Here is a 115,343-nt window from a genome sequence, read left to right as displayed (position 1 = left end):
AAAGTGCGGCTCGATGGAGTCTAAGAATTTACGCAACATCCCTTAACCCTCCTTCTCAATACGGGTCAGGTTGTCCCGCAAAATGGGGCCATATTCATACTTGCCAGGGCACACGAAGGTACACAGGGCGAGATCCTCTTCGTCCAGCTCGAGGGCACCCAGCTGCTGGGCAACCTGCGTGTCACCCACGATCAACGCGCGCAGGAGCTGAGTCGGCAGGATGTTTAACGGCATCACGCGCTCGTAGGCACCGACCGGGACCATGGCACGCTCGGAGCCATTGGTGCTGGTGGTGAAGCTGAACAGCTTGCTCTTGAGCAGGCGGGACAGGTAGATCGGCATCGCCGAGAAACGATTTGTACCCGGGGTGAAGTAATGCAGCATCGGGCGCTCACGGCCTTCCTGCAGCACAGTCACCTGGTTGTGGTAACGACCGAGGTACGCCAGCGGACCGCTGGCAGTGCGACCGCCAAATACGGAGCCGGAAACCACTCGATTGTCGTCACCGGTGATTTCGCCAGCAGTCAGCGCTGTCAGGTCGGCACCGAGACGGGTGCGGAGCAGACGCGGCTTGGTCACCTGCGGGCCACCCAGGGCAACCACACGGTCAGTGAACAGCTTGCCGGTTTCAAACAGCTTGCCGACAGCAATCACGTCCTGGTAACCGATGGTCCAAACCTGACGGCCCGCTTTAACCGGGTGCAGGAAATGGATATGGGTACCGGAGAGACCAGCCGGGTGCGGGCCGGCAAACGCTTCGCGCTGCACGGTAGCAACACCCGGGACCGGGATGTCCGCGTCGGGCGCGGTGCACACGAAGGTCTTTTCGGCGAGCTTGGAGAGGATTTCAACGCCCTGGGCGAACGCATCGCGCTGCTCGGCGATGACCACAACCGGGTCAGCGGCCAGCGGATTGGTGTCCATGGCATTGATGAAGAGAGCAGACGGCTGGGCGTCGAGCGCCGGAACCTTGCTGAACGGACGGGTACGCAGAGCAGTCCACAGACCAGACTCCACCAGGTTCACACGAACCTGCTCATCGGTCAGATCTGCGAGCTTGTCAGCGCTGTAGCTGGCAAACTGCTCCGCTTCATCGCCTTCCACCTCGATAACCACCGACTGCAGTACCCGGCGGGCACCACGGTTGATGGCTACCACACGGCCAGCGGCCGGAGCGGTGTAGCGAACCCCTTCTGTTTTTTTATCGCTGAACAGCAGCTGTCCGAGTTTGACGCTATCCCCTTCCGCAACCGCCATGGTGGGCTTCATCCCGTTGTAATCGGGACCAATCACCGCAACAGTCTTGGCAGCAGGGCCATCATAGATGACCTGCTCGGGCGCGCCGGATATGGGTAAATCCAATCCCCGACGGATCTTTCTCATACGCCTATGCCTAAGTTCTAAGTTGATAGATTTAGTAGGTTAAAAAGTTTCTAGGTTTAAAAACGCTAAAAATAGAGGAACCCATGGCGGGGGCTTAGGCCGTGGCGAGCCGGTTCAGCCTGAAAGTACGCCTACACGTCGTAGACACTACAGGATGGCACCACGGAGGTAGAAGATATCGCTCAGCGGCCGGGGGGCAGATACCCGCAATTGCCTCGGCAATCTGCAGTCTCTACGTAAAAATATCCCGGCACACGGCAGCCCCGCAAAATCGCGCGCATTATAAAGATGGGAGATGGGGTTTACCAGAGCAGATAGAGCCAAATCGGCCCAAGATGAGGAAATTTTTGCTGAAAAAACAACGACTTTAGTTGGAGGCGCCACCCCGGCAATGATCTGCGCAAGGGGGAGGCGACTTGGCGCCGGATTGATCTGCCTGACCAATCGGTGGCGCCACGGAACCAGCGAGGGAGAGGACTGCACCCCTCCCCCACTCGAGCGCTCGAATCAGTCCTTCTTCGGGAACAGCTCGTAACGCACGCCAGCCATGTCTTCGAGGCAGCGAACTACCTGACAGCTATAGCCGAACTCGTTGTCGTACCAGCAGTAAAGGACCGCATTGTCGCCATCAACGATGGTGGCTATGGAGTCAAATACGCAGGCGCGGCGGGAGCCAACGAAGTCGCTGGAGACCACTTCCGGTGAATTGGTAAAGTCGATCTGCTGGCGCAGCGGCGAGTGCAGCGCCACATCGCGCATGTACTCGTTCAACTCTTCCTTGTTGGTCTCCTGACCCAGGCGCAGGTTCAGGATGGCCATGGATACGTTCGGGGTCGGAACACGGATCGCGTTACCGGTGAGCTTACCCTTCAGCTCCGGCAGAGCCTTGGAAACAGCCTTGGCAGCACCGGTCTCGGTCAACACCATGTTCAGGGCGGCAGAGCGACCGCGACGCTCACCCTTGTGGTAGTTATCGATCAGGTTCTGGTCATTGGTATAGGCGTGTACGGTCTCCACGTGGCCGTGCTGCACACCGTACTTGTCCATCATCGCTTTCAGTACCGGCACAATGGCGTTGGTGGTACAGGACGCGGCAGACAGGATCTTGTCTTCCGGCGTGATGTCACCGTTATTGATACCGTAAACAATGTTCTTCAGGTCGCCCTTGCCCGGCGCGGTCAGCAGCACCTTGGCGGCACCTTTGCTCTCCAGGTGCTGAGACAGACCCTCTTCATCGCGCCAAACGCCGGTGCTGTCGACGATCAGGGCGTTGTTGATGCCGTGCTGGGTGTAATCCACTTCCTGCGGGGAGTTGGCGTAGATCACCTTCACTTCGTTACCGTTGCAGATAAGGGTGCTGGTCTCTTCGTCCACACGAATGGTGCCGTTGAAGGCGCCGTGGACAGAGTCGCGGCGCAGCAGCGAGGCGCGCTTGACCAGATCATTGTCCGCTTTGCCCTTGCGCAGCACGATGGCGCGCAGGCGCAGCACGTCACCACTACCAGCTTTTTCGATCAGCAGGCGGGCTACCAGGCGTCCGATACGACCGAAACCGTAGATCACTACATCCTGGGGCTGGGGCAGCGGAGTGCCCGCGCCGCCGGCGTCAGACAGCTCTTCGCGAACGAACTCCTCGATGGAGAGGCCGCGCTCGTCGCGCATGTATTTGTTGGTCAAGGTGCCCAGGTCGATGTGCACCGGACCCAGGTCCAGCTTGCAGATAGCCTCGAGAACTGGATAGGTTTCAAACTCGGACAGCTCGTTCTCTTCCACCTGGCGCACAAAGCGGTGGGCTTTCATGATGCTGAGAACGGAGCGGTTAACCAGGTTTTGGCCGTACATATAAATGCCGACATTGCTTTCCCGGTTGAGCTTGCCAATCATCGGAATCATGGATTCCGCCAGCGCTTCACGCGCCTTCCAGTCCTTGAAAAAGTCAGCGGGCTTCGGTCGCTTCTGAGTCACAGTCAGACACCTCTGCAAAGGGTAAATTAGGGTCGTGCCTTATCGGTCCAGATGTTAAGAATGGCTCAAAAAAACAGCCTCTGGCCGGAAGGCGGGCGAATTATGTGTATTCCCCTGAGGCCGCGCAACCGCGTAAAAAATGGCCTGAAAACTGTAGTTAAACTACATTTCTCCAATACAAACATCGTCCGAAAAACGACACTGGCCAACACGACCTGATCGTCAGATTCAGCCCCGCACAGACCCCAAACCTGCACCGGTCACGTTTCGCCGTTACAATAGCTGCCCCCCGGGCCGCCAGCGGTCAGAAAGCACGGAATTATAAGGAAACATGAGTCATTCCCCCCCCTTGTCCCCACCCGCTTTTCGCACACCCACGGACCGCCAGTTCTGGGGCCAGCTGCACGGCGCCAGCGCCGCGCTGGCAATCCTGAACGCAGCCAAAAGCACCAGCGCACCAACGCTGCTCATCGCGCGCAACAGCCAGGAAGCGCACCAGCTTGAGCTGCAGCTGAAATTTTTTAACAAACCCATCCGAGATGGCGAGCAAGACGATGGCGTAGGCAGGCAGGCGGGCGAACTGGAAATTTTCCAGTTTCCGGACTGGGAAATCCTGCCCTATGACACCTTCTCACCACACCAGGACATCATCTCGGACCGACTGGCCACCCTCTACCGGTTGCCGCAGATGGACCGCGGTATTGTCATTGCACCGGTAAGCACCCTGCTGCACCGGCTGGCCCCAAAGGACTATGTCGCCGGCAATGCGCTGATCCTCAGCGAAGGCCAGAAGTTCGATCTGGACAACCAGCGGCGGCTACTGGAGCAGGCGGGTTACCACTGTGTCGACACCGTCTACGAACATGGCGAATTCGCAGTACGCGGGTCGCTGATGGATATTTTCCCCATGGGCAGCAACCTGCCCTACCGTATCGACCTGTTCGATGACGAGATTGAATCACTACGCACGTTCGACCCAGAAGACCAGCGCACCGTAGACAAGGTCGAACAGGTACACCTGCTGCCCGCACGGGAATTCCCGATGCACAAGCCCGGGCTGGCAAAATTCCTTGAACGCTGGCACGAGCAGTTCGACGTGGACCCGGGCCCGGTTTCCATCTACCAGGACATCAGCGCAGGCATTGCCCCCGCGGGTATCGAATATTACCTGCCGCTGTTTTTCGAAAAGTGCGCGAGCCTGTTTGATTACCTGCCCGCTGGCAGCCAGGTATTTGTACAGGGCAACCTGCAACAGCCGGTGGAGTCCTTCTGGCGCGAGACCGACAACCGCTACCAGAGCCGCCGCGGCGACCTCACCCGCCCTATTCTGGAGCCGCGCCACGTACTGCTGGATATCGATGAATTCTTCGGCGCACTGAAATCTCTGCCCCGCGCCTTCTTCTCCGCGGAAACACTTCCCGAAGCGGCAGGCAACTATAACTTTGCCTGCGCCGCGCCCCCCAGCCTGCCGGTCGACGGCAAGTCCGAGCAACCGCTGAAAGCACTCGAAGCCTACCTGATGGAATATGAAGGCCGGGTGCTCTTCTGCGCGGAGAGCGGTGGACGCCGCGAGGCCCTTTTAGAGCTGCTCGGTGGCATTCGCCTTTCACCCAAGACTTTCGACAGCTGGCAGACCTTCGTTGCCAGCAAAGAGCAATACGGCATCACCGTAGCCCCGATTGATACCGGGCTGCTGTTACAGGAGCCGCGGCTGAACCTGATCGCGGAACCACAGCTGTTCGGTGACCGGGTGCTGCAACAGCGGCGTCGCAGGAAGGCCAAGGAAGATGCCGACAACGCCGTCAAAAACCTGGCAGAGCTGCGTATCGGTGCGCCGGTGGTGCATATCGATCACGGTGTCGGCCGCTATAAAGGCCTGCAGAGCCTGGATATCGACGGGCAGCAGGCCGAGTTCCTAACCCTCGAATACGGTGACGGCGCAAAGCTATATGTCCCCGTTGCCAGCCTGCATCTGATCAGCCGCTACTCCGGTGCCGACGAAGAGCTCGCACCACTGCACAAGCTGGGCAGCGAAACCTGGCAGAAAGCCAAGCGCAAAGCCGCGGAAAAAGTCCGCGATGCCGCCGCTGAGCTATTGGACATCTACGCCCGCCGCGAAGCACGCGTCGGCCACGCCTTCGGCGACCCAGGTATAGCTTACCGCGAATTCACCGCCGGTTTTCCCTTTGAGGAAACCCCGGATCAGCAGCTCGCCATCGAGTCCGTGGTGGGCGACATGCTCTCGGATAAACCCATGGATCGCCTGGTATGTGGCGACGTGGGCTTCGGTAAAACAGAAGTGGCCATGCGCGCTGCCTTTGTCGCCGCTCACGGCGGCAAGCAGGTAGCCATGCTGGTACCGACTATCCTGCTCGCCCAGCAGCACTTCCAGTCCCTGCAAGACCGCTTCGCCGACTGGCCAATTAGCATCGAGGTGATTTCCCGCTTCCGCAGTAATAAAGAAGTGGAGGCTATTAAGGAACGGGTGACGGAAGGCAAGGTCGACATTCTTGTCGGCACGCACAAGTTGCTGCAAAGCGATCTCAAATTCAAAAATCTCGGCCTGCTGATCATCGATGAGGAACATCGCTTTGGCGTGCGCCAGAAAGAGAAGCTCAAGAGCCTCCGCTCGGAAGTGGACATTCTCAACCTCACGGCCACGCCGATCCCCCGCACCCTGAACATGGCCATGGCCGGCATTCGCGATCTCTCCGTCATCGCCACGCCGCCGGCACGACGACTGTCGGTGAAGACCTTTGTGCGCGAGCGGGACGACGCCCTGATCAAGGAAGCAATCCTGCGGGAAATCCTGCGTGGCGGTCAGGTGTACTTCCTGCACAACGAGGTGAAAAGCATCGAGCGCATCGCGCGGGAAATCCAGGAACTGGTTCCAGAGGCGCGCATCGGCATTGGCCACGGCCAGATGCGCGAGCGCGAACTGGAACAGGTGATGAGCGACTTCTACCACAAGCGCTTCAACGTTCTGGTATGTACCACCATCATCGAAACCGGTATCGACATACCCACTGCAAACACCATTCTGATCGAGCGCGCTGACAAGTTTGGCCTAGCCCAGTTACACCAGCTGCGTGGTCGCGTAGGCCGCTCCCACCACCAGGCCTACGCTTACCTGCTCACGCCAAACAAGCGTGCCATGACCGCCGATGCGGTAAAGCGTCTCGAGGCTATCAGCGAAGCCCAGGATCTGGGCGCGGGCTTTACCCTGGCGACCCACGACCTGGAAATCCGCGGCGCCGGCGAGCTGCTGGGCGAAGAACAAAGCGGCCAGATTCAGAGCGTGGGCTTCAACCTCTATATGGAGATGTTGGACCACGCCGTCAAAGCCATCCGCGAGGGGCGCACCCCGAACATCGATGAGCCTCTGGATTCACCGGCAGTGGATGTAAACCTGCGGGTGCCTGCACTGATCCCCGAAGACTACCTGCCGGACGTGCACAGCCGCCTGATCATGTACAAGCGCATTGCCAATGCGGAAGACAAAACCGCTCTCAAGGAGCTGCAAGTAGAGATGATTGACCGCTTCGGGCTGTTGCCCGAGCCGGTAAAGCACCTGTTCCGCATCACCGAAATCAAGCTCAATGCAAACCAGATGGGCATTCGCAAGCTGGAGGCCTCAGCCACCGGTGGGCGCATCGAGTTCGCCGATAATGCCAAAGTGGACCCGTTAACCCTGGTAAAACTGGTGCAGACACGCCCGACCACCTACCGGCTTCAGGGCGCCAACCAGCTGAATTTCACCCTCGATGAAAGTGGCCCGGAACATCGATTACAGCAGGTAAGCGAGGTTTTGCAGCAACTGTCCCAATGACGTCCGGATGTGCTCACGGGTCGCGGAACAGTCCACACATCCGGCGCTGAATCAGTGCTAAGATGGGCCGAACGCCACACAGTTGGGCCAGATATTCACATAGGCATAGAGAATAAGCGGTATCAGAATGACCCCGATCAACAAGCAGGTCACTGCTCGCCTGAAACAGCTCATCGGTGCAGCCCTGCTCGCGCTCTGCGCGGCTGGCGCCGAGGCAGCCAGTTACGCAGGCACCCAGTTTGAAATTGAAATGGTCGTATTCAGCCGTGAGAGCGGCATGAGCCAGTCCCGTGAAACATGGCCGGCCGCCCCCCGCCTGGCCTACGACAGCCACTGGGTAGACTTTGACACCCCGTCCAAGTCCGACCCGATGACCCCTGCCCTGCAGCCGGCGCCAAACCAGCTCGACAACAAGGTGGCCGCGCTGAAGCGCTCATCCGGGTACCAGGTGTTGTTCCACAAAACCTGGCGGCAGGTGCTGCAGACCGAACGTAATGCCCCGGCAATACTGGTTACCGGCGGCGCTATGGATGGGAACCACCACCAGCTCGAAGGCAGCGTTACCCTGAGCGTATCCCGCTACCTGCACCTGAGCACCGACCTGTGGCTGAGCGAGTGGCTGCCCGAGACACTCGGCACACCAGCTTTCAACAACACCGGCCTCAATAACTCTGACCTCAATAACAGGGAAGCTACCGTTCCCCAGGGTATTGCGGTGCCTACCCGCCCCCGGGCTGCTGTTACATCCAACGATTCATCCCTGACCGGTGATGAACCCATGGGCCTCGGTGCGCCCGCAGCACAAGGGTCCAACTCCGGTTACAGTGCGACCAGCGGTTACAGCACAGCAGCTGATTCCGCGGTATTCCACGGTGAAGGAGCACTCGGAGAGGCAGCAACAAAAGAACCGGCCCAGAAAATTGCCGCGCGCGTAGCCGTACTCAATGAAGAACGCCGTCTCCGCAGTGGCGAATTGCACTATATTGACCACCCCAAGCTGGGCGTACTGATCGAGGTGCGTACTGTTGAAGCGACTGAAGCGAGCGACGAACAGGAAGAAGCTGTAGAATTCGCTCCCTGAACGGCATTGAACGCGATGTAACAACGGCCCTCACGGGCCGTTTTTCGTTTGCGATCGAAAAGAACAATAAGCAAACTTTCTATTTCCTCCCTGCTTTTTTGGCGGGAGCTCATAACAACAGGCAATTCCAACCATGATTACCAACGACGCCATCATTCTCGGCATGCTCGCCGCCATACTTGGTTTCGTGTTTTATACCGCTAGCAGCGAAACGCGATTCTGGAAGCGTTTTTACCGCTTCGTGCCCGCACTGCTTCTCTGCTACTTTTTACCGTCGCTGCTCACCACCTTCCACATCATCGACGCACACAATTCCAACCTGTACTTTGTGGCGTCGCGCTACCTGCTGCCCGCCAGCCTGGTGTTGCTGACACTGAGCATCGACCTGAAAGGTATCGTCAACCTGGGGCCGAAAGCGCTGATTATGTTTCTGACGGGTACCGCGGGCATTGTCATCGGTGGGCCACTAGCACTTCTGATCATGTCCGCCATTGACCCGGGCATGCTGAATGGAAATGGCCCGGATGCGATCTGGCGGGGCATGACCACCGTGGCCGGCAGCTGGATTGGCGGGGGCGCCAACCAGGCGGCAATGAAAGAGATATTTAATGTCGGCGGCAATGTGTTTTCCGCGATGGTTGCGGTCGATGTCATCGTCGCCAACCTTTGGATGGCCGTACTGCTAATTATGGCCGGCAATGCCAAGCAACTGGATGCCCGCCGGGGTGCTGACACCTCGGCCATCGATACACTGCGCGAGCGCGTAGAGACCATGCAACGGAAGCATTCGCGCATCCCTGCACTGCAGGACCTGATGCTGATTGCGGCCGTCGGCTTTGGCGTTACCGCCATCGCCCATGCCTGCGCAGACTTTCTCGCCCCCTGGTTCCAGAGCAATGCGCCGCAGTTGGCGAGATTCAGCTTAACCAGCCAGTTCTTCTGGTTGATTGTCATTGCTACCACCCTGGGTATTGCGATGGCATTTACCCCGGCGAAAAAACTGGAGGGCGCAGGTGCAGCCAAAGTGGGCTCGGTATTTATCTATTTTCTGGTTGCCACGATCGGCACCCACATGGATATCACCGCCCTGAAAAACAGCCCGGAGCTGTTCGTGCTGGGTCTGATCTGGATGGCGATACACGCGGGACTGATGCTTCTGGTTGCGAAACTGATCAAGGCACCGACCTTCTTTATGGCGGTGGGCAGTCAGGCCAACGTCGGTGGCGCAGCTTCGGCCCCAGTTGTCGCCGCAGCTTTCCACCCCTCATTGGCACCGGTGGGCGTTCTGCTCGCGGTAATGGGCTATGCACTCGGCACCTACGCGGCGTGGTTCTGCGGGCAGCTGTTGAGAGTTGTGGGCGCCGGCTGACGGCGCCCCTGCATTTCACCTGATTGGCAAAAATAACAAAAGAACAAAAAAAAGCCCGGGACGCTGCGGATACCCTCCACAGCCCCCGGGCTTTTTTATACCGGTTTTTAAGGCCGGCAATTACATTCACGCGATGTATAAAACTGCAGCAAAAAAGACCCTGCTCGGCTGGCCATCTCGGCCACCGTACAGTCTTATTGCACAGCCGCCGCTCAGTTCGAGCAGACGTACTGTGTGCAGAATTGAGCGTGCGCTATATGCGATTTACTCGCAGGGCACTACATCTTCCGCGAGCAGGCCTTTGTCGCCCTGCTGCATTTCAAATTCTACAGCCTGCCCTTCATTGAGGGTTTTGTAGCCTTCGCCGCGAATGCTGCGGTAATGAACGAAGATATCCTCGGAACCTTCTGCACAGGTGATAAATCCATAACCCCGAGCATTGTTAAACCACTTCACGGTACCCGTAACGCGATCACTCATTAAGCCAACCTCATTTATTGTTATTGCGCTCGCCTCGGTTGCGGGCAATGCGCCTACCCCAATTGCCGCGGCCTACGCCCTCTAATGGGGTGGTCCACAGTCTCGAAGCGCCTGTTCGGTCATCCGTACAGGTCGTTACTGATTCTTAGATAAAACTGCGCCACTGTCTAGGTTTCTGCGTGAAATTAATGTTACTTCCCACAAACAATGCGCAACAAATCACCAATTTTGCAATAAAAGCGTCACGGATTTTGACAATTCATGCGGATAGGCAATACATCCTTTAACTGTCATTCCGCGATCTCATCCTTCAACTACCTAAAGACTTTTCCCGTTCACCGGCAATTGCCAGCTCGGGCAGGTCGGCAATATGGAGTGTCGAGGTCGGGAAGGCACAGGATGCACCGTGCTGTTCGATAATCTTAAGAATCTTCAGCAGCACGTCTTGCTTGATTTCGTGGTAGCGCACCCACTCGGTGGTTCTGGTAAAGGTATAGATAAAGAAATCCAGCGACGACGGCGCAAAGGAATTGAAGTTCACGATCAACGTCTGGTTGGTATCAATCTCTGGATGTTGCTCCAGCATAGCCTTTACACCTTTTACGATAGGCGCCATCAAATGCGCATCGTCATAGCGAATACCGACGGTTTCGTATATCCGCCGGTTTAACATACGCGAGGGATTCTCTACAGAGATCTGGGTAAATATCCCGTTAGGAATGTAGAGTGGGCGCTTGTCAAAGGTGCGGATACGAGTCAGGCGCCAGCCGATATCCTCGACGGTACCCTCGATCTCTTTATCGGGAGAACGCACCCAATCCCCTACTTTGAAGGGGCGGTCCAGATAGATCATCAGGCCACCAAAGAAGTTGGCGAGCAGGTCTTTTGCCGCGAAACCGATCGCCAGGCCACCAATACCACCGAATGCCAGTACACCGCTGATGCTATAGCCAAAGTGCTGCATGATCACCATGGCGGCAGTGACAATGATCGAGGCCCTGATCAACTTGCCAATGGCGCGCACGGTGGTGGCATCCATCGGCTTACCCATAAACCGGGGATCGGCAAGATTCGTTTCCACGGCTTTGGCGAAGCGCAGTGCAAACCAGGTGATGAGTACGATAAAGCCGATCTCTCGTACGTTGTTGGCGTAACTAAAGATTTCCGCTTCCGTCGCCCTGCCCGCACGGCCTGCCGCAAGTGAAAGGCCCACCAACCAAACCAATATAGAGCCAGGTGGATTGATCGCCCCGCAGAGCGCATCATCCCAGGGATTGACGGTCCGCTCTGCCCTCGCCTGCAACCGCGCCACGAACAGCGCAAGTATCCAGGCCGCGAACGCGGTGATCAGTACAATGAGAAAAACTTCCGCAATCCAGAAACGGTCTTCCCCCACCAGGGAGCGCAGAAACGCCTTAGCCTGCTCCACAAGTAACTCCATATGATGTGTTCGGTTTATAGGGTGCCTGCCGAATGGCTGTTATCCGGCAGAATAGAAATTCGGTCGTGTATTGTGCTTATTTACATCCAGGATGCCAGCCACTCACGCGTGGCCTGCCAGCGGGAATTGGATTCAAGCGCGTCCCAGCTCTTTATTACCGGCCGCCCCCGCATGCGCTCCAGCCGCTTGCCGGATTGCGGGTCTGGCTCATAACCTTCGAGCGCCTCAAGCACCTCCAGTGCACCTTCGCGCTTGTTACACACTACCCCCATATCACAACCCGCCGCCATAGCCGCCCGTATACGCTCGGCATAACCGCCTGCAGCACCGGCCCCCTCCATGGTGAGGTCATCACTAAAGATCACACCGTCAAATCCCAAGCGCTTGCGCAGGATTTCCTGCAACCAGAACCGGGAGAAGCCCACCGGGTTTTCATCAACTTTGGCGAAACGGATGTGCGCTGGCATAACCGCTTCCAGCTCGCCGGCAGCGATACATTCTGCAAACGGTACGGCGTCCGACGCGAGCACCTCATCCAGCGTGCGATGGTCTACCGGTAGCTCTTCGTGGCTATCTTCTCGAACCTGGCCGTGACCGGGAAAATGCTTGCCAGTGGTCGCCATTCCAGCCTCGTGCATTCCCGCCATAAACGGTCTCGCCTTGGCCGACAGCTGTAGCGGATCGCAGGCTAAGCTTCGATCGCCCACGATGCGACAAAAATCATCATCTGCATCCAGTACAGGCGCAAAGCTAAAATCCACACCCACCGCCAGCAGCTCGGCAGCCAACAGCCAGCCCACGTCTTTCAGCTGCTGCGCGTCGGCCTGAGCGGCGAGCGCCTGCATAGATGGAATACGTGTGAAAGTATCACGGAAGCGCTGTACACGGCCGCCTTCCTGATCCACGGCCAGGAGTATTTCCGGGCGCACCGCGCGGATGTCCTGGATCAACGATTCGAGCTGGGAACGATCGCGAAAGTTTCGCGCAAAAAAAATAAGACCACCGACCTGAGGGTGGCGCAGAAGCTCGCGGTCTTCCGCTGTGAGCTCGGTGCCCTCGACATCAACCATTACCGGACCAATCTTCACAGCCATGTAATACCGCTCCTGCTATCCGCCATTCACTTGTATCAGATTTTGGTTCATCGACGCCTGTCGAAACGAGCCTCGGCGCCCCACCTGCCCTGGAACATCCCGACAGGACAGCGAGTGCGCCCACGCGAAGGCTAAGACTCTTTCGGCACGGGTGCCGTCAGCATTGCTGCGGCGGCTGGTGCCAGGCGAGCCAAGGTTTCCTCCAGGCTGCTCTCGGCACCAAAATCTTCCCTCAGGATAGCTTCGATCGCATCAAAGCTCGATAGGGAAAATATTGTTGCTCCCAACATAAAGTAAAGGCGCCAGTAAAATGTCACCGGGTCTACCTGCGGCAACGCATTGGCGAGCTGGCCGGCAAAGCGCCGATAGCTCGCGCCGTAGCGGGAAACGATAAAGCGACGCAGGTGCCCTTGGGACTGGGTGTAGGCCAACCCCAGCAGGCCCATAAAACGCTTGGGATCCCGCCCCTCTTTCGCTAGTCCCGCAAGCGCAACTCGGTAGAGACTCTGTAACAGGTCATCTACCTGTAACTGCTCTTCCGGAGACTGCTCAAGCTGTGCCTGACGGCGGGTCAGCTCCTTGTCCAGATTCGCCGTAAATGGCGTAAGGAACCGCTCAAATACCGCCTGAATCAGCTCTTTTTTCGATCCGAAATGGTAGTTCACCGCCGCCAGGTTGACCCCCGCGGTGCTGGTGATCGTTCTCAGTGAGGTCTCTGTAAAACCCCTTTCGGCAAAAAGCACCTCGGCGGCATCCAGTATACGGTTGACGGTATCCAACTGGCTCATACCCTGCTCACACTAATTCAAACCAACAATTAAAACGCTTGTTTAAGTGCTGAGACTAGCACAGTGCCCCGCTCCCGGCACCCAATGCAACGCCCGTCCCGCCAATGATGCAAATAGTACCCGACTCCCCTCGCACAACAGATTCCGCTCACAGATACGTATGGCCAGGTGAAACCCGGCGACGATTGCGACCTACCGGTTACCAAGAATCCCCGGCCCACACTAGATTGAGAACATAGGGCTCTCTGTTTTCCAATGAGAAAACCATTAGAACGAGCCTGCAGTCGACAAACACAGGAGGGCTGCATCATGGCAAGAATTGCTCCTGAGATTGGCAGTTGGTTTGAGAATTTTGGCAGCGGCGAACTGTTCGAAGTCGTTGCTGTGGATCACCCTTCCCGCACCATTGAGATTCAGTATCTCGACGGTTCGCTGGACGAAATTGATTTTCAAAGCTGGCCGCGGCTACCGGTCATTGGCGCTGCAGAACCGGAAGATGCGAACGCCGGGTACGGTACTTTTGCTGAAGAAATGCAGGACGAAGAGGACGCGGGCTTCAGGAGCCCGATACTGTCTCCCGCGCAAAGCGCCATCGACAGACTGGAGGGCGAATCCTTCAAGGGTACCGACGAAGGCTACTGATCAGCCTGCGCACTCCCGGATATATTCGATTATGATTTGCGCGGCCTCTTCGACGGTATCCACCAGAGTAAACAACTGCAGATCCGCCGCATCGATACACCCTCGCTCGAGCACCGTATCCTTCATCCAGTCAACCAGCCCGGACCAATAGCGTTTTCCCACCAGTACGATGGGGAAACGCCGCACTTTCTGGGTCTGCACCAACGTCAAGGCTTCAAACAGTTCGTCCATAGTGCCGTAGCCGCCGGGCATCGCGATAAATCCCACCGCGTGCTTGACGAACATAAATTTGCGGACAAAAAAGTAACGAAAGTTAAGATTGATATCCTGGTAGGGATTGGGAACCTGCTCGAAAGGCAGCTCGATACTTAACCCGATAGAAGCTCCAGAATGGGTAAAAGCGCCGCGGTTGCAGGCCTCCATAATACCGGGGCCGCCACCGGTAATGACAGGCACACCCTCCCGCGCGAGCAGCTCGCCGAGAAGCATACCCTCCTGGTACTCTGCCGCATCTTCCGGAAACCTGGCGCTCCCGAAAACGGTCACCGCGCCCTTGAGGGTAATTAGCCGCTCTATTCCATCAACAAGCTCTGATTGAATGCGCAGCACACGCCACGCTTCCGGCATTTTTGCATCCAGCATATGCCTTCTCCATATCGCAGTGTCTTTCTTATTCAGGCTTATTCTGACCTGCGGATCATATCGCCGACATAAAAATCCACAGGTCACTCCAAGTCTAGCAGTTATCAATATTCGCCTGATGATTGCGCGCCCGCCAAATCTGTATATAATCCCAGCAACTGTATAAAAATACAGACATCGGGAAACGCGGGATCAATACTCTGATTCTGAACAACAGGAAGCAGCCCATGACTAACCTCACCGCCCGCCAGGCTCAGGTACTGGAGTTGATCAAGACCTATCTGGACGATACCGGTTATCCGCCCACCCGTGCGGAGATCGCCCAGGAACTTGGCTTCCGCTCCCCCAATGCTGCCGAAGAACACCTGAAGGCGCTGGCGCGTAAAGGCGCTATCGAGATGGTCGCCGGTGCTTCGCGCGGTATCCGCATTCCCGATCACCAGACTGGCCTGCCGATTGTTGGGCGGGTGGCCGCAGGTAATCCGGTGCTGGCCGAAGAAAATATTGAGGAATACTGCGAGATCCCCGCAGAGTTTTTCCACCCACCGGCGGATTACCTGTTGCGAGTCCACGGCATGAGTATGAAAGATGCCGGTATTCTCGATGGCGATCTGCTGGCAGTGCAGCGCACCGACAATATCCGCAACGGACAGATTGTGGTGGCGCGGATCGAAGATGAAGTGACAGTGAAACGTTTCAAGCGTCGCGGCAATCAGGCAACGGTTCAACTCCTGCCTGAGAATGAAGACTTCAACGTTATCGAGGTAGACATGCGCGACAGAAACTTCGCTATTGAAGGTCTGGCCGTCGGTGTGATTCGGCAAAATCCGATCTGATTTACTCGCTGGCGAGTTTATCCAGACATAAAAAAACAGGGCCTTGGCCCTGTTTTTTTATGTCTGGGATTTGACGCTCGAAAGCGGTCAACCCTCGATATCAGTGGATCGTGTGCTCGGTCAGATCCACATCTTCCTCTTCAAAGGGTTCCGGTTCCAGAGCGTTGATTTCCTGCACGGCTTCAATACCAGCCTCTAACATAGCGCGCGCGATCGCCACCTTGTGTTCGCGGAGAAAATCGAGGCTTTCGGCGGAAAAGTGGATACGCACCAACGGATCATCCTTGTGACCAGCGCGTCGAAGCGCCACATCACCATTGGACAACTCGATGATTTCGTAGGTCTCAGAAGGCATTCATTTCTCCACTTACTTCCCGGAAAACGCATTCAAGGCACCAAAAGCCGCCCAAGCGTGATTGGGGCCAGTGTAACACAGGGAGAAACGATTAATCAGCGGCCATCGAAGGTTCGCGGGAATGGACTTACCACTCCTGTGCGTGGGCCCGCTGCCGTTGTACCAGCTCATTCAGAGCACGGAGCCAGCCTGTCAGTGCCTGGCGGCTGAGGGGCTCGGGTTGTCTGCAGTCAAGCTGCTGCACAGGAATCAGGCTTTGCACCTCGGCGGATGCGACTTCAGAGGCCTGAGCTCCGGCACCGGCCGGTAACCACAGCGCCTGCCAGGCTGCTGCCATTCCCTGAAACCAGCTGTCCGGGTTCTCCGCAAGGCTGACTAGCTCGTTAACCTCGGCGCTGAATTTCCCCCGCGCAGAAACTAATGCGGCTAACGCCGCGGCAGTCTCTGGCTCACCACCGGGACGAAATCCCAGCTGGAGCTGATGCCCCTGCTCCGCCAGAAATGCCTTGTAGGCGCGCCACAGCTGCAGCAAGGCCGCTTCCTGCAACGAAGTCTCCTGTAGCGCCTGCGGAGTCCCCGCCTCCCCGGATGACTCCGGGGAGTGCAGGATCAGCTGTGCTTTGCGAAGGGCCGACGCCACAGCACCGGTATAGGGGTTGCTCATGGGGCGACCTACTTCGCGGGCGCTTTTTTAGCCGGGGCTTTTTTAGCAGCCGCCTTCTTTTTCGCAGGCGCTTTCTTTTTGGCTGCGGCCTTTTTCTTCGCCGCAGGCGCTTTCTTCGCTGCGGGCACTTCTGCCTGCCACTTGCCATCCCGGTAGAAGGCTTTCCAGCCGGTAGCCTTGCCGTCTTCCTCGGACTGCACGTACTGCTCCTGGGTCTTGCGACTGAAGCGCACTACAGTATCCCGCCCCTCGTTGTCTTCCGCGGGAGCGGAGAACAGGAAGCTGTATTTGGGATCAATCTCGTCCTTGTGCGGCAGCAGTTCCTTGATCAGAGGTGCGCGTGTCTCCCGGTTTTTCGGAAACTGACTCGCCGCCAGAAACAGTCCAGAGGCACCGTCGCGAAGAATGTAGGTATCGTCCACCTTCTCACAGGCCAGTTCCGGCATGGGAACCGGATCCATTTTGGGCGGTGCCGGCTGGCCGCTTTTCAGCAGCTTACGGGTGTTCTTGCAGGTCTCGCTGGTACAACCAAAGTACTTGCCGAAGCGGCCGGACTTCAATTGCATGTCCGCGCCACACTTGTCGCACTCGATCACCGGGCCGTCGTAACCCTTGATCTTGAAGGTGCCTTTCTCCACCTCGAATCCGGGGCAGTCGGGGTTGTTACCGCAAATGTGCAGCTTGCGCTGCTCATCAACAAGGTAACTGTCCATTGCCGTGCCGCACTTGCCACAGCGACGCTTTTCGCGCAGCTGGCGGGTTTCTGCATCTTCGTCTTTGTCTGCGTCTACCGCCTCTTCACCAGACACCAGGTTCATGGTGTTGGTGCAGCGCTCCTTGGGCGGCAAAGCGTAGCCGGAACAGCCAAGGAACACGCCGGTAGAACCGGTTCGGATCTGCATGTGGCGGCCGCATTGGCTGCACTCGATATCCGTATCCGTGGGTGTGTTGCGGCGCATGCCGCCTTCTTTGTCCTGTGCCACTTCAAGGCGCTTGCTGAAGTCGGAATAAAACTCGTCCAGCAGGTCTTTCCAGCCTTTTTTGCCTTCCGCCACCGTATCCAGGGACTCTTCCAGGCTGGCGGTAAAACCGTAATCCATCAGGTCGGTAAAGCTTTCGCTCAGGCGGTCCGTAACGATGTCACCCATTTTTTCCGCGTAAAAACGGCGGTTTTCCAGGCGAACATAACCACGATCCTGAATCGTGGAAATGATCGACGCGTAGGTGGAAGGACGGCCGATACCGCGCTTTTCGAGCTCTTTTACCAGTGCGGCTTCACTGAAGCGCGCCGGCGGCTTGGTGAAGTGCTGCTTCGGATCCAGCTTTTTCAGGTTCAGCTTTTCGCCGACCTTGATATCCGGCAGAACCAGATCTTCGTCTTTCTTGCTTTGTGATGGGGCGACCTTGAGGAAACCGTCAAAACGGATAACACGGCCGCGGGTACGGAGCTCGAAGTCACCCGCGGTAACCACCACCGAGGTGGAAGTGAATTGCGCCGGCGTCATCTGACAGGCTACAAACTGCTGCCAGATAAGCGTGTACAACCGCTCGGCATCCCGCTCCATACCAGAGAGCATGTTCGGTTTTACCCGAACGTCAGAGGGACGGATTGCCTCGTGCGCTTCCTGGGCACCCTCTTTGCTGCTGTAGCGATTGGGGTTTTCCGGCAGGTACTTGTCGCCGTAATTCTCACCAATGAATTCGCGCACAGAGGACACCGCCTCGGCACTCAGGTTGGTGGAATCGGTACGCATGTAAGTGATGTAACCCGCTTCATACAAGCGCTGAGCCATCATCATGGTTTTCTTCACGCTGAAGCTGAGGCGGTTGCTGGCCGCCTGCTGCAGGGTGGAGGTAATATAAGGCGCACTGGGCTTGGAGCTGGTGGGCTTGTCGTCCCGGGCACTGACAGTAAAGTCGCTCGCCTGCAGCGCTTTTAGCGCCGCCATGGCCTGCTCTTCATTGGTAGGCTTGAAGGCCTCACCCGCTTGCTTCTTCACCTCAAGACGCAGGGCGTCCGACTTGGCCGTTTGCGTGTCGGCAAACAACGTCCAGTATTCCTCGGGGATAAACGCGCGAATTTCACGCTCGCGTTCCACCACAAGCTTCACCGCCACGGACTGTACGCGACCGGCGGACAAACCGCGGGCCACCTTCTCCCACAGCAGCGGCGACACCATGTAACCCACAATACGGTCAAGGAAACGACGCGCTTGCTGTGCATTCACGCGGTCGATATCCAGCGGGCCCGGATCTTCAAAGGCTTCCTGGATCGCGGACTTGGTGATCTCGTTAAACACGACGCGGCGGTAGCGCTGATCGTCACCACCAATGGCTTCCCGCAGGTGCCAGGCAATGGCTTCCCCTTCGCGGTCCAAGTCCGTTGCGAGATAGACGTGGTCGGCATTGGCGGCCAGTTTGCGCAGCTCGTCGACCACCTTTTCCTTACCAGGAAGGATCTCGTAATGTGCTTCCCAGTTGTGATCCGGGTCAATTCCCATGCGCTTGATCAGCTGCTCGCGGCTTTTCTTGCGCTTGTAGATCTCTTTCTGTTCTGGAGAAAGCTTGCGGGTTTCCGCCGCGCGGCGGGCGCGCTCCTTGGCATCCACCGGCTGTTTGTTGGAACCGCCGGTAGGAAGATCCCGGATATGACCAATACTGGACTTCACCACAAAGTCCTTTCCGAGATACTTGTTGATTGTTTTCGCCTTCGCCGGTGACTCGACGATGACCAGTGATTTACCCATAAGCTTTTGATTTTTAATAAGAAATTTACTGCTTTCGCACCCTCGGCAGCAGCCGATTTCAACGGTGCGCTGCGCGAATATATATGCTCCGCCCCCAGTGTGGTCAAGCAAGCATCACAAATTGGTGACCAGATTGTGCACTCTGTAACCGTTTGGGACCGACTAACTGACTATTGGTTCAGCCCTCTGGCAGTACCATATTTGTCCGACCAGCAGCTCGTGACAAACCACAAAGTGCGGCCGCTAAAAAAGTAGACCACTTCGACGCTGTGAGCGGTCAGTGACGCTGATCGCCCTGATCAGTTCCCGCATCAGCCCGCTCTTCCTGCCGCGAAGGCTGGCGAATTGCTTCCTCTATTACCGGCCGCATCGTAGACAGTGCTTCCTGCAGGCGAGCCAGCCCGGGATCGCCGCTTCGCTCGCGCCACTGCACCCCGAGACCGCTGTCATTGGCGTATACCGCCGTCGCATCCGCAGGGAGCATCCCCACGAGTTCTTTTAATGGCGCCATCGCGGCTTCCACCGCCGGTCGATCATTGCGCCAATCCCACACACCGTCAAAATTCACGTCATGCGCCATGCGTTGCAGCTCAAGCGCCCAACCAGTCTGCAAGCGACGGGGGTTTCTCCACTGGGAGAAATAGACGGCAGCATTACCGGTACCCTGCGATGCGGGTAGCGGCTGAATCTGAACCTTGAGACCAGAGGTCGCAGCCCGCTGACGTAGTTCGGCGAGCTTTCGATCCCGGCTGCTGGGCTTTAGCCAGAAAACCGGGCCGATAACCAGTGCAACAGCAAAAACGATGATGACGATGGGTAGCCAGCTGGCCATGTTCAGGTTCTTCCCTGTCGATTAATGACGATTAGTGATTGTGCGGCACCACTAAATAGCAGACTTTGTGCTCCACACGGATAACAGATCAGTGTGCGAGCCACAAATTGGGCGCGCATTGTTCTCCGCAAGCGGGTGGTTGTGTCAAGTCTGTTTTTTTAAAGTAGACTCACAAGTGTGCTGTAACGAACGATAGTGCCGGTTTGATGGTTTTTTCCGGTCTGAGACTTAAATCTACCCACACAGCGGGGGCTAAATGTCGGGCTATAACAATATTCTGGTTGGACTGGACCTTTCTGAGGAGTCGTCACAGGTACTGGATCGCGCCGCCCAGATCGCAGCGGACGGTAACGCAACAATGAGCCTCGCGCACATTATCGAACCCCTTACCTTCGCCTATGGCGGTGACGTCCCGATGGACCTCTCCGAGGTGCAGGAGCAACTGCAAAACCAGGCCAAGGAACAACTAGGCAAAGCGGCCGCCAGCCTCAACATTCCCGCCGACCGGCAACATGTCGTGCTGGGCCAGCCTGCCACGGAAATTCATCGTATTGCGGAAGAATCCGGTTGCGACCTGATCGTGATCGGAAGCCACGGCCGCCACGGCCTCGCCCTGCTTCTGGGCTCCACCGCGAATGGTGTACTGCATGGCGCAGGGTGCGATGTCCTTGCCGTGCGGGTGCATTCGTCCGCGGAATAAACTCAGGCGATACAAGCCAGAGAAGTGGCCGGATGAAAAACGGGGGCCCGCGGCCCCCGTTTCTCGGTATCACATGCTGTCCAGTTCGGCCCACCTCTCGAACGCTTCCTCCAGCGCTGCCTGCAGGTCCGCCAGAGCTTGTAGCCTGGCCTGTACGGTCTCGCTGTCCTGCTGGTAAAAGTTCGGCGCCGCCACCTCTTCTTCAAATGCCGCTATCTCGTTTTCCAGTGACTCGATTTTTGCCGGCAGTGCATCCAGTTCTCGCTGCAACTTATAACTGAGCTTTTTCGCCTTTTGTGGCGGCTGTGCCTCAGGCTTTTCTTTGGGCTCTGCAGCGGCGTTCTCACCGTCTTCTATGGTATCGACCGCTTTGCGGGCTTTGAGCTGCTCCTCGGCGCTGATAAAGCGCCCGCCCTGACGCACAAAGTCCTGGTAGCCGCCCACGTACTCCCTGACAACACCATTGCCTTCAAATGCAAGACAGCTCTCCACCACATTGTCGAGGAAGGCGCGGTCATGGCTTACCAGCAGTACCGTGCCGGAGAAGTCCATCAACAACTGCTCGAGCAATTCGAGGGTCTCAACGTCGAGGTCGTTGGTCGGTTCGTCCAGCACCAGGATATTGGCGGGCTGACTGAACAGCTTCGCCAACAGCGCACGATTGCGCTCACCACCACTCAATGCACCGACTTTGGTGCGCGCCTTGACGCCGGTAAACAGGAAGTCGCTGAGGTAGCCCATTACGTGCTTGGTGCTGCCACCCACCTGGATGTTCTCGCGACCCTCGGCGATGTTGTCCACCACCGTCTGATCCGGATCCAGGGTGTCCCGACGCTGGTCAAAATAGGCGACCTGTTGCTTGGTGCCCAGCCGGATATGGCCACTCTGGGGTTGCAGATCACCCAGTAACAGGCGAATCAGAGTACTTTTACCCGCCCCGTTGGGGCCAATCAGACCGACCTTGTCCCCGCGCATCAAGGTAAAGTCGAGGTCGCGGATCAACGGTGCCGCATCTCCCTCAAAGCCAAAAGTGACGCCTTTCAATTCCGCCACCAGCTTGCCGGAGCGCTCGCCGGCATCCAAAGACATCTTCGCGACACCCTGCCGCTCGCGGCGTGCCTTGCGCTCATTGCGCAAAGACTGCAGCGCGCGTACCCGGCCTTCATTGCGGGTACGGCGGGCCTTGATGCCCTGGCGTATCCAGGACTCTTCCTGGGCGAGCTTTTTATCGAATAACGCGTCGTTGCGGGCTTCCTCTTCCAGCTGCTTTTCTTTTTCCTGCTGGTAGCGGTCGAACGGGCAGTTGAACACGCGCAGAATGCCGCGATCCAGATCCCATACCGATGTCGCGAGCCGTTGCGCCAATGCCCGGTCGTGACTGACAAACAAAAGTGCACCGCGGTAGGTGGCAAGGAAATCTTCCAACCACTCTACCGCTGCGATATCCAGGTGGTTGGTGGGCTCATCCAGGATAAGCAGATCCGGCTCGGTAACCAGCGCCCGCGCCAGCGCGGCGCGCCGCTGCCAGCCACCGGACAGATCCATCACCCGCGCACTTTCGTCCAGGTCGAGCCTGTCCAACACCGCATCGATATTGGCCAGCAGTTCCCAGCCGTGGGCGTTTTCGATTTTCGCCTGCAGATCGGGATCCTGATGATCACGGTACTCCGACAACCAGATGCCAACATCGCCCAGCCCCGCAGCCACGTAGCGATACACCGTATCGGTACAGTCTTCCGGCAGTGCCTGTTCGAGAGTGGCGAGAACCATGCCACTTTGGCGGACAATCTCACCCTCATCCGGGTCGCCTTTGCCGCCAATCAGGCTCAGCAAGCTGGACTTCCCTTCTCCGTTACGCCCAACCAGGCAAATACGATCTCCACGCTCAATCTTGGCATCTACATGATCCGCCAACACCTGAACGCCATAGCGCAAACACACGCCATCCAACTGAAGCAACATAATTAACAACTACAATAGATTTGGGTGAAAAAGGACATTTTACGCTTTATTCTTCGACCTTCGAATAAGCGATTTCTCAATCGGGTTTTCAGTATGTCGATTGGCAGCACAGGATTCGCCATTTTCTCCGCAGTACTGCTGGTGACCAGCCTTTCTGGTGCCAATCCGGTGCAGGCGCAGCAGGCTAACAAAACCAGCCCATCCGCAGCTACGGGGGGCGCCGCGCGCAAGGCAGAGAGCAAAGACACAAAAGCAGCCAAGGCGGCGGTTGCACAGCGCGAAAAACTCCAGGAAGCCAGACAGGCCATTGCCCGTAATGACCAGCGCCGGTTAAACCAGCTGAAAAAGGAGCTGAAGGATTACCCGCTGCTGCCCTACATCGAGTATTGGGCGATCGGTAAAAACCTCTCTCGACTCCCCTACGACGACATCGATGCTTTTCTGGAGAAGTACGATGGTACTGCCATTGGCGACTGGATGCGCGTGCGCGTCCTGCGCGAACTAGGGGGCCGGGATCGCTTCAAGGCCTACCTCAAGTACTACGATCCGGAAAAAATCCGCCGCACCCAACTGCGCTGTTACTACGTGGACGCGCTCTCCCGCCACGGCGACAAACAGCAGGCCTACGCGCTGATCGAGGAACTCTGGACCGTGGGTGCCTCGCAACCCAAAGAGTGCGACCCGGCCTTCGACCGCTGGATACGCGATGGCGGCCTTACCGAGGATCGTGCCTGGAAACGCCACACCCTTTCCGTGCGCGCTGGCAACCTCGACCTGGCCAGCTATATCGCCCGCCAGCTGGATAAAGATCGCGCAAAACGTGCGGATCTGATGCGCTCCGTCTACCGCAAGCCGGAGCTGATTCTGGACTACGACCGCTTTATCCAGGAAAACCAGGACTACCGCGATATTGTCACCATCGGGCTACGCCGCCTCTCATCCCAGGATCCAGAAAAATCCAGCCAGGCCTGGAAGCGCTATAGCGCCAGCTACTTGTTCAGCGAGGATGAGCGCGACGAATTCCTGCGCTATCTGGCCCTGCAGTTTGCGCGCAAGGATGATCAGCAAGGCCTGGAAGCTCTGATCAAAACCAGCCCAGGATTTTTTGACCTGCGCACGTCAGAGTGGCTTATCCGTCAATCTCTGCGTGAAATGGACTGGGCCCAGGTGGAATTCTGGATCGACCAGCTGCCCGATACAGACCGCAACTGGGACCGCTGGCTGTACTGGAAGGCACGCGCGATCAATGAGCAGTTAGCGGCCAGCAAAAAGAACAATGCCGAGCGCTCTGCGCTGGCCCGTGAGCTCTACCAGAAAGCCGCCAATGAGCGCAGCTATTATGGCTTTCTTGCATCCGACACTCTGGGCAAGGACTACAGCTTTGTTGACCGCCCGGCGCCGATAACACCGGAGCTGGTAGACAAGGTCGCTGCGCTTCCCGGTATGCAGAGAGCCGAAGAATTGCAGGCCATCGGCGAGTTTTACCACGCGCGCCGAGAATGGGATTACGCCACAGAGAAAATGACCACGGAAGAATTGATGACCGCGGGCAAGGTGGCGAGCGCCTGGGGCTGGTACCACAAATCCATCCAGTCGATCCTCGCGGCGGATTATCTCGACGACCTGGAACTGCGCTTCCCCCTCGCATTCTCCGACATCGTCACCGATGTTGCCGGGCGCATGGGCAAAAAAACCGCACTCGACACTTATCTGGTGCTCGCTGTCGCGCGCCAGGAAAGCCACTTCAGCCACGACGCCAAGTCCCACGCCGGTGCCATGGGTCTGATGCAACTGTTGCCGTCTACAGCACGCGCCACCGCCCGCAAGGCGGGAGTGCCTTACCGACGGAGCTGGGATCTGCTGAACCCCAACACCAACATCAGCCTGGGGTCCTACTATCTGAATTCACTGCTAAAACGATTTGACAACAACCGCTTCCTCGCCGCGGCAGCCTACAACGCCGGCCCCACTCGTGTTTCGCGCTGGCTGAAAGATACGGACAAAAAGCTGCCTTTCGACGTATGGATCGAAACCATTCCCTACAGCGAAACCCGCAAGTACGTGCAAAACGTGCTGTCTTATTCGGTAATTTACGCCTACCGCAGTGGAGACAAGGCGCCGCTACTCAGAAAGAACGAGGCGGAAGCCAAACTCTGACCTGAGCGTGAAAGGTTTAAAGTGTTAGGAAGGTGCGGATGAAAGGCGAGCCCGAAGCCACTCTTCGAGCTCGTGCGCGGTAAATGGCCAGCACAGCACATCACTGGTATCACCGAGGCCGACAACCGGTATGCTCCAGCCAAACAGCCGCGTCAACTGCTCATCATCGGCAATATCCACCGACTGCAGCTGCAACTGAAATTGCTCCAGCTGCGGCCAGATTTCCACCTTGGCTTTTTCACACAGGCTGCACCCGAGTGTGGTGTAGAGAATCAGGTTTTGCGCAGACATTGAATTCTCGGTGGTCAAACCAGCCCCTGCCCCTGTGCCCAGAAATAACCGGCAACCGCTGCGCCCGCCACCAGCAAGCCTACCCAGATCCACCCACTGCTACCGGCCGCGGCGGAATCCCCGCTGTAGCTCTGTGAAGGCGCCGCCCCGGCAGAGGATGAGACCTTGCCGCCATCCCGCACCCGGTCGCGCTGCATGGCCTGGTCCAGCGCCGCGCTCTGGCGCGCCGCTTCGGGAAGGTTGACGGCTTGGCGCACAGTGGTCTTGTCGATATCGTCCGCCGGACCAACAACACTAAAGCTGAGACTGTCAAAACGCAGCTCGTCGCCGCGACGCACCCGACACTCTGTCACACGTTGGTTGTTGAGAAAGGTACCATTGGCGGAGCCAAGGTCGACCACAAATAACAGCCCTTCACGTACTTCCAGCCGCGCGTGGCGCCGTGACAGGTGGGACATGGAAAAGGTCAAATCACACTCATCAGAGCGCCCAACAATACTGGTTTCGCGCACCGGGAAGACGCGGCCGACAATTGCTGGATGGTTGGCACGCAGTGCCCAGGCCACGTTGGCACTGGCACCAGCGCCTTTGAGGCGGGTGATTTTAGGATCCACCACCGCAAGATTACGATCGCCCAGTTGCACACGGTCATTGCGTTTCAACTTGCAGCTGCTTGCAACCGCCTTGCCATTTACAGCAACCTGGCCGCCTCCTGCCAGGTTACGCAGCTCCAACTCCTCGCCATCCACCAGGATTTCGGCGTGGAGCTTGGCAATGGACGCGTCAGCCAGCGTGAGATCACACTGACTACCGCGCCCGATGGTCACTTTGGGGGCCACCAGCCACACGCTCTGGGTGGCATCTTTTACGTCACAAAGTTTCAGCATTGTCCGACTTCCTCGAAAGCACGCAAAAGTGTACAATTTTTAATCGATTTTTTGAGCGCCAAGTGTTTAGCGGCCAAAGACTATTGTCGGGAAGTTTATCACGGCCAATTTCATTGGCCTGTGATTCCGTTTGCAGCTTACAATGCCTGTAGGCTCTAGTATGTGAGTGTTGAGACCCGCATGGAACTGCACGGTTTGGCGCTTTCGACAATAACGACAGGTAACAGGTCAGGTAACAGGTAGTTGCATACCAGTGAGTGAAGCCAAAGTACGGGAACGCCCCAGTGGTGTGAGCCAGCCCGCCGTCAGCGCAGCGAAGCGTAGCGCCGGGGCAACCCACACCGGATACCGACGCGAACAGAACGAAGATGCATTCTGGGGTGACGAGACCCGGGGCATCTGGGTCGTGGCAGATGGCCTCGGTGGCCATCAGGCCGGCGAGATCGCCAGCCAGACCGTTGTCGAAGAAATTCAACGCTCCTCCGCCACCGACCGCCACTACGAACAAGCCCTGCGCCGTGCCCACGCGCTACTGATCGGCGAAGAAAACACCACCACTGCCATGGGCACCACTGCGGTCGTAGTCGCCGAAGACGGCGGTTATTTCCATATCTTCTGGGTTGGTGACAGTCGCGCTTACCTCTGGACCCCACCGGCCGCTGATCAAGACAACACGCATTTTCCACATGGCACCCTCAAGCAGCTCACTGTAGACCACTCCTACGTGCAGATGCTGGTGGACTCCGGGGCCATCAACCAGGAAGAAGCAGCCAGCCACCCGAACCGCCACGTGATCACCCGCTGTATCGGAGGTTCCACCAACCCCAGCCTGGAAATAGACCGCGCGTCGTTTTCATGGAGCGCTGGGCAAAGACTGGTCCTGTGCAGTGACGGTCTCAGTAATGAGGTGAGCGAAGCGGAGATCTGCCAGGTACTTGCTGGCAATGCCGATAATCAGCGCGCCAGCGAGTTGCTGATCGCCGCTGCACTGGATGCTGGTGGGCGCGACAACATTACCGTACAGGTGATCAACTCTCCGGAAGATGTCACACCAGATTCCGAAAACCGGAACTCCCGCACACCAATGCAGGCAACTGAGTCTCGCCAATTTTTCCCCGCTCGAGTCACACTCCCGCTCAGAGTCGCTACACTTGCGATTATTTTTTCACTGAGTGCTTACGCGGCCTGGCAGCTGCTAAACGGATAATTAGAGGCTCGAATGGAAGTTGTCAGCAGCGGTGCCGCTTCGCTGGAAATTCCCGGCTATCAGATCCTGAAGAAAATCAATCAGGGCGGCATGTCGACCGTGTACTTGGCCACCCAGCGTAGTATGGGCCGCCAGGTCGCTTTGAAAGTCATGTCCCCGGTGTTGAACGCAGACCCGATTTTCAGCGAGCGCTTCCAGCGGGAAGCAAATATCGTAGGCCAGCTCTCCCACCCCAATATTGTTGCCATCCACGATATCGGCCGCTATCGCAGCCTGAATTACATCGCCATGGATTACCTGCCCGGTGGTTCGGTGGCGGATTCGCTTACCAAGGGTGCGATTGAGCCTCTCGAGGCACTGCACATAACCCGCCAGATCGCCATGGCGCTGGACCACGCCAGCAACAAAGGCTATGTACACAGGGATCTCAAGCCGGAAAATATCCTCTTCCGTGAAGATGGCTCGGCTGTTCTGACGGACTTTGGCGTTGCCCGCGCTGTGGCGCGCACCACACGCATGACCAACACCGGCATGGTGGTTGGCACCCCGCACTACATGAGCCCGGAGCAGGCACGAGGCGCCGCCGTCGATGGCCGCGCAGACCTCTACAGCCTGGGGGTGGTATTTTACGAAATGCTCACCAGTGCGGTGCCCTTCCAGGCGGAAGAAGCGGTGGCCATTGCCATCAAACACTTGACCGACCCGATCCCACGGCTCCCGGCGCGTCACTCCCTGTACCAGGGGTTGATAGACCGCTTCCTCGCGAAAGACCCCGATCAACGCTTCCAGCGCGGGCTCGATGTAGTCGACGCCATCGACCAGTTGCTGGCGGCACTGGACGGCAAAACGCCCGCCCCCACCACCAAGATGAACAACACCTCGGTGAGGGTTTCCAGCCTTCTGCGCGCCCTGGTCATGACACTCTACGGCACACTCAGTGATCGCCTCAGCGCAAGCTGGGCACGCTGGCGGGACAAGCCACTACACCAGCAGAATCCTCGTGCCGAACAGCAGACCATCATGCGTATCCAGCAGGTTATGCTGCAAGCTGCCCCGGTAAAACGACGCTCCTGGCTGTTCGGCGGCACCCTCGCTGTGAGCCTTGCCTTTATATGGGTGTTGTTCAGCCTGTTTAGCAACAAGTTCCAGTGGCAGAGCGAATCCGGACTGGTGAATGACGCGGTCGGTATTACTTCGCAGATACTGCTGCCCGAAACAGCGATTGAAAACACGAGCACTCAGCCCGAACCCATACCGCAAACCCTGCCGCAAGTCCTGCCGGGGCCGGTCACCGCAGCCGACGCCAACCAGGCCAATCAAGTGCGCCCCGTTCTCCGCAGTGGCCTCGCCCAACAGACACCCGCACCTTCGGTTATTGCGCAGCCTGAGGAAGTGGAGCCCGAGCAACCATCCCCTGCGGACAACACAACTGAGGCTGTTGCAAAAGAGACCGCATCGCCGGAGCTACCGGAAGAACCCGTGGTCGAAGAGATCCCCCCGACTTATGCCTTGAACGTATCGGCCAAGCCCAGGGATGCCCGCATCCGCATCATGAATATCGTTCCGCGCTATACGCCGGGGATTTCCCTGGAGCCTGGGAGGTACGATGTAGAAGTCAGCAAAGCGGGATACAGTACGGTGCGCCGCTGGATCGAAATCGATACCGCTGACGTGAACCTCGCGGTGCAGCTGGAACGCAAATTTTTCCCCGGCAGAAGTTTCAAGTCACCTCTGAAGTCTGGCGGCCGGGGCCCGGAAATGGCAGTGGTGGCACCTGGTGAATTTACCATGGGTAACAACCGTCGCCCGTTCACGAGCCCGGAACACAAGATTGCCATCACTCGTCCCTACGCGATTGGTACCCACGAGGTCACCTTTGAAGATTTTGACCGCTACGCCAAGGCAAGCGGTCGCGCCCTACCCTCCGATGAAGGTTGGGGGCGCGGCACGCGCCCAGCAATCAACGTCAGCTGGCAGGATGCACAGCGCTACGCGAAATGGCTGAGTAAAGAGACCGGGCAGAAATACCGATTGGCCAGCGAGGCAGAGTGGGAATTTGCCGCTCGTGCAGGCACGGCAACTCCGTTCTGGTGGGGCGATGGTAGCGCGCGAGGCAAGGCGAACTGTCGCCGCGGCTGCGCCAGCGAGTTCAATTCGCTGTTCAGTATTTCCAGTGCGCCGGTGGGCAATTACAAGGCCAATCCCTATGGCCTCTACGATACTTCCGGCAATGTTGGCGAATGGGTGCAGGACTGCTTTCTCGGCGACTTCACCAACCACCGCAATGACGCGCGCCCGGTACAGCTCAAAAACTGTGAATTGCGGGTAATTCGCGGCGGCTCCATGCGCGAACCCCTGCGCAACATCTCCTCCGATTACCGCACGGGTCTTAGTGAAAAGGCAGCCTCAAAAGAAGTGGGTTTCCGACTGGTGATGGAACTCTGAATCTGAGAACGGAGCTTGTAGAAAGCTCCGTAAACATCACGCCTAGATTCAAGTACCGATTCCCAGCGCCGAAAAGACCAGCCTGTCACCCTGCTTCAAAAAAACCAACTTATTGTGTTTAACGCGCTTTGATTTCCCAGACATTATGGATTTTCGGATTGCGCTGAAAATCCTTGTCCAACAGTTTTGAGGACAGGTTTTCTACAGAAAACGCCTCTTTAATTTCCCCATCCATTTTGAAGCTGCGCAGGTTGTTCGAAAACAACAGGGTTCCACCCGGGCTCAGCAGAACCATGCACTGGCGAATCAGCTCCGCATGATCTCGCTGGATATCCAGCACGCCGCGCATTTTTGCCGAGTTAGAGAAGGTCGGCGGGTCCAGGAATATCACGTCGTAGTGTCCGCGACGATTTTGCTGCGCCGCCTGCAACCACTGCAGGCAGTCCGCTTCGATCAACTGGTGGCGGTACGGATCCAGGTTATTCTGGCGAAAATTCCGCTGTGCCCACGCCTGGTAGGTTTTCGACAAATCGACACTGGTGCTTTCCGTGCAGCCACCGAGTGCTGCCTGTACCGTTGCCGTAGCGGTGTAGCAAAACAGATTGAGCAGCCTCTTCCCTTTGGAAATCTGCTTTAGATATTGCCGCACCGGCCGATGATCCAGAAACAGCCCGGTATCCAGATAGTCCCACAGATTGATTTCCAGCTGGGCGCCGTACTCTTCGACCCAGAATGCCTGGGTGCTCTCCAGCGCACCCTGTCCCCGCTTCTGATACTGGCTGCCACTATCTTTGTGCGAGTGTCGGCGCCGCTCCTTTATCGAAACATTGCGACTAGGAAGATCCAGTACATGGCGTGTGGCCCGTACCAGTTCGCTTAGGCGTGCGCGCGCCTTCTGTTCGGGAATGGTCGCAGGGGCACGGTACTCCTGGATATGCGCGTATATCTGTCCTTCAGTGGACTTGTATACATCGATTGCCGCGGAGAATTCCGGCAGATCGGCATCGTACAGCCGGTAATTTTCGATCCCGTTCTTACTCGCCCACTTGCCCGTATTGCGCAGGTTTTTCTGCAGGCGGTTAGCCACCATCTGCGCCTCTTCGGAAAGACGCGGCTGGCTGCGCTCTCCCGAGCCGCCATCTTCCCCGGTGCGCTGCTGGTGAATATCAAACAGCAGCAACTGACTGGGGATACTGCCATTGAACAGTTTGTACTGCTTGTGGGAACGCAGGCCGGTGGAATGGCAAAGCTCCGGGTTGCCAGTAAAGATGGCCGCCTTCCAGCCACCAAACTCCTGCTTCAACTGGCGGCCCAGCTCTGCATAGGTTTCCCGCAATTCTTCCTGTTCACCGAGCCGCTCGCCGTAGGGCGGATTGGTAATCACCAGGCCGGGGTTTACTTGCCGATGACTCGGCACCTTGAATGCGGCTACCGGACGACAGCTGACGCGCACGTGCTTGTCCAGGCCGGCGCGTGCAATGTTGGATTCCGCAGCGAACAGCACTTTTGCATCCGCATCGTATCCGCGAATTTCCGGCAGTGAGTTCTGCAGCCCCTGCGAGCGTCGCTCAATAGCCTCTTCGCGCAACGGAAGCCACAAGTCGTTCTGGTGATTGAGCCAGCGTTCAAAACCGAAACTCTCGCGCAGCAAACCCGGCGCGATATCCGCAACCATCAGGGCGCCTTCAACCAGAAAAGTCCCTGAACCACACATGGGGTCGAGCAGGGCGCCGCCCTCCTCCGCAATCGCGGGCCACCGAGCCCGCATCAATAGTGCGGCGGCCAGGTTTTCCTTCAATGGCGCTGCGCCGATATGGGTGCGGTAACCGCGGCGGTGCAGACTGTCACCGCACAGATCAATGGCGATTTCCAGATTGTCCCGGTGCAGGCGCAGCATCACCGAAAGATCCGGGTCGCGCTTGTCGACATCGGGACGCGCGCCGGTGGCTTTGCGCAGCCGGTCCACAATCGCATCCTTGGCCTTCTGGGCCCCAAACTGGCTGTTGCGGATTTCCCTGTTGGTACCTGAAAACTGTACCCAGAGTACGCCGGTAGGGCTGATGTGTTCTTCCCAGGGGACATCAACCACCGCGCTGTAGAGGGCCTCGGCATTTTCAACCTTTGCCTGCCCCAGGTTGAGCAGCACCCGGTTGGCTACACGGCTCCACAGACATACTCGGTACGCCATGGCCAAATCGCCGGTAAAGCGCACCGCAGCGGGCTGCTCTCGTTCGACCGAAGCGTCTAACGCGCGCAGCTCATCGGCAAGTACGTTTTCCAGGCCCTTGGGGCAGGTCGCGGTAAAAGAATACTGGGCAGTCAATGGGTCTTTCTCTGTCTGAAATTTGGGGATCTGGCAACATCAAACCGGGCAATCTAGCCAGGCGGAGGCGGTCCAAATGATGCCTGTGTTGGCGCGAGGGGTGCAAAAGCGCGGCAAGGATACCGGAAAGCAGCACAGCATTCTTCCATTCCGGCCCACTTGGTAACGCCATCTGCCAAGCTAGACCAATTCTTCCTAAACACTAAGGTTCTCAGAAAGAAATGTTCATTTAGCCGCCACCCACAATCTGCTTTACTAATACTCTTCTCGCTAAACCACTCTCACAATAAGCTGGTTTGTGCGAAGGGGGGAAAATTGTTGGCGCTGCTTGACCCCGTTTAACAGCGTCGTTGAACAAACAGCCCATGAAGAAGATGTTCGAGGTACCCTATCTATGAAACGCCAAAAACGTAATCCCAACGATAGAGCTTTCCACAAAGGTTACGTTGCAGCGGTCGAAGGCCGAAATCACGACAGCTGCCCCCACGACAATGGATCACTACATCAGGAATGGGTAAACGGCTGGCGCCAGGGACGACAAGATTACTGGAGCGGTTTTGGTCGCGCAGCACTGGCACAGCGAATGGCCAATATGTAATAGAACTAAGCAGCTGAAAAATCCCGGGCACTGTTATTGGTACAGCCCGGGATTTTTACGTTATAGAACGGTCAAACTTTATTTGCTGACCACCCTACCCTTATGTAGTTCGGCGATTGCCGCAGCGGCCTCGCGAATGACCTCGGGACCGCGATAGATAAAGCCAGAATAAATCTGTACAGCGGTAGCGCCCGCGCGAATCTTGTCCGCTGCAGACTCACCGTCAAAAATACCGCCAACACCGATAATCGGGATCTCCCCTTTCAGTGCTTCTGACAGTTGGCGAATGACTTCCGTAGACCGCTTAGCCAATGGACGGCCACTCAAGCCGCCCTCTTCACTGCCGTGCTCCAGGTGCTTTACGGATGACTTGTCAATGGTGGTATTGGTGGCAATCACCCCGTCAATATCGTGATCACGCAGCGTCTTTGCCACCTGCTGTATGGCCTCTTCATCCATATCCGGCGCAATTTTGACCGCCAGGGGAACATAGCGATCGTGCTCGGCAGCCAGTGAGTTCTGCTTTTCTTTCAGCGCTTCCAGCAACTGGCTCAAGCTGTCACCAAACTGCAGATCCCGCAGCCCCTTGGTGTTTGGGGAGGAGACATTGGCGGTGATGTAATCCGCGTGGGCATAGACTTTTTCCATGCACAGGCAGTAGTCGTCCGCCGCATTTTCCACGGGGGTATCAAAGTTCTTGCCGACATTGATGCCGAGTACACCAGAGTAGCGACGGCGCTTTACCCGCTCCAGCAGATAATCCACGCCCTCGTTGTTGAAGCCCATGCGATTGATGATGGCCTCAGCCTCCGGTAAACGGAACAGACGCGGATGCGGATTCCCCGGCTGTGGACGCGGGGTAACAGTGCCCACTTCCACAAAGCCAAAGCCCAGTGCGCCCAGGCCGTTGAATGCCTGAGCGTTCTTGTCCAGCCCCGCGGCCAACCCCACCGGATTGGGCAACGTCAGCCCCATCAGCTCCACCGGATCATCGGGGATCTGGCTGGTGAACAGAGACATCAATCCGAGGCGCTCAGCCGCGCCGATGGCATCCATTGAAAGGTGGTGGGACCGCTCCGGGTCCAGCGCAAACATGAACTTGCGCAAATGCTGATACATAGGGTTCCTTTGGGGCTGTTCTTTGCTCTTCGAGCAGGCGCTGCTATTGTACGGAAATCTTTGCGAAAATCCGCACGGATTTCTGTGCGGATTTCCTCCATACCATGCTGCGACAGCTTAGCTGGCGAGCGTCTCGTGGTCCGCCGTGGCATTCGCCAGGTACATCAACTCGCGCAGCGCCACCGTAAACATGGCGAAATCGCCCTGAGGTGCTGACTTGAGCTCCTTGACCAGGTTTTCCCAGCGCTGAATCGGCTGTGCCATTACCGCCACCCAGCGGTCCACCGCGGTTTCCACATCCAAACCATCGTCACCGGCGAGGCGCAGGATATGGATCGACAGACGGGCCAGCTGGCTGTCCAGATCGTCCATGCTCGTTTCCCGAGCCTGAGACTGCCAGAAGGTCTCTGCAGGAAGCTCAATAATCTGATTACCAAACCAGTAGAGCCCAAGCCGGTCCGCCAGAGCGAAGTACACCTTGGCGACCTCCTCCACCGGGCGGTCACTGATGCGCGCAGAGTCCGAGATACCCAGTGCCGAGAACAGGTAGGTAGGCGACGCGGCCAACAGCGCCAGCTGTTCGGGTACCTTGGCCTCCAGCAAATACTCCTGCCGTGACGTCCACTCCCGCAGCGGTTCCCCGCTTAACACTTCCGGCAATGCACGGATCACCCGCTGCACCGACTCCCGGAACAACTCACACTCCTGCGCCGGATCCAGGTCACCGCGGCGGTTACGAATAAACCAGCGGGTAGCGCGGCGCACACGACCGATCATCGAATTCATCAGCTGCAGCTGTAGTTCTGCAGGCACCTGATAGTCCAACTCGGCGACCCCGTCCTGGAACTGGGGCATCAGGTACACGTCTCGCGCACTGACATAGGCCGCTGCAATGGTGTCGATATCGGCCCCGGTCGCGCCGCTGATGCGATTGTAAAAGGTGATCCCCATGCTGTTGACCATTTCATTGGCCACCTGCGTAGAGACGATTTCACGGCGCAGCTGGTGGTCGTAGACCAATCCCTTGTAACGGGCGACCAACGCAGGCGGAAACGCAGACTCCACCGACGACTGCACGTAGTCGTTGTCGATAATCTCTGCGTTTAACAGTTCCTCTTTAAGCTTCACCTTTACATAGGAGATCAGCACAGAAAGCTCTGGCCGCGTCAGATACTGCTGCTTGTTCTGACGCTCAATCAGGGTTTCGTTATCCGGGATAAATTCCAGTGCCCGGCGCAGTCGGCCTTCGGACTCCAGTGCATTGATGGTACGGCGATACTCATCAAAACGGTCGCTGACCTGGTGGGCGGCAACACTCAGTGCCTGGGTCTGGTTGTAGTTGTTGTCCAGCACCAGCTCTGCCACGGACTCCGTCATTTCCTCCAGCAGCTGGTTGCGCTGCTTGTCGGTCAGGTCGCCATTGGCCACTACCTTGTCCAGCAGGATCTTGATATTTACCTCGTGGTCAGAACAGTCCACACCACCGGCGTTATCGATAAAGTCCGTGTTGCAGCGGCCGCCGTTCAGGGAGAACTCAATACGGCCGCGCTGGGTCATGCCCAGGTTACCGCCCTCGCCAAACACCTTGCAGCGCAGCTGGTTGCCGTTGACTCGCAGATTGTCGTTGGACTTGTCACCGACCTGAGCGTGACTTTCGCCGCTACCCTTAACATAGGTGCCGATACCGCCATTCCAGATCAGGTCCACCGGGGCTTTCAGCATCGCACTGATCAGCTCGTTAGGCGTCAGCTGATCCTCGGCAATTCCGAAGGCCTCCTTCATTTCCGGTGAAATTTTGACCGACTTGGCACGGCGCTCGAAGATGCCGCCGCCCTTGGAAATCAGGCTGGGGTTATAGTCTGTCCAGCTGGATCGCGGCATCTCGAACAGACGCTTGCGTTCGACAAAGCTCGACGACGCATCCGGATTCGGATCGACAAAAATATGCAGGTGGTTGAAGGCCCCTTTCAGGCAGATATGTTCGGACAACAACATGCCGTTGCCGAATACGTCGCCGGCCATATCGCCGACACCGATCACCGAGAAATTCTCGGCCTGCACGTTAATGCCCATTTCACGGAAATGGCGCTGCACGGAAACCCAGGCACCGCGCGCGGTGATACCCATTTTCTTATGGTCGTAGCCGTTACTGCCACCAGACGCGAAAGCATCCCCCAGCCAGAAATCGTAGTCGGCAGCGATGCCATTGGCGATATCTGAAAAGGTAGCGGTGCCCTTATCCGCAGCCACAACAAGATAAGGATCGTCGCCATCTCGGCGAATCACACGCTCGGGCGGGATCACCTCGCCGTCTTTCAGGTTGTCGGTGATATCCAAGAGACCCTGGATAAACGTCTTGTAGCAGCTGATACCGGACTCGATAAAGGCTTCGCGGCTGTTGTCCACCGGCGGCTTGCGCACCACAAAGCCACCCTTGGCCCCGCTGGGCACAATCACCGCATTCTTTACATTTTGCGCTTTTACCAGACCCAGAACTTCGGTGCGGAAGTCCTCCAGGCGATCGGACCAGCGCAGGCCACCGCGCGCCACCTTGCCGCCGCGCAGATGCACGCCTTCCACCTGCGGTGAATACACGAAGATCTCGAATTCGGGGCGCGGCTCGGGAATGTTCGGGATATCCCGCGGGCTGAACTTGATGGAGATATAGTCTTTCGGTTGATCCTGTGCATCCAGCTGGAAGAAGTTGGTGCGCAGGGTGCCGCGGATCAGGTCGAGATAGCGGCGAATCACCTGGTCTTCGTTCAGGTTGTCGACAGCGTCGAGGCCGTCGTGAATTTTCTTAATCAGACGCTCCACACGCGACTGATCCTGACGGTCAGCGGAGTTGATTCGCGGATCAAACATGGCGCGGAACAGCGCCACCAGGTTACGGGTAATTTCGACGTGGTTCGCCAGGGTGGTCGCGATATAAGACTGGCTGGCACTGAACTTGGTCTGCTTCAGGTAGCGGGCATAGGCGCGCAGCATGGTAACTTCACGCCAGTTGAGTCGCGCCGCCAGCACAAGGCGGTTGAAGGCATCGCTCTCCGCCACACCATCCCAGATCGCCGCGAAGGCATCCTGGAACAGGGAGCGGGATGCCTGGGCATCGATACGCGTGGGCAGGCCAAATTCCAGGTGGAACTCGTGCATCCATACATCCTGGCGCCCCTTGGGGCGGATGGTGTACGGAAACTCCCCCATCACCCGTAGCCCCAGGTGCTCAAGTACTGGAATCACGTCCGACAGAGTCAACCCTGAGCCCAGGTTGAACACCTTGAAGCGCAGGCTACCTGGCTCGGCGCCCACCGGCTGATAAAAGCTCATGGCGACGCGGTTTTGCTCGCTGAGCTCCTGAATCGCGCTCACATCCTGCACCGCGATACGGGGCTCAAAATCCTCCCGGTAACCGGCGGGGAAGGCTTGCCCGAACGTACTGATCAGGCGGCTGCCGACTTCCTCACCGTGGGTTTCGATGAGGGATCTTTGGAAAACGTCTTCCCAGCTGCGAGTAATGTCCACGAGTTGCGCCTCCAGTCGCGCTACGTCAAATTCCACCGGCTCACTGGGGTCAACACGGAACACCAGATGTACTCGGGCGAGAATCGATTCGGAAAAATACGTCGTAAAGTCTGAGTCCAGCGCGTGTATGGTGCGCGAAATACGCTCACTGATACGCTCGCGAATCTCACTGTTGAACTGGTCCCGCGGCACATAGACCATGGCGCTCACAAATTTGCCGAACGGGTCTTTGCGCATAAAGAGGCGCAACCGCGCGCGCTCGTTCATCGCCAGCACACCGAGGGTGGTTTCATGCAGCTCTGAAGTGCTGCTCTGAAACAGCTCGTCGCGGGGGAAGGTATCCAGTATGCGCTTCAGCGCCTTGCCATCGTGGCTGGTGGGTGCGAGGCCACTTTGCTCAATCACCGACGCCAGCTTGCGACGGATAATGGGGATTTTGGAGGGGCTTTCGGTATACACCGGCGAGGTGTACAGGCCCATAAAGGCAGATTCGCCAATCACTTCGCCATTGGCGTCGTAGCGCTTGATGCTCACATAGTCGGAATACGCTGCCCGGTGCACACGGGACTTGACCGAAGATTTGGCGAAGGTGAGAAAATTGGGCCCCTGGTAGAACCTCTGCTTGCCTTCATTAAAGGCGTATTCGGGCGTTGGCTCGGCGTGCTGCTGAAGGTTCTTGAAAATGCCCAGGCGGCGGTTTTCCACCTCGCAAAGCACCTTCTTGTCTCCCTGCTGGCAGAATTCGTATTCGCGGTACCCGAGGAAGGTGAAGTTACCGTCGCGCATCCACTGCAGGAAGGCGCTCGCCTCCTCCAGGTTGGCGGCGTTGTCAGCCACGCCCGTGTGCAGCTGATCTTCCATAGCCGCGCAGGTATCCAGCATCGGCACATAGTCGTCGACCACCAGCTCCACATCACTGAGGATCTCCCGCAGTGAGCGTCCAAGTTCGGACGCGTGGGACGCGGAGGTATCCAGGTTGATTTCCAGGTAGATCAGCGCCTCGCTGGTGGCACTGGGACCGCCGTCGGGATTATCGTCGTCGTTGTGGCCGGGCGGCAGCAGTTGCTGCAAGCGTCCCTTGTCACCACGCTGCAACTGCATCACGGTACTTTTGATGGAGTGGATCACGGTGTTGCGGCGGTTAATCTCCATTCGTACGGAGTCCACCAGGAAAGGCATGTCCCGCTGCAGTACACAAACAACCGTGTGGGAACACTCCCAGCCATGCTCTTCCAACCGCGGGTTGAACACCCGGATCTTCGGCTCACCAGCGGTCCGCTGCTGGATGAAATCCCAGCAGGTGTAGATACACCCGTACACATCCGCCAAACGCCGCCCCGCCAGGTCTTCCAGCGGGTACTGATTCAGAAACTTTGCGGCAAAGGCCGCTACCGGGCCAGCCTTGTCGCCCAGCTTTTTCCCTATAAGCTCACTGACCTGTGTCAGCAGCTCTTCCCGGCTATCGGTGATGACCGTCGCCATATTCACGTGCTTCCTCCCATCAACGCGCAACCGCCATTGCGCGCAAGAATGCTACATTTGCTGAATCAAGGTAGAACAAAACGTCAGAATAATTGTCTACTCTGCCGCCTTTAGGTGGCCAGACTCGGGCCAGCGGTTGCCTCTCAGCGCATCGCCGCTAAAATCAACCTGCCCGCGAAAATCGGACAAGTGGCTATATATAAAGATGATAGATAGCCACCCGCCCCGGGCAGCGTATTGAAACAGGAAATTGGCAAAAGAAGTGACGATATGGACACACGCCCACAGATAAAAATTCTGGGTGATTGGCTGGAACAGCAGATTATTGGCCAGGAGATTCTGGTCAATCGAATACTGATAGGACTGCTGGCCGACGGACACCTTCTGGTAGAGGGTGCACCGGGTCTCGCCAAGACCAAAGCCATCAAAACCCTGGCCGATGCCATCGAGGGCGACTTTCACCGGGTGCAGTTTACCCCGGACCTGCTGCCCTCGGATATTACCGGCACGGATATCTACCGGCCGGAAACCGGTGAATTCCATTTTCAGCCCGGGCCCGTGTTCCACAACCTGATTCTCGCCGATGAAATCAACCGCGCCCCGGCCAAGGTACAGTCCGCTCTGCTGGAAGCCATGGCGGAACGCCAGATCAGCGTCGGCCGCAAGACTTACTCCCTGCCCGACCTGTTCCTGGTAATGGCGACCCAGAACCCGATCGAACAGGAAGGTACCTATCCGCTCCCGGAAGCCCAGCTCGACCGCTTCCTGATGCAGGTCAACCTGAACTACCCAAATGCCGAGGCGGAAACCAAGATCCTCAAGCTGGCGCGCGCTGAGGCGAGCCACGGTGAAGGCCATCCACAAAGCATCATCAGCCAGGAAACTATCTTTGCCGCGCGCCAGGAGATTCTTGACCTGACCATGGTCGAAGCGGTGGAGACTTATATCGTGCAGTTGGTCATCGCCACCCGCGAACCCCACCGCTACGATGACGAACTGGCCTCCTGGCTGGACTTCGGCGCCAGTCCCCGCGCCACCATCGCCCTGGACCGCTGCGCGCGGGCATACGCGTGGCTGGCCGGGCGCGACTACGTTACCCCGGACGATGTGATGGCGATTGCGCCGGACGTGCTGCGCCACCGCCTGTTGCTGAGCTTCGAGGCCGAAGCCGCCGGCGCCAGTGCCGATCAGGTGATCCACCGCCTGCTGCAGCAGGTTCCGGCCATTTAATTACTAGGCGTTGAAAGTAGCAGCAGAGAATTTCGAGCAGACGTGCAGAAGACGATCAACCACAACGACCTGAACATCCGCGGCGCCTACCCTACGGTGGCACCGCTGGTGCGCCTGCGCCATATTGCCCGCCAGCTGCGCCTGTTCAAACCGCGGGTCAATCGCAGTGACCAGGCCGGCAACCTGCTCACCCGCTACCGCGGGCGCGGGATGAACTTTGAGGAAGTGCGCTACTACCAGCCCGGTGACGATGTACGCTCCATCGACTGGCGTGTGACCGCGCGCACCGGCAAAACCCACACCAAACTCTTCCAGGAAGAACGCGAGCGTCCGGTGGTGATTTTGCTCGACCTGCGCTCGCCCATGTTCTTCGGCAGCCAGAACGCCTTCAAATCCGTCGCCGCCTGCAGCATTGCCGCCGCCTTGAGCTGGGCTGGCCTGCAACACGGGGACCGCATTGGCGCGCTACTGTTTTCCGACCACGGCGTGGATACGGTGCGCCCGCGCCGCAGTCACCACGCGGTTCTCGCCGCCATTCACGGCATGGTGGAAACAGCCAACGCTCTGGAAAGTCCGATCGCCAGCAATGGCAGCCAGCCTCTAAGCCTGTTACTGGAGGAAGCGCGGCGCATTGCTCGCCCCGGCAGCGCGCTGTTCCTGATCAGCGACTGCCACGATCTCGACGAAAGTTGCGAACAGCCCCTGTACCTGCTCACCCGACACGCGGACCTGCAGGTACTGCGCATCACCGACCCACTGGAACAACAACTGCCAGATCAGCCGCTGACCATCAGCGACGGCAAACAGAGGACGTTTCTCGGCAAGTCCAGCAAGCTATTGCGCCAACAGTTTGCCAACCAGCAGTACCGCGTACGCGAACAGACCGCCCAACTGTGCCGACGCTTGCGACTGCCGTTGGTGGACTTCGACAACACCCGCCCGGTGGTACCGCTACTGCTGAGCACCTACGGTGAGCGCCAGCCATCGCCCAGCCGGAGGCCGGCGTGATGTCCGTTTTGTCACCGCCGAAACAGGCCGCACCGCCGCAGACTCCTGCCGCACCTACTCCGATGACACCGGAGATGCAGAGCCTGCTGGAGCAACTGAAAGACATTCACGAACCCGCGCCCATCGGCTGGTGGCCGCTGGCACCTGGCTGGTGGATTCTGGCCGGACTATTTATTGTCCTGCTGTTTGCCGCGGGCTGGCTTTTTTTTCGCCTGCGTGAAAAACGGCGCCGCAATCTCTACCGCGCCGAAGGGGTTCGGCTGCTGAAAGCGCTGGATCTGGGTACGCCAAGAGTTATCGAGGAAATCAACCTTCTGCTAAAGCGCGTAGCCGTGGCAACCTTTGGGCGCGATACCTGCGGCCCCCTCACCGGTCAACACTGGATCCGGTTTCTCGAGTCCACCACCGAAGAGCCCATGCCGGAATCCGCCCGCCGCGTCCTACTGGAAAGCTTGTACAGCAGCACAAGCGCTTCCCGAGGCGATCTCGAGGTCCTGCGCGAGTTCGCCATTGTGTGGACACGCAAGCACCAGCCCTTCGCTGAAGACACCGCCAAGTCCGCCCCACAGACGAATCCAGTGGAGGCCAAACATGTTTGAATTTGGCCTGCCCTGGGTTTTCATTTTGCTGCCATTGCCAATACTCGCCCGCCTGCTGCTGCCCAAGAGCGAACCATTAAGCAGTGCACTCAAGGTGCCTTATTACCGCAGCCTTTCCCGTAAGGGCGGCAGTGCTGCGGGGAATAACCTCAACCTATTACTGCTGTGGCTCCTGTGGGGGCTGCTGGTAACCGCGGCTGCGCGGCCGCAGTGGTATGGCGAACCAATCTCACAAACCAGCAGCGCACGGGACCTGCTGATCGCCGTGGATATTTCCGGGAGTATGGAAACACCGGATATGATTCTGAACGGCAACCCAGCAATGCGAATCACCGCGGTGAAAAAAGTCGTCGGAGAGTTCGTGCTGCGCCGTAAGGGAGACCGCCTCGGTCTGGTGCTGTTCGGCACCCGCGCTTACCTGCAGGCGCCCCTGACGTTTGACCGCGAAACCGTCGCCACCCTGTTGACGGAAGCACAAATCGGCTTTGCCGGCCAGGGCACCGCCATCGGCGATGCCATCGGCCTGTCAGTAAAACGTCTTACACAACGCCCCGCAGATCAACGGGTGCTGATCCTCTTGACCGACGGTGCCAACACCGCCGGCGAAGTTGCGCCGCTGAAAGCCGCGGAACTCGCCAAACAGGCCGGGGTAAAGGTATACACGATCGGTGTGGGTGCCGAAGAAATGGTACAACCGGGCCTGCTTGGTTCGCGCTTCGGCGCACGCCGGGTCAACCCATCGCGCGACCTCGATAGCGAAACCCTGCAGGCCATCGCCGACAAGACCGGCGGTCAGTACTTCCGCGCCCACAACCCGCAGGAGTTGGAAGGCATCTATGCCGAACTCGATAGGCTGGAGCCGGTCGAGCAGGAAGCGGAAACTTACCGCCCGCTGAAATCCCTCTACACCTGGCCGCTGGGCATCGCGCTATTACTTTCCTTCCTGTGGGCAGCCATCCCGCTACTTGCGGCATGGGGCGTAGAACGCCAGCAGCGTAAAAATAGAACCGGCGCCGATAAAGCCGCAACGAATGGAGGTCAGACCGCATGAACTTTCTGACCGATATCGGCCAGTTCCACTTCCTGCGACCAACCTTATTGTGGCTGATCATTCCCGCCGCACTCGCCTGCTGGGCATTGGCGCGCACCGTCTTCGCCAGTGGCGGCCTGCAAAAACTGATCGACCCGGACCTGCTGCCGCACCTGCTGCTGCGCGGCGGCGAGAAACGCCCCTGGCTGTTCACGCTGATTTTTACCCTGCTGACCGCCGCGATCATCGCCCTCGCCGGTCCTACATGGCGCAAACTGCCAACGCCGGTGTACTCCAACCAGGATGCCCTGGTAATCCTGCTGGACCTGTCACCGTCGATGATGGCCACCGACCTGGCACCCAACCGGCTCACCCGCGCGCGCCTGAAGATTCTCGATATTCTCAAACAGCGCAAAGACGGCCTCACCGCGCTGGTGGCCTATGCCGGCGAGGCGCACGTCGTCACCCCGCTCACCGACGACACCGCCACCATTGCCAACCTGGTCCCCTCTCTCTCACCAAGGATCATGCCCGTCCCCGGCAGTAATATTGAAATGGCCGTGCAGGAGGGATTGCGTCTGATTCGAGACGGCGCCAACGGTGCCGGCAGGCTGCTCGCGGTTACCGACGATATTGCCAAAGCAGCGGTTAGCAGCATCAAGAGCGAGGTCAACAAAAGCGACGCCACCCTTTCCATACTCGCCGTAGGCAGTGGCGAAGGCAGCCCCATTCCGAAAACCACCGGCAGCGGTTTTATCACCGATGACAGTGGCTCCATAATCATCGCCAACTTCGACCGCCGCGAGCTTTCCCGTCTGGCACAAAGTACCGGTGGCCAGTTTGCGAAGATCACCGTCGACGATAGCGATATCGCCAAAGTGCTGCCGACCAATGCCATGCCGGAACAGGCAGAACTGACCGAGCGGGAGTTTGACCAGTGGCACGAGGAAGGTCCGTGGCTGGTATTGATGCTGCTGCCGTTCGCCCTGCTGCTGTTCCGCAAGGGTACCCTCGCCTGCGCGCTGCCCTTAACAACTGCACTGGCGCTTTCGACCCTGATCTTGTCCAGCGACAATGCCCGCGCCGCCGAAGCAGCCGACAACAGCAGTCTCTGGCAAACGCCAAACCAGCAAGGACGAGACCTGCTCCAGGAAGGCAATGCCCAGGGGGCCGCCCAGTTGTTTGAGAACTCCCAGTGGCGAGGCACCGCCCAGTACCGCGCCGGCGAGTACGACGCCGCCGCGGAAAACTTCGCTCAGAGCGAAAGCCCACAAGGACTCTACAATCTGGGCAACAGCCTCACCCAGCAGGGGCGCTTTGACGAGGCCATCAAAGCCTATGACGAAGCCCTGAAACAGAACCCCGAGCTGGCCGACGCACAACACAACCGCGAAATCGCGCAAAAGCTGAAAGAACTGCAGGAGCAGCAGCAACAGCAGAGCCAGCAGCAACAGAGCGATCAGCAACAGGACCAGCAGCAAGACCAGGACAGCGAGCAAAACGCCCAGCAAGATCAGCAACAGCAGGATCAGGGCGACCAGTCCCAACAACAAAACGCCCAGCAGGACTCCCAGAACCAGCAAGATTCGCAGCAAAACGCGCAGAATCAGCAGGACCAGAGCGAATCCCAACAGGACCAGCAGAAGCAGGAAGAACAGCAGGCACAGGACGAGCAAGGGCAAAAAGAGGGCGAGGAGCAGGAACAACAAGCCAACACCCAGCCCCAGGAATCCGACAGCCCCCTGGACCCCGAAACCCAACAGGCCCTGGACCAGTGGCTGCGCCAGATCCCCGACGATCCCGCCGGCCTGATGCGCGAAAAATTCAAATACGAAAGCCTGCAACGCCGCCGCGCCTACCGCGCCGGCGAATGGCAGCCCCCGGAAAACGGAGCCACACAAAGATGGTAACCCCAGTGGAACCCACAACGACTACCTTACCCAACTGTAGGAGCCTGCCTGCAGGCGAACCGGTATCACCACCACCCCGTAGGAGCCTGCTTGCAGGCGAACCCCTCGCATGTGTCGCAAAAGCAGTAATCACCCTACTCCTACTAGCGCTTTCCCTAACTACCAACGCCCAGGAACTAACGGCATCCGTAGACCGCAACGAACTCGCCATTAATGAAACCTTCACCCTGACCCTGCGCTACAGCGGCAGCCAGCGAGGCGGCCAGCCCGACTTCGACCTGCTGGAACAGGACTTCGAAGTCCTCTCCCGCCAGCAATCAAACCAATACCGGGTGATCAATGGCCACGCAGAAAGCTTCGTCGAGTGGACCGTCATTCTCGCCCCACTAAAGGAAGGCAAAGTCTTCGTTCCCTCCCTGCACCTGCACGGACAGATCTCCGATGCGATCCCTATTACCGTCAACAAAGCCGGCCAGACACCCAGCGGCGACAACCGCCAGGCGTTCCTTGAAGTCGAGCTGGATAAGGACAAGCTCCACGTACAGGAACAACTCCTGGTAAAAGTCCGCCTCTACACCACCGTAGGCCTCCACGATATCGCCACTGACCCATTACAGATCCGTGGAGCCCATGTGGAAAAAGTGGATGAACAACGATACGAACGCAGAATCAAAGGCGTAGGCCACGCCGTCTACGAGCTAACCTACGCGGTGTTCCCGGAAAGCTCGGGCGAACTGCAGATCCCGGCACTCAACTACGTCGCTGTCACCGGCCGCAGAGACCCCTTTTCCCTCTTCAACCGCAACGCGCAGCGCATCCGCCTGCGTTCGGAAGCCAAATCCATCCAGGTAGAACCTAAACCAGACAGCTACAGCGGCAGCCACTGGCTTCCCGCTGCAAGCCTCGGTCTGGTGCAGAGCTGGAGCAAGGACCCGGAAGAGTTCAAAGTTGGTGAACCTATCACCCGCATCATCACCCTGCGGGCAGAAGGTCTGCGTGCGGCGCAACTACCGCCCCTGCCAAAGCTAAATATGGAAGGACTGAAAACCTACCCGGACCAGCCGCAACAGGAAGACCAACCTGGAATGAATGGTATTACCGGGAGTCGGATTGAAACTACGGCGATAGTTGCTACCAAGCCGGGGAGCTATCAGCTACCGGCGATTACGATTACGTGGTGGGATACGAAGAATGGGCGGCAGCGTGCGACGCAGTTGCCGGCATTCAGATTCAACGTTTCCGGTGCTCCAGTAGTAAATAGTGCTGCGCCCGGCGCCGCAAACTTGCCCAGCGCCCAGACGCCAATTACTAAAAAAGTGGAACCAGGCTTCTGGCAAAAAATCGCGATTGCAGCGATCGCATCGCATCTTTTTTGGATTTTCTACTTTTTTTATATCCAAAAGCGAACAGGTAAAGCTCCGCGCACACGAACGAAACTCAAAACAAAAATGGTGGACAAAGACCGCTTACTCGACATTATCAGGGAAGGAAGCCCGCAAGAGATCCAACTTGATATGCGGAATTGGATCGGCGAACGCTGGCCCGAAGTCGGCTCATTGAGTATAAACGATGCGGCACAGCAGCTTAACATCAGCGAACTGAAACAGATCTCGCAACTGCTTCATGACACTATATACAAAGAACCGCCAAAGCCACTAAATCGTCATCAGTTGCGGATACTTACTGAGCGGTTGGTAAATGTAGAGAACCATTTTTCATCAGAACCGAATCAACTACCGAGCCTGTTTAATGGATAAGCTAAAATAATTCAAGGTATATCTGACTCATGTTTTACTTGGATTAGTGCGGATAAACAATCACAGGCTTCAAGCGTCGGCCCCTTCCTCAAGATCCTTCAGAACCTTAATATCGGATGTTTCGTACTCCAGCAAACCTCCTTCACCAGCCGCCCCACCCCAACGTCCTTCAGCACCTGAGCGCTCTGGGGTTCGTATAGCGTGATTTCATCATTGTTCGCGCTTGGAACGACTTCAGTGTACGCGGGAGAACTAGGATTCGCTATCTGCTCATTATACGGACCACATGCAATGACTAAGAACTTGCCAACCGCTCAAATAAGAGAAGCATTATAAATTTCTAGTGTCTTTTTTATAATAATACTGTTTGACATCTCAGCCTCAACAAGGGAGCGACCATTCGCCCCATACGATTCGAAAAGGTGTGGCTGTTCGGCAAACAATAATAGAGCTCGCTCTAGCTCCAAAGCGCAATTTGGCTGGATCAAAACACCATTAAAATCATCAAAGACAACATCCCTACAACCGGGAATATCTGTAGCCACTAATGCTCGGCCACACGCAGCGCCCTCGATCAAAATCCGTGGAATTCCTTCGCCGTAAGTCGTAGGAAGACAAACTATGTGGCAGCGCCCTATAATTGACGACATATCACTGATATGGCCGTGCCAAACCACAAAGGGTTTATCACACAAGCTTTCAACCTCTGATTCAGTTAACCCTTCGGGATGAACCTCATCAAGGATCCCCGCCACATGCAACTCGAAACATTGCTTGCGCTCATTTAATGCCTTAACCGCTGTCACCAACTCACTCAGGCCCTTGTTCCGTAAGAGTCTCGCAGCAAACAAGACTTTTATCGTTTTTAGCTCCGGTAACCCAACGGGCCTAAATAGACTAGTGTCAACACCAGCACCTTTTACTACATCAACACTAAAAAACTTAAACCCAGCGGAACATAAAAGCTCAAGATCGCGTTCATTCTCAAAAATCACCTTCACATTATTCGATGATAGACCGCGGGCGCAGATTGCCCTTACTGCGAACCAGAACGTTCGCCCCAGGATCGAATCATACTTTGGAAGCGATCCTAGTCCGGGAAAACTACATATAAGGCGCAGTTTTTTTTGCCTGCAAATGAAAGAAGAATAAAAAATAGGTTTAATAGTAACAGCATGCAGAATAAGCGGATCAATCTTTATAACCGCTTTCAGAGCACAGTATAAAGCGAAAACTTCCCGAAACGGGTTTACACTATGTCTAGAGATTGGAAGATCTACAACCGAAAAACCAAAAGATTCAATTTTAGATTTGTGTTCGGCCTTCGTAATCTTAGTTAATACCCAAACCTCAAAACCGCTATCTCTTGCTGCAAGCGCCCGATCGCACCAATGAAGAAGAAAGTACCAATCGACGTTAATTAAAAATACCAATCGTCGGTTAGCAGGAGCACTCACTCGCGGCCGCCTCAAAAAATTAGACACCAATACAAGACCCTGAAAAAGTAAATCAAGAAAGCCTCTTTCACAAAGGCTCAGGCACCATAAAACGCGAATTCACAAAACAGCTTAAATAGTACAACAAAATCCATAACTCACCAAAGTTGATTGACGCAAAATAATCTCAGCCTAAAAACGCGCTGTATTCCGCAGGGGTACCGCAAAAAATTACAGAATCTCTGTCAATGAGGTTATAGTGAATTTTTTTACCAGCGGAAATCAAGTAATTATAAATAGGCGCGATATATAATTCACCGCGTACCCATTTATCTGGCCCTAAAGATTCATAACGCTCAAATGCCATTAAAAAGTCATCCACACTGCTAAAGTGATACAGACCTGTGCTGCATAAGTTCGATATAGGGTCCTTCTCAGTAGCCTCCGAAATCAAGGTGCTATCGCTATTAATAGGTCTGACAAACGACCAATTGCTCCCGCTCCCTTTAAAAACCTCCAAATAACCATCATCCATCAGCTTCAAATCCGGGTGTATAAAATTTGGTCGAAAGGTATCGATATTGAAAATGGTCAAACTTTGACCGCTATAGTTACCGGAAAAGAGAGCTAGCGCAACAGTTTCAGCCTGCCCGCGAGTCGCCTCCTCCAAGACAAAAACACTAAAATACTTAATACCTAGATAATCCGCCTGAGCGTTCACAAAATTTTCAGTATCATAAATATCGCGGACCACAAACAAAAAGTATTCACTAGAAAAATACTTCTGAAAGCTTCTAACCGAATGAGCAAACAACGTCTCATTGTGTGCCTCAAGCATATACTTAGGCTTTGTATATCCAGCGTTGAAAAAACGCGAACTCAAACCGGCCATTGGGATTACAATCATTCTTCGCCTCGCCCCAGTAACCCAAACAATCGAAACGCGTTTGCAAAAAGACCTGCCTGACGAGTAGGATCATCAGAATGCAATGGCAACATCGACAAAAACAGTTGTATTTGCATCGCAAATAAACACTCCCGACTTAATCCGTAAAATTTTTCAACCATATTGCAAAAATTATTTTGAATGGATTCCTGGATTTCACGGCCATTAATTTCAAACTCTATTTCTCCAGCATTCCAATCTATATGGGTCGTATGATAACCGGCTACAATATAGTCATACATACCCAATATTGAGTGCGAAAGCTTTGCTATATCATAACGAACATCACCGTAAATAGTCGTCTCACCTGAAAGGGTCATCCCTCTAGGGTCAATAACTTTGATTCGATCGGTCCTAAAATCATACAAAATATTACTAAAGCAAAAATCTCCATGCATCAACGTTGGCGAACGATCAGGTAAAACAATTTTTTGCTGACTCGCCAACATGAGTTCATTAATTGAGGACTTCACGGATCCATTGAAATTCCATTTCTTATCTGGATCCAAATCCTTCAAAGAGCAAAATCTAGCCACTCGCTCCCTAGTTTTCAGGAACAATAAATCATTGATATCTTGAGAAACCGAATGCGGGGGAGACTTATAAATTAAACAGTCATTTAAAAACTCGAAACAGCGATCCAGTATCCTGTCCCAAACAAAAGGGGGAACTTCAGAAAAAACAAAGAGCTCACTAAGTGAAATATTATACAAGTATTCCAGACTATAGCTGTAAGAAGCCGAGCCACACTCGCTGCCGCCCAAGTAGAGTGGAGTATAAAGCCTCATTGAGGCAGGCAGTGAAGAAAACCAATTACCTTCGGCCTTGATTTTTCCAACATTCTCACTAGATTTCTCAATGAAGCTACGCGTAATTTTTAGTTCATTAAAAGATCTTTGTGTTGTGAAAGACGCTTTAGACTGATAATAAGTATTTATATGTCCAAAGTCATACCAACCTTTAGCCTCCACTTCAGACAGCCCTACTTCTTTCCTGTATCGCTCTACTCCTGAAATAAAATCCCATTTCTCCTTGGTGAGACATGCGAGTAACGTCTTTGGACTACTAAAGCAAAAATACCCGCAGACGACACCATTGGCGTCAAATTCACCAGACTCCCAATAAATTCCAGCGCTGTTTACTTTCGACCAGCGGTAATTATCTCGAGTTTTAGCAGAAGCGATAACATCCATCCCTTCTGGCAACTTTTCAAGCAACGTATCTCCGAAAAGCAGTCTACAAGATGAATGAGTAGGCTCATCAATAAGACTTAGACATGACACCAAGCCTTCACCAAGGGTCAAAGCTGGATCTGTCCGAAGTATTGATACTTTATTATCGCGCAGCCATTTAATGTCTGAATCTGAAATACTGTAGTCATCAGGGATAGATATGTAAGCAGCCTCACCTTTTGGCACCAAATTCAATTGATGTCGAAATAGCCTCCGATTCCCAAGTGGTAAAAAACTAGGTGGTATCCTGCCAAACTCTGCATTTAACTCTTGCAATATATAAGAGCCAGACATAATCAGGAACATACCTTATCCTTTTCGATAAGCTCAGAAAGCTCCTGATAGGTCATAGAACAGAACTCTGAAGGCCGAATAGCACGGTCATCAATGTAAAAACCTTCGAATCCGCACCAAGGCTTACCAACGAGAATTTCATCGTACGGAACGTTATGATTATCGAGCCACTCAATGATAACTGGTAGTGTATGCACGTTAATTTTTCCCACACTACCTTCATAAGTCCTCATGTTTCTGGCAGTAGAAATCACGATGGAAAATCCACCCTGCTCTTTATAGTCTCGCAATTTTTCGATTAATGGAATATTTGGCAGAACCTCACGATAATTTGAAGTATTGGCTAAGGTGATAGTACCATCTAGATCTACGATTAACTTTCTCATATTTCCAATTCTAACTTCCGTGAATACTCTTCAAGTTTTTTCTTGATAAAAGGACCACCTGGGCGAATGGACAATGCAATTTTCATCAATTTAAATGCACTATCAAGGTCTACATTTTCTAGCTCCAATGCAAAATCTCTATACTTATCGGCTATGTCGCCCGTGACGTCATGAACATCACGCACATCGAAATCAGAACACAGAGAAGCGATATCACGTCGTTCAAAGCAGTCGATTATGTATTGCGCTTTAACGTATCCTTGAAATTTTTTTGTCTGAAATAAACGTTTCAAATTACGGTCGAGCTTTTCCCCTCTAAGGCGCTCAGGAATAAAGTCAATAATGGCGCTTTCGGATGTAAGCTTTAATACTTCTATATTACTTAAAAAACTATCGAGAACGTATTTACCACGATCTTTACTAAAATCATTGCACTCGATTAATGATAGGTCGCCTTTAATTAGGCTATAGAATCTATCCTTATGCAGACCTTCATCCTGCTGCTTTCGCTGCACAAAACTATAGAAGGATGCCCTCTCCTCACTAGACCAATCTGGATTAACTTCAGAATTATTCGAACAATGCGCAAGCAGATCGTCGATAAAGGCATTATCGCCTTTTATATCCTCATAGGATAATAGCTTCCCCCTTTCGATACCATTGGACTGAATGAGCTCCGCTTGCCTTTCACTCAAGCCAACATCCGCTAGATGCCGAGCTAACTCTTTATGAATTCCATGCCAGCTCGGCATGGCTACCTTATAAAACAACGAGCAGTAATCATCCATTGCCTTTGAAGCACCATAGGCAAGCACATCGTTCGTAATCCCATCTCGTGTATTCGCGCTCGGGACAAAAACCTCGTCAATTTTTGGCAACTTAAACTTAGATCTCTGCAGATGCTCTAAGTTTACATGTAACAGTAAGTCAGGCCTTGTGACGACTACGACATCGAACTTCTCACCGTAATTTCTTTCGACCTTTTTCTTGATCTCATTGCACCTCCATCTTTTATAAAGCATTCTTATTGAATTTTTATCGAACTTAGGAGTGTCAAATTCAAGATCAAGATTGTTTTCCTCGACATCAACAATAGCATCGGGAAATAAACCCTCAATTTCGCCTGCAACAGGCCTTGAGCTCTCTTTTAAAAGACGCATTTTTGTCTTCGGAAAATTCCCCCAGAATTGATCTCCGTAATAAGAAACAGGGATCAGCTCAGCCATTCTTGGCTCAAAAATTCTACTCACCTGGGAAAACCAAAAGGCGCCATCCAGTTTAATAGAGGACTTGTCCCAGACACTAAAAATTACGGTAACCTCTGCGAACTCGAGGAGTGCCGAAATCTGATCCTTAAGTGTAAGCAAAGATTTCGATTCACCTCGAACCTGCCCACTTATACAAAAGCAAATTTTCATTAAATCACCACAAGCTACCGACAGTCATGAAACAGGATAAAATTGAATACACCCAATGTAGCTCTCGAAATCTACCAAATTAAGACTAAACACCGCTCACACTGCAACAAACCAAACCAAGCAGATTTAGGTTCACGAGCAAAATATTTATATACGAAATACTGCACGCAACCCTGAGATAACAGAAGGCGAGTTAGAATACGCTCTTCTGCGTATCAAAAATCGCTTATAAACCGTCGCAAGCTTCAGCACCAGACTAAAAATCAATCTCCGAAGCCGCGACAAGTCGGCGCGACGCTTATAGCCTTCCACCCACTGAATGTCTTTTATTTTCGCGACTAGATATTGTCTATTCTTTTTAAAAAAAACTGCTTTCAATATATCAGAGTAAGTTACTACTGTTGATTTATCGACTACAGCACCAACCCCAAAATCCTCATTGTGATACAAAGAAAAGTATGACTTTGCAATTTCTGGATGAGGGGATTCAATTATTGAGTGCCAACTATTGAATGCCGATTCTCTAAGAATTACAGGATTGATTAAAATTTTCCGCTCTAGACGAGAAATTGTTTTGACCGCCTTTTCGACCCCATCCTGGTACTTCGCGGTAAACTCCTCAAAGACTTTATTTTCCTTTTGATCGATTTTCTTGACCGCACGAATGTCGCCCTCATCCTCCTTGAACCCAACAACAGAGCCATTTTTAGAATTACAGAGCATTTCAAGCGGTGCAACAGCATTTAACAGTGACTCCCCCCTAAAATCGAAATTTAAGTCGGGACCATAAGCAATTTTTGTTGCATTTTTTGGCTGATCATTCAAAAAAACTTGGAGACCTAAATAGTAACCAGTAAATTCAACTTCCGGGAACAAATAGCAAATATTATCTTGAATTGTACCGCGCCAACCTATATCAACAATTGCAACTCTTCCACAATCATTTGAAAGCCCACGCGTATAAAAATATTTGAAGATAGATTCTCGAAGGTACTCTTGCCTCTCACTCAGATGCTTAAGAAACCCGAAGTCAGAAAATAATTTTTTGACCCTTTCATCTTGCCATGGGTATTCTATTATTTGATCAAGCTCAATTTGATATTTATCAAAATACTCGATATAAGTATCAGGAACCAGCCCCAAAGACTTAAATAGAGACCTCACTGACTGACAGCTATAAAGGTTCCAAAGCCTCATTAACTCCTTTAATGAGATTTCCCTTAATGACGGAAAAAAGGTAGCAACTCGACTAACTTCAAGAAGTTCCGACTGCGGACCTTTCCTCCAGCTAGGAAGGCTTTCATTTATGCAATCGTATAATCTCTTAAAAAACTCCCCTTCCCGTGTAAAGAAAAGCACTTTTTCAAGTCGCTTCGCATTCGCATCTCGTATAATGAAATCGATGAATCCGTAAAATAGCTTTGCGTGCTCTACTCCAATTGCTTCAAATTCATCAAGATCCAAAAGTTCTGCTTTATATTCATTTTCAATCAGCTCGGAAGTTCTCTCCCTAGAAAAGTATACCTTTTCCTTCATAAGCCTAAGCTTATGCTCTTCTGGCGGCAAAAAGTGAATAGAATTAATAGATTTAGATTCTGGATTTTTTTTATCTGACCACTCATTATCACCGATATGAATATGAGAAGACTCAGCCAGCTCGACCTTGTACTCATTTAAAAACCAGTCAAATAACCTACCACTTCTTTTATTCAAGCCAACATCGCAACTGGAAATGCCGCCGTCAAGAAAATTGACACCATTCTTCTCAAGCAAACTAGAGAGATATTCAGCACCCATGTAAAAATCACTGATGAAATAACACTTTGAAGGTGAAAGACTTTTGATCAAAGAAGTGATTTCAGGATCCACATAGGTTACGTCAAGCTCTAATTCGAATTCGAACTTTAAGGCCGCATCCACTAATTTAGCGTTGGCAGCTGACCCGGTAACCTTCTCCACCAATAGGGTAAGAACGTCCTTTATCTCGTATTCATCGTCCAGGCCCTGAGACTGCGCCTGCAGCCCGATCTCGAGCTCTACGGAACGACGCCACGATAGTATTTCATCTGGTGAGCGAAACTTAGATGGCAATGCCTCTCCCAAAAGAGATATAAGATAGCGAGCGGCCTCCATCTTAATCGCATCCGGGTGGCAACGCCGACGCAACAAGGTATCCCAAACGTCAACAGTCACAAAATTCATGAGGCCAAAGCTCCCTTCAAGTGTCGGTAAGTCTTTCTTGCCAACCATTGCAATGGCGAAGGAAGCCGCTCTACCAAGCGCCCTTTCCAATTAAGTATTTTGGGCGACTTTCCTTGTGAAATTGAAAATTTAAAATGATCATCAACGACCGGGGCACCACCGTATGAGATTCCACGACGAAATCTAGGCTCACAGTCTCCTGCTATCGCTCTTTCCACAATTTCCAGGAATTGCCTCAAACCAAACTCAATATTGCGCCCAGCCATATAAATCTGACAGGCGTTCGAGATTTCATGTCGGCGTTCAGGGTTCGAAATAAGTTGAATGATACCTTTCGCTAATGACTCTGGAGTTGGGTCCGCCAGGACCGCGGTGTCGCTTTCAAAATCATATAGGTTATTCTCTCTCCAGAGCTCCACAACCGGTAGCCCTGCCGCCATCATTTCGAATGGTACTCGAGAGGGGTTTGAGGAAGATATACATAAACCGACACTACAGCGATTGTAAAGTTCATTGCACTTTTCTAAATTTAGCAAACCCAAGTTTTCATGGTCGAACGGAAGATCGCTTTTGGCACTTGATCCAAACAAGTAAATTTTCACTTCTGGGATGTAGTGCTTAACAATTGCTAACGCCTCTAAGCCGATAACAGTACACCTCCTCGGCTTCTCCGGCTGATAAACGAAACAAATAGAATTGCTTTCTCGTTCAACCTTATTCAATGGCCGATAAACCTCTAAATCAGCACAAAAATCAAACGCTGATGCTTGGCAATTGAACGAAGACTCAAGTTTATTTGATAGCCAGTTTCCAATTGTTATTACTTTCAAACCATAACGGTAAGAATTCTCAGCCTGCAAATAGGAATCACCCATCGGGTTAAAAAGTGCTTCGTAATCTTGGACAAAATAAAATTTTTCAGACTTTATTGGAATGTCCCGAACCACTTTGGCGGAATACCAAATAGTAGCAAAATATGCATCGGCGGCAACGAATGTCTCCCAGCCGACCCTAACATCGGGGAAGGAATATCCGAAAAGTCGCTCAATTAAAGCAGACGGCGATTCACGAAAACTTTCTGTCGCAGCTTCAAGATAAAGAACGACTTCCCATCCTGACTGCTGCATAAAATCAGCGTGCTGAAGAATAGTCCGATGACCTCCTGAACCCTCAATCAAATCGGGCACTAACCAAACAGCCTTCTTCACAAATTCTCCTCCAGCTTCAATTTAGCGATCTCTTCATCACGGATGCGAATTTCTTCTGACATTTCTTCAATCACGGCAAGTCGCTGCAACGCCAAAGACTCAGCGGCCGCTATTCGCTCGTCTCGAACAGAGATTTCGGCACTCATTTTTTTTATTGTTTCATAGCGATTCAATGCCAGTGACTCCGCAGCTATCAGTCTATTATCTCGGTCGGAGATTTCGGCCCCTAACTTTTCGATAACGTCAAGGCGATCCAATGCCAGGGACTCGGCAGCCGAAAGTCTATTGTCTCGCTCGGAAATTTCGCCCCCTAACTTTTCGATAATATCAAGGCGATCTATTGAAAGTGACTCAGCAAATTCTAGCTTCTCTTCGAGACTAGAAATTGTAGACAAGCGTTCACCTGCAAGATTTTTAGCTGCAGAATAAGCGCCTTCGAATCTATTCAATATCTTTGACATGTGATTTTCTTCCACATCAAAATTATCACCGACACTATTTTTATCCGCATTCTCAAGCAAGCAGGTTATAAATGAGTTTTCAGGATCAAAATCAATAAACTTGACGCGTAAATTTAGGAAAGTCGCCAAATAGTGATATGTAGAAAAATCGGGAAAGAATAGATGCCCAGGGTATACAAAGCGTTCTAGAGGCAATGGAGTCTGAATCGCCATTACGCCACCGTCGGACAAGGATCGCGCGGCGCTTCGCAAAACATCCAATGGCTTATCTAGATGCTCCAGAACATGCCACATCACCAGGATGTCATATTTCTTTTTACTTTTAGAGAAAAAATTACCGGCTGTGTCGCAAACCAAGCGACTTCCCAAATCAAACACTGACCGAGCTTGATCTGCGAGCTTGTTAGACGGTTCGACACCTAAAATATCATTACCAAGCTCAAAAAATGTCGCAGTTAAAAGCCCCCTACCTGCTCCAATTTCAAGTATTGCAGGGTCACTTTTATCAATCTGACCTAGCAGCCAGTTGGCCAAAGTCAACAGCTCTTTTTGTTCTCTGCGCCACTCGTCGGGTTCCTCTTCCACCCATGTGCGCTCATGCAAATCAAGCTGTGCCAATAAGTTATTTTTATCATCCCATTTGGTTGTAAAATCTGGAACGTAACAATTGCACGTACCACAGACAAAAAGTGAGATTCGCCCACCGTTCGCGTCGCTCACGAGGCCAGCTTTTTTTAGCCCACTACTTCCACATAGTTTACATACATTCATTGCGAACCCCACTGCACTCAGTCAAACTCTACGGCGTATCGGTTCTTTAATCTTTTATTTGGATCCTTGAAGACAGATTGCAGCAAAGACTTATCCTTTTCAGTCAAATAATGCTCAGCTGCACTGGCCCGAGGAAGCCTCTTACCCAACTTAACTAAATCTTTAAGGATCTCTGAACGCTCCACTTCGTTCATACTCTGAACGACATTTAAGCAGGTGCTTGCAAGCCAAGGATGAATGCTTTCATTGGATCTTTTCGATAAACCCAGTTCTAAGCCATCCAACTTTATTGCATTCAAAAAATCAGAAACGATACTGCCACCCACAAACTCAGATGGCTTATAGTTTCGAACTATCATTCTCTCCCGCCCAAATTCTTTTTCCCACTTCGCCAACCTATCAACGAAATATGCGATCCTTAAATTCATTTTCGCAGTTAAATAATCAACAAACGGCAAATCAACCTCGCCGACACGAAGGCGGTGACCATAGAGAGACAAGAGAAAATCGATCGGATTTCTAACGTAAGCAACAATAAATACTTTATAACCAGAAAGCCTTTCTCTTAAATATTTCATACCTTCTGGCTGGCTCTCGAGAAAGGTTAGATCTTCACTAGAAAGAATCAGTTTATTGGCCTGCTGCCTTTCAAACTCACCGAGGATATTGTCGTAAATTTCATCTGGCGAATTGTCCAATACCATCCATGGTTTAGGGTTTTTAATAAGTGACCATGAAATTTCCTGCTGGGCAGGAAATCCAAGTATTGACTTCGGATACCATGCTCCATTTTTCAGTAACTTTGACCTATTTTTATTCAAACATTCCTGAAGGGAGGATGTTCCGGTTTTATGGTAGCCGATGTGTAAGTATATTTCTTTCATGACAAAAACAGTCTAGCCGCGAGATCCTAAATAGTTGAAAATATATAAAGCTAAATAAGCTTTCCGTACACTTATAATTCAATAACCCTATCGCAAACTCTTTCTATTTGTTGCTGAGAGTGTGAAACCAAAACTACTGTTTGGCTTGATTGTATTTTATTCATCATTTGAGACTCAGCCTTCATTTTGAAGTCCTTATCTCCAACACTTAGTATTTCATCCAATAGTAGAACATCGGGAGCCATGTACATGGCTACCGAAAAGCCCAATCTAGCGCGCATACCCGTTGAATAGGTTTTCACTGGCCTGTCAAAAAAATCCCCCAACTCAGAGAATTCAGCAATTTCCGCTAGCTTCGATACAACCTGTTTCCGTGAGTACCCTAAAAGCATTCCACTAAATATAGCGTTATCAACTCCAGTTAACTCTAAGTCAAAACCTGCCTGTAACGCCAAGAGGGAAACCGTCACTCCGCGGTTTATAACTCGGCCACTGTCAGGCTGAATTATTCCAGCGATAAGTCTAAGTAGAGTAGACTTGCCCGCCCCGTTTGGCCCAACAACCCCTAAGGTCTCTCCGCGAAAAAGGTCAAATGAGATACTTTTTAGAGCAGTATGTGAATCAGCCTTTCTTAAAAAGCTGCCGCTAGATTGGTAGCATACTCCAACATCAACCAACGAAATTATTGCTTCCAGGTTATTCACTATCGCTACACCAATACTCTGGGCAATTTAGGCCCAAGCTTTTCGTATAAAAGTACAACTAAAATCGCTGACACGAATAGTGCAGCCACCAAAATTCCAAGCATCGACCAATCGGGCCATTCTTGATTGATCAAGATCCTCCGATACTGAAATAAAATATTTGCCACTGGATTTACAAAGAAGGTGGCATGCCACTCCTGTGGAATTTTTTCTACAGAATAAAAAACCCCACTCAAAAACATCGTAAACTGAATTCCAGTGGTGACAAGGTATGACAAGTCACGGACAAAAGGTATCAAGATCGCGACAGCCGCCCCCACCACAAATAGGAGTAAAAGTTGAGTCATCATTACAGGAACTAATCCAAACCAATAAACATTAGGTGGCAAATCAAAAAAAAATAAGAATATAACCAGCATAATGAAAACGAGCATTTGTTTACCAAATACTTGCAGAATCGCAACAAGAGGAAAAAACAAAGGGTAAATTTTTACCTTATGAATTATCCCTCGCCCAGCAACAATGGAATTCGAAGCTTGCTGTACAGATTTTGCAAACCACTGAAATGGAATCAACCCCGTCAATAAAAAAGGAATAAATCCCTCACCGCCTCTCTGCAGTAACACACCAAAGATCAAGTAAAAAACTGACATATACATAAGGGGCTCAAGTATCCACCAGGCCTGCTTCAAGTGGTTCTTACTTGCCTCCGCCTTAAGGTTTAATTTTGCTTTAACCCAAACTAAGTCAAAAAATCCAACCCAGCTTTTTGCTGTTCCATTGATTTTATAACCTGAGTTAATCTCAAAATGGGGAGTCTTTTTACATCCCGGCTTTTCAGGATACTTTAGTTCCATAATTCTGCCATTAGCACTTTAATCAAACGGGTCAACTCTCTAACGCAACTACGCTACACGTGACAGCTAGATTACTATTCAGCCCAACCTAACTTTGACCTACAGGTTTCGTAAAAATTGTGTCCGATTGGGTGAATCAGAGTTAGTCTATGAGGTTTTTTATGGATGCGAATTACATCCCCCGGCTCCGTAATTACCTGGTCGTGTCCGTCACAGGTCACGTACGAATGAGCTATATTTTGCTCGCCAACAATAATTTTAAATTCGCTACTTCCCTCAACAACAATCGGTCGACTACTGAGCGTATGCGGGTTTAGCGGGACAACAACAATGGCATCCAACTTTGGATGCATGATGGGCCCCCCACCAGATAGCGCGTATGCGGTTGACCCGGTCGGTGTTGAAACAATCAATCCATCCGAACGCTGCGTATAGACAAACTGCCCATCAATAAACAGGTCAAACTCAATCATGCGAATATATTCACCAGGATGAATAACCACATCATTCAGCGATGATCCTTTACCTATTGGTTTGCCGTCGCGGGTGACCGACATGTCGAGAAGAAAGCGGCTTTCGGCCATATACTTACCGGAAAGGACTTCACCTACTTTCTGCTCGATTTCATCAGGCGTAATGTCAGTCAGGAAACCGAGGCGACCACGGTTGATACCCAGGAGGGGAACACTGAATTTGGCAAGGGCACGTGCTGCCGCAAGAAGACTACCGTCACCGCCGACTACAATCACGAGATCGCAGAGTTCGCCCAGCTTGTCTTTGCTGGAGACGCGGGCGTTGTGGTTGACCACATCGTTGGCGGTATTCTTTTCGAGAACGACGGAGTAACCCTCTCGCTCAAGGAACGCCATCAGGCGCTTTAACGAGAGGACTGCGCTGTCACTTTCGGTGCGGCCGATAAGGCCGATATTTTGAAATTCCGACACCGCTCCCCCAAGGTGCCCGAATCAGGGCTAGTGCAGTTTTGTTGGTATCCGTTAGGGCGGCAATATTGATCAAATATCAATCAAAACCGCACAAATTGACAGGTAATTATGCCTGAGCAAAGAGTATGAGTCGAATTGATGACAGCCCAAAGGTGCCTTTCCGGTCGCCCTTTAAACTGGTCATTTTCCAATCAAACCAACCCTAATCCCTTACTACTCGCCAATCCCCTGGCCCCCTGAAGCCCGCCGGTATGAAGCAATAACACCCGAGGAGTATCGCCTATCTCATCTTTCTGTCGATTGTGTGAGCAGGTTCTCACTATCGAATATGTGGCTTTGGCCGTATACACATGATCAAGGTTCAAACCAGCCTGCTGAGCGGCTACATTCTGAAAATCCTCCAGGGCGCCACTCGTTTTCCCGTACCCTCCGAAGTGACCGTCAGTAATGAGTATTGGCGGCTGGAGCGCTACTTTTGACCCACCCCACTCGGCGGCGGCTGTAGCTATGCTTTTGTCCGCTTTCAGCACCGCAACGCCAACGAGCTCGATACTTGCAGGGAGGCTGGCTGCTAGCGCTCCAAGTGTCAGCCCTGTGCCGCAGGGGACCCAACACTGGTCAAACGGAACCGGGCATGTCTCACCAATCACGTTCCCCAGCAACATGACACCTTTCGCTCCCTGTTGGTTCGCCCCGCCCTCAGGGACAAACCAGCTGCGGGCCATATCCACCCCAATGCTTTCGGGGAAGCCAGGTTCGTGCCGCCTTCGATATTCCGATCGGGATACGAACCGCAATTCCATCCCAAACCGCTCCGCATCCTGCAACATCGCACTCAGTGCCGGCGGATGTTCCCCACGAATGATCCCTACAGTCTTAAAACCAAAACGCTGCCCCGCGGCAGCGGTAGCATGTATATGATTTGACCAAGCGCCGCCACAGGTGACGATGGTGTCTTTGCCCTGCTCTCTCGCCTCGATCAGGTTGTAGAGTAATTTGTAGGCTTTGTTGCCTGAAATGATTGGATCGATCAGATCATCACGGCGCACCCACAGATCGATTCCGGGAAACAGGTCAGACTCGATCTGCTGGTACGGCACGTTTCTGGCGGCCTCAACAAAAGCATCCAGGGTGAGTTCGGTCAGGTATCGGATCACTTCATTTAACCCTGAAACTTGAACCTTAGGCGGGCTGTGGTAGCTGGCCAGATGATAGGAATGCTTTTCCATCGAAGGACATAGACTGGACACTGTTACCAGACTTCACCAGAAAGGTGACGCCCTCAGGAGTGGACTCGGCGGTGACTTCTGCCTCGATCGTTGGCGGGCGACGCAACAGGGCTTGTGGGTCGAATAAGGCTACATTGATTCCCGCACTACCGATCGCGGGAAGTTCAGCCATACCAGCGCTAAGGGCACGGGCAGACGGTGCCTCAATACCCTGCACGCCAACTTCGCGTAACTGTTTGCCCAGTTCCTGGCAGAAGCGGTATTCACTGGGGTGGGACAGCTGTGGCCAGTGTTGCTGCCAGTTTTCGCTCTGAAGTCGCACGCCAGGATCAGCGCAGTATTTCGCGGAAAACACCTGGTGGTAACTGGTGACGGGCCTGTCGGGTGTCAACTCCATGTCACTCAGAAACAGCAGGCGATAGTAGGCAGCTTCTGCGAGGACGGTATCAACGGTTTTACTGCCGTAAAAAATACCGCTTTCTGCAGTACCGCCAAAGCGGGAGCCCCATGGGAGTGGTGGGTAGCGAAACGGGGTAGCCAACAGGTAGTGAAGGTGTTCGCTCCCGGGCAGCCTTGCTGGTTTGCTTTGCTCAAGCAGGTTTTCCAACACTTCCTGTTTTTGCAGGCTGTCCACCAGACTTCTGGTGGCGACCTCTTCCTGAGATTCGATGATGCGGTACAGGCGGCCAATCAAGCGTGTGGAGGTTGCGCGAATTTTATCCCGCAGGTCGATCACACCTTGCCCCGCATCGCATCCAGGTAGGTGACGATCCGCACCAGCCCATCGATGCGGTGCGCAAGTTCTTTGGGGATGCCATTCAGGGCACGGTTGGCGGTGGCGAACCAGGTTTTGGCTCCCTCCTCTCCGCCCATAAGTACGAAGGCGGAGCGGTAGGCTCGGACCAGCAACAGAGCCAGTTGGCCTTCAGCGCTTTGGGGGGCCAGGCCACTACGGCGGCGCAGGGTGCGGTCATCCAGATGGATGATCTCGCTGAGCTCTTTCTTTTTCAGGCCCAGGTGATTAGCGGTGTTGAGGGTTGCCTCCAGGAGGACCTGATCTTCTGTAGGTTGTGGGGTATGGGCTGGGTTGGCCATTTTGCCTCCTAGCTTGGGGTAGAGGACATTTGACCTAAATATATTAATCTCTCGGACAAATGGCAAGCCTAGTGGCACCTATCGATGGAGTAAGTGCCACACCCGGACGGGACTGATTCGCGGCTGCGCCGCTCACCCTGCGGGCGCCCGTTGGGCGTCCTAAATCGCTTTGCGATTTGGTCGAACAGGGGTTCTCACCCAGCGGTCCGCCATATACGCAAAAGGCCCTGTTCTTTCGAACAGGGCCTTTTGCGTATATGGCGGACCGGACGGGACTCGAACCCGCGACCTCCGGCGTGACAGGCCGGCATTCTAACCAACTGAACTACCGGTCCGCGGTAGTGCCTGATTTGTTCCGCCTTTGGCGGTTCGCCTGCAAGCAGGCTCCTACATTCAGGACTTGGTGGGTGGTACAGGGGTCGAACCTGTGACCTACGCCTTGTAAGGGCGCCGCTCTACCAACTGAGCTAACCACCCAATTCGGTAACTTCTTATCGAAGGTTTCCGTTTTGCTCTGGGCTTGTCCCCCGAGAGCGAGGCGCATCTTACCGGACTGTAGTTTTGTGTCAACAAAAATGACGCCAAAAATTACAAATTATTTTCGGCGGCTTCCGGATCCTCGACGGATACTGGTGTGGGCAGAATTTCTTCCTCCTCCGATTTCGACTCCTGTGCGATTTCACTGGGGAGTTGCCGATAATCTGCGCTTACCGAGTGCCCGGCGATGATAACGTCACCACCGTGCTGGAAGAGGCGATCTCTTGGCCGCCCCACATCCGGCGCATTGTAGTTGCACACGCCTTCCGGAAAGATGCGACGCAGATCCTCTAAGCGCTCGACAATAGCGGCAGTGGCCGCACCGTAGGTATCCTTGGCCAATGCGCGCTCTATCGGCTGTAGCGCGCACTTGAATACATCGCCAGTAATCGGTGCCCCGGCCATTTGACGAGGTGTGCTGTAGATCGGGTACTGCTGCATACAGGCACCAGCAGATTTGCGATTCCAGTCGCCATCCCATACGCCCGGGCCAGCGGCAAGTACATTGCCATTTTCATCAAAGCAGCGATCGGTAGCTTCCACAGGCTTGTTACCGGCCACTCCCAGCTCTGGATGCTCGATGATTTTTTGCATCCAGTGGTCGATGATGTCCAATGCTTCGTCAATAGGGTCATAGCGCTTGTGGCTCACCCAGATCAACTGGTTGTCCGCATGTCCTCTGGCGCGGCGAATGCGCTCCCTGCTGGAGAATGAAGCGAGGCTGTGATGCATATCCAGCTCGCCTTCCAGGTAGTGCCGCAAATCGACAATCGGTATTTCAACATCGCCAAGAAAGACATGGCCGGAACGATAGATACCCTGGATGGCTTCGATGCTGGCAACACTTCGCGGTGCCGGGTTATCCAGGCTGCCAAGGTTCATGTTGTGCTCACTCCACACGGAGAGATCCATCGGAAACACATCACCGTTCATGAACCAGAGCTTTTCTCCGCCCTGCTCTGTCGGATCTTTCCAGCCGCCGATGGTGGCGTTCAGGCGCAGGAACTCGTCCACGCTGAGATGACCCTGTTTGAGCGCTTTCAGTCCGTACTGAACGCCCTGGTTATCCCAAGCACTGTTGGCGTAGCCATTCTCACCTGCGCCGTAAAAGTCGCGCAAATCCTCCCAGTGTGTCCAGTGGGTATTTTGGGCGACCGGGTCCGCGTAGCTATTACCGAAATGAATGAAATTGGGATTGTTCACCAGTGGGACCAGCCCCCGCCAGCCCTGAACACATTCAGAGGCGCCGTTGGCGGTGGTGCGGTAGCGCCCATCGAACAACGCCGCGGCGTTCTCGAGAATCTTAAAGCGATGGTCAAACTCCTCCCGCGTGGCCAAACCGATGACGGCTTCACGCTCGGACACATCGCGCCAACGTGGATCGTCTGCCGCGACCACATCGAAAAAGTATTCAAGTGGTTCGCAGTCAAACACATAGATGGTCTGACTTACCATGTCGGGATATGAATACAATGGCAGCGCCGCGTCCAGTACACCTGGTGCATTCTGTGCAAACAGGTACTGCTGGATTGCCCCACCAGATCCGCCGATGCCGACCGTATACAGCGGCTCAGCGTAGAGGGCAGCAAACTGTTTTTTCAGGCGGCGGGCGGTGTCTTCGGCCAACCAAATGTTGTAGTGGTTGCTCGTCTGGTTCGCAGTGGAGTAAACCACAGCGTAGCCGCGAGCAATCTGATCTGCGCGGCGTTCAATAATCGATTTTCGCGACATATTCCCCTGTCGCCGTCCGACACCAACACCGCCACGAAACTGGTATATCAGCCGCTTGTTCCAGTTACTGGTCGTTGGCGCGGCTGCCGTTTCGCCCTCCCCTCGCAGCACGGCAATGGAATAAAAGAAGCGGTTGATCGTTCCAGTCTCCAGGCGCACCACAAAGTCTGTAGTCTTGCCGTTGACCGTTACCTGATCAATATCGTCCTGTGCGTTTTCCAGTGGGTAAAATTGGCCATCGAGTTTGCTTCGGTAGTAGTAAGATACTGCCGTGCTGTGACTGCAGTCCCGACTGTACCCAATCACCTCGTCCGTTACTTGACCGTTCTCATCGAGAGAAAACACCGGAACACCTTCGCCATTGTGGTTGTCCACCAGGGGTTGCGCGCCGGTTACCTTGTTTTCTCCACATAAAAACGGATAGGTGGACGGCCCGGCAAACAGGGTCTCTACCGGGCCGGTTTCGCCAATAGCAATAGGAAAAGGAAAATACTCCGCAGGGCGCCCACTTTTGCGCGGGTGGTCTCCGGCGTAAGCCGGCTGTGGCGTATGGTTCAGCGCGCCATCTGGCACGCCAACCACTGGCGCTTTCGGCACGCCGGGGATTCTTGGCAGTTTTTCGTAGACATACCACCCCCCCAAGCCAAACAGAATGAAAAATGAAGCTGCCACTCCCTTCACTATCCGCCGTGTACTGAACCGGGCAAACAGATTCCGCGCGCTCCAAGCCATAGTCGCCTCCGTACGCTTTTATATTCCCTGTGCCGCGCTGCGGTTAAACGCGTCAAACCAAGCAGGCACAGCAACAGTATATGTGGCGCCGGGAAAAGCGTTGGGGACTTGGCGGGGGAGTTAACTTGAAGAAAATGCGGGGTTAAATGACCGGCCGAAATGCAAGGTTGCAGAGTCCCGGAAATGGGGAACAGATGTATCGCATCTGGAAACAGGCGACGATATTTTTGCGAGTATTTCGAGGCGGGAGATGACGTTCGGCTAACAAGCCGGCACTAGAAGCTGGATGAGACTCTGTAAGAGCCTGCCTTGCAGGCGAACCTCGAGGTTATACCGGGTTCGCCTGCAAGACAGGCTCCTACAGATGAGTACGGCGACGGTTAGACGATGATGCCGCGCTCTTGCAAGGCACTGATCACCGCTTCCACCTCGTCCTCCAGGGTCATCTGGTCGGTGCGCAGGTGCAGCTCGGGATTTGCCGGAGCTTCATAGGGGTCATCAATACCGGTGAAACCACGGATTTCGCCAGCACGAGCCTTTTTGTACAGCCCCTTGGGGTCGCGCTCTTCTGCAGCTTCGAGGGAGCAGTCAATAAAGACCTCCATAAACGGAAGATCACCTTCTTCGTGCATCTTGCGCACCTGGTCACGGTCTTCCGCATACGGGCTGATAAAGCTGCTCAGTACCACTACCCCGGTGTCGGCAAACAGCTTGGAGATCTCACCTACACGGCGGATGTTTTCCTGACGATCCTCTGCGGAAAAACCCAGGTTGGAGTTAATACCCAGGCGAATGTTATCGCCATCCAGCCGATAGCTCAGCACGCCACGCGCTGCCAGCGCCTTTTCCACCGCAACGGCTACAGTGCTTTTGCCAGAACCGGAAAGACCGGTGAACCACAGGGTTACACCCTTATGACCCAGCATTGCGGCACGGTCAGCACGATTAACGTCACCATCGTGCCAATGAACATTGGTTGCCTTTCGCTCGACTACTTCAGTCACTATTTCCCCCTAAGCCTTCTAAAAGTATCAAATGGTTATTTCCGGGCAGATCTGAGCCCGGAAGAGAAATGAAAAGATGAGAACTGGCGCGCATTATCCTTGATCACCCCAGCGAAGGTAAAGGCAACCGATAGAACAATGCCGCTCCAAAACCAAAAAACCCGGCATATAGCCGGGTTTGCGGGACCAACAGGTCAAATATGGGGTGGCCGACGGGGATCGAACCCGCGACCTCAGGAGCCACAATCCTGTGCTCTACCAACTGAGCTACGGCCACCATTGTAGAGTTTCACGTTGTGTCTTGTGGCAACACAACAAATCGCCTACCTCGCACAAAGCCCGGCAGGGTCAAAATCGCTGCTTGCAAAGCACCGCTTTGCGGCGATTTTGACGCCCATCAGCTACGCTGATGGGCCGGAATAGTCCTGCGACTTTAAGCTCACTCCGGACTATCACAGGTCTGCCGAGCTCTCAGCCACCATAAGGAATATGGCACGCCCGGCAGGACTCGAACCTGCGACCATCCGCTTAGAAGGCGGATGCTCTATCCAGCTGAGCTACGGGCGCAAGAAAACCCGGCATCTGGTCGGGGCAGAGGGATTCGAACCCCCGACATCCTGCTCCCAAAGCAGGCGCGCTACCAGACTGCGCTATGCCCCGATGTTCCTTCGCGGGGGTAGCCCCCGTTCGAGAGCGCGCATATTACTTCCGCCCCCCGGGGGTGTCAACGCCGCTAAGCCATTCTTTTTTAAAGTAGTTTAGCCTTTCGCCAACATTCGAACGCTATTCGAACACTCTCCGTGACTGAATAGGGAAAATGTTCGCCGCTTGTGCGAAAATGCCGCGCCTAAATTAAGCTTCTAGCTCCAACTATCACGAGCGCCGGCCCAATCCCGTGGTGCGCTCCCTGTTCAGGTTGAGAAATCCCTATGTCTGCACTGGTTCTGGACGGCAAGGCCCTTGCCCAGAAAACCGAAGAAGAACTGTCTGCCCGCGTTGCGGCCATGAAGGAAAAGAGCGGCGGGCAAACGCCCATCCTCGCCACCATCCTCGTCGGCGACGACCCCGCTTCTGCGACTTACGTAAAGATGAAGGGCAATGCCTGCCGCCGCATCGGCATGGACTCCCTGCAGGTCGAACTACCCTCCTCTACCACCACTGAGGAGCTACTGGCGAAAATCGAGGAGCTGAACAGCAACCCCAATGTTCACGGCATTCTGCTTCAGCATCCGGTACCCGAGCAGATTGACGAACGCGCCTGCTTCGACGCCATCGCGCTCGAGAAAGACGTAGACGGCGTAACCTGCCTGGGCTTCGGTCGTATGGCGATGGGTGAAGAAGCCTACGGCTGTGCCACTCCGAAAGGCATTATGCGACTGCTGGAAGCCTACGAGGTTGAACTGTCCGGCAAGCATGCCGTGGTGGTGGGCCGCAGCCCGATTCTCGGCAAGCCCATGGCCGCCATGCTGCTGAATGCAAATTCCACCGTTACCATCTGCCACTCCCGCACTCAGGATCTCGCCGAGCATATCAAGCGCGCCGATATTGTGGTGGGCGCCGTTGGTCGCCCGGAATTTATCAAGGCAGAGTGGATCAAGGATGGCGCCGTCGTTGTCGATGCCGGTTACCATCCGGGCGGCGTGGGCGATATCGAGCTAGAGCCGCTGAAAGAGCGCGCCGCAGCCTACACTCCGGTACCTGGTGGCGTTGGCCCAATGACCATCAACACCCTGATCTATCAGTCCGTAGATTCCGGTGAGAAAAAACTTGGCTGACAGTAAACCCATTCGACTCGACAAGGCTATCAGCCAGGTCACCGACCTCTCCAGGGCCGAAGTAAAGCGCGCAGCTAAACAGGAGCGGATCACCGTCAATGGTGTGGCGGTGTCCGACCCATCCAGCAAAATATATGAGTCTGACGAACTCTGTCTGGACGGTGAGCTGCTGGGAGAAGCCGGCCCGCGCTACTTTATGCTTAACAAGCCCCTCGGCTATGTATGTGCCACCAAAGATGGCGAGCACCCGACGGTGCTCGATCTGCTGGACGAGCCGAACAAGCACAAACTGCATATCGCCGGGCGCCTGGATATCGACACCACAGGGCTGGTACTGGTGACCGATGATGGCCAGTGGTCCCACCGCATCACCTCCCCACGCCACCATTGCGATAAAACCTATTACGCACAACTGGCTGACCCGATCGACGACAGCGCCATCGACAAGTTCGAAAAGGGAATTTGGCTGAACAATGAGAAGACCCGGACCAAGCCTGCGAAACTGGAAATCCTTTACCGCAACGAGGTGCGTGTCACCATCAGCGAAGGTCGTTACCATCAGGTAAAACGGATGTTCGCTGCGCTGGGAAACCGCGTGCTCGAGCTGCACAGGGAACGTATCGGGCAGATAGACCTGGACGAAGACCTGGCCGAGGGGGATTACCGGCCATTGACCGAAGATGAAATCATCAGCGTCGGCAACGAATCAACCTGACGCCTGATAACTGAAACGTCGCCATTTAAATATCACCAGCCAATGCAGACCCTGCTTTCACAACTACTGCGCGACAGCGACGAGAACACCCTGTGGATCGCCGACGAAAACAGCAAATCATTGCTGGATGCGAGGCTTTCACTCCCCGGCGTGCTGCTCAGCAACCGCTGGGATATTGCTCAGGCGGCCGTAGCCCAGGGGATATGTGCCCACTTTTGCGATTTCGACCTGACAATCGCCGGACAGAAGTACTCCCGTATCGTCTACCCGGTATCCAAGGAAAAGGCCGCAGTTCATCACGTCATCAATCACGCTCCCGACGTCTTGGGGTCCGAAGGAGAACTGGTGTTGCTGGGCAATAAAAGCAGCGGCATCAAGACCTACGCCCAAAAAACCGCGGCACGGTTTGGCTGTGTCAAACACTTGCAAAAACGCGGCAATGACTACCTCAGCGTCAGCAAAATTGACAGTGAAGCTTCCGGTGCGGCACTGGATGACAGCGATTACACGCAGCTCAGGCAACTCGACGCCCTCGACGGTCTCTATTCGAAACCCGGACTGTTCGGCTGGAATAAAGTGGACATCGGTAGCGCGCTACTGGCCGGGTATTTCGAGAGCCATTTACCCGAAGGGAATTGCCGGGCCGTCGACCTGGGTTGCGGCTACGGGTACCTCAGCGCACGGCTTGCCGGGGATGCTACCGCTAACCGGAAGCTGCATATTGAGGCTACCGACAACAACGCGGCCGCGTTGCTGGCATGCGAAAAGAATTTTGTGACGCGAGGAATTGCCGGCCGGGTTATCGCAGGTGATGCGGGGTCGGAGATCGACAGTAACAGCGCAGACCTCCTGGTCTGCAATCCCCCTTTTCATCAGGGTTTTTCGGTAGAGGGGGACCTGACCGACCGATTTCTGACACAGGCCGCACGCATACTGCACAAGGGCGGCACAGCCCTGTTTGTGGTCAACGAATTTATACCGCTCGGAAGAAAGGCCCAGGGCCTTTTCCAGCAGGTAGAGCTGCTGAACAAAGAAAAAGGCTTCTGCATTTACCGGCTGGTCAAGTAACCAAACCCGAAATCATAACCGGCGCTTCAACCGGAAGCACCGCAGAAGATTAATTAATAGTCCCGCAAGTTAAATAGATTGATCGATAGCGTGTGCTCTTCCAGCTGCTCCAGCTCCAGCAATCGCTCCAGCGCATGTTTCGCCGACGGCGTATCCGCTATCATCACTAGATCTCGATACTGGTCGGCGAGATACATCTCGATATCCATGGCCACTTTGCCAATGGCATCCGGATCGGTGATGTCGATATTGCGCAACTTCTGCAACAATTCTGGCTCCCTGCCCTCCGGTGCAAACTGCACCCAGGTGTGCAGCGCCCCTTCGCCGATGTCGTCGCGAAAGTTGTCCAGCGTGTAAGTCATCGAGACTTCGCGCCGCTTGAGCTGGTCAAGCAACAATCGCGCTCGATCATTTGCCGAGAGCAGTTCGAACTCTTCGTACTGCCGGCTCAACTTCAGGTGAAACTCCCTCCCCTCCTGAATCACATCTTCCAAGGTCTTGTACCGCATCAACTCATCCCGGGAAAATAACCGTCTAAATCCAGTATAGACACAAGGATCATTGGCGCGCCAACCGGATTTTTGGACAATATTCAGGTGAGGCTCTGGGGGAGGATGTCAACGGAGACGACTCAGATGGGCAGCGAGCTTGCGCTTGGGGTTTGCGGGGTTGATGGCAGCGGGCGCCTGCTCGGTCAAGGCGGCAGAATACAGAGGGTTGCGACTGAAGATACCAATACTGTTCTCATACTCCGGTAAATCTGCACTCCAGGCACCCTGAAGCTGCTCACGCAGTCCAGCACCGCGCCACCCGCTGCGCAGCAGCTCGAGCCTGCTGCCGAAGTTGCTGACCACCACACCGTCAGGGACAAGCAGCTTCAGAAGACGCTCGCACCAGGACCGGTCAGACTCAAAAGCACGCTCGGCAACACCGTCACAGTGGCCAAACAGGTCGTCGACAATCAGGTCAAACGTGCAGGTTCTTTTGCCCGTGACAGCGCCCTGCTCCGAGACATAAGCCCGTGCATCGGCACAAACCAGCTCCGCGCCACGCACACCAAAGTACCGGCGCGCAACCGTCAGGTGATGGCGATCGATATCCACACCGACGATCTCTTCAGGAGACAGATACCTCTGCAGTAGCCGGATCAGCGCACCACCACCCACACCGAGAATCAGTACCCGGCGCACCTGCTGAACAGGGCGGAAAAATACCGGCAGAAACAACAGCTCCCAAAGTGAGCCCTTGAGGGGGTCATTGGGGTTCCACTGGGAGTGAAAGACGCCATTACTGTACAGCCGGACGGTGGCCCCGTGGCTGCGCACCTCGTAGCGGTTATTTCCTACTCGCTTTTCCCAGACCAGCGCCATCCCTGCGGTTCACCCTTTTAGTCGAAATACTACGGAAGGTCGGAATGCGCCAGCAGCGCTTTCGCAAAGGCTTCCACACCCGCAAGGTCCTGTTCGGTAAACCGGGCAATCTGTGGACTGTCGATATCCAGCACGCCGATGCACTTATCACCGTTGTACAGTGGCACCACAACTTCCGATGCAGACACCGCATCACAGGCGATGTGTCCGGGGAACTGATGTACATCTTCGACGAGCTGGGACTGACCAGTCTTCACGGCGGTACCGCACACCCCTGCTCCCACCGGAATCCGGGTGCAGGCAGGCTTGCCCTGAAAAGGCCCGAGGCGAAGCTCGTCACCGTGCAGGAAATAAAACCCCGCCCAGTTGATGTCTTCGAGCTCAAGGAACAGCAGTGCGCTGGCATTGGCGGTATTCGCCAACCAGTCGCGCTCATCGGTTAGCAGACCAGACAACTGCGCGCAGAGGGATTCGTAAAAAGCGGTTACATTCATGGCTGGAAGTATCTATACCAGTGAGACTTACTACCAGTAATTTATACTGGTGACTGAAAACCAGAAGCCCGCTGGAAAGCGGGCTTCGAGTCAACATTTCAATAAAACTGACCTGCCAGGCATTTACTGGTAGGGGTCCGACACCGGCACTTCTTCGCCACCAGCTTCCACCTCGTAGGCTTCAGCATCTACTGTGGGCTTGGACCACTCGCCGTCATCGCCGGGCTCTTCGCGCCCGCGAATGGCCGGTGCCGCGGATGTCACATCCCCCGCGACCAGGCCGCGACGCTTATCTTGCGCCGGTGCAGGCTTGGAAATGGGCGCCGCCGGTTCATTTTTCAAGACCCGACTCGCGATAGCGTTCAGATTCGGACGCCGGCGTTCTGCCAACTTGACCGTCTCGAGTTCCGCATTGAGCCGATTGATCTCGGCCTGCATATCGCCCACCTTGGCCTGCAAGTCGGTAATCTGGGACAGTACCCCTTTTACCTTACGGCTTTCCTGTTCATACAACACCGCGGCTCCACCAAAGGCCACCGCAAAGACCAGCAAAATCGAAAATTGACGCATTAAAGCCTCCCCTGCTCAAGCGTTATGTTTTTATTACAACTCAGCGTGGTTTGTCGGCAAATAGTACCGGAATTGGACATATGTTCCATGAACTGGCGCGTAAAACGCAAGTTTAAATAGTGACCGGTTCTTCCAGCATATCCAGGAACTCCAGACTCGCCTGCTGGCGAATGGTCCGGCGGTGGTTGGCCCAGAGCTTGGCAATTCTCTCCTGATTGCAAACTTTGCGGTCAACATAGACCCGGGTATTCAGCTCTCCAACTGGCTTCGGACTCGGGCATTTACTGAACACGAACTGATTCGAGATCAGGTCCATAAAAGGCCCGGACTTGCTGCTGGGCATAATAAACAGCAACTGCAATCCAAGGGTCTCCGTCAAGTAACGGATAACCTCGCGGGACCGGGATTCGTCCATCTTGGAGAAGGCCTCATCCACCAGCACCATTTTCAGGTGACTGTTGCCGTCGTTGAAACGGAATGCGGACGTCACCGCTGCCGAGCGGATAATATAGGCCGGTGTTTCCAGCTGTCCACCGGAGCCGGTACCGTACTGACTGAGCGCGATGGGCTCCTTGCCCTGCGGCTCCTTATATATCTCGTAATTGCGGTAGTTGCGGTAATCACTGATACGGTCGAGCTCACGGCGGGCGAGTTGCTCGTCATCGCTGAGCAGCATATTCAAAAGCTTGTCGCGCACCTGCTGATGCTTGGGCTCCAGATCCGCATCAAACAGGCTCTGCTCTTCGCCGAGACTTGGAAGCTCGATGACCGCCTTGAAGAAATTCCAGTACTCCTTGAATTCCGGCACCCAGCGGTAATCGAAGCGGAAGCGCTCACGATCCGCGCCAAAGCGGTGGTGCTCCAGCTCGCCATTCAGGTCATCCAGCACACGCTTGCCATCATTGATGGACTGGTAAATCGCGTGGCACAGATGGGTTACGAAGGTTGTGTTGAAGGACTTTTTCAGCCCCTGTAACTGTTCGTGACGATCCACCAGCAGGTTGTTCTTGAGGCGGTTGCGCAGTGCGGTCACCTGCTCCACCAGCTGGCACACCAGCTTGAACTGGGCCTCATTGTGGCCGCCGGCAAAATCCGGATCGAAAGAGAGCGTGTCGCCGGCACTGCAACTGCTGTTGTAGTCCATCACCGCTTTCAGCAGGTGGTGGCTGTACTTCTGCAGCAGTCCGCGCCACTCGGCCACGTCCTGGGAGAAATCAAAACTGTCATCCGCTTTTGCGGCCTGCTCATCTGCCTGATGCAGCACGGACTCCACATCGAAGTCCGGCGTGATCTGCGCAATTCGCTGAACCGCCGCTTCGCTGTCTGTCAGCGCTTCGTCGAGCTGATCCAGCTGCGCGGACAATGCCTGCAGCTGCTTGCCGATATTGTCGAGGTTACTCTCCAGTTTGCCGGCGAGCTTTTGCAGCGCGGCACCTTGCTGACGCTCGCTCTCGAGCTTTTCGTGCAAGGCATTGGCCTGTTGCTCCAGCTCCAGGCCATCGTCCAGGTCAAGGTTTGCCAGCGCCTGCTCGGCATTGCGCCCTTGCCGCTGGGCGTCCAGCGCGGTATCCACTGCATCGAGGAGCTTTAACGACGTGAGGCTCCGCACCGCCTGCGCCAGGTTGCGCAACTGTTGCTGCTGGTCGTGCACCTGTCCAGCCTCTTTCAGCAACTGCTGCAATGCGCGCTCCTGCGCCGCCAGCGCCCGCGCACGCGCCCCCTGCCCGAATACCAGCTCGCTGTCATCGATGTCGCAACGCCACATACTGTAGTTGCCACTGGCCAGACCCTCCGGGGTCAGCCCGCGACGGGTGCCACGCAACTCCTGCGCGTCTCGCACCTGCAACACGGTGCCGTAGGAGGCCCGCAGATAGTATTCCGCGGTCTTGTGGTTAAAGGTCATCAAATCGACGATCGACTTCTTCGGCGACTCCAGTCGCTCTGCGTCGCGCCGGGCCTTGTCGCCCTGGATGACGCGCGCGCGGTTACTGCGGCCGGGCATGGCACGCACGATGGCAATGGCCTCGGCCTCGTAAGCCGGGTCGACAATAATCGAAAAACGGGCACCGCCAAGATAGCCTTCCACCGCCATCTGCCAGCGCTCGTCGAGCACCTCGACGAAATCACACAGCACCTGTGGTTCCGCCTGCGGGCACTGCTCGCGAATAGCCGCCAATGCCTGGTCAACATAATGCGGATAGCGCACACGGTTGGACTGTAAGTGCTGAATACGGGATTCCTGGGTGTGCAGCTGCTTCTGTAGCTGCTGAACCTTCAGCTCACCGCGGGACACCAGATCATTGACCTGATCGCGCAGGGTAATTTCACCGGGTTCGGCTTCCGTCATCTGGCGCACCAGGCGGTTTTGCGCGGTCTCGGCGATCGCCGCCTGATCGCGCAGGGACTCCTGCGCGGCGAGGTCAATCCAGTCCTTGGCGAGCAATCCGTCCAGCTTCGGCAGCGCATCGCTGCGGCCCACCGCCTTCAGGGATTTCACCAGCCCGCCATCGGCAAACGCCGGTATTTCCAGTGACACCGATGTAGTGCTGAGCAGGGACAACAGCTCACCAACTGCCGCCTGGTTGGCAGTAAACAACTGCTGCTGCGCTGCTAGTGGCGCCGCTAGCGAAGATAGCGTCCGGTTGGCCTCGGCAATTTTTCGATCCAGTTCGTCTTTGGTGCGCAGCGCAGATATGCCCTGGCGCTGGGCTTGAATCGCGACCAGTTGCTCGCTCAGGTGACGAGTGCGACTCTCGGACTGCTGGATCTCCTGCCCCGTGCGCTCCAGTTCAGCGCGCGTTTCCTTCTGGCGATTTTTGCCTTCAACATAGGTTTTCTGCACGCGAAGCTGCTGGTGCTTGGCCTGCAGATACTCCTGTACACGCAGTTGCAGCCATTGCTCGGTGTAGAGATCCGCAGACTCGGCAATGCGCTGCAGGGCACCGACCCGCTCGACGATTTCCCGCGCTTCCAGCTCCATCCCGTGGATGGTTTTCATCAACTCGGAAACTGATCGGATGGCCTCACCGAGGTCGCGCTTTTCCAAAACTTCCTGAGCGACAAAATCGTTGATGCTCTTGACCGGCTTATAGGCCATGAAATTGGCAAAGGTACGCGCCGCGTGGGTCGCTTCCCGATCGGGTACCGCATCTTTGCGGCCGCGCAGCGCACCATAGAGGCGGCGCAGATACGCTTTCTTTTTGTCGTATTGCTCCACCCGCTCAAACTGCTTGCTGACAACGCCGTAAAACTTGTCCAGCGGCAGCAGGTGTTTGCCGTCTTTGTACTCTTTGATGAAGTCATTCATCGCCAGCTGCTCGCCGGGAATGACGAAAAACTTCAGACTATCCTGACGGGCCTGGCTCGGCTTGGTGCTGGTGTCCAGATGCGCACGGATGCCCATGATGGCGGTAAAGGGTTCGCCGTCTTCGCCTTCGGTCGGATAGAAATTACCGACGATATAGCAGTCGGTGGGCTTGAGGCGTGCATAGCTGCCGTCATCACACCCAAGCACATAAGACGCAAGGGTACGCACCTGCTTACCACCGCGCCCACGCTGGGTGGTTTCATCCTGCCCCGGGTTGAAGGTAAACAGGGTATCGTGGGCGGCGGTCATCAGGGTCTGGATGGCATCGGCCGCTGTGGTTTTACCGGAGCCATTGCCACCGGAAAACAGGTTGATTGGGCCGAAGTCGTATTCCAGCTGGGGGATATTGCCCCAGTTAATCAGAATGAGTTTTTTCAGAAACATACGTTTCGTATTCTCAACTTATTGTTAGTGCGATTCGGCAAAGAGGCTGTGATCTTCGCTGGTCGGCGTGATGCGCTCAACTTCGGATTGCTCCTGCGGCGAATCGTCGGACTGCGCCTGCGGCACGTCTGTTTCCAGTAACTGGGCCAGCGCAGATTCACTGACAAACTGGGCAATGGTGGGTCTCACCCGCAGCAGGATCTCGGCCGCGGTTTCACTATCGTCACCGTTAAACTGAATAAGGCGCAGCTGTCGCAATTTTTTCAGCAATAGCTTGCGCTCTGCCAGCTTGTCCGGAAGGGACATCTTCAGCAGGTTGCGCAGCCCCAGCTCCAGCGCTTCCAGGGTCAACGCCACGCAGCCGTGATCATCGACCTGCCCTTCGCGCAGTGATTTATCGTACTCCACCCGCAACACCAGAATCGCCGCCACCTCCTGCTGCGACAAGCGCGCGCGGAAGCCGCCGTGGTGGGGTTCTTCCTGGTCGGGCATTCCCGGCACTTCCGAGCCCGGCGGATAAACGCGGATAAACTGGAAGCGACTGTCGTGCTGCAAACGCAGACCCAGTGGCGCAATCCATTCACGGACTATCTGCTCGCAGCGCTGAAAACGGTCGTAGAGAACCGTTTCGATATTACTTTCATCCCGGCAGATAACGCCGTAATCCAGCAGCCGCACCAGCAGCTCGGAAAACTCACTGCGGGTCAGTTTGGACTGGGCCAGAGCCTCTTCCAGTGCCTGTTCAATCACGTTTGTTCAACTCGGTTTTCAATTCAAGCGTGTATTCATCAAATTGCTGAAAGTAATCATTACTGGCGACTTCGCCGGTAAAGTCCACTTCCATAAACGGACCACTGCCGTCCTGCGACACCGCTGCGGCCTCCAGTGCGTGGCTCATAGCCAGCAGGTCGCGGGCATCTTTCAACGGCAGATCGCGGCTGTTTACCTTCTGCCCGCTGCCGAGGGCACTGGAAAGGTAATTGCGCAAGTCACTGCTGTTGAAATTGAACGCCTGATCCAGCAATTGCTGCAGCAGTATGTCGCGCTGGCTGTCGTCACTGATCGGCGCCTCGTCTTCCACCAGCGTATTGACCGGCTGACGGCGGCTGCGCTGCCACAACTGAGTTTGTTTGGGATCGTATAACCGCAGCTGAAAGGCCGCCAGTTGATCGCCAAGTTGCGACAAAACTTCGTCGCGATTGCCGGCTTTTCCCAGGTCCTGACACAGATCGGTAAATGCACCTTCGGTATTGCTCTGCAAATAACTGAGCTGGCGAATGATGATCTCCGCGCGCTTGGTAAACCCCTGCAGGGCCTGGCGCAGCGCAGGCAGCTTTACTTCACAAGCGCGGCGCATCCGGTCTTCGATGGTATCGAGCATCAGCCAGAGTACCGACTGCCCATCCGAGTGCAATTCCGGCAGCTGCTGCCTTAGACGGCGCTCCCACTCGGCTTTGTTCGCGTTGTCTTTGCGGCGAATCTGGGCGATGACACGGCCAATACTGTCGCGGTGTTTCTCGACGCTGTCCGCAGAGAGGCGAATGGCAAGGTCAGGCTGGAAGCGACTCTCCATAAACGAAAAGAATTCGTCGGTAGCCTGCTGAACCAGGATCTGCGCCTCCACTTCCCGCACCAGCTCGCGTTTGCGCTCTTCCAGCTCCGCAATCATGTCCGTGAAGTCGGCAACAATGCGCTCTGAATATTCCCAGGCATCGATGAGGTCATAGACTTCGCCGCGACTGGCGAAGGCCTCGAGTGCGTTGAGTGTATTGCGGGTATTACGGTGGCGGGTCCGCACGCGGGTGCTGTTAAGCTCCACAAGCGGCTGGGTAAACAAGCGGCCGCGACGGCTGAAAGGATAGGAAACCGTCAGGGTGGCGCTGTCGACGAGCTTTTCCAACCAGCCAAATTCCACCAGGCTGTTCAACACCCATACGGATTGCTCGCGAAGGCCGCGAAAGCGCCCTTCCGGTTCTGCAGCACCATCACTATCGAGCTGCGGTGCGCGAGTCAACGCTTCAGCAAAGGTTTCCAGTATCTGTTCGCGCGTCAGAGACTCGCCGTAGTCCGCCTTGGCGGTGTACAGGCGCTCATACAATAAACGCAGGCACTCAACCACCTGCTCCCGGTATTTACCGGTGAGCGGGCGAAAAAAATGCTGGTAGGAGTCTGCAAAAAACAACGGGCAGGCTTCCGTAACGTTGGGCGATTACTGGTCTTCGGGCTTCTGGTTCAGCACGCAGAATTTGGTGTAGTCACCGGCGTCGTTGAAACTCCACTCGCCCTTCGGGGTCTCATCCATCTTCTTGCACCAAGCTTCGGAGCCACGTTTGGGTTCACAGGCAGTGAGCAGGAAAGCAGCGGCGAGGATGGCGGCGATGGTCAGTGTGTTTTTCATGGTCCGTTTCTCTTTTTTGTTCTGTCTTTTTGTTTTGCAGTCGAAGGAGCCTGCCTTGCAGGCTCCTACATAGTGGCTTTTTAATGCCTTGGGGTTACTCCCGACGCCACTTGGTGCCTTCGCGGCTATCTTCCAATACGACGCCCCTTGCCTTCAGTTCCTCACGGATTTCATCGGCGCGGGCAAAGTTTTTGTCTTTCTTGCTCTGCTGACGCTCGGCGATCAGGGCTTCGATTTCATCTTCGCTGATTTCATCACCACCGCGGGACTGCTTGAACCAGGCCTCGGGGTCCAGTTGCAGAATGCCGAGCATTTCCCCAGCAGCCAGTAGCCCGCCTTTCAATGCGGGCTTATCGGCATCCGCCGCTTTGTTCAGCTCTCGCGCCAGCTGGTGCAACTCGCTGATGGCAATCGGCGTATTCAGGTCATCGTGTAGCGCCGCGATAAACGCGGACTCGGCCAGGTCGACCTCTGCAGCTTCGACATCCTGAGTATCACGCAGTGCGCCGTAGAGCCCATCCAAGGTGCGCCAGGCCTGATCCAGCAGGTCGGCACTGAAGTTGAGTTCGGAACGGTAGTGCGCAGACAGCAGTGCGAAACGCAGCACCTCGCCGGGGTACTGCTTCAGCAGATCATTGACCATGCGGAAGTTGCCCAGGGACTTGGACATCTTCTCGCCATCAATATTGACGTAGCCGTTGTGCATCCAGTAGCGCACAAAGTCCACACCATTGGCGCAGCAGCTTTGGGCGCGCTCGTTCTCGTGGTGCGGGAAGGTGAGATCGCGGCCACCGCCGTGGATATCGATGGTATCGCCGAGGTGCTTTTTGATCATCGCCGAGCACTCCAGGTGCCAGCCCGGACGACCGCGGCCCCAGGGGCTGTCCCAACCCGGCTCGTCCTCGGAAGATGGCTTCCACAATACGAAGTCACCGGCATACTTTTTGTACGGCGCCACTTCAACCCGCGCACCGGCGAGCATATCGTCCAGGGAGCGCTTGGAAAGCTTGCCGTAGTCGTCCATGGTCTGCACGGCAAACAATACATGGCCCTCTGCCGCGTAGGCATTACCCTTCTCTACCAACCTTTCGATCATCGCGATCATTTCCGGCAGATGCTCGGTGGCGTAGGGAGTAACGTCTGGCTGCAGCGTGTTTAGCGCCTGCATATCTTCAAAGTAGGCCTGGGCGAAACGCGCACTCAGGACACCGATTTCTTCACCGTTATCACGGGCGGCCTTCATGATCTTGTCGTCGATATCGGTGATATTGCGCGCGTAGACCACGTCGCTGTACAGGCTCTTCAGTACGCGGTACAGGGTATCGAACACCACCGCGGGGCGCGCATTGCCGATATGCACACGGTTGTATACGGTCGGACCGCACACGTACATGCGCACGCGGTCTTCCTGAATCGGCTTGAATACTTCCTTTTCACCAGAGAAGGTGTTGTAAAGCTTGAGAGACATCTCTTCTCGCTATTTTTTACAGATTACTTGTTTTGTTCTTTCGCCCAGGAGTCCCGCAAACCAATGGTGCGGTTGAACACAGGCTTTTCCACGCTGCCGTATTTGCTGTCGCGACAGAAATAACCGTTGCGCTCAAACTGATAGCCCTGCTCCGGTTGTGCGTGGGCGAGGCCGATTTCCGCCTTGCACCCGCTCAGCACTTTCAGGTTGTCCGGGTTAACGGACTCGAGAAAGTTCTTGTCGCCCACGTCCGGGGATTCTTCATTGAACAGGCGATCGTACAGGCGCACTTCGCAGTCCACATTGTTGTCTGCAGATACCCAGTGGATCACGCCTTTCGGTTTTACGCCGTCTGCCGGGTCTTTGCCCAGGGTATCCAGATCGACAGAACACAACACCTCGATTATCTCGCCGGCATCGTTTTTGACAACTTCATCCGCCTGAATCACGTAGGCATTGCGCAGGCGGACTTTCTTGCCCAGCACCAGGCGCTTGTACTTCTTGTTGGCTTCCTCGCGGAAGTCTTCCTGCTCGATGTACACGGTCTTGGTAAAGGGGAGCTCACGTGCTGGCAGGTCGTCACGCACCGGGTGGCCGGGAGCACTCAGCATCTCCTGCTGTCCTTCCGGGTAATTTGTGAGGGTCACTTTCAGCGGCTCCATCACGCACATAGCGCGCGGCGCGTTTTTATCCAGGTCGTCACGAATGGCGTATTCCAGCATGCCCACATCTACAGTGGAGTCGGAACGGGTTACGCCGATCATTTCACAGAACTGGCGGATGGATGCCGGCGTCACACCGCGACGGCGGAGCCCGGAGATAGTCGGCATGCGCGGGTCGTCCCAGCCGTCCACGAAACCCTCATCCACCAGCTGCTTGAGTTTGCGCTTGGACACCACGGTGTAGTTCAGGTGCAGGCGGGCAAACTCGTACTGACGCGGACGCGCCGGCACGGGCAGGTGTTCGATAAACCAGTCGTACAGGGGTTTGTGATCTTCAAACTCCAGGGTGCAGATGGAATGGCTGATACCTTCCAGTGCATCGGACTGGCCGTGGGCAAAGTCGTAGCTGGGGTAGATGCACCATTTGTCACCAGTCTGGTGATGGGCCATTTTCTTGATGCGATAAATTATCGGATCGCGCAGGTTGATATTTGGCGCCGCCATGTCGATCTTGGCGCGTAGGCTGCAGCTGCCCTCATCGAACTCACCGGCCGCCATGCGCGCAAACAGGTCCAGGTTTTCTTCCACGGAGCGATCGCGGAACGGACTGTTCTTGCCAGGTGCTTTCAGGGTACCGCGGTATTCACGGGCCTGTTCCGGCGACAGGTCGCAGACGTAAGCCTTACCTTCCTTGATCAGGTGGATCGCCCACTGGTGCAGCTGGTCGAAGTAGTCCGAGGTGTATTTCGCCTCCCCAGCCCACTCGAAGCCCAGCCAGGATACATCGCGCTTGATCGCATCGACGTATTCCTCTTCTTCTTTCGCCGGATTGGTATCGTCGAAGCGCAGGTTGCACTGGCCGCCGAACTCTTTCGCCAGGCCAAAATTCAGACAGATGGATTTGGCGTGACCGATATGCAGGTAGCCGTTAGGCTCCGGCGGAAAACGGGTGGTCAGCTGATCAACCCGGCCTTCGGCCAGGTCTTCACGAATGATGTTCTGAAGGAAGTGAGCGGGCTTGCTCTCGGATGTCATGGCTATCTCTAAATCAACTACTCGAAGTAAGCGGCGGATTATAACGCAGATGACCGCCACCGCATGGGGTTTTCACTGCTTGCAGACCACCGGCCAGCGCGGCTTGCGTCGGTCTGTGAACAGAGTATCATGCCGCCCCAAACCGACCCCGGACAGGACATTTTATGATCACTCTGCACACTACTCACGGCGACATCGCTATCGAACTGGATTTTGACAAGGCGCCCAAGACCGCTGCCAACTTCCTGCAGTACTGCCGTGACGATTTTTACACCGGCACCATCTTTCACCGAGTGATCAATAATTTCATGATCCAGGGCGGCGGCATGACCCCGAACATGGATCAGAAGCCTACCCGCGACACGATCGAAAACGAAGCCGACAACGGCCTGAAGAACGACACCGGCACCCTGGCCATGGCACGCACCATGGACCCGCACTCTGCCACTGCTCAGTTTTTCATCAACGTGAACGACAACGACTTCCTGAACTTCCGCGCCAAAGATGCTCAGGGCTGGGGCTACTGCGTGTTCGGCAAGGTCGTCGACGGCATGGACGTGGTCAACAAGATTAAAGAAGTTGCGACCGGCAGCAACGGTTTCCACCAGGACGTTCCGACCGAAACCATCGAGATCACTGGCGTAACCGTCTCCGACGCCTACGCTGACAGGTAATCTCGACCTCTCCGATATTTAAGGGCGGACTTCTCCAGTGGCAACTTTCCTGATCTCAGACCTGCACCTGGACGAGTCCCGCCCAGCCATCACCCGCGCCTTCTTCAATTTTCTTGAAGGCCCCGCCGCTGGCGCGGACGCGCTATATATCCTCGGCGACTTTTTCGAAGTATGGATCGGCGACGACGATGATGCCCCCCTCGCAGAAGAAGTCGCACGCCAACTGAAGAGCTACAGCGACAAGGGCACCGCCCTGTATCTGATGCACGGCAACCGCGACTTCCTGCTGGGCGAGGACTACGCACGGCGCTGCGGTGCCACCCTGCTCCCCGACCCCTCTCTGGTCATCTTGGCAGACCAACCCGTCTTACTGATGCACGGCGACAGCCTGTGTACCCTGGACCAGGAATATATGGCCTTTCGCCAGCAGGCGCGCAACCCCGAGTGGCAGCAGGCATTGCTCGCCAAACCTTTACAAGAGCGCCGCCAGATCGCCGCACAGATCCGCTCCGTATCCAAGTCCATGAACAGCCGCAAGGCAGAAGACATCATGGATGTCACTGCGGACGAGGTGGAGAAGGTGATGCGCGACCACCAGGTACACACACTGATTCACGGCCACACCCATCGCCCGGCCCGGCACCAGCTGACCATTGATGGTAAGCCCGCGGAGCGCATTGTGCTGGGAGACTGGGGAGAGCTGGGCTGGTGTATCAAAGCACAAGACTGCGCCGAGAAATCGGAGGACGCCGATGGCCAGGACGTCAGCGCTGCCACCAATTCCACCAAACATTCGTTGAACACGGGACTTGAACTCATCCACTGGGCCACGGCAGACTAGACATTCACGCTAATTGCGCGCGCCGCTATCGATAACCGGATTATGGAAAGCCGGAATCAGGAGTCTGTCAGTTGTCTTCCACAAAAAATTTGCGCAAACGGGTATTGATTCTCGGCGGCTACGGCACTTTTGGCAGCCGTATCGCGGAAATGCTCGGCAGCGAATCTAATCTCCACGTTATCGTCGCCGGACACGACCTGTTCAAGGCCGAACTCCTCGCCGACCGCTTGCAACAGCAACATAGCGAGACCGACACCAAATCCCGCTGTACGTTTGAGGGGCTTCGACTCGACCATGAGTCTGCGAGCCTCACGGTCCAGCTGAAGGACCTGGATCTCGACCTGCTGATTCATTGCGCGGGCCCCTTCCAGCAGCAGGACTATCACGTCCCCGATGCCTGTATCGCAAACAGTATCCACTATCTGGACATTGCCGATGCTGCCAGCTTTGTCAGTGAAATCGAAACCCTGAACCAGAGCGCGGAAGATGCCGGATGTACCGTGATCAGTGGCGCGAGCAGCCTGCCAGCATTGAGCTCAGCAGTCATCCAGGTTCTCGGCAAGCCCTTTCACAAGATTGACGACATCGAGATCAATATCGCGCCCGCCCACCGTATCAGTCGCGGGCTAGCGACTGTACGCGCCGGCTTTGAGTCTCTGGGCACGGAGCTCACGCTGTTACGCGATGGCCAGCCTGTCCCCAGCTACTCCGGTGGCGAACTGCGCAAAATCACCCTTGGCCACCCGGTGGGCGAGCGCCAGGTGTGCAATTTCGATGTACCGGACCTGCGATTAATTCCCAAACTGATACCAGAGGTGAAAAATCTGCGTTTTGGCACCGGCGTGCAGCCAACGCTGTTGCAGTGGGGACTCGCCCTGAGCGCCCGCCTGGCCCGCATCCACAGGCCGTCGACAATTCCCGACCCGCTGCCGTATCTCGCCCGGCTCGGACACTGGCTCGCCGCCCGCTGGCCCGGAGGCAGCGACCACGGCGGCATGCAGGTCGAAATTACGGGAATTGCCGGAGGTGCAGGCCAGCGGGCCCGCTGGCAGATTCTCGGACTCAATGGTGACGGCCCGTGGATCCCGGCCGCCCCAGCCGCCGCGATGGCGCGAAAGCTTGTTCGCGGTGAATACAGCAATCACGGTGCTCGCCCCTGCTGGCAGCTGCTGTCACTGGAGGAAATCCTGCGGGAGCTGGAAGCCTACTCTGTTGTGACTTCTGTCGAAGCCCCCGGCGCTTGATACGCACTGCCCCACCGTCAATGCCCCACCGTCAACGCCCGACGCAATCAAAGCCGAAATGAAACACATAAAAAAGCCCGCAGAAGGATGCCCGACGATTGACATCGGACACCTCGCTGCGGGCTTTTGCCGGTCACGGGTTTACTGATCAGACCGCCCGCGCCGAAAGATGGCCATCACACTCGCCACTCAGCAGGTTTTCGGCCGCACGCAGTGCGTCGCCAAGGGTCTTGTAGCTACCCTGCGCTGGCACACGGCCGTTCAACCTCTTGAGCACACCTTCGACTTCTTCGTTCATGCCAGTCAGGAACAGCTGCTTGCCACTATCCTTGGCATCCGACGCGATGGTTTCCACCGCAAGTGCTGCAGAAACATCCAGGAAAGGCACCGATGAGAAATTCAGGATCAGAACCCGGGACTGGGCACTACTCTGCTCACGCACATGATGGCCGAGGTCTGCGGCAGCACCGAAACTCAGCGGGCCACTGAATTCAAACAGGGCAATGCGGTCGCGGTTGCGCTCCAGAATTGCTTTCTCTTCGTCGCTATCCAAGTGCTCCGGCAGGTTTCGCAGGTGCTCGATCTGCAGGCTGGCAACCTGTTTCACATAGGCGAGCGCTGCCAGTACTACACCGACACCTACCGCAGTAATCAGGTCCACAAACACGGTCAACCCTAATACCAGAACCATCAGCAGCAGATCCCAACGGGGGCCCTGATGCGCGCGCTTCAGGTATTTCCAGTCGATGATATCCAGACCGACTTTCACCAGAATCCCCGCCAGCACCGCCTGCGGAATATTTTCAGCCAGCGGACCCAGTCCAAGGGCCACTGCCAGCAATACCAGTGAGTGCACCATGCCGGAAATACGGGTCTGGCCACCGGAACGGATATTGACCACAGTACGCATAGTGGCACCGGCGCCGGCGATGCCGCCAATAAAGCCCGCCGCAGTGTTACCAATGCCCTGCCCGATCAGCTCCTTGTTACTGTGGTGACGGGTGCGGGTCATATTGTCCGCAACCAGTGAGGTCAGGAGACTGTCCAGCGCACCGAGGATCGCGAGAATAATTGCCGCCTCAACCACCAGCACCATGTTGTCGCCACCCAGCACCGGCATTTGCAACTCCGGCAAGCCAGTGGGAATGCTACCCAGAATCGGTACATCCAGCAGGAAGTACGCGAGTACGGTACCTATCACAAGCGCCGCGAGCGGGCTCGGCACATATTTGCCCCATTTCGCGGGCCACATGTACACCATCACCAGCGTGCCCAGGCCCAGCAGCAGGTTCGCAGGATGCACGGCAGAGAGCGCCTCGGGCACATTGCCGAGCGCCCCCAGCGTACCGCCCGGCGATGCGTGGCCGAGTAACGGGTTCAGCTGGAGAATGATGATGATCACACCGATTCCGGTCATGAAACCGGAGATTACCGGGTATGGCACCAGCCGGATGTAGTGGCCAACCCCCAAAATCCCGAAGACCACCTGAAGTAAACCCGCGAGAATTACCGCGGTAAAGATCAGTGATGCATCCCCGGAAAGGCTGGCGAACAGACCCGCGAGCACCACCACCATCGGTCCGGTAGGGCCAGAGATCTGCGGACCGGTGCCGCCAAACAGCGCGGCGAAAAAGCCCACCGCAATGGCACCGTAGATACCTGCCATGGGGCCAAGCCCCGAGGCCACGCCGAGCGCCAGGGCCAGGGGCAGCGCAACTACACCTGCAGTAATGCCACCAGTGATATCGCCGCGCAGATTGCTTAAATCAAACTTCATTCCCGCTTTACCTCTTTTACTTCAATACCTTCCCTGCTTGCCTTGCGGCGGGCTCAGCTACAGCCAGAGCCGTCAGCTACAACAAGAGCCCTCAGCTACAACAAGAGCCTTCAGCTACAAGAGAAGCCTTCAGCCACAGCAAGAGCCACCAGCTGCCGCCTCCGGGAGGTCGCCGAACATTGCGCGGTAACGCTCGTCCATAGGCTTGAACTCGCGGGTTGACTCGTCAAAGCACAGCACCTCACCACTGCCGATGTTGTACACCCAGCCATGCAGGGTCACACGACCACTGGCCAACCCGGTAGCAACCGCAGGGTGAGTTCGCAGGTGCTGCATCTGCTGAATGACATTCTCGGCAGTCACTTCGTCCAGGTTTTCGGTGCTCAGGGATCCATTGCGGTCGCGCACCACTTCGGTCGCAGAGCGGCAATGGCTCAGCCATTCTTTGACGTGCGGGAGGCTATCCAGTTTTTCTGGTTCAATCGCGCCCTTCATCGCACCGCAATCGGTATGACCACAGATAACGATGTGAGATACGCCCAGTGCCGCCACCGCGAATTCAATGGAAGCCGTCATACCGCCGGTCTGATTGCTGTGGGGCGGGACGATATTGCCCGCGTTGCGACAGATGAACAGCTCACCGGGCTCGGTCTGGGTAACCAGGTTGGGATCGATGCGGGAATCCGCGCAGGTGATGAAAAGCACTTCGGGGCTCTGCCCCTCCGCCAGTTCGGAAAAACGGGCCTTTTTGGTAGGAAATACTTCTTTCTGAAACTTCGCTACGCCGGAAATCACATGATCCATAACAACTCCTTACTGATGAAGAGGACTAGGCAATCGAGTTGAAGCATTATTTTTTGATAGCTCAATAAGTTAATATACTATTCGCTGATAACCATTAATTATCAAAGATTACCTGGAGCCCCAGTGCCAACTCAGCCACAGACGCCGACATTTCGCCAGATTGAATACTTTGTGGCCATTGCGTCACGCTGCAGCTACCGGCGCGCGGCGGAAGAATTGGGGGTCAGCCAACCGGCACTAACCACCCAGATCCGCTCCCTGGAGGCACTCCTGGGCCTCTCCCTGTTTGAACGCTCCAGATCGGGCACGCTGCTCACTCCTGAGGGCAGAGAGCTGCTTGAACAGGCGAGGAAGATGCTGCTGGCAATGCGGGAATTTCGGGAGAGTGCAGAGACCATCTCGCAAGGACTGCAAACCACCTACAAACTTGGTGTCCCCCCAACTCTTGGCCCCTACCTTCTTCCCCGCGTACTCCCTGCACTGCATGCGCAACACCATCGCTTGAAACTCTATGTACGTGAGGGGACGCCGCGGAACCTGCTCAGGGGGCTTAGCGAGGGCTCCTACGATATTGCGATCGTACCGCTGCCCGTAGACCGAGAGGACCTCTCGGTTGAGCCGCTTTTTACCGAGCCATTGAAATTCGTGATCCCTGCCGACCACCGCCTCGCAGGCAAGAAAACCGTCAGCCCCTCCCAATTGCGCGGTGAGAAGGTATTGACCCTCGAAGGACAGCATCACTTCCATCATCAGGTGCAAGAAATCTGCCAAGACCTGGGTGCCGACCTGCAACGCGACTATGAAGGCACCAGTCTCGACACTCTGCGACAAATGGTGGTCATGGGGCTTGGCGTCGCCTTTTTACCCGGCCTCTATGTCCATTCCGAAATGCACAACCCGGAAGCGCTACATGTCAGCGAAATCAAGTCCAAGCCTATTCGTCGCCAGCACGGGCTTGTCTGGCGTGCCAGTGCGCCTAGCCGCCGTTTATATCGAGAGCTTGCTGCGCAAATTCGTGAAATCGTGTCAGAACGACTCGGAGATGTGGTGGAGGTGAATCAGGGAATAACTTGAAGATGGGGCAAACCGAATCAGCGCCAGAGGGCGATAAACATTATCAGATGACAGGCAATAACCAGATAGGAAACATGGGTTCGCGTCTTGAAGTAACTTGCGAGACGCGAAGAGTTGGGCTTTAGAAATGCCTCTGCACGCTCGACAAACAAAAATGCCAGCGCCAGTACAGGCAGCGCGTATGGCGTCCGGTAGAACAGCAGTGCCAGCCAGCCGATCAGGGCAATTGCATTGCTCAGGAGAGCCAACAAGACGCGATGCTTGTGGCGGTCGTGATTAAGCGCCCCACCCCACCAGATACCACACAAAAAACTGAGAATCACGCAGCTATAGGCCGTGAACCAAAGCCGACCGTCGATGGAAGCGATAGAGTAACCCGTGACCTCCATAGCAATACCAATGACAAATGGCGCCACACCCAGGTAGGCTAACCAATTGAACAGGACGATATTGACGGCGCCTCGCGCCTCGTTGGAAACCACCATGTAATCTAAGCTGGATAACCAATTAAGAAAAAGTGAGAGCATCGCCCTGCCCGCGAGCGCAGGAGGACTCACAAGCCTCTAAGCTTAGCTCAAACGATAACGGGAACGCACATGGAGCACGAATACAAAATCGACGTCAAACAGGCATTGCGGGTATTCGACAAGATCACCAGAGAAGGCGAGAAAACCGCGGAAGGGTGGCGCTACCGTGGACTCACAGCCAGCACAGACTTTGATGGCTACACCGTGTTCTTGCGCTCACCAACCGTCGAGCTCACGGTATTTTTTCACAACAAATTTACCATCGACTGCAAGCGCCCCACGGACCTCGAAGATTTCGTCGAATTGATCAAAAAGATCGATCACAGCTGAAGACCAACATCCGGACCTCAGGCCAAACCGGGAACACCACTGTGGAACCGGAACTCCCCATCCCCGCCTTCCACCAGTTCACGCTCCACCTCCAGCAGCGCACGCACACGAGGACCGATGTCATCTTCGCTGGCATTCTGTGCAAGTGTCAGGTAATCGCGGAAGTGGCGCGCCTCAGACTTCAGCAGTGAGAAATAAAACTTCTGCAGTTCTTCATCGAGGTGCGGCGCAATTCGGGCAAAACGCTCACAGGAGCGTGCCTCAATGATTGCACCGCAGATCAGGGTATCGATCAGCCTTCCCGGCTCCGCACTGCGCACCTCGCCGCGAAGCCCCGCCGCGTAGCGAGAAGCAGTCAGGTGCGGATAGGCAATGCCACGCTTCTGCATGATCCCGATAACCTGCTCGAAGTGCCGCAACTCTTCCCGCGCAAGGCGCGACATCTTGTTGAGCAGATCGAAATTGTCCAGATAGCGGAACATCAGATTCAACGCCGTCCCCGCCGCCTTCTTTTCGCAGTTGGCATGATCCACCAGCATCAGCTCCGGCTCCGCAAGCGCGGCATCAATCCAGGCGTCGGGAGTGCGACACAGCAAAAATTCGTGAATAGCGGAAAGGTCTGGTACTTCGAGTGACATGGCGGCCTGGCATTTTCTACAGATGGGTCGGGGCGGGCAAAGCGCATGCTGCGCAGACACCCGCGGGGCGGGAATTATACCGCCTCCCTCCTCCTTGGCTAACTCTTGCTCGAATTTACTCAAAATGGCGCTACGGAGCGCGGCTCGACTATCGTTTCCAGATTTGATAACGATTTATTAAGTGGGTAGAATTTTAAGTAGTGAAACAGGAGAGCACCAGATTGCCACCATCCAAAGGCCACAAGCTGCCTGAAATAGCCCGCGAGATTTCACGGGCCTTAATAGAGATGCACCACAGGGCGATGGACCTGAGATCCGCGCTTGAAGATCTGGAGCAAGGGTCCCGCAGCTGGGACAGCTACCTGCTGCGCCCCGGGTTTGCGATTGACGCCGCCGCACAGCTGAATAGCGATTTTGACCATCCCCACAAACTGGCCGCCGCGCTGTTTGCACAGCTGGACTACACAGACGACCCTGTGGCTGCAGACGCGCGGCACACCCTGCAGATCCCCGGGTTGCTCGCGGTTCCACAAAAAATCATTGCTATTGCGCAAGAGCTCAACAGCGCCAAGCACGCGGTTCAGCAGCTCACCGCAGAGTTCAAAGTCGCCCTTGCCGACCGCCCTGTTCTGGAACGCAACGAGCGATTGCGCGACGTCCTGGGGGATTCGGGTTACCCCCGCACCCACTTGCGCCAGTGTTATAGACAGATACTGCTTTGTGCAGATACCCCGGATGCCATTGCCCTGAGCTGGGTCAAGGCACGCAAGTCCATTCGCAAGGTGACCTTACAGTGGTGCGAGAAAAAACTGATCCAGCTGGATCCGCTGGGAGAGGACACTGGTATTCAATATCAACGGCAGCTACTCGCCGGCCTCCACCCGAGTCAACACAGCCGCTTGCGCCAGGTTCAGGTTCAAAGCCGTCCGAACTTGCAGGTGGCGGAGATTTTTTACGAGGATGGCGCCTTCCGCGGCAATACTACGGAGCACGGCGGCAGCAGCAGTGAAGGCGAAGTTTATCGACAGGTCGGCTATTCAGCGATGCCGGTACTGGTTAGGTGTGACGACGGCCGCCTGCCTGAATTTACCCGGGTCGAGGATAATCCGCCGGCGAGCAGGAGAAGACAACGTCGCGATCTGAAAATTGCCCCAGAGCCCTTCTTGCCGGCACTGCGGGTGCACCTTCACGGCGCCCCCTAGGCCTTAAACAGACTTAAAATCTAGGCACCTGCCGGTGTGCGCCCTGATCCACACGCGCCGGCCCGCCCCTGAAAGCGGGAGCTCAGGGCTCGCCGATGAACGTCTTCAGCTTGTCCTGCGCATCACGCACAGACTGACGACAGTCAGCCAGCAAACGCGCAGATTCACCTTCCAGGATGTTGAGCTCGTCACTTTGCACAAACGCCCACAGCGCCCGCTCTGCTTCCAGGCGATGTGAAATAACGCCAGCAACCTGACTTTCTGCAAACAGGGTCTCAAGGCGCTGCTGTAACTGTTCTGCGGCTTCCTTGTCCGGGTCGGGCTCGCGCGGCAATTCACCCTCGGCACGAATCTCCCGCTCCAGCTGCTCCGCGAGCCGCAACCGCTCCGCAGCCAATGCTTTACACAGTGCGCTCGCACCGGGCTCCTGCAAAAAACCTGCAGTGGATTCGTAGAGATCAGCACTTTCCCGCATGGCCAAGTGAAGGTCATTGAGCGCCACCTGGCGATCACTGCGCATCAAGCTCATAAAGTCATTTCCGTTTCAGCTTTCCGTTTCAGTAAAGGGGAGTCTTTCGGAACCACCAGTTCAAGTGCAGCAGACTTTACCGAAAATTTCGCGGGTGTTCTGGTGACGGGCTCACCATCCGCATGGATTTCCATCCCCGCGGGCTGCGTCTCAACATACAGGTCGTGCGCGGATGCGGAAAAGGTTCGCCTGGCCAGATCGTGTCGCCCGCCTCTCAGCAACGGCGCCAGAGAGAGCAATTCCCAAACCGTCTGTGGCCGCAAGCTGTAAACATGCAACAGGTCGTCATCGATACTGGCACGCTGATCGACAAGGTTACCGCCGCCGTAAAAGCGACCATTACCCACCGCCAGCTGGATCGAGCGCATCGTGTGATCCTTACCATCCACCCGTAGCTTGAGCCGAAACTGGCGATGCCGGGAAAGCGCAGAGGCGAAAGCCTTGAGGTAGCTAAACACTCCCCAGCGCTTCTTGACTTCGGGCGTCAACTCTTCTGTAACCACCACGCCCAAACCAAGGTTTGCTACATTAAAAAAATAGTGGTCGTTGACTACGCCGAGATCCACCGGCGTGCTGCCCCCCTCACACAGGGCGTCAAACGCCTGCTCCAGCATCTCGATACCCAGTGACCGCGCCAAGTCATTGGCGGTCCCCAAAGGGAGTATGGCAACAGGTAATTTGCTGTCGAGGAGTGCTGGGATGCAGGAGCTGACGGTCCCATCGCCACCGCCAATAATTGCCAGGTCGACGTCACTAGACCGCCCGCGGATTTCCTCACAGGATTGCTCGGGTGACTCAGACTCCACTCGCACCAGTTCAATACCCGCGGCCTCGAGACGCTCCATGCCGGCATCGAGGTCAACACTGCCGCCCTGCCGGCTCCCCGGATTCAGGATCAGTAAAGCGCGGCGTTTTCGCTCAGAAGACTGCGGACCTGAATGTGTAGTAATAATGCAACTCCCTGTATCGGTGGCTAAATCCTATTCGCCTGTCAGGCTGACCGCAGCCCGGGCGCCACAAACCGTTGATAGTAGGCCACGGACAACGCAAAGAAATCCTCGTCAATTCGCCGGCGCAACTCCACCAGAGACACGCCGCGCGCAACCGCAGTGGCACGCAGGCCATATAGCGATAGGTCCGAAATCTGGCTTGCGCCAGCACGAAGAAGCTCGAACACCCAGCAGTAGGGGCTCTGATCCTCATTGAAGCGGATTTGCTGGTGGCGCATCTGGGTCAGCAACAGATTTTGATCAACAATCTCCAGCTGACTTCGCACGGCATTTGCAAGGTAACCGTCCCGGCGCTCGGCGATGGTCCGGCGCTGCTCTTCGGAGTAGGCATTCCAATCAATCACTTCATGGGCAAAGCGCTTGCAGCCGCGACAGACGTTGTCGCCAATTCCGGTGGAGCAGATACCGATACAGGGCGTGCGTACTTTCTTATAGATCGCCATGGAGCGAAAACACCTCGTCGTCCGAACGGGCCAATAAAACGTGTGAAATGAGGCGGCAGAGAATAGCATTTTTGCCTGGCGTATTCGTCCCCCAAATTCAGTGACTCGATCACGCACAAGATCGATTTCGACCCTAATAAATGCGATCAATTCTCATCAACCCACAATGAGGATGATACTCATTTGCATGAATGGGTGTCAGCGATACAACCTTAAATGAGAAGAGCTTAAACGTCCCCCACCCTGCGCGCTCACTTGGCAGACAACACACATATTTGACTATCAATAATCTCCCAAACACCACTTAAGCAAGCCAATAAAACCCAGAACAAAAATTGGCGGGAATATCCTCATATAGCAATCCACTAACTTGCTTTTTAATTAGCCATTCGCTTTAAATGATCAACTAAGGAATTAGACGCCCACTCGTCAACAGCCCCCCTTGACCGAAAAGTGACTGAAGACAAAACAACTCCTCCCCTGGCACGCTAAAAACCTCAGGATTGGACGCCCCAAACAGGCAAAAATTTACGCAGGACGCGAAATTATGCTAGCCCACTTATTCCCACATCCGGTTACCGAGAGCGTCAAAAACCTCTTACAAGTCGACCAATATCCGCAATTCTCGCTGCTTTCGTAAACGCCGGAATAAAGCCCTGACAATATGGATCATTGGAGTGCCCGCACTAACGAACAAATCTTCTGTTTTAGTTTTCACAAATCAACCAATCAAACTTGAATTAGCGCATACCGGAGAAATACATCATGCATAGTAGCATTGCGGACTATCTACCACTTGACACACTAGATACCATTGCCGAACAAGAGAGTGAAAACTACAAAAACGCACAGCCTTTTTCACACGGGGTCTACGACAATATTTTTTCCCAAGAACTTCTGGACCTAGTACTCGAAGAATTCAACAAAGGGAAAAAGTATTGGCGAGAATTCGATAGCCCATATGAAAAGAAGTTCCAAATGAACTCCGACATCAGCATGGGACCCGCAACACGCACGCTTGTTTACCACCTCAACTCAGCTCCTTTCCTTAACTTCTTGGAAAAACTGACCGGGATTAGCGGGCTCATCCCCGACCCCTATTTACATGGTGCTGGCCTACACAAAATCCCCCCGGGTGGGAAACTAGGTGTACATGTTGACTTTAATGGTCACAAACGTATGAACGTATACCGCCGCATTAATGTGCTTATCTACCTCAACAAGGATTGGGATATCGCCTGGGGAGGGGACTTTCAACTTTGGTGTGCCAAAGATAAAAAATGCAAAAAATCTGTCCCCCCCCTATTCAACCGGATGGCTATCTTCTCTACTACCAATACAAGCTTTCACGGCCACCCCGAACCTTTGCAATGCCCGAAAGACCGAGAGCGAGTATCTCTTGCCATGTACTACTACACAGCAAACGATAGAGGGAACCAAAATAAGAAATTGCACAGCACCCTCTTCTTGAACAAAGAGGGAAAAATTGACGAACTCGGCAAAAAAAACCCTATCGCCAATTTTGCTGCACGAGTCATGCGGAAACTTAGCCCAACCAGTTAAAGCTACCAGCCAACCTTCTGCGGCCTCAAAGATTCGAGGCCGCCCATTTACTTCAGATCCTTAAGGCCAAAATGTCGGGCTCTACAAAACGCTGAAAATAGGCTTCGGAAAGCACATAAAAGCCTTCATCATTACGCCGTCTAACCTCCACCATCAGAACATCGCGGGAAATCGCAGTTCTATCTATGCCATAAGAGGCAAGCGCAGCAATTTACCCTCGCCGCGAGCAAATACTCAAATAATCGACAGATAACGCCTTAATCTTCATTGAAGCGGATCTACAAGTGGAGCATCTGGGTCAGCAGCAGATTTTGATCAACAACTTCCAACTGACTTCTCACGGCTTTTGCACGCTAATCGTCCCGGCGCTCGGCGATGATCCGGCGCTGCTCTTCGGAGTAGGCATTCCAATCAATCACTTCATGGGCAAAGCGCTTGCAGCCGCGACAGACGTTGTCGCCAATTCCGGTGGAGCAGACACCGATACAGGGCGTGCGTACTTTCTTATAGATCGCCATGAAGTGAAAACACCTCGTCGTCCGAACGGGCCAATAAAACGTGTGAAATGAGGCGGCAGAGAATAGCATTTTTGCCTAGCGTATTCGTCACCCAAATTGCGGCGGCGGATCATTCACAAGATGGATATTAGACGCGACAAACGCGATTGATTCGCACTTATTGAATGATTAAAGCGCGACCTTTATTCACCCTATGAATGGCCATGATTCGCGTAAGTTATTGATTTTTCAGCGAACTTAACAGGGATATCCGTTTCATTGTAGAATTCGCCACCCGCCTCCAGCGGCCATCGATTAAATTCGGAGTTCGAGTGGCGAAATACTCGCTTCCGGATTCCAGGAAAGCTGTTGGTTTTACCCAAACACAAGAGGGAATTATCCGTGCTTGAAGCCTATCGCAAACACGTCGCCGAGCGCGCCGAACAAGATATCCCACCCAAGCCCTTGAACGCTGAGCAGGTTGCCGGCCTGGTGGAACTGCTGAAGAACCCACCCGCAGGTGAAGAGCAGGAACTGCTGGACCTCATCACCAACCGCGTACCGCCGGGTGTGGACGAGGCCGCCTACGTAAAAGCCGGTTTCCTCACCGCCATCGTCAAGGGCGAGGCCGAGTCCCCGCTGATCGACAAGGAACACGCCACCAAACTGCTGGGCATGATGCTGGGCGGCTATAACATAGCCACCCTGGTTGACCTGCTGGACGACAAGGACCTGGCCGAACTGGCCGGCGAGCAGCTGAAAGGCACCCTGCTGATGTTCGACGCCTTCCACGACGTGGAAGAGAAAGCCAAAGCCGGCAATGAAGTGGCCAAGGCCGTAATTCAGTCCTGGGCTGACGGCGAATGGTTCACCAAGCGGAACAAAGTTGCCGAGAGCATCAAGGTTGCCGTATTCAAGGTGACCGGCGAAACCAACACCGACGACCTGTCCCCCGCTCCGGACGCATGGTCCCGCCCGGACATCCCCCTGCACGCGCGCGCCATGTACAAAATGACCCGCGACGGCCTGGAGCCGGAAGAGCACGGCGTAACCGGCCCGATGAAGCAGATCGAAGAAATCCAGGCCAAGGGCCTGCCGGTTGCTTTTGTCGGTGACGTAGTAGGTACCGGTTCTTCCCGTAAGTCCGCCACCAACTCCGTATTGTGGTTCTTCGGCGACGAATTGCCGGGCGTGCCGAACAAGAAAGGCGGCGGTATCTGTATCGGCGGTAAAGTGGCCCCGATCTTCTACAACACCATGGAAGATGCTGGCGCACTGGTATTCGAAGCGCCGGTTGACGACCTGAACATGGGCGACGTGATCGAGATTCGTCCGTACGAAGGCAAGATCCTGTCCGAAGACGGCAAGGTTCTGTCCGAATTCGAACTGAAGTCCGACGTACTGCTGGACGAAGTTCAGGCTGGTGGCCGAATTAACCTGATCGTTGGTCGCGGCCTGACCACTAAAGCCCGCGAATCCCTGGGCCTGGGCGCTTCCGACCTGTTCCGCCTACCAGAGCAGCCGAACGACACCGGCAAGGGTTACACCCTGGCGCAAAAAATGGTTGGTAAAGCCTGCGGCATGGAAGGCGTCCGCCCGGGCACCTACTGCGAGCCGAAGATGACCACCGTTGGCTCCCAGGACACCACTGGCCCGATGACTCGCGACGAGCTTAAAGATCTGGCGTGCCTCGGCTTCCAGGCCGACCTCACCATGCAGTCTTTCTGTCACACCGCGGCCTACCCCAAGCCTGTTGATATCGACACCCAGCACACCCTGCCGGACTTCATCATGAACCGCGGCGGTGTTTCCCTGCGCCCGGGTGACGGTATCATTCACAGCTGGCTGAACCGTATGCTGCTGCCGGACACCGTTGGTACCGGTGGTGACTCCCACACCCGCTTCCCGATGGGCATCTCCTTCCCGGCCGGTTCCGGTCTGGTCGCGTTTGCCGCAGCCACCGGCGTAATGCCGCTGGATATGCCGGAATCCGTGCTGGTGCGCTTCAAGGGCGAGATGCAGCCAGGCATCACCCTGCGTGACCTGGTACATGCGATCCCTTACTACGCCATCCAGGAAGGTCTGCTGACCGTCGAGAAGAAAGGCAAGAAGAACATCTTCTCTGGCCGCATCCTCGAGATCGAAGGCCTGGACAACCTGACCGTAGAACAGGCGTTCGAGCTGTCCGACGCCTCTGCCGAGCGCTCCGCTGCCGGCTGTACCATCAAGCTGCCGGAAGACTCCATCTCCGAATACCTGCGTTCCAACATCACCCTGCTGCGCTGGATGATCGCGGAAGGCTACGGTGACAAGCGCACCCTGGAGCGTCGCGCGCGCGCCATGGAGGCCTGGCTGGAAAACCCGGAACTGATGAGCGCCGACGCCGACGCGGAATACGCGGCTGTGATCGAAATCGACCTGGCGGAAGTAAAAGAGCCGATCGTGTGCTGCCCGAACGACCCGGACGATGCCAGGCTGCTGTCCGACGTAGCCGGCGACAAGGTTGACGAAGTATTCATCGGCTCCTGCATGACCAACATCGGCCACTTCCGCGCCGCAGGTAAACTGCTGCAGCAGCACAAAGGTGGTATTTCCACCCGCATGTGGATCTCTCCTCCGACCAAGATGGACGAGCACCAGCTGATGGAAGAAGGCTACTACAACATCTACGGCTCCGCCGGTGCACGCACCGAGATGCCGGGATGCTCCCTGTGCATGGGTAACCAGGCACGTGTAGCCCCGAACAGCACCGTGCTGTCCACCTCCACCCGAAACTTCCCGAACCGCCTGGGCGACGGTGCCAACGTGTACCTCACGTCTGCGGAGCTGGCCTCTGTGGGTGCGATCCTGGGCAAACTGCCGACTCCAGACGAGTACCAGAAGTACGCGGCCAACCTGAACTCCATGTCCGCGGAAATCTACCGCTACCTAAACTTCGACCAGATTGAGGACTTCCAAAAATCTGCCGAAGAAGGCAAGCGCATTGCTGCGACAGAGATTCAGGAAGTTTCTATCTAAGGAAATGACCGGATTTTGAAACATGAAAGCCCCGCTTGTGAGAGCGGGGCTTTTTTGCACTCATATTTGGCACTGGCGTCACCGGTGTCCGCTTATCGACACGAAGCCCCCTGAAGGCGCTGATATATCGACAACCATTTTACTGCCAACCTTCTCATCGATCATGATAGTATCCTAGGAATAATTCCGATCCTGCTTGCAGGAATACGTCAAATTGCACGGATCGCAAGACAAAGCCTCACATGCGCTCTGCATACCCAACCCAGAAATGTTGAGCTGCGCGCCAAATAGAAGATTCGGAGCCCCTTTACGGAAAGAATAGAATGCCTAAAAAATTTCAGTGGATTGATTCTTTTAGGGGTATCGCTGCATTAGTAGTTGTCATCTTTCATTACCATCACTTCTACCTTTCTGACAACAGGAAAAGAGGTGAAATCCCTTCTGTAGAGACTTTTCCATTCGCGCAGATACTTGAACCCGTATACATCTATGGACACTGGGCTGTTGAGCTATTCTGGGCAATATCAGGGTTTGTCTTTTACCACGTTTACCTGAAAAGAAAAGCAGGGATACTTGAGTTTGTTTCTTTCCGGGTCGCACGACTGTATCCACTACACGTAGCAACACTAGTATTTGTAGCTCTTCTGCAATACGTAAGTATGCAAACTGTCGGGCATTGGCAGGTTTACGGGAACAATGATTCGTTCCATTTTGTACTACAACTCTTGCTTGCCACAAACTGGTCATCTGTTTCACACGGATTAAGTTACAACGGTCCCATATGGTCAGTCTCCTTGGAAGTTGCCGCTTATGCCATGTTCTTTATTTCGCTAACGGCCATCAGACACTCCCCTATTCTCATTAGTGTGGCTCTTGTGTTTGCAACCTGGATATTGGCAGCTGGCTACCCGAGCGGAACCTTCTACTTGTCTGCCTCCATTTTCCAATGTGCCTGCTACTTTTTTTGCGGAGGCCTAACCTACTGCCTCTCAGCAATCACCTACAATAGGCCTGCTCGCTTCGACGGACTTTCAGTCACTCTACTGATTCTCCTTGCACTTATTGCAGTCATAAACATAGAGGGGATCGCCGGTTACTTAGCCTGCATGGGGATCGTGTATTTTGCAGCCTTGCTCGAGAAACATTTCAAACACTGCCCCAAATCGCTTTTACAGTTAGGGGACTTGAGCTTCAGCGTGTATCTGGTTCACGTTCCGCTTCAGATTACTCTCTTGCTAATTATGGATTTGGCATTTAATGGAGATAGAAGCTTTGCGAATTCAATCTTCACGCTTCCGATTTATATAACCGTAACCATTTTGGCGGCATCGGCAACCTACAAATATTACGAGCTACCCGCACGAAAACTTGTGCGCAATGCTTTTGACAAGTTTTCTTTCCCCCTGCTCAATGCTTCAGATTCGAAACAGTCCTGACGCCGCCTCAACATCATTGGCGGCAGCTCCAATGGTGGAGACTCAAACAGTGACGGCCCATCGCCAGCGAAAGCAGCTTAACAATTGGAGTTTGAAGAAATTGATGTCAGCCGGGCCGAATCCGGAGAACCACTACCTGTCGGGGGTCCACCACTTGAAGGAACAGTGGTATCTGTAAATGAATAGACATGTAGCAAAAAGTTTAAATGCAATACACAGGCCAAATCACTCATGAGAGCGCATTCCAGGAATCGAAATGAACCTTAATTGGGCGATCGAAAAAAGGGAAGCAACCACTGCAGCTATTATGGTTAGTAACGGAGAACACGTGGTCCATCGCTGCAGTGTTGAATATTACTCGGATCAAGATGCTGAAATCGCGATTAATGCTTGCATTGACAAAACGTGCGGTCTACTGGATAGCAACATCCAATACCACTCCCGCTACCTGCTCTTCGGCTGGGACACCACCAGTTCCACCTTGACCATTGTCGTCACCGACGATGAGAAACAACGGGACTCTCGCGATGTGGTGCAATGCCAGTTTGTCGCAACTGACAAGCCGCTGGATCCAGAAGACATTCAGTTCTGGATCAAGGACTACCTGACCACCTGTGCAGCGTTCTTGCGCTATTCCCTGATCGCGGCATTCCATCGGGAATCCAGAGCAAACTGCACACTACTGTGAAAGAATTGGATTATCTTGGGTCGCCCCAACCATCCCTTATCCTCTACCTCCCCCATCGCCCGGAGGGCCTGGGCCAACTGGTGAAGACACCCGATGCCGGGCTGCTGATGGAAAACAATTCCAACCACTGGCGTAAAATTGTGACGCTGCTGGCCAAGGTGGCCAGCCCGCAACAGGAGTGGCGCGGCTTCAGGGACAATGCACTATTTGAACATACTGCGCTGTGCTTCAGCGCGCGCCTGCGGGAAATGCCGGGGTGGCACTGGATAGGAGGCAAGGACAATTTGCAGCGATTCAACATCGAGGGCCTGAATGCTAAACCTCTGAAAGAAGCGCCAGAAGTTGCCCTGGATACTGAAAAACACATATTGCTGACCCCCTATCCCGACTACCGCCAGCTCAGTAATGCGACGGTAGACGAGATACGCAAAGCGCTGGGCCGCGTGGGCTTCTATACAGGAAACTAGGGGCTACTCGAAACAGCGGCCCCGGAGCAGCGCACAATGCGAACCTTCACTGCGCGCATGCTTTTGCTCAGCGGCGGGAGAGAGTAGAACCGCGGGCATCCAGGCCGGCCAGGATGGCCTTCATCTCGTCGGCCTCTTCTTGAGCCTTTCTGGCTTTCGCAGCCGCTATACGCGCTTTTTCAGCTTCGATACCCGCCTTGATCGCCCGCTCTTTCGCAGCGCTGCCAGTGCGACCGGTTGCCAGCTTTTCTTTTACCGGCTTTGCGGTTTTCGGTTTCGCCGTAGTGGTGGCAGCAGGTTTTACGCGGGTAACACGTGTCTTTGGCTTCGGCGCCAGCGCAGACTTGGTGGTACCGGGCTTTACCGTCTTGATACCGACCAGACTTTTGGCATTCAGGGAATCGAGTGCTTCCTCGACCATCTCCTGCAATTCCAGACGATCTTCCGCCACCGCAAACAGGCTCGGGGTGAAGGCGCTTGCACCGAATTTTTTTAGCTCATCAAAGAAGGGATGATCGATGCCCAATGATACTGCGGCCTGAATCTGCTTAAAGCGGGCCTCCGGGGTCATACCCTCGCGCGCGGTGCCCACCCATACTTGATCCGTATCTTCATTGGTCAGGGTAAATACGATCATAGAAACTCAGTCAACCTCTTCAAACTCAGACGCACGGGTCGGTGACACATCACCTGTTCACCAAAATCTGACCCGCGAAAAGGTCGCGCATTCTAATGATTTAAAATTAAAAGTGCAGACTTGACTTGAGCATCGAGCGCATTACATTTGCGCGGGAGTATTTATCACTGCAAAACCATGAATCTCCCCTATTTCCTCGGCTGCCCTCAATGGCAACACCCGGCATGGAACGCCCGCTTGCCAGCGGGTTCGACTCCTCTCGAACGCTACAGTCAGGTGCTGAATTGTGTCGAGGGTAATACAACGTTCTACGCTACCCCTACGCAAGCGCAATGTGCACAGTGGCGGAGACAAGTTCCCGATAACTTTCGCTTCTTACTCAAATTCCCACGCAGTATCAGTCACGACAAGCTCCTCGCCACCTCAGGTAAAGAAGTCGGTGAATTTCTGGAAATCGTTTCCCCGCTGAACGATGTCCTGGGCCCATTCTTAGTGCAGTTGCCGGCGAGCTTCGGCCCACAACACCTCGACAACTTGTGGCACTTTTTTGACCTGCTCCCCGCTCACCTGACCTGCACGGTAGAAGTCCGACACCCCGCATTCTTTGAAAAGCGCGATCCAGAGCGCGCTCTGAACCGGGGGTTGCGCGAGCGACAGTGCGCCCGCGTTTGTCTCGACAGTCGCGCCCTGTTCTCAGCGAAAGCCGATAGCGCGTCGATAGTTGACGCCCAACGCAAAAAGCCCAATGTGCCCGTTCATCTGCTTCCGGTAGATGCGGCGCCGGTAATCCGCTATATCGGCCACCCCGACCTTGAGAGTAACCGGGAATATTTGGAACCCTGGGTCGAGCGCGTTGCCAACTGGATCGAGCAAGGCGTTCGACCATTCGTATTTATCCATATGCCGGACAATGGCGATGCCCTGAACCTTGTCTCTCTCTGGACTGCGCTTCTGAATAAGCGCCTACCCGATGCGCCGACCGTAAACTTCAACGAAAAACAGCCCCAGATGGGGCTGTTCTAAGACCTCTAACGCCGCAAGATCAGAAGGTATAGGTAATCGCGGCAAACCCCTTGAGCACATAGTCGTCGTCCACAATGGGGCTATCCGAGATATCGTCACCCAGATACTCTGCGCTCACGTCAATCACGAATCGCCAGTGCTCGGTTATCTCCAGCATGCCACCAATTCCTCCTTCCGCGGTCACGGTACTGCCCACGTCGTAGGGTGGTCGACCGGGGATCGCAGCCCAGGACGGCACACCAAAATCGTAGTTGGCCATGTCGCTGCTCAGCCAGTTGACCCCGATCGATGGCCCCCAGCTGACATTCCCGGTCTGGAACCCTTTGGACAGCCGCAACTCCGCAGTGCCCCCGCCAAACCGGTCGAGCACGTCGTGCTGATAGCGGAAGTCCACATCAATCTGGTTGGGGCCGTCATACACCAGTCCAACGCCCGCCATCAGGGTGCTGTCCCTGTCCCCCAGCCCGACCAGAATGGGACTGTCGTCCTCTTCATAGGCGCCCACGCGGTATGTGGCATTGACCGCAAACCGGAAAGTATCGCTACCCCAAAGTCCGTAACGCAGGCTCGGCCCCACCCACTGCAGGCGCTCGCCGAAATAGGTAATTGCGGGTATCACTTGTGTGACTGCGGAATCGGAGCCTACATAGGGGCTGCTGCGGCCGATAACACCGAGGCCGACGCCCCACTGACCTGAGTCGCCCAAGACCTGATACATATCGATATCGACGGTCTTGGCCTCAGTGGCCGCCAGAGAGAAACTTGCGCGCTGGAAGCTGGGCGGCCCCTTTGGACGATAGCCATTGGACAAGCCTATGGGCTCCTTGGGAATACCGATAAAGGTTCTGTCCAGAGCCTGATTGCCGTTAATGTCGGCGTACACCAGCAGAGCCACGGCTCCCGAAGGTACTCCTTTGAGGCGGTACCGCCCGTCGGGGCTAACCGCCAGCCGGGCCTCCCAGCTTGGGCTGCGAAAATCGCCAAAGGCGTCAGGGTTGTCATAGACCTGAAATACCAAAGTGCCTTCCGGAGGCGAGTTCGATACGCGAACGTCCAATTCTGACCCGGAGGCAACAGAAGCGAAAAGCAGGGCGAATAGGGAGAAGAATCTGACAGTGTTTTTTTTCATTTAGGATTTCACGTCCTGTCCAGGTTTCAGTGGGCTGGTACGCAACCACAACGTCAATGGATCATCACCCCCAACACAACAACAGGCGGCCCCGGGGCCGCCTGTCTTTCAACAATAGCCTGTAGCATGCCATAAGCTACTTTCTGGAAATTTCGCGTACAAGCCAACTCAATCGAAACGATCCAGGTTCATCACTTTCGCCCAGGCATTAACAAAATCGTTGACGAACGCCTGATCGGAGTCTCCCATGGCGTAGTACTCTGCCACTGCGCGCAACTCGGAGTTTGAGCCAAAAATAAGGTCAACCGGTGTGGCAGTCCACTTCACCTGGCCAGTCTTGCGGTCCTTGCCTTCGTATATGCCCTCGCCTTTGGAGGATTTCGACCACTCGGAATCCATGCTGAGCAGGTTCACGAAGAAGTCATTGGTGAGGGTTCCCGGCTTATCCGTCAACACCCCATGCTTGGAATTACCGGCGTTTGCCCCCAGAGCCCGCATACCACCGACGAGCACCGTCATTTCGGGTACGGTCAAGGTGAGCTGGTCTGCCCGATCCACCAACATTCTGGTCGGGGACACGGAGTTACCCTTCCCGTAATAGTTGCGGAAGCCGTCGGCCATGGGTTCCAGCCAGCTGAAAGACTCAACATCGGTCATTTCCACTGTTGCATCGGTGCGCCCGGGCTTAAAGGGCACATGTACATTGTGCCCTGCCTTTTTGGCTGCCTCTTCAACCGCCGCATTGCCTGCCAATACGATGGTGTCAGCGAGTGAGACTTGTTTGCCGCCGGAGAGCGACTTGTTGAATCCTTGCTGGATGGATTCCAACTTTCCGAGCACTTTGCCCAGCTCCTGCGGATCGTTTACCGGCCAATCTTTCTGTGGCGCCAGTCGAATGCGCGCGCCATTCGCACCGCCGCGCATATCGGAGCCACGGAAAGTGGAGGCTGAGGCCCAGGCGGTCCGCACCAGTTCGGGAATCGACAGTCCGGAAGCCAGTATTTCCTTTTTCAGCTTGAGCACATCCCCTTCAGCCAGTGGCTGGTAATCGGCGGTGGGCAGCGGGTCCTGCCAGAGGAGATCCTCTTTTGGCACTTCCGCTCCCAGATAGCGCGCTTTCGGTCCCAAATCGCGGTGTGTCAGCTTGAACCAGGCACGGGCGAAGGCGTCCTCCAACTCTTTCGGGTTCTTGTGGAATCGCTCGGAAATCTTCCGGTAGGCGGGATCTTCCTTCAGGCTCAGATCCGTTGTGAGCATGACGGGCGGGTGGCGCTTATCTTTCAGGTGCGCATCCGGCACCATGTTGGCGGCATTCGGGTCTGTGGGAATCCAGACTGTGCCACCCCCAGGTGATTTGGTTTTCTTCCACTCAAACTTGTACAGGTTATCCAGGTAGTTGTGACTCCATTGCGCCGGGGTAATTGTCCAGGCGCCCTCCAGCCCGCTGGTTCCAGTGTCTTCGGCATTGCCCTTGCCGCACTTGTTTTTCCAGCCAAATCCTTGCTCTTCAATCGGCGCCGCTGCAGGCTCTTTACCTATGCAGTCCGCTTTGACCGCGCCGTGGTTTTTACCAAAGGCGTGGCCACCGGCAATCAGCGCTACCGTTTCCTCGTCGTTCATGGCCATACGGCCGAATGACAGGCGAATTCTTTCCGCCGCCGATTTCGGATCAAGATTGCTGCCGGGGCCTTCCGGGTTCACGTAAATCAGCCCCATGACGGTGGCCGCCAGCTCGCGATTAACCAGCTTTTTTCCCTTGAAACGCTTCTCATAATCGAGCATCTGGGTCTCAGGCCCCCAGTAAACTGTCTCCGGCTCCCAGTCGTCTTGGCGGCCACCGGCGAAGCCAAACGTCTTGAAGCCCATGGACTCCAGCGCCACGTTGCCAGTAAGGATCATCAGGTCGGCCCAGGACAGCGACTTGCCGTATTTCTGTTTTACCGGCCACAGCAATCGCCGGGCCTTGTCCAGGTTGGCGTTATCCGGCCAGCTGTTAAGGGGGTCAAAGCGCTGTTGACCGCCTCCTGCGCCGCCTCGCCCATCACCCACCCGATAGGTGCCCGCCGAATGCCACGCCATCCGGATCATTAACGGGCCATAGTGACCGTAATCCGCGGGCCACCAGTCCTGGGATGTGGTGAGCACCTTCTGGATATCCTGCTTCACCGCATTCAGGTCCAGGCTGTTGAACGCCTTGGCGTAATCGAAGTCATCGTCCATGGGGCTGGACGATTTGCTGTGATCGCGCAGCGGCGAGAGATCCAGCTGGTCTGGCCACCAGAAGCTATTGGGTTTTGGCTCGCCCGGCATTGGCTTTTCTTGCGCATGGATCGACACGCTGGCGGAGAGTGTCGCTATGGTGATGGCCATGGCGGTACATAGGGGTATCGTTTTTTTGATCATTGGTGTGCCTCCTGAGGGACAGCGAGCGGAATCTGGAACCGTTTGGTTCTGAATATAGGCACTGGCGCAAGCCTTGTTGACGCAAGATGAACACTCCCGCGCCAATGGAGGTATCAATTACGAAAAACTTGAACGGGGTTGAGCCCCATTGGCTATGCGCCCCCGCCATCGATAAAAGATGCAAATCAGGTTCATTGCTTTTACTTATCCGGCCGTATTCCCACAGCCCCGATTGCGCCCTATCAGCTCAGCCCGCGGGGTGATTACTACACTAGCGAGATAGCCCTAACGAACTTCCTCAATGCACTCGTCCAGCGTCTTCACTTTTACCATCCCGGTGTCGCTCAAATTGCTGCTGTCGCTGCTGACGGCCGTCATTGCTGCAACATCCGCCGATGCAGATGAAGATTCTCCCGAAGCGGCGCCAATTACCGTGGAAGCGGTGGTTGTACAACGGCAACCCCTGATCGAAGAAGTACCGGTTACCGGCACAATCACCCCTCTCCGGCAGGCGCTGCTTTCGGCGGAAGTTGCCGGGCTGATTCAGGCTATTCATGCGGATATCGGCGACCGGGTAAAAAAAGGCGATCCGCTGCTTAGCCTGGACCCGGAACTCAGCAGTATCCGTCGCGATGCGGCGCTCGCCGAAGTGGCTCGAGTAAGGGAGACGGTGGCAGACAGCCGCCGGCGGCTGGCAGAGCTCCAGCGGCTGTTGGGCGACGATCATGTGGCGGAAACCGAGGTTGAGAGCCTCGGCTCGGAAGTACGTGAGCGCAGCGCCGAGCTGGAGGCCGCCCAGGTGGAAACCGCGCGCCTGAATGCCCTGCTCCGCCGGCACCAGGTCGAAGCGCCATTTTCCGGTACGGTCAGCTTGCGTGAGGTAGATCTGGGGGAGTGGGTGGAGCCCGGCACTGCGTTATTCGAGCTGGTCGATACGGATTCCCTGCGCGCGGACTTTCGGGTGCCGCAACGCTACTACGCGCATATTCGGCCACAAACCGAAATTCGGGTAAAGCTGGACAATGGCGAATCGTTTACTTCACGGGTGGAGCACAAGGTTCCGGTAAGCCGCAGTGGTAGCCGCACGTTTCTCCTGCGCACCATATTGGATTCAACAAAGGGTGCACACGGCCAGGGCCCACAACTAATTCCCGGTATGTCGGCTTCGGCGGTACTTCAGCTGAAACGCGACCAACAAGGGATCGCTGTGCCACGGGATGCCGTGCTGCGTTATCCCGATGGACGCATCACCGTGTGGGCAGCCGCGCCCGGCAGCCGGTGGGATAAGGTGACCGCGGTTAATGAACAGCCAGTAACCACCGGGCTCAGCTTCAACGGTATGATCGAAATCAAAAGCGGGGTTGAGGCGGGCCAGCGGGTGATCGTGCGCGGCAATGAGAGTCTTCAGGCCGGGCAGAAGGTCATTCTCAAGCGCGCAATGACAGCGAACCCCGGCGCAGAAGTCCGCTGATGTTCGAACAGATCATCAAGAACGGCATTCTGGTCACCGTCACGGTGCTAATTGTTGCGATTCTCGGACTGGTGGCAGCCTTCCGAATTCCCGTACAGATGATTCCCGATCTGGAGGTGCGCACCATCTCCATCCGCACCAGCTGGCCCGGCGCCACACCGCAGGACATTGAAAAAGAGATCCTGATCGAGCAGGAGGAGTACCTGCGCAACATTCCCTATTTGCTGGAGCTACAGTCCTCCGCCGATCTGGGCTCTGCGGACATAGAACTGGAGTTTCCCTTTGGCGTAGACATCCTCGAAACCCAGATCCGAGTCAACAACGCACTTACCCAGGTCCCCTCTTACCCGGAGAATGTGGATGAGCCCCGGGTCTACGCTACCTCCTTTTCCTCCAACGCCTTTATGTATTTCCGCGTGTCCCCCCTGCCGGGCAACCCGCGCGGGCTGGATATGGACATGCTTCGGGACTACGTAGAAGACAATGTGCGGCCCCGCATGTCCAGTGTTCCCGGCGTGGCCCAGGTAGGCGTAGGCGGCGGTGCAGAGCGACAGATTCAGATACGCCTGCAACCCGAGCGACTGACAGAGCGGAACCTGACGCTCACCGATGTTCGTGAAGCAATCCGCACCCGCAACCGGGACATCTCCGGAGGCGAGGTGGAAAGTGGCAAGCGCCGCTATTTGTTGCGCACCCTGGGGCGGTTCAAAGACCTGCAGGAGCTGCGCGCCCTGATCCTGCGCCGTGATGGCGACAGTATCGTGCGCCTCAGTGACGTGGCGGACATCAAGCTGGACCATTTCAAGGTTCGCAGCAGCGCGTTCGTCAACGGCCAACCGGCTATCTTCCTGTCGGTCCGCCGCGAGAGTGGCTCCAATGTGATCGACATCAAGCGCGCGATGATAAAAGAAGTTGAACGTATCAATCGGGAGCTTCTGGAACCCCAGGGCATGAACATGGTGCTGACCGCCGACGATGTGGGTTACGTGGAGGCATCGGTGTTCAATGTGTGGAAAAACCTGGCGCTGGGCGCCCTGCTCGCCACTGCCATCATGTATGGTTTTTTACGCTCCATCCGCACAACCGCACTGGGCGTGGTGGGCATCCCCATCTGTACTATCGCCGCCTTTATCGGACTGTTGATTGCCGGGCGCACCATCAATGTTATCTCACTCGCCGGTGTGGCCTTCTCCATCGGCATGACGCTGGATAACAGCATTGTGGTACTGGAAAGTATCGAGCTGGAACGCCGCCGCGGGCTGGATCGATTACAAGCAGCCATCAGTGGTGTGAAGAAGGTGTGGCCGGCGGTACTCGCCTCCACGCTCACCACCGTCATGGTCTTCCTGCCGGTGGTTTTCATCGCAGAAGAAGCTGGGCAACTGTATTCGGACATAGCTATCGCCATTTCCGCATCGATTCTGGTGTCCATGCTGGTGGCCATCACAGTGATCCCCACTGCGAGCGCGCGGCTGAAATTTGATGGCACTGTTAGAAAACCTGGAGCGGATAGCCGGGAGCACAGCAGAATGCGCCGCGGGGTAGTGAGCAAAGTTCACTGGTTGCTCACCTCGCCCTCAAGGCGCATTTACTGCATCGGTATCACCATTGCCACCAGTCTGGCCATCGTCCTACTACTGACACCCCCAGCTGAATACCTGCCGGAAGGCGAAGAAGCCAAAACCTTCGCTTACTTGAACGCGCCCCCCGGCTACAACCTCGCCACCATGAAGGAAATTGGACTAGAGATACAGGACTACTTCATGCCGTTTGTGGAACCGGAAACACACGACACTGAGCGAGGTGAGCCGGCCAAAATACCGCTAATGAAGTATTTCATCCTCAGCGTGTCCCCCCAAAATCTGCGCATCATTGCGGAGACGAAAGACCCGCGTGACATCGATGAGCTGATGACCGCCATCGTACACAAGTACGAGCAATATCCCGGCATGCGTGCCTTTGCCACCCGCGGTTCGATTATCAGCAGCAACGATGGCGGCACCCGCAGTGTGAACCTGAATATTTCCGGCGCCAATCTAGCCGATATTTATGAGGTCGCCCGCACCGCCTACGATCGCGCCAAGGCAATCTTTGACAACCCCAACATCCAGACCCAACCGTCCAGCCTATCGCTCGCGCAACCACTGCTGGAAGTAAAGCCCAGGTGGGAGCGCGCGGAGGAAGTGGGTATGAGTGCGGAAGATATCGGTTTCGCGGTAGCCGCGCTTACAGACGGTGCTTTCGTCAATGAATTCTTTCTCAACGACGACAAGATCGATATCTACCTGTACAACCAACATGGCCCCGAGGCCACCGTGGAGACCCTGGAGCAGATCTTCATCTACACCCCAGAAGGTGCCGTGCTGCCACTTTCTGAACTGGCCCACATTGAGGAAACCGTCGACACCGCGACCGTGCGTCGGCTCGACGGACGCCGCACGGTGACCCTGAATATCATTCCACCGCGCTCCGTTGCCCTGGAAACTGGTGTGGAAGCTGTGCGCACCGAACTCGTGCAGTACATGCGCGAAAACGGACAGGTACCGCTCGGGGTTTCTATGGACATCTCCGGTGCCGCCGATCAGCTGGATGCCACCCGCGCTTCCCTCGGCAGTAATTATCTGGTGGCACTTGCCATCATCTACCTGCTGATGGTGGCCATCTTCAGCCACTGGGGTTACCCGCTGCTGATCATGACCACTATCCCACTGGGGATTGCCGGTGGCATTGCCGGGCTGGCCCTGCTGAACGTGGTGGGCGCCACCCTGCGTAGCATGGGGTTTGAAGGTGTGCACCAGCCCTTCGACATGATCTCCATGCTTGGCTTCCTGATCCTGATGGGCACCGTGGTCAACAATCCCATCCTGGTCGTGCACAGGGCCATTAGCAATGTAAAGGAAGACGGTATGGGCGCGGTGCAGGCGGTGCAGGAGGCCGTAGACTCCCGTCTGCGCCCTATTGCCATATCCACGCTGACGACGATTTTCGGCCTGGCACCACTGGTATTTTTGCCCGGAGCGGGCACCGAGCTCTATCGGGGCGTTGGAGTTATTGTCATGGCTGGAATTATCGGCGCCATGGCGGTGACCTTGACGGCCTTGCCGGCATTGACCGTGATTGCGCTCAAATGGCACGAACGGCTCTCACAAAAGCCTCACCCACGCAAGCGTGGCCAAAAGCATGGTGAGGCTTAATGCAGGAACACATCAGAAACTTGAGCCAGCTGCTCATTCATCTTGAGCGACTGGCGAGCAAACACGACCCGGTAACCCTGGGCCAGGTACTAGAGGCGTTGGGGCAGCGCTCGTTCGCGCCGCTACTCCTGGTAGCTGGGCTGATACTGTTTTCGCCGCTTTCGGGGATTCCCGGCGTACCCACGCTGATGGGGCTTACGATATTGCTCACATCGGTGCAAATGCTTTTGCTAAGACGCCACCTGTGGCTGCCTCAATGGCTGCTCAGAAAGTCAATCTCCAGGGCCAAATTCCTTCGAGTCGTGCAGTGGCTGTATCGACCAGCCGCTACGATAGACCGCTGGCTACAACCCCGCTTGTCATTACTGGTGCACCGCGGTGGAAGTTATCTAATTGCACTGGTGAGCACCGCCATCGGAATGGCGCTGCCCGCTATGGAAATACTGCCCTTCTCCGCCACCATTGCCGGACTTGCACTCACCCTTTTTGGGCTCGCCCTGGTGGCTCAGGATGGCCTTACCGCGCTGATCGCGGTGGGCGTCACCGGAATGATCGCTGGACTCTCATTGTGGTTGTGGATGTAACGAGGCGCCCTTTTCCGGGACACTGACCAGCCGCACATCCCGCTGCGGGAATGGAATCTCGATATTGTGTTCCTGAAGTGTCTCGAGAATTGCCAGCAACAGGTCACCACCAACCCGGTTGCGACCGTCATCGATCCCCTCCATCCAGAACTCGACAAACATATTCACCCCGTTGTCACCAAAGCTGTCAATTTCACAATCGGGGCGCTCTTCGATGGGAAGTTCGGGTCCACTCAGCACCTGCGGATGCCTGGCAACCGTCTCCTTTATGATTTCAACCAGCTCGCGAACATTGGTTCCGTAGCCCACGCCAAAATCTACCCGGTAGCGTTGCTTTTTATTCTTGTGGGTCCAGTTGATAAATGAATTGGATACAAACTTTTCATTCGGCACCACGATATCTTTTCCGTCAAAGGTCTCTAGCGTCGTCGAGCGCATGTTGAGCTCGGTCACCCGTCCCTTGCGGCCATCTTCCATCTCAATGTAATCGCCAACGGATACCGATCGATCAAGAATAATAATGATGCCGGAGATGAAGTTTGAGGCGATGGTTTGCAGTCCAAAACCGATACCGACGCCCACCGCACCACCGAACACCGCCAGCGCCGTCAGATTGATGCCCATCAGCTGCAACAGCAGGAGGGCAATAACCACAAACAAGCCGATTTCAAACAGCTTGGCGGCGACTTCTCGCGTCCGAAAATCCAGAGTTTCCTGCTTGCGGATAATGGTCTGCCCGGTCGAGTTGGAAATCCGCCCGAGCCAGAACAACAGCGAACCGAAGATTGCTGTGCGCACAATTCCGTATGCGGTCAGACGAATATTACCAATCTGGACCGCCATGGAATCCAGCACCCCCACCACATCACCGAGGGCGCCAAGCACATACAGAAACAGTATCGGCATCCCCACCCACAGAAACATCTTCGCGACCGTCGCATTACCAATCACCGTGCGCACAAATGAGTGGAACAGCAGGACAAGCGCAACCGCCAGGGCAAACTGCAACAGCCAATTGCTACCGCTGACCAGCGGAAAGAATGCGGCAGACACTTTTAGCAGCACAATCGCCAGCAGTGGAAACAACAGCTTCCCACAGCGAAAGAGAAGCAAACGCAGAGGCTGGTGCTCGGGAATCTCTGGAGGACCGGACAAAACCGGAAGAAGCGTTACCACACGCTGTGACGCCACCCATGCCAGCGCGTACACGAGGAGCAGGATGGCGGCCTGACTGAATGCATCTGCGGAAAACAGAGAAGCCTGCCAGTCGCCCCATTGGTTGAGGATTTGAAATTCTGTATCCATTGCCCAGGTCCAGATAAATGTCCAGATAACTCGTTTAGGCCTACTCCACGGCCTCCACGCTTGCCGCGGTAGTCGCATCCTCGGGGAGATTACCAATGTCCGGCTGGCGCCGGCGGCGGGTTTTCGCAGGAACCATGCCACGCATGGCTTCGAGCTTGCCAAAACAGAGCAGTTTGTCGTTCGGCTCCAGCACACGGTCGTGGCGCGGGTTCGGGATAATCTTGGAGCCGCGGTACAGGGTCAATACGTTGATATCGTGCTCATCCAGCCGTGTGCCGGCAATGGTCTTGCCGACAAACTTGGAGCCTTCCGGAATATAGATTTCACTCACGCCATAGCCCCGGCTCACCGTGAGCCGCTGGCGCACATCTATCTCCGGGAAGTCCACCTGCGCGGCAATATATTCGATCACTGCCCCTGCAACATCGAGGCCAGTGCAGGTCTCGATACCCTCGAGCCCCGGCGAGGAGTTCACCTCCATAATCTGCGGGCCACTGCTGCTCTCCAGCATATCGACACCGGCCACCTGTAAACCCATGATCTGGGTCGCCCGCACCGCCGTTTCGATATACTCCTGCGGCAGGTCCACGGGCTCCGCAATGCCACCGCGGTGTACGTTGCTGCGGAATTCCTGCCCTTGGGCCACGCGGCGCATCGCCGCTACCACACGGTCACCCACCACGAACGCACGGATATCCTTGCCCTTGCTCTCAGCAACAAATTTCTGGATCAGGACATTCTGCTTTTGGGCCTGCAACAGCTCAATGATCGCTTCCGCCTGCTTGACCGTGTCTGCCAGCAACACGCCGACACCCTGGGTTCCCTCGATTAACTTAATCACCACCGGTGCACCACCCACACGCTCGATCGCCGGCAGCACGTCTTTCTTGTTGTGCACAAAGGTCGTACGCGGGATACCGATCTGATGCCGACTGAGCAACTGCAAGCTCCGCAGCTTGTCGCGCGAGTTATTGATGCCGTGCGCGGTGTTTGCACAGAAAACGTCCATTTCCTGAAACTGACGGACGACCGCTGTGCCGTAATAGGTGATCGAGGCACCAATCCGTGGCAGTACCGCATCGAAATCGGCAATGTGTTTTTGCCGGTAGTAGAGGTCCGGAGCGCCGCGCTCCAGGTCAATGGCGAATTTGAGGGTGTCCAGCACACTGACATCATGCCCGCGGTTCACTGCAGCTTCCTGAAGGCGCAGTGTGCTATAGCATTTGGGGCCACGGGAAAGGATCGCAAGTTTCATATTGTCTTCCTTTGCGGAATGGGGACTAGTGAGGTTCGAATTCCCTGCCAGCGCTTACAGGCCAGAGCCTCCCGGCAGGGTCACAAGACAGTACGGTACACATCGCATTGGTGGATGAGTCCCATAACTTATCATTTTTATGGCAGCCCGTTCTGTAACAAAGCTCAACTAGACAGCCTAGACCACAACCGCGAATACACAAAGCACGGAAGCTATCCAAAAACCTCACTCAATAAAGAAAAACAATCAGAGGCATTTAAATCGATTATTTTTATTAAACCAAGCAAGCCAATAGTATTTCACCCGTACCCACTAACCCACGCCCTAAACGACGGGGCAAAATTCTCTCAGGAGATAAGGAAATACCATGGCTAACTACATCAACAGCGAAATCAAACCGTTCAACGCCAAGGCTTACCAGTCTGGTGACTTCTTCGATGTGTCGGACGCGGACCTGAAAGGCAAGTGGTCCGTGGTCTTCTTCTACCCGGCGGACTTCACCTTCGTATGCCCGACCGAGCTGGGTGACCTGGCGGACAACTACGCCGAATTCCAGAAACTGGGTGTTGAGATCTACTCCGTATCTACCGATACCCACTTCACTCACAAGGCGTGGCACGACACTTCCGACACCATCGGCAAGATCCAATTCCCGATGATCGGCGACCCCACCGGCACCATCACCCGCAACTTCGGTGTGATGATTGAGGAAGAAGGCATCGCAGACCGCGGTACTTTCGTGATCGACCCGGAAGGCAAGATCCAGATCGTTGAGATCAACGCTGGCGGTATCGGCCGCGACGCCCAGGACCTGCTGCGCAAGATCAAGGCCGCCCAGTACGTTGCCGCCCACCCGGGTGAAGTGTGCCCGGCCAAGTGGAAAGAAGGTGAAGAAACCCTCGCTCCTTCCCTGGACCTCGTAGGCAAGATCTAACGAGCAGTTGCGGGCTCCGGCCCGCAAAAGATCTGAGCTCTGAATAGAGCTCAGTGGCGCCGCCGCTACCGGGTGCTCTCTTGTGAGACACGCCGTAAACCCATCCCTGGGGGCTCTTCCGCGAGGTCCCTCTCGCGGAAGGTCTCACAAGAGAGCACCCGGCATCGGCGCCTTCACAGCTACTTCTGATAAATACCCAAATTTCAGGACACACCGATGTTGGACGCAAACGTAAAGAAACAACTGGACACCTATCTGCAGAATATCGTCACTCCGATCGAGATCAGTGTGTCCGCCGACAGCAGCCCCAAGGCTGTTGAACTGAACAACCTCGCCAGCGAAATCGCCGGACTCTCCAGCAAGATTGAATTGAAGGAGGAGACCCGCAAGCGCACTCCGAGCATGGCCATCGCCCCCGCCGGAGAAAGCCCGCGCGTCAGCTTCGCCGGTATCCCTATGGGACACGAATTCACCTCCCTGGTGCTTGCCCTGCTGCAGGCCGGCGGCCACCCATCCAAGGCGGATCCGGAGTTGCAGGAACAGATCCGCAACATCCAGGGTGAGTTCCACTTTGAAACCTACATCTCGCTGTCCTGCCAGAACTGCCCGGACGTGGTGCAGGCGCTGAACCTGATGGCGAACCTGAACCCGAACATTACCCACGAGATGATCGACGGAGCCCTGTTCCAGCAAGAAGTCGATGAGCGTCAGATCATGGCGGTGCCCGCGGTCTACCTGAACGGAGAGCACTTCGGCCAGGGCCGTATGGGCCTGGAAGAAATCGTGGCCAAGATCGATACCGGCGCCGAGGCGCGCAAGGCGGAAGCGCTAAACGAGCGCGAGCCATACGACGTACTGGTACTGGGCGGTGGCCCGGCCGGTGCCGCAGCGGCT

The 115,343-nt window shown here is 55.3% G+C and carries 94 protein-coding genes, 5 tRNA genes and 1 pseudogene (2 of these 100 running past the window's edge); 36 read left to right on the top strand and 64 right to left on the bottom strand.

Annotated features, from left to right (window positions below):
- The 3 genes from LC059_RS13950 to LC059_RS13940 form a co-directional block, all read right to left on the bottom strand.
- Window positions 1-39 carry the start of an NADH:ubiquinone reductase (Na(+)-transporting) subunit B gene (locus LC059_RS13950; RefSeq protein WP_226704474.1) on the bottom strand. It extends 1,173 nt beyond the left edge of the window, so 39 of the gene's 1,212 nt are visible here — the first part of the coding sequence; its start codon is at window positions 37-39; its stop codon lies off the left edge, out of view.
- Window positions 40-42: 3 nt separating this feature from the next.
- Window positions 43-1,383 carry a Na(+)-translocating NADH-quinone reductase subunit A gene (locus LC059_RS13945; RefSeq protein ID WP_226704473.1) on the bottom strand — a complete coding sequence of 447 codons (1,341 nt, stop codon included), beginning with the start codon at window positions 1,381-1,383 and terminating at the stop codon, window positions 43-45.
- 507 nt (window positions 1,384-1,890) lie between these two features.
- Window positions 1,891-3,354, bottom strand: coding sequence for a glyceraldehyde-3-phosphate dehydrogenase (locus LC059_RS13940; protein ID WP_226704584.1), 1,464 nt, complete (start codon window positions 3,352-3,354; stop codon window positions 1,891-1,893).
- Between the two features lie 325 nt (window positions 3,355-3,679).
- Here LC059_RS13940 and mfd point away from each other — a divergent pair, with 325 nt between their 5' ends.
- From mfd to LC059_RS13925, 3 genes are all read left to right on the top strand, one after another.
- Window positions 3,680-7,177: a transcription-repair coupling factor gene (gene mfd / locus LC059_RS13935; RefSeq protein ID WP_226704472.1), complete on the top strand. Its 3,498-nt coding sequence runs from the start codon at window positions 3,680-3,682 to the stop codon at window positions 7,175-7,177.
- Between the two features lie 127 nt (window positions 7,178-7,304).
- Window positions 7,305-8,258: a CsiV family protein gene (locus LC059_RS13930; RefSeq protein ID WP_226704471.1), complete on the top strand. Its 954-nt coding sequence runs from the start codon at window positions 7,305-7,307 to the stop codon at window positions 8,256-8,258.
- Between the two features lie 133 nt (window positions 8,259-8,391).
- Window positions 8,392-9,627 (top strand): DUF819 domain-containing protein, encoded by a 1,236-nt coding sequence (locus LC059_RS13925; protein WP_226704470.1) that lies wholly within the window; start codon window positions 8,392-8,394, stop codon window positions 9,625-9,627.
- 264 nt (window positions 9,628-9,891) lie between these two features.
- Here the strand turns inward: LC059_RS13925 and LC059_RS13920 are convergent, their stop codons facing one another.
- The 4 genes from LC059_RS13920 to LC059_RS13905 all read right to left on the bottom strand — a co-directional run bounded on the left by LC059_RS13920 (window position 9,892) and on the right by LC059_RS13905 (window position 13,430).
- Window positions 9,892-10,107: a cold-shock protein gene (locus tag LC059_RS13920; RefSeq protein WP_138234656.1), complete on the bottom strand. Its 216-nt coding sequence runs from the start codon at window positions 10,105-10,107 to the stop codon at window positions 9,892-9,894.
- A gap of 310 nt (window positions 10,108-10,417) precedes the next feature.
- Window positions 10,418-11,548, bottom strand: coding sequence for a mechanosensitive ion channel family protein (locus tag LC059_RS13915; RefSeq protein ID WP_226704469.1), 1,131 nt, complete (start codon window positions 11,546-11,548; stop codon window positions 10,418-10,420).
- 80 nt (window positions 11,549-11,628) lie between these two features.
- Window positions 11,629-12,642: a beta-N-acetylhexosaminidase gene (gene nagZ / locus LC059_RS13910; protein ID WP_226704468.1), complete on the bottom strand. Its 1,014-nt coding sequence runs from the start codon at window positions 12,640-12,642 to the stop codon at window positions 11,629-11,631.
- A gap of 131 nt (window positions 12,643-12,773) precedes the next feature.
- A complete protein-coding gene (locus tag LC059_RS13905) occupies window positions 12,774-13,430 on the bottom strand; it encodes a TetR/AcrR family transcriptional regulator (protein ID WP_226704467.1) in 657 nt (218 codons plus the stop codon).
- Between the two features lie 309 nt (window positions 13,431-13,739).
- Here LC059_RS13905 and LC059_RS13900 point away from each other — a divergent pair, with 309 nt between their 5' ends.
- On the top strand, window positions 13,740-14,072 hold the full coding sequence (locus LC059_RS13900) for a DUF6763 family protein (protein ID WP_226704466.1): 333 nt from the start codon (window positions 13,740-13,742) through the stop codon (window positions 14,070-14,072).
- Here LC059_RS13900 and LC059_RS13895 read toward each other — a convergent pair whose 3' ends face one another.
- Window positions 14,073-14,714, bottom strand: coding sequence for a TIGR00730 family Rossman fold protein (locus LC059_RS13895; protein ID WP_226704465.1), 642 nt, complete (start codon window positions 14,712-14,714; stop codon window positions 14,073-14,075). It lies immediately after the preceding gene.
- A gap of 227 nt (window positions 14,715-14,941) precedes the next feature.
- On the opposite strand from LC059_RS13895, the gene lexA reads away from it, so the two are divergent.
- Window positions 14,942-15,550, top strand: coding sequence for a transcriptional repressor LexA (gene lexA, locus LC059_RS13890; RefSeq protein ID WP_226704464.1), 609 nt, complete (start codon window positions 14,942-14,944; stop codon window positions 15,548-15,550).
- A gap of 100 nt (window positions 15,551-15,650) precedes the next feature.
- Here lexA and LC059_RS13885 read toward each other — a convergent pair whose 3' ends face one another.
- From LC059_RS13885 to LC059_RS13870, 4 genes are all read right to left on the bottom strand, one after another.
- Window positions 15,651-15,905: a hypothetical protein gene (locus tag LC059_RS13885; protein WP_226704463.1), complete on the bottom strand. Its 255-nt coding sequence runs from the start codon at window positions 15,903-15,905 to the stop codon at window positions 15,651-15,653.
- A gap of 127 nt (window positions 15,906-16,032) precedes the next feature.
- Window positions 16,033-16,569 (bottom strand): DUF6586 family protein, encoded by a 537-nt coding sequence (locus tag LC059_RS13880; RefSeq protein WP_226704462.1) that lies wholly within the window; start codon window positions 16,567-16,569, stop codon window positions 16,033-16,035.
- Window positions 16,570-16,577: 8 nt separating this feature from the next.
- Window positions 16,578-19,316: a type I DNA topoisomerase gene (gene topA / locus LC059_RS13875; protein ID WP_226704461.1), complete on the bottom strand. Its 2,739-nt coding sequence runs from the start codon at window positions 19,314-19,316 to the stop codon at window positions 16,578-16,580.
- A 277-nt stretch (window positions 19,317-19,593) separates the two neighbouring features.
- The gene (locus tag LC059_RS13870) at window positions 19,594-20,148 is read right to left on the bottom strand and encodes a hypothetical protein (protein WP_226704460.1); all 555 of its coding nucleotides are present in this window, start codon (window positions 20,146-20,148) and stop codon (window positions 19,594-19,596) included.
- Between the two features lie 256 nt (window positions 20,149-20,404).
- On the opposite strand from LC059_RS13870, the gene LC059_RS13865 reads away from it, so the two are divergent.
- Window positions 20,405-20,848 carry a universal stress protein gene (locus LC059_RS13865; protein WP_226704459.1) on the top strand — a complete coding sequence of 148 codons (444 nt, stop codon included), beginning with the start codon at window positions 20,405-20,407 and terminating at the stop codon, window positions 20,846-20,848.
- Window positions 20,849-20,917: 69 nt separating this feature from the next.
- Here LC059_RS13865 and LC059_RS13860 read toward each other — a convergent pair whose 3' ends face one another.
- Window positions 20,918-22,810: an ATP-binding cassette domain-containing protein gene (locus LC059_RS13860; protein ID WP_226704458.1), complete on the bottom strand. Its 1,893-nt coding sequence runs from the start codon at window positions 22,808-22,810 to the stop codon at window positions 20,918-20,920.
- A gap of 93 nt (window positions 22,811-22,903) precedes the next feature.
- Between LC059_RS13860 and LC059_RS13855 the strand changes: the two genes are divergently transcribed.
- The gene (locus LC059_RS13855) at window positions 22,904-24,967 is read left to right on the top strand and encodes a transglycosylase SLT domain-containing protein (RefSeq protein WP_226704457.1); all 2,064 of its coding nucleotides are present in this window, start codon (window positions 22,904-22,906) and stop codon (window positions 24,965-24,967) included.
- Between the two features lie 24 nt (window positions 24,968-24,991).
- On the opposite strand, the gene LC059_RS13850 is transcribed toward LC059_RS13855, so the two are convergent.
- Together LC059_RS13850 and LC059_RS13845 are read right to left on the bottom strand one after the other, a co-directional pair.
- Window positions 24,992-25,258 (bottom strand): glutaredoxin family protein, encoded by a 267-nt coding sequence (locus LC059_RS13850; protein WP_226704456.1) that lies wholly within the window; start codon window positions 25,256-25,258, stop codon window positions 24,992-24,994.
- A gap of 14 nt (window positions 25,259-25,272) precedes the next feature.
- Window positions 25,273-26,145: an FHA domain-containing protein gene (locus LC059_RS13845; protein WP_226704455.1), complete on the bottom strand. Its 873-nt coding sequence runs from the start codon at window positions 26,143-26,145 to the stop codon at window positions 25,273-25,275.
- A gap of 253 nt (window positions 26,146-26,398) precedes the next feature.
- On the opposite strand from LC059_RS13845, the gene LC059_RS13840 reads away from it, so the two are divergent.
- Entirely contained in the window at window positions 26,399-27,352 is a 954-nt protein-coding gene (locus LC059_RS13840) for a PP2C family protein-serine/threonine phosphatase (RefSeq protein ID WP_226704454.1), read from the top strand.
- 12 nt (window positions 27,353-27,364) lie between these two features.
- Window positions 27,365-29,797: a bifunctional serine/threonine-protein kinase/formylglycine-generating enzyme family protein gene (locus tag LC059_RS13835; RefSeq protein ID WP_226704453.1), complete on the top strand. Its 2,433-nt coding sequence runs from the start codon at window positions 27,365-27,367 to the stop codon at window positions 29,795-29,797.
- Between the two features lie 118 nt (window positions 29,798-29,915).
- On the opposite strand, the gene rlmKL is transcribed toward LC059_RS13835, so the two are convergent.
- A complete protein-coding gene (rlmKL, locus tag LC059_RS13830; protein WP_226704452.1) occupies window positions 29,916-32,120 on the bottom strand; it encodes a bifunctional 23S rRNA (guanine(2069)-N(7))-methyltransferase RlmK/23S rRNA (guanine(2445)-N(2))-methyltransferase RlmL in 2,205 nt (734 codons plus the stop codon).
- Window positions 32,121-32,514: 394 nt separating this feature from the next.
- Between rlmKL and rmf the strand changes: the two genes are divergently transcribed.
- A complete protein-coding gene (rmf, locus tag LC059_RS13825; RefSeq protein ID WP_226704451.1) occupies window positions 32,515-32,718 on the top strand; it encodes a ribosome modulation factor in 204 nt (67 codons plus the stop codon).
- 78 nt (window positions 32,719-32,796) lie between these two features.
- Here rmf and LC059_RS13820 read toward each other — a convergent pair whose 3' ends face one another.
- The gene (locus LC059_RS13820) at window positions 32,797-33,837 is read right to left on the bottom strand and encodes a quinone-dependent dihydroorotate dehydrogenase (RefSeq protein WP_226704450.1); all 1,041 of its coding nucleotides are present in this window, start codon (window positions 33,835-33,837) and stop codon (window positions 32,797-32,799) included.
- Between the two features lie 117 nt (window positions 33,838-33,954).
- Window positions 33,955-38,841: an NAD-glutamate dehydrogenase gene (locus LC059_RS13815; RefSeq protein ID WP_226704583.1), complete on the bottom strand. Its 4,887-nt coding sequence runs from the start codon at window positions 38,839-38,841 to the stop codon at window positions 33,955-33,957.
- Between the two features lie 270 nt (window positions 38,842-39,111).
- Here LC059_RS13815 and LC059_RS13810 point away from each other — a divergent pair, with 270 nt between their 5' ends.
- Genes LC059_RS13810 through LC059_RS13785 form a run of 6 tightly spaced genes read left to right on the top strand, consistent with a single transcriptional unit; the run spans window position 39,112 to window position 46,375 of the window.
- Window positions 39,112-40,071, top strand: a complete 960-nt coding sequence (locus LC059_RS13810; RefSeq protein ID WP_226704449.1) for an AAA family ATPase — start codon at window positions 39,112-39,114, stop codon at window positions 40,069-40,071.
- Between the two features lie 42 nt (window positions 40,072-40,113).
- Window positions 40,114-41,079, top strand: a complete 966-nt coding sequence (locus tag LC059_RS13805) for a DUF58 domain-containing protein (protein ID WP_226704448.1) — start codon at window positions 40,114-40,116, stop codon at window positions 41,077-41,079.
- A complete protein-coding gene (locus tag LC059_RS13800; protein ID WP_226704447.1) occupies window positions 41,079-41,678 on the top strand; it encodes a DUF4381 domain-containing protein in 600 nt (199 codons plus the stop codon). The genes LC059_RS13805 and LC059_RS13800 overlap by 1 nt, the downstream gene beginning before the upstream one ends.
- The gene (locus LC059_RS13795) at window positions 41,671-42,729 is read left to right on the top strand and encodes a vWA domain-containing protein (protein WP_226704446.1); all 1,059 of its coding nucleotides are present in this window, start codon (window positions 41,671-41,673) and stop codon (window positions 42,727-42,729) included. Before LC059_RS13800 ends, LC059_RS13795 begins: the two co-directional genes overlap by 8 nt.
- On the top strand, window positions 42,726-44,618 hold the full coding sequence (locus LC059_RS13790; RefSeq protein WP_226704445.1) for a VWA domain-containing protein: 1,893 nt from the start codon (window positions 42,726-42,728) through the stop codon (window positions 44,616-44,618). Before LC059_RS13795 ends, LC059_RS13790 begins: the two co-directional genes overlap by 4 nt.
- Window positions 44,619-44,623: 5 nt before the next feature.
- Window positions 44,624-46,375, top strand: a complete 1,752-nt coding sequence (locus tag LC059_RS13785) for a BatD family protein (protein WP_226704444.1) — start codon at window positions 44,624-44,626, stop codon at window positions 46,373-46,375.
- A gap of 314 nt (window positions 46,376-46,689) precedes the next feature.
- On the opposite strand, the gene LC059_RS13780 is transcribed toward LC059_RS13785, so the two are convergent.
- The 22 genes from LC059_RS13780 to LC059_RS13675 form a co-directional block, all read right to left on the bottom strand.
- On the bottom strand, window positions 46,690-47,832 hold the full coding sequence (locus LC059_RS13780) for a glycosyltransferase family 4 protein (protein WP_226704443.1): 1,143 nt from the start codon (window positions 47,830-47,832) through the stop codon (window positions 46,690-46,692).
- A gap of 166 nt (window positions 47,833-47,998) precedes the next feature.
- The gene (locus LC059_RS13775; protein ID WP_226704442.1) at window positions 47,999-48,718 is read right to left on the bottom strand and encodes a glycosyltransferase family 2 protein; all 720 of its coding nucleotides are present in this window, start codon (window positions 48,716-48,718) and stop codon (window positions 47,999-48,001) included.
- Window positions 48,715-50,295, bottom strand: a complete 1,581-nt coding sequence (locus LC059_RS13770) for an aminoglycoside phosphotransferase family protein (protein WP_226704441.1) — start codon at window positions 50,293-50,295, stop codon at window positions 48,715-48,717. Before LC059_RS13770 ends, LC059_RS13775 begins: the two co-directional genes overlap by 4 nt.
- Window positions 50,286-50,669 carry a capsular biosynthesis protein gene (locus LC059_RS13765; protein WP_226704440.1) on the bottom strand — a complete coding sequence of 128 codons (384 nt, stop codon included), beginning with the start codon at window positions 50,667-50,669 and terminating at the stop codon, window positions 50,286-50,288. The genes LC059_RS13770 and LC059_RS13765 overlap by 10 nt, the downstream gene beginning before the upstream one ends.
- On the bottom strand, window positions 50,666-51,895 hold the full coding sequence (locus tag LC059_RS13760) for a hypothetical protein (RefSeq protein ID WP_226704439.1): 1,230 nt from the start codon (window positions 51,893-51,895) through the stop codon (window positions 50,666-50,668). The genes LC059_RS13765 and LC059_RS13760 overlap by 4 nt, the downstream gene beginning before the upstream one ends.
- 339 nt (window positions 51,896-52,234) lie before the next feature.
- Window positions 52,235-54,289 carry a hypothetical protein gene (locus LC059_RS13755; RefSeq protein ID WP_226704438.1) on the bottom strand — a complete coding sequence of 685 codons (2,055 nt, stop codon included), beginning with the start codon at window positions 54,287-54,289 and terminating at the stop codon, window positions 52,235-52,237.
- Entirely contained in the window at window positions 54,286-55,497 is a 1,212-nt protein-coding gene (locus LC059_RS13750) for a hypothetical protein (RefSeq protein ID WP_226704437.1), read from the bottom strand. Before LC059_RS13750 ends, LC059_RS13755 begins: the two co-directional genes overlap by 4 nt.
- Entirely contained in the window at window positions 55,494-56,678 is a 1,185-nt protein-coding gene (locus LC059_RS13745; RefSeq protein ID WP_226704436.1) for a methyltransferase domain-containing protein, read from the bottom strand. The genes LC059_RS13750 and LC059_RS13745 overlap by 4 nt, the downstream gene beginning before the upstream one ends.
- Before the next feature lie 68 nt (window positions 56,679-56,746).
- Entirely contained in the window at window positions 56,747-57,613 is an 867-nt protein-coding gene (locus tag LC059_RS13740; protein ID WP_226704435.1) for a hypothetical protein, read from the bottom strand.
- Between the two features lie 71 nt (window positions 57,614-57,684).
- A complete protein-coding gene (locus LC059_RS13735) occupies window positions 57,685-58,317 on the bottom strand; it encodes an ABC transporter ATP-binding protein (RefSeq protein ID WP_226704434.1) in 633 nt (210 codons plus the stop codon).
- A gap of 5 nt (window positions 58,318-58,322) precedes the next feature.
- A complete protein-coding gene (locus LC059_RS13730; protein WP_226704433.1) occupies window positions 58,323-59,174 on the bottom strand; it encodes an ABC transporter permease in 852 nt (283 codons plus the stop codon).
- 74 nt (window positions 59,175-59,248) lie between these two features.
- Window positions 59,249-60,118 carry an NAD(+) kinase gene (locus LC059_RS13725; protein ID WP_226704432.1) on the bottom strand — a complete coding sequence of 290 codons (870 nt, stop codon included), beginning with the start codon at window positions 60,116-60,118 and terminating at the stop codon, window positions 59,249-59,251.
- Window positions 60,119-60,309: 191 nt separating this feature from the next.
- Window positions 60,310-61,347: a 1-aminocyclopropane-1-carboxylate deaminase/D-cysteine desulfhydrase gene (locus LC059_RS13720; RefSeq protein WP_226704431.1), complete on the bottom strand. Its 1,038-nt coding sequence runs from the start codon at window positions 61,345-61,347 to the stop codon at window positions 60,310-60,312.
- Window positions 61,301-62,083: an RES family NAD+ phosphorylase gene (locus LC059_RS13715; protein WP_226704430.1), complete on the bottom strand. Its 783-nt coding sequence runs from the start codon at window positions 62,081-62,083 to the stop codon at window positions 61,301-61,303. The genes LC059_RS13720 and LC059_RS13715 overlap by 47 nt, the downstream gene beginning before the upstream one ends.
- Complete coding sequence (locus LC059_RS13710; RefSeq protein WP_226704429.1) at window positions 62,080-62,442, bottom strand: MbcA/ParS/Xre antitoxin family protein; 363 nt, start codon at window positions 62,440-62,442, stop codon at window positions 62,080-62,082. Before LC059_RS13710 ends, LC059_RS13715 begins: the two co-directional genes overlap by 4 nt.
- A 258-nt stretch (window positions 62,443-62,700) precedes the next feature.
- Window positions 62,701-62,777, bottom strand: a tRNA-Asp gene (locus tag LC059_RS13705).
- Window positions 62,778-62,843: 66 nt separating this feature from the next.
- Window positions 62,844-62,919 (bottom strand) — tRNA-Val (locus tag LC059_RS13700).
- Window positions 62,920-63,030: 111 nt separating this feature from the next.
- Window positions 63,031-65,382, bottom strand: a complete 2,352-nt coding sequence (locus tag LC059_RS13695) for a DUF6351 family protein (protein WP_226704428.1) — start codon at window positions 65,380-65,382, stop codon at window positions 63,031-63,033.
- Between the two features lie 440 nt (window positions 65,383-65,822).
- Window positions 65,823-66,446: an adenylyl-sulfate kinase gene (gene cysC, locus LC059_RS13690; RefSeq protein WP_226704427.1), complete on the bottom strand. Its 624-nt coding sequence runs from the start codon at window positions 66,444-66,446 to the stop codon at window positions 65,823-65,825.
- 201 nt (window positions 66,447-66,647) lie between these two features.
- A tRNA-His gene (locus tag LC059_RS13685) sits at window positions 66,648-66,723 on the bottom strand.
- A gap of 213 nt (window positions 66,724-66,936) precedes the next feature.
- A tRNA-Arg gene (locus LC059_RS13680) sits at window positions 66,937-67,013 on the bottom strand.
- A gap of 16 nt (window positions 67,014-67,029) precedes the next feature.
- Window positions 67,030-67,106: transfer RNA gene (locus tag LC059_RS13675), tRNA-Pro, on the bottom strand.
- A gap of 269 nt (window positions 67,107-67,375) precedes the next feature.
- Here LC059_RS13675 and folD point away from each other — a divergent pair.
- The 3 genes from folD to LC059_RS13660 are packed head-to-tail and all read left to right on the top strand — an operon-like array spanning window position 67,376 to window position 70,004.
- Window positions 67,376-68,221, top strand: coding sequence for a bifunctional methylenetetrahydrofolate dehydrogenase/methenyltetrahydrofolate cyclohydrolase FolD (folD, locus tag LC059_RS13670; protein ID WP_226704426.1), 846 nt, complete (start codon window positions 67,376-67,378; stop codon window positions 68,219-68,221).
- A complete protein-coding gene (gene rsuA, locus LC059_RS13665) occupies window positions 68,214-68,936 on the top strand; it encodes a 16S rRNA pseudouridine(516) synthase RsuA (RefSeq protein ID WP_226704425.1) in 723 nt (240 codons plus the stop codon). Before folD ends, rsuA begins: the two co-directional genes overlap by 8 nt.
- 42 nt (window positions 68,937-68,978) lie before the next feature.
- Window positions 68,979-70,004 (top strand): class I SAM-dependent methyltransferase, encoded by a 1,026-nt coding sequence (locus LC059_RS13660; protein WP_226704424.1) that lies wholly within the window; start codon window positions 68,979-68,981, stop codon window positions 70,002-70,004.
- Window positions 70,005-70,057: 53 nt separating this feature from the next.
- Here the strand turns inward: LC059_RS13660 and LC059_RS13655 are convergent, their stop codons facing one another.
- From LC059_RS13655 to LC059_RS13610, 10 genes are all read right to left on the bottom strand, one after another.
- Window positions 70,058-70,513 carry a hypothetical protein gene (locus LC059_RS13655; protein ID WP_226704423.1) on the bottom strand — a complete coding sequence of 152 codons (456 nt, stop codon included), beginning with the start codon at window positions 70,511-70,513 and terminating at the stop codon, window positions 70,058-70,060.
- A 108-nt stretch (window positions 70,514-70,621) separates the two neighbouring features.
- Window positions 70,622-71,374 carry a spermidine synthase gene (locus LC059_RS13650; protein ID WP_226704422.1) on the bottom strand — a complete coding sequence of 251 codons (753 nt, stop codon included), beginning with the start codon at window positions 71,372-71,374 and terminating at the stop codon, window positions 70,622-70,624.
- 29 nt (window positions 71,375-71,403) lie between these two features.
- Window positions 71,404-71,868 carry a GAF domain-containing protein gene (locus LC059_RS13645; RefSeq protein WP_226704421.1) on the bottom strand — a complete coding sequence of 155 codons (465 nt, stop codon included), beginning with the start codon at window positions 71,866-71,868 and terminating at the stop codon, window positions 71,404-71,406.
- A gap of 123 nt (window positions 71,869-71,991) precedes the next feature.
- On the bottom strand, window positions 71,992-72,438 hold the full coding sequence (locus LC059_RS13640; RefSeq protein ID WP_226704420.1) for a hypothetical protein: 447 nt from the start codon (window positions 72,436-72,438) through the stop codon (window positions 71,992-71,994).
- Window positions 72,439-72,550: 112 nt separating this feature from the next.
- Window positions 72,551-76,189: an ATP-binding protein gene (locus LC059_RS13635; RefSeq protein ID WP_226704419.1), complete on the bottom strand. Its 3,639-nt coding sequence runs from the start codon at window positions 76,187-76,189 to the stop codon at window positions 72,551-72,553.
- 24 nt (window positions 76,190-76,213) lie between these two features.
- Window positions 76,214-76,939: a DUF4194 domain-containing protein gene (locus tag LC059_RS13630; RefSeq protein WP_226704418.1), complete on the bottom strand. Its 726-nt coding sequence runs from the start codon at window positions 76,937-76,939 to the stop codon at window positions 76,214-76,216.
- On the bottom strand, window positions 76,932-78,371 hold the full coding sequence (locus tag LC059_RS13625) for a Wadjet anti-phage system protein JetA family protein (protein WP_226704417.1): 1,440 nt from the start codon (window positions 78,369-78,371) through the stop codon (window positions 76,932-76,934). Before LC059_RS13625 ends, LC059_RS13630 begins: the two co-directional genes overlap by 8 nt.
- 27 nt (window positions 78,372-78,398) lie before the next feature.
- Window positions 78,399-78,587: a DUF3012 domain-containing protein gene (locus LC059_RS13620; protein WP_226704416.1), complete on the bottom strand. Its 189-nt coding sequence runs from the start codon at window positions 78,585-78,587 to the stop codon at window positions 78,399-78,401.
- A 94-nt stretch (window positions 78,588-78,681) separates the two neighbouring features.
- On the bottom strand, window positions 78,682-80,055 hold the full coding sequence (gene cysS / locus LC059_RS13615; RefSeq protein ID WP_226704415.1) for a cysteine--tRNA ligase: 1,374 nt from the start codon (window positions 80,053-80,055) through the stop codon (window positions 78,682-78,684).
- A 23-nt stretch (window positions 80,056-80,078) separates the two neighbouring features.
- Window positions 80,079-81,752 carry a glutamine--tRNA ligase/YqeY domain fusion protein gene (locus LC059_RS13610; protein WP_226704414.1) on the bottom strand — a complete coding sequence of 558 codons (1,674 nt, stop codon included), beginning with the start codon at window positions 81,750-81,752 and terminating at the stop codon, window positions 80,079-80,081.
- A 164-nt stretch (window positions 81,753-81,916) separates the two neighbouring features.
- Here LC059_RS13610 and LC059_RS13605 point away from each other — a divergent pair, with 164 nt between their 5' ends.
- The 3 genes from LC059_RS13605 to LC059_RS13595 all read left to right on the top strand — a co-directional run bounded on the left by LC059_RS13605 (window position 81,917) and on the right by LC059_RS13595 (window position 84,511).
- The gene (locus LC059_RS13605) at window positions 81,917-82,426 is read left to right on the top strand and encodes a peptidylprolyl isomerase (RefSeq protein ID WP_226704413.1); all 510 of its coding nucleotides are present in this window, start codon (window positions 81,917-81,919) and stop codon (window positions 82,424-82,426) included.
- Between the two features lie 37 nt (window positions 82,427-82,463).
- Window positions 82,464-83,267, top strand: a complete 804-nt coding sequence (locus tag LC059_RS13600) for a UDP-2,3-diacylglucosamine diphosphatase (RefSeq protein ID WP_226704412.1) — start codon at window positions 82,464-82,466, stop codon at window positions 83,265-83,267.
- Window positions 83,268-83,338: 71 nt separating this feature from the next.
- On the top strand, window positions 83,339-84,511 hold the full coding sequence (locus LC059_RS13595) for a saccharopine dehydrogenase NADP-binding domain-containing protein (protein WP_226704411.1): 1,173 nt from the start codon (window positions 83,339-83,341) through the stop codon (window positions 84,509-84,511).
- Between the two features lie 148 nt (window positions 84,512-84,659).
- Here the strand turns inward: LC059_RS13595 and LC059_RS13590 are convergent, their stop codons facing one another.
- Window positions 84,660-86,288: a SulP family inorganic anion transporter gene (locus LC059_RS13590; RefSeq protein WP_226704410.1), complete on the bottom strand. Its 1,629-nt coding sequence runs from the start codon at window positions 86,286-86,288 to the stop codon at window positions 84,660-84,662.
- Window positions 86,289-86,417: 129 nt separating this feature from the next.
- Window positions 86,418-87,092 carry a carbonic anhydrase gene (locus tag LC059_RS13585; protein ID WP_226704409.1) on the bottom strand — a complete coding sequence of 225 codons (675 nt, stop codon included), beginning with the start codon at window positions 87,090-87,092 and terminating at the stop codon, window positions 86,418-86,420.
- Between the two features lie 123 nt (window positions 87,093-87,215).
- On the opposite strand from LC059_RS13585, the gene LC059_RS13580 reads away from it, so the two are divergent.
- Window positions 87,216-88,166, top strand: coding sequence for a hydrogen peroxide-inducible genes activator (locus tag LC059_RS13580; RefSeq protein WP_226704408.1), 951 nt, complete (start codon window positions 87,216-87,218; stop codon window positions 88,164-88,166).
- 17 nt (window positions 88,167-88,183) lie between these two features.
- Here LC059_RS13580 and LC059_RS13575 read toward each other — a convergent pair whose 3' ends face one another.
- Window positions 88,184-88,693, bottom strand: a complete 510-nt coding sequence (locus LC059_RS13575; protein WP_226704407.1) for a DUF3429 domain-containing protein — start codon at window positions 88,691-88,693, stop codon at window positions 88,184-88,186.
- A gap of 69 nt (window positions 88,694-88,762) precedes the next feature.
- On the opposite strand from LC059_RS13575, the gene LC059_RS13570 reads away from it, so the two are divergent.
- Entirely contained in the window at window positions 88,763-89,023 is a 261-nt protein-coding gene (locus LC059_RS13570) for a DUF3081 family protein (protein ID WP_226704406.1), read from the top strand.
- A 17-nt stretch (window positions 89,024-89,040) separates the two neighbouring features.
- Here LC059_RS13570 and LC059_RS13565 read toward each other — a convergent pair whose 3' ends face one another.
- Window positions 89,041-89,661: a tRNA-(ms[2]io[6]A)-hydroxylase gene (locus LC059_RS13565; protein ID WP_226704405.1), complete on the bottom strand. Its 621-nt coding sequence runs from the start codon at window positions 89,659-89,661 to the stop codon at window positions 89,041-89,043.
- Between the two features lie 221 nt (window positions 89,662-89,882).
- Here LC059_RS13565 and LC059_RS13560 point away from each other — a divergent pair, with 221 nt between their 5' ends.
- On the top strand, window positions 89,883-90,863 hold the full coding sequence (locus LC059_RS13560; protein ID WP_226704404.1) for a hypothetical protein: 981 nt from the start codon (window positions 89,883-89,885) through the stop codon (window positions 90,861-90,863).
- Between the two features lie 82 nt (window positions 90,864-90,945).
- Here the strand turns inward: LC059_RS13560 and LC059_RS13555 are convergent, their stop codons facing one another.
- From LC059_RS13555 to LC059_RS13545, 3 genes are read right to left on the bottom strand one after another with little or no spacing between them, the layout of a single operon-like run.
- Window positions 90,946-91,392: a hypothetical protein gene (locus LC059_RS13555; RefSeq protein ID WP_226704403.1), complete on the bottom strand. Its 447-nt coding sequence runs from the start codon at window positions 91,390-91,392 to the stop codon at window positions 90,946-90,948.
- On the bottom strand, window positions 91,389-92,342 hold the full coding sequence (locus LC059_RS13550; RefSeq protein WP_226704582.1) for a lipid kinase: 954 nt from the start codon (window positions 92,340-92,342) through the stop codon (window positions 91,389-91,391). The genes LC059_RS13555 and LC059_RS13550 overlap by 4 nt, the downstream gene beginning before the upstream one ends.
- A 41-nt stretch (window positions 92,343-92,383) precedes the next feature.
- Complete coding sequence (locus tag LC059_RS13545; RefSeq protein WP_226704402.1) at window positions 92,384-92,845, bottom strand: DUF1289 domain-containing protein; 462 nt, start codon at window positions 92,843-92,845, stop codon at window positions 92,384-92,386.
- A gap of 765 nt (window positions 92,846-93,610) precedes the next feature.
- Here LC059_RS13545 and LC059_RS13540 point away from each other — a divergent pair.
- A complete protein-coding gene (locus LC059_RS13540) occupies window positions 93,611-94,408 on the top strand; it encodes a 2OG-Fe(II) oxygenase (RefSeq protein ID WP_226704401.1) in 798 nt (265 codons plus the stop codon).
- Between the two features lie 353 nt (window positions 94,409-94,761).
- On the opposite strand, the gene LC059_RS13535 is transcribed toward LC059_RS13540, so the two are convergent.
- Window positions 94,762-94,926: a DUF1289 domain-containing protein gene (locus LC059_RS13535; protein WP_226704400.1), complete on the bottom strand. Its 165-nt coding sequence runs from the start codon at window positions 94,924-94,926 to the stop codon at window positions 94,762-94,764.
- A 381-nt stretch (window positions 94,927-95,307) separates the two neighbouring features.
- On the opposite strand from LC059_RS13535, the gene acnB reads away from it, so the two are divergent.
- From acnB to LC059_RS13515, 4 genes are all read left to right on the top strand, one after another.
- Window positions 95,308-97,923, top strand: a complete 2,616-nt coding sequence (acnB, locus tag LC059_RS13530) for a bifunctional aconitate hydratase 2/2-methylisocitrate dehydratase (RefSeq protein WP_226704399.1) — start codon at window positions 95,308-95,310, stop codon at window positions 97,921-97,923.
- 323 nt (window positions 97,924-98,246) lie between these two features.
- Window positions 98,247-99,359: an acyltransferase family protein gene (locus LC059_RS13525; RefSeq protein ID WP_226704398.1), complete on the top strand. Its 1,113-nt coding sequence runs from the start codon at window positions 98,247-98,249 to the stop codon at window positions 99,357-99,359.
- 307 nt (window positions 99,360-99,666) lie between these two features.
- The gene (locus tag LC059_RS13520) at window positions 99,667-100,047 is read left to right on the top strand and encodes a hypothetical protein (RefSeq protein WP_226704397.1); all 381 of its coding nucleotides are present in this window, start codon (window positions 99,667-99,669) and stop codon (window positions 100,045-100,047) included.
- The gene (locus LC059_RS13515; RefSeq protein WP_226704396.1) at window positions 100,044-100,514 is read left to right on the top strand and encodes a DUF6942 family protein; all 471 of its coding nucleotides are present in this window, start codon (window positions 100,044-100,046) and stop codon (window positions 100,512-100,514) included. The genes LC059_RS13520 and LC059_RS13515 overlap by 4 nt, the downstream gene beginning before the upstream one ends.
- A 67-nt stretch (window positions 100,515-100,581) precedes the next feature.
- Here LC059_RS13515 and LC059_RS13510 read toward each other — a convergent pair whose 3' ends face one another.
- Window positions 100,582-101,151 (bottom strand): hypothetical protein, encoded by a 570-nt coding sequence (locus tag LC059_RS13510; RefSeq protein ID WP_226704395.1) that lies wholly within the window; start codon window positions 101,149-101,151, stop codon window positions 100,582-100,584.
- Window positions 101,152-101,328: 177 nt separating this feature from the next.
- Here LC059_RS13510 and LC059_RS13505 point away from each other — a divergent pair, with 177 nt between their 5' ends.
- Window positions 101,329-102,174 carry a DUF72 domain-containing protein gene (locus LC059_RS13505; protein ID WP_226704394.1) on the top strand — a complete coding sequence of 282 codons (846 nt, stop codon included), beginning with the start codon at window positions 101,329-101,331 and terminating at the stop codon, window positions 102,172-102,174.
- Window positions 102,175-102,193: 19 nt separating this feature from the next.
- On the opposite strand, the gene LC059_RS13500 is transcribed toward LC059_RS13505, so the two are convergent.
- Window positions 102,194-103,303 (bottom strand): MipA/OmpV family protein, encoded by a 1,110-nt coding sequence (locus LC059_RS13500; protein WP_226704393.1) that lies wholly within the window; start codon window positions 103,301-103,303, stop codon window positions 102,194-102,196.
- Between the two features lie 168 nt (window positions 103,304-103,471).
- Complete coding sequence (katG, locus tag LC059_RS13495; RefSeq protein ID WP_226704392.1) at window positions 103,472-105,706, bottom strand: catalase/peroxidase HPI; 2,235 nt, start codon at window positions 105,704-105,706, stop codon at window positions 103,472-103,474.
- A gap of 301 nt (window positions 105,707-106,007) precedes the next feature.
- Here katG and LC059_RS13490 point away from each other — a divergent pair, with 301 nt between their 5' ends.
- From LC059_RS13490 to LC059_RS13480, 3 genes are read left to right on the top strand one after another with little or no spacing between them, the layout of a single operon-like run.
- Window positions 106,008-107,177, top strand: a complete 1,170-nt coding sequence (locus LC059_RS13490; RefSeq protein ID WP_226704391.1) for an efflux RND transporter periplasmic adaptor subunit — start codon at window positions 106,008-106,010, stop codon at window positions 107,175-107,177.
- Window positions 107,177-110,371 carry an efflux RND transporter permease subunit gene (locus LC059_RS13485; RefSeq protein WP_226704390.1) on the top strand — a complete coding sequence of 1,065 codons (3,195 nt, stop codon included), beginning with the start codon at window positions 107,177-107,179 and terminating at the stop codon, window positions 110,369-110,371. The genes LC059_RS13490 and LC059_RS13485 overlap by 1 nt, the downstream gene beginning before the upstream one ends.
- Complete coding sequence (locus LC059_RS13480; protein WP_226704389.1) at window positions 110,371-110,955, top strand: exopolysaccharide biosynthesis protein; 585 nt, start codon at window positions 110,371-110,373, stop codon at window positions 110,953-110,955. Before LC059_RS13485 ends, LC059_RS13480 begins: the two co-directional genes overlap by 1 nt.
- Here LC059_RS13480 and LC059_RS13475 read toward each other — a convergent pair.
- From LC059_RS13475 to rimK, 3 genes and pseudogenes are all read right to left on the bottom strand, one after another.
- Window positions 110,935-112,260 (bottom strand): mechanosensitive ion channel family protein, encoded by a 1,326-nt coding sequence (locus LC059_RS13475; RefSeq protein ID WP_226704388.1) that lies wholly within the window; start codon window positions 112,258-112,260, stop codon window positions 110,935-110,937. The genes LC059_RS13480 and LC059_RS13475 overlap by 21 nt on opposite strands.
- Window positions 112,261-112,300: 40 nt before the next feature.
- Window positions 112,301-112,591, bottom strand: a complete 291-nt coding sequence (locus tag LC059_RS13470; protein WP_226704581.1) for a cation:proton antiporter regulatory subunit — start codon at window positions 112,589-112,591, stop codon at window positions 112,301-112,303.
- Window positions 112,592-113,515 (bottom strand): annotated as a pseudogene (gene rimK / locus LC059_RS13465) (30S ribosomal protein S6--L-glutamate ligase); the annotation flags it as partial. It abuts the gene before it with no gap.
- A 367-nt stretch (window positions 113,516-113,882) separates the two neighbouring features.
- Between rimK and ahpC the strand changes: the two are divergent.
- Both ahpC and ahpF read left to right on the top strand, forming a co-directional pair.
- Complete coding sequence (ahpC, locus tag LC059_RS13460) at window positions 113,883-114,449, top strand: alkyl hydroperoxide reductase subunit C (protein WP_078083780.1); 567 nt, start codon at window positions 113,883-113,885, stop codon at window positions 114,447-114,449.
- Window positions 114,450-114,665: 216 nt separating this feature from the next.
- A protein-coding gene (gene ahpF / locus LC059_RS13455; RefSeq protein WP_226704387.1) for an alkyl hydroperoxide reductase subunit F crosses the window boundary here: on the top strand, window positions 114,666-115,343 show its 5' portion. It continues 918 nt past the right edge of the window; 678 of the gene's 1,596 nt are visible here — the first part of the coding sequence; the start codon lies at window positions 114,666-114,668; its stop codon lies off the right edge, out of view.

The organism is Microbulbifer elongatus (genome assembly GCF_020524885.1).
Taxonomy (GTDB): Bacteria; Pseudomonadota; Gammaproteobacteria; order Pseudomonadales; family Cellvibrionaceae; genus Microbulbifer; species Microbulbifer elongatus_A.
Note: the sequence above shows the minus strand (reverse complement) of the source record. Positions and strands in the feature narration are given on the sequence as shown.

What these genes read in the sequence shown, in the direction of transcription:
- LC059_RS13930 (WP_226704471.1), top strand. Translation starts at nt 7,305, where the DNA reads ATGACCCCGATCAACAAGCAGGTCACTGCTCGCCTGAAACAGCTCATC.
- LC059_RS13475 (WP_226704388.1), bottom strand. Translation starts at nt 112,260, where the DNA reads ATGGATACAGAATTTCAAATCCTCAACCAATGGGGCGACTGGCAGGCT.
- LC059_RS13915 (WP_226704469.1), bottom strand. Translation starts at nt 11,548, where the DNA reads ATGGAGTTACTTGTGGAGCAGGCTAAGGCGTTTCTGCGCTCCCTGGTG.
- LC059_RS13655 (WP_226704423.1), bottom strand. Translation starts at nt 70,513, where the DNA reads ATGCGGTACAAGACCTTGGAAGATGTGATTCAGGAGGGGAGGGAGTTT.
- LC059_RS13790 (WP_226704445.1), top strand. Translation starts at nt 42,726, where the DNA reads ATGAACTTTCTGACCGATATCGGCCAGTTCCACTTCCTGCGACCAACC.
- LC059_RS13710 (WP_226704429.1), bottom strand. Translation starts at nt 62,442, where the DNA reads ATGGCCAACCCAGCCCATACCCCACAACCTACAGAAGATCAGGTCCTC.
- LC059_RS13635 (WP_226704419.1), bottom strand. Translation starts at nt 76,189, where the DNA reads ATGTTTCTGAAAAAACTCATTCTGATTAACTGGGGCAATATCCCCCAG.
- LC059_RS13490 (WP_226704391.1), top strand. Translation starts at nt 106,008, where the DNA reads ATGCACTCGTCCAGCGTCTTCACTTTTACCATCCCGGTGTCGCTCAAA.
- LC059_RS13925 (WP_226704470.1), top strand. Translation starts at nt 8,392, where the DNA reads ATGATTACCAACGACGCCATCATTCTCGGCATGCTCGCCGCCATACTT.
- LC059_RS13540 (WP_226704401.1), top strand. Translation starts at nt 93,611, where the DNA reads ATGCATAGTAGCATTGCGGACTATCTACCACTTGACACACTAGATACC.
- LC059_RS13485 (WP_226704390.1), top strand. Translation starts at nt 107,177, where the DNA reads ATGTTCGAACAGATCATCAAGAACGGCATTCTGGTCACCGTCACGGTG.
- LC059_RS13570 (WP_226704406.1), top strand. Translation starts at nt 88,763, where the DNA reads ATGGAGCACGAATACAAAATCGACGTCAAACAGGCATTGCGGGTATTC.
- LC059_RS13770 (WP_226704441.1), bottom strand. Translation starts at nt 50,295, where the DNA reads ATGTTCCTGATTATGTCTGGCTCTTATATATTGCAAGAGTTAAATGCA.
- nagZ (WP_226704468.1), bottom strand. Translation starts at nt 12,642, where the DNA reads ATGGCTGTGAAGATTGGTCCGGTAATGGTTGATGTCGAGGGCACCGAG.
- LC059_RS13605 (WP_226704413.1), top strand. Translation starts at nt 81,917, where the DNA reads ATGATCACTCTGCACACTACTCACGGCGACATCGCTATCGAACTGGAT.
- LC059_RS13520 (WP_226704397.1), top strand. Translation starts at nt 99,667, where the DNA reads ATGGTTAGTAACGGAGAACACGTGGTCCATCGCTGCAGTGTTGAATAT.
- LC059_RS13920 (WP_138234656.1), bottom strand. Translation starts at nt 10,107, where the DNA reads ATGAGTGATCGCGTTACGGGTACCGTGAAGTGGTTTAACAATGCTCGG.
- LC059_RS13720 (WP_226704431.1), bottom strand. Translation starts at nt 61,347, where the DNA reads ATGGAAAAGCATTCCTATCATCTGGCCAGCTACCACAGCCCGCCTAAG.
- LC059_RS13865 (WP_226704459.1), top strand. Translation starts at nt 20,405, where the DNA reads ATGTCGGGCTATAACAATATTCTGGTTGGACTGGACCTTTCTGAGGAG.
- LC059_RS13505 (WP_226704394.1), top strand. Translation starts at nt 101,329, where the DNA reads ATGAATCTCCCCTATTTCCTCGGCTGCCCTCAATGGCAACACCCGGCA.
- LC059_RS13740 (WP_226704435.1), bottom strand. Translation starts at nt 57,613, where the DNA reads ATGAAAGAAATATACTTACACATCGGCTACCATAAAACCGGAACATCC.
- LC059_RS13815 (WP_226704583.1), bottom strand. Translation starts at nt 38,841, where the DNA reads ATGGCGACGGTCATCACCGATAGCCGGGAAGAGCTGCTGACACAGGTC.
- LC059_RS13820 (WP_226704450.1), bottom strand. Translation starts at nt 33,837, where the DNA reads ATGTATCAGCATTTGCGCAAGTTCATGTTTGCGCTGGACCCGGAGCGG.
- LC059_RS13640 (WP_226704420.1), bottom strand. Translation starts at nt 72,438, where the DNA reads ATGCGTCAATTTTCGATTTTGCTGGTCTTTGCGGTGGCCTTTGGTGGA.
- LC059_RS13845 (WP_226704455.1), bottom strand. Translation starts at nt 26,145, where the DNA reads ATGCTGAAACTTTGTGACGTAAAAGATGCCACCCAGAGCGTGTGGCTG.
- LC059_RS13810 (WP_226704449.1), top strand. Translation starts at nt 39,112, where the DNA reads ATGGACACACGCCCACAGATAAAAATTCTGGGTGATTGGCTGGAACAG.
- LC059_RS13850 (WP_226704456.1), bottom strand. Translation starts at nt 25,258, where the DNA reads ATGTCTGCGCAAAACCTGATTCTCTACACCACACTCGGGTGCAGCCTG.
- LC059_RS13730 (WP_226704433.1), bottom strand. Translation starts at nt 59,174, where the DNA reads ATGGAACTAAAGTATCCTGAAAAGCCGGGATGTAAAAAGACTCCCCAT.
- LC059_RS13900 (WP_226704466.1), top strand. Translation starts at nt 13,740, where the DNA reads ATGGCAAGAATTGCTCCTGAGATTGGCAGTTGGTTTGAGAATTTTGGC.
- LC059_RS13905 (WP_226704467.1), bottom strand. Translation starts at nt 13,430, where the DNA reads ATGAGCCAGTTGGATACCGTCAACCGTATACTGGATGCCGCCGAGGTG.
- LC059_RS13585 (WP_226704409.1), bottom strand. Translation starts at nt 87,092, where the DNA reads ATGGATCATGTGATTTCCGGCGTAGCGAAGTTTCAGAAAGAAGTATTT.
- LC059_RS13755 (WP_226704438.1), bottom strand. Translation starts at nt 54,289, where the DNA reads ATGAATTTTGTGACTGTTGACGTTTGGGATACCTTGTTGCGTCGGCGT.
- LC059_RS13885 (WP_226704463.1), bottom strand. Translation starts at nt 15,905, where the DNA reads ATGCCTTCTGAGACCTACGAAATCATCGAGTTGTCCAATGGTGATGTG.
- LC059_RS13760 (WP_226704439.1), bottom strand. Translation starts at nt 51,895, where the DNA reads ATGGCTGAGCTGATCCCTGTTTCTTATTACGGAGATCAATTCTGGGGG.
- LC059_RS13620 (WP_226704416.1), bottom strand. Translation starts at nt 78,587, where the DNA reads ATGAAAAACACACTGACCATCGCCGCCATCCTCGCCGCTGCTTTCCTG.
- LC059_RS13555 (WP_226704403.1), bottom strand. Translation starts at nt 91,392, where the DNA reads ATGAGCTTGATGCGCAGTGATCGCCAGGTGGCGCTCAATGACCTTCAC.
- lexA (WP_226704464.1), top strand. Translation starts at nt 14,942, where the DNA reads ATGACTAACCTCACCGCCCGCCAGGCTCAGGTACTGGAGTTGATCAAG.
- LC059_RS13765 (WP_226704440.1), bottom strand. Translation starts at nt 50,669, where the DNA reads ATGAGAAAGTTAATCGTAGATCTAGATGGTACTATCACCTTAGCCAAT.
- katG (WP_226704392.1), bottom strand. Translation starts at nt 105,706, where the DNA reads ATGATCAAAAAAACGATACCCCTATGTACCGCCATGGCCATCACCATA.
- LC059_RS13590 (WP_226704410.1), bottom strand. Translation starts at nt 86,288, where the DNA reads ATGAAGTTTGATTTAAGCAATCTGCGCGGCGATATCACTGGTGGCATT.
- LC059_RS13660 (WP_226704424.1), top strand. Translation starts at nt 68,979, where the DNA reads ATGCAGACCCTGCTTTCACAACTACTGCGCGACAGCGACGAGAACACC.
- rmf (WP_226704451.1), top strand. Translation starts at nt 32,515, where the DNA reads ATGAAACGCCAAAAACGTAATCCCAACGATAGAGCTTTCCACAAAGGT.
- LC059_RS13525 (WP_226704398.1), top strand. Translation starts at nt 98,247, where the DNA reads ATGCCTAAAAAATTTCAGTGGATTGATTCTTTTAGGGGTATCGCTGCA.
- LC059_RS13610 (WP_226704414.1), bottom strand. Translation starts at nt 81,752, where the DNA reads ATGACATCCGAGAGCAAGCCCGCTCACTTCCTTCAGAACATCATTCGT.
- LC059_RS13575 (WP_226704407.1), bottom strand. Translation starts at nt 88,693, where the DNA reads ATGCTCTCACTTTTTCTTAATTGGTTATCCAGCTTAGATTACATGGTG.
- LC059_RS13860 (WP_226704458.1), bottom strand. Translation starts at nt 22,810, where the DNA reads ATGTTGCTTCAGTTGGATGGCGTGTGTTTGCGCTATGGCGTTCAGGTG.
- LC059_RS13650 (WP_226704422.1), bottom strand. Translation starts at nt 71,374, where the DNA reads ATGGCGCTGGTCTGGGAAAAGCGAGTAGGAAATAACCGCTACGAGGTG.
- LC059_RS13795 (WP_226704446.1), top strand. Translation starts at nt 41,671, where the DNA reads ATGTTTGAATTTGGCCTGCCCTGGGTTTTCATTTTGCTGCCATTGCCA.
- LC059_RS13800 (WP_226704447.1), top strand. Translation starts at nt 41,079, where the DNA reads ATGTCCGTTTTGTCACCGCCGAAACAGGCCGCACCGCCGCAGACTCCT.
- LC059_RS13545 (WP_226704402.1), bottom strand. Translation starts at nt 92,845, where the DNA reads ATGGCGATCTATAAGAAAGTACGCACGCCCTGTATCGGTATCTGCTCC.
- LC059_RS13500 (WP_226704393.1), bottom strand. Translation starts at nt 103,303, where the DNA reads ATGAAAAAAAACACTGTCAGATTCTTCTCCCTATTCGCCCTGCTTTTC.
- LC059_RS13565 (WP_226704405.1), bottom strand. Translation starts at nt 89,661, where the DNA reads ATGTCACTCGAAGTACCAGACCTTTCCGCTATTCACGAATTTTTGCTG.
- cysS (WP_226704415.1), bottom strand. Translation starts at nt 80,055, where the DNA reads ATGTCTCTCAAGCTTTACAACACCTTCTCTGGTGAAAAGGAAGTATTC.
- LC059_RS13645 (WP_226704421.1), bottom strand. Translation starts at nt 71,868, where the DNA reads ATGAATGTAACCGCTTTTTACGAATCCCTCTGCGCGCAGTTGTCTGGT.
- LC059_RS13870 (WP_226704460.1), bottom strand. Translation starts at nt 20,148, where the DNA reads ATGGCCAGCTGGCTACCCATCGTCATCATCGTTTTTGCTGTTGCACTG.
- LC059_RS13480 (WP_226704389.1), top strand. Translation starts at nt 110,371, where the DNA reads ATGCAGGAACACATCAGAAACTTGAGCCAGCTGCTCATTCATCTTGAG.
- folD (WP_226704426.1), top strand. Translation starts at nt 67,376, where the DNA reads ATGTCTGCACTGGTTCTGGACGGCAAGGCCCTTGCCCAGAAAACCGAA.
- LC059_RS13510 (WP_226704395.1), bottom strand. Translation starts at nt 101,151, where the DNA reads ATGATCGTATTTACCCTGACCAATGAAGATACGGATCAAGTATGGGTG.
- topA (WP_226704461.1), bottom strand. Translation starts at nt 19,316, where the DNA reads ATGGGTAAATCACTGGTCATCGTCGAGTCACCGGCGAAGGCGAAAACA.
- mfd (WP_226704472.1), top strand. Translation starts at nt 3,680, where the DNA reads ATGAGTCATTCCCCCCCCTTGTCCCCACCCGCTTTTCGCACACCCACG.
- LC059_RS13855 (WP_226704457.1), top strand. Translation starts at nt 22,904, where the DNA reads ATGTCGATTGGCAGCACAGGATTCGCCATTTTCTCCGCAGTACTGCTG.
- ahpC (WP_078083780.1), top strand. Translation starts at nt 113,883, where the DNA reads ATGGCTAACTACATCAACAGCGAAATCAAACCGTTCAACGCCAAGGCT.
- LC059_RS13775 (WP_226704442.1), bottom strand. Translation starts at nt 48,718, where the DNA reads ATGATTGTAATCCCAATGGCCGGTTTGAGTTCGCGTTTTTTCAACGCT.
- LC059_RS13835 (WP_226704453.1), top strand. Translation starts at nt 27,365, where the DNA reads ATGGAAGTTGTCAGCAGCGGTGCCGCTTCGCTGGAAATTCCCGGCTAT.
- LC059_RS13535 (WP_226704400.1), bottom strand. Translation starts at nt 94,926, where the DNA reads ATGGCGATCTATAAGAAAGTACGCACGCCCTGTATCGGTGTCTGCTCC.
- LC059_RS13895 (WP_226704465.1), bottom strand. Translation starts at nt 14,714, where the DNA reads ATGCTGGATGCAAAAATGCCGGAAGCGTGGCGTGTGCTGCGCATTCAA.
- LC059_RS13880 (WP_226704462.1), bottom strand. Translation starts at nt 16,569, where the DNA reads ATGAGCAACCCCTATACCGGTGCTGTGGCGTCGGCCCTTCGCAAAGCA.
- LC059_RS13945 (WP_226704473.1), bottom strand. Translation starts at nt 1,383, where the DNA reads ATGAGAAAGATCCGTCGGGGATTGGATTTACCCATATCCGGCGCGCCC.